The organism is Colwellia sp. Bg11-12, assembly GCF_014076955.1.
Classification (GTDB): domain Bacteria; phylum Pseudomonadota; class Gammaproteobacteria; order Enterobacterales; family Alteromonadaceae; genus Colwellia_A.
In genome coordinates this window covers 1-99,294 of sequence record NZ_JACGUZ010000079.1, presented here as the reverse complement: position 1 = coordinate 99,294, position 99,294 = coordinate 1, and the positions used below count along the sequence as shown (strand labels likewise).

Here is a 99,294-nt window from a genome sequence, read left to right as displayed (position 1 = left end):
TAAAGTTTACCTATAGCCCAATAACCATCAATATCATTATTTCGACTATTGAATGAACCGATAATACCGCTAGCGATACTGCCTAACTCCTTTCGACGAGCCATAATTCTCCAGCGACTTATAACAGTTTATTAGAACGAATATTTACGCCTTTTACGTAAATTCACTTTCTATGTTTTAATACTTATCTTTTTATCATATTTGTTAAATCACTGCTAGATATGATTTTTTTAAAGGTTATATTTTTGTAGTGTATGAAAAGAGGAAAAATTCCTAGATTTGGCCAAAGAAAGTAAAAAAACAAGAGCTGTATATAAGGACAGTACTTCTTTCTATGTAAATCTGTGAAAAAGCTATTAATATCGCTTCCAAAATTAATGTAATTAAAAACCTTGATACTTTGTCTACTACAGTGCCTTAACGTTTATTTTTTACAATGAAATAAACGTACCAACATCTAAAACGAAAAATATACCATCACATCATCAAGCCGCTTACTTGAATCGTTACCCATTATGGGCAAACTGTCTACGTTAAATAGCATGCAGAAATACAGCAAAAATCAATATGCCCTTAACTAATCCAATTCAGATAACCTACACTATTTTTTAAATTCCAGTTGGTATTTTATCAACTGTCAGAGTAATTGAATCACAGACCTTTTGAATAACTTAAAAGCCGTACATCGCACGTTCCTTTTCTTCTCTCTCTTTGTTTGGATCTTCTATACACTCAACAGATTCGATAATAGCAAGATAGTCCACAGATAATGCTGTTTCTTTTGCGCCAACAATAACGTGATTTAGATACCAAGAAAATGGTTTTAATGAAGGGTCTATCCTAATTGCACAATATATTAATGCTTCGAAGACTTCCCCCAAGTCATTTTGTACAGAAACAAGTTTTTCATTGTAGCCAGCCCCTAAGCTTTCAGCCTTATCTAAAATAGGTTTTTCATTTTCGTTTATCTCAAAGAGAGCGCCTATTACTGCGTCCTCACTATTTTTTGTCTCAAACGAATCACATTTACCAGAGCCATCTTTACCACTCATATTAAAACGTAACTGGTGGTTTTTAAGCGTTACTTTACCAATTTTTTGGGCACTTGGTACCCTTTGTTGAAGTCTTAAAAGTGACATGTTAGAACCATAGGCAAAATACTTCATTGAAACTCCTTTGCTGTTAGCTCTTCATTAAGAGATCTTTAATGGTTAGCTATAATGTGAAAAAAGTGGAAACCTAACCAACTGTTCTTTTTATTGATTTATGTGTTGTTTATTTGATGAAAGCCTCTGACCGTTAAATAGGCGTATACATTATTTATTTATTGTTATTATTTTTGGTCGGTAAAGGAAACCCAAAATCCCCCCAAAAAGATTTTTATAGATGCCTTCAATTTCTTCTTTGCTAATACTCCCACCTTGTATGAGCATTTCAAGTCGCTCTCCTGGCTCTTTTACAATATAACCTGATGAACTAAAACCATTCGTTAAATAAAAAGACTTTCGCTTTATTCTTTGTGAGTAATTTTCTTGTTGTGCATCAATTTCTTCAATATTTAATACCACTCTGTATTGTGGATACATCTCTTTCAGTGCGTGTAATACCTTACTACCATAACCAGATGAACGTTGAAATTCTGCTATTGCAAAAAAATGAACAAAAACGGTATCTTTATATTGGGTAAGGTAGATTAGGCCAATCCAGTTATCATTTTCATAAAGAATACTAAAACCATCCTTACCTTTTCGCAGCATTAAGCGAAGGAGCCATGAGGGTAAACGCCGAACTGTCGTGAAAGCTTCTTTATAAAGTTCAATCACATTTAAATAGTTAATGTCATGTTTCGAAAGAGGGCTAAATTTTATACTCATGTGTATTACTCATAACCTATAGGCTATTTATTAGCGGTCAGTATTTCTCTTACAATAGGGTTGTCGTGCATAATAATTGTATCAATATAAGCAGTATATCAAAGCGCTTTTATTTATTATAAATAATGTACTTTAAAATAGGCCCTACTTTTATGCTCACCGTTATCTATTTTTAACGAAACAATGGCTAACACATTAGCAAAACCACAAAAAGGTAACGCGTAACCTTTACTCTATTGATTTATATAAAGATATATTTTCGTCTCACAAGATTGTTTATCTCTACATTTTCTATGAAAGAAAAGAATTGCAGACCTTTGGGCATAACAAACGCATGACCCATATCACTAAATAATTTTATCTTGCTAAATTTATTCGTAAATCCCCTAACTCCATGATGAAGAGTTAGGGCTAATACTTGGCTAAATCATTTTGGCTTACTTTGCGTTAATTGCTGCACTCATTGATTGCTCAGCAACGTGTTCTAACCAGTTCAAATCAACGTTTTGGTGTGCTTCACAAATAAACCAAGGTTCACGAGAATCTGGCTCTAACATAACGCCATTATCGATTAAGTTAAGTGCAAATTGTGTATAGAGATCGCTGTTGGTTTTTTTCCAATCTCGGTAATTTTGTGGTACTTCGCTACCAAAATGCACACCAAACATTGCATCTGGACCTGCAAAACAGTGCTCAACACCAAATTTTGTAAAAACCCGAGAAAGTAATACTTGGATTTTTTGTCCAACATTGGCAATAGTTTCTAACGCATTGGTTTCTTTAAGGAGTGTTAAAGTGGCTTTAGCCGCGCTGAGTGCAACCATGTTTGCGGTATAGGTACCGCCATGCGTTACACCATCTTTAGCAAAAGATATAGTATCCATTACATTAGCTCGTCCACCAAATGCAGCAACAGGATAACCGTTGCCCATGGCTTTTGCATACGTGGTTAAATCAGCATAGATACCGTATAGCGCTTGTGCGCCCCCTTTAGCAACACGAAAACCAGTCTTAACTTCGTCCATGATTAACAATGAACCATTAGCATTACACACGTCACGCAATTTTTGCATATAGGCTTGCGTTGAAGCAATTGAACCACAGTTCCCCATAATCGGCTCAATCAAAATAGCCGCAATATCTTTACCATGCTCGGCAAAAACAACGTCAATCGCATCAAAATCGTTTAATGGCACACTGACTTGATGTTCACGGGTGCTTTGTGGAATACCTCCACCAAAAGGGATTATCTCAGGAGCTTCTTCAGCGCTAGCATCCCAGTTGTCTACGTCTGACTTCCACATCACTTCATCATGTAAACCATGAAAACCACCTTCAACCACTACTATCTTATTACGTTTAGTAAATCCACGGGCTGTACGCACGGCCCCAATGACCGCTTCGGTACCTGAATTAGCAAAGCGCATTTTATCAATGTTGGGACAAAGCGATTTAACGAGCTCAACCACATCTGAATCAAGCCCTGTAGAAAAGCCTGAAATCGCTCCCACCGTACTAATAGCGTCAATAACTGCATTATCCACACGTTCATCACGATAACCAAGAATAATGGGCCCATAGGCTAAACGAAAATCAACAAATGTTTGCTCGTCACAGTCAGTAATGGTGCAGCCTTTCATCGAACTTAAAAAGACAGTGTTTTCTTCACCCCAGTAACGGTAGCTGTCTGCCACGCCTAATGGCATATTATCGTGAGCTCTTTTGAGCATTGCGTTACTTTGAGGTTTTTGTGGTTTAGTCATGATCGCTCTTTATCTTACTGAATGTTTTTAACATTAATTAACGTAAATTTAATGGCGCTAATAATACAGGGATCGCGTGATTGCAGGAAGTACAAAAATCTTTTAATTCATCGTTTTTTAGTGGGTTTAACACGTGTTTTTTATTATCTTCAACTTTTTCGATAAGCAACAATGAAAAAAGCCTCTGTGCAAAAACACAGAGGCTTAGAAATCACTAATCGTATTCAAAACCAGGCAATCTAAATAAGACTATCTGCGATGAATAACAACGTGCACTCTTTACGCTTATAAACTGAACGTATGAGAAACCGATAACACAACACGTGTATCAGCCGAATTGATGTTCATATTAGTATCTTCAAGTGCAAGATCAAAATCAAAATCATTCCAGCTAGTCATGTACTCAACACGATAATGGTTGTAAGCATCGTTACCAACTTCACCCCAAAACCATTTATTTTCGTCTGCTGACGTTGAGCGATCAAAACTTACTTTGACACTATGACCTGGAGCAACTTCTACCGTATGAGCAACCATAGCGATATAATGGTTAACATCAAGACCAAAATAGTCCCAGCTATACCAAAAGTTTAATTCACTATTACCCATAGCGCTACTGTAACCAAACTTTGCATAAGCTTCAGGATAGTTATAAGTATCTGAAGCTGAATCTCCGTGGTAAGTATAATAAGCAATACCCGCATCTAAACCAATTTTTTCATTTAACTGAAAATATTGACCCACATAAGTATCCCATTCTATATTGGTGTCTTCGCCACTACCAAAATCAACATTCGACGCCCAAGTACCCACATAAAAACCACTATCAGCGGCATAATCCAAACTTGCTTGAAGAGCTGGATCGTTACCTGTTTGGCTAACACCATTAAAGGTATAGTCAGAAGTTAAATTAATGGTTGAAGAAACATCGGCTAATGCGGCACTAGACAATGTTAATAGACAGCTTGTTGCTATAGCAATAATACTTTTATTCATTTATTTTTCTCATTTTATTAAGTCTTTTAATACAAAGTTGTCGATGCTATTCGACTAATTCAATTTTAGTAAAATCAATTTCATTTTCTTTTGGTGAACACTCAATCTCGCGAACCGTTGTAAACTTGCTGAACAAGATATAACCAAAACAAGTAAAGAAGAGCCCGATAACGACTGCGCCAACCCACTGGATTTGCAAGAAATCTAATTTAAATAACAGGGTCAGTAAGCTAAGCGCAATTAAGTTACCCAAAAAGTACTTAACTCTTCCTAGTCGAGCAACACTCAAATTCAGGTTGTCGGTATAGAGACGGATCAGTGAGTCTAGTGAGTTAATAACAAAAGTTATGCCCACAAATGCCATGGCTATATTATAAAAGCCAGCAGTCTCTAGCCCATTTGCACTGTAGTAATACAGTACTGAGAACCATATAGCGATTGGAATAGAAGGGAAAATCAACATCGCTGCTAATACTTGATAGGTACGAAGACCACCAACAAAGCGAGAGGTAAATTGTCCAATCATAATACTCCAAGCAAACCACCAATAAAGATAAAATTCATGATAATCATTAAGCGGTAAGAAAAATTCGTCAATATTACCAAAGTAACCACCAATCATTGATATGGTATTAGCAAATTCACCGATACTAGAGGTTTCTGAAAGGAAAGCACCACCCCACATAAGGGCGATTAACGCCAGAAATAACCAAGTAGTCGCTAAACTTAATATTTTTACATAACGAATATTAGTACTTGAATATACAGCAGCGGCAATCACTAAAAATACAATCAAATAGAAGCTACTAATAATGGATTCGCCATCGCCTAGTTCCGGCATATACCAGGGTAAATTGGTTAATAACAAATAGGCAGTAAAAGCACAGGTGCCTATAATAACAACGTTATTAACTATTTTAACCAGTGGAATTTCAAAAAAGCGTACACGTGGTTCAATAACACAGAAGTAGAAACAGGTTAGAAAATAAAATCCCCAAATAAGAAATGCCCAATAGCCAAACTCAATAGCCAACGGGTTTGTAAATCCATATTCAGGACTGGCCGCTAAATCAGCATATCCAGCAAATTCTGTTAGCGGAAACATGATCAAACCAACATCAAGGCCCGATGTAAACAAAATAGCAATAAAGGTAAATGTCTTAACCGGTGTTACACCGACACAGCGAATATTGCCCCACCGATACAGCACAAAAGCTATGGCGGTGAAGGTAAATAAGAGTCCAGCTGATAACCATGTAGTCATAGTAGTCTCCTGGGTAAGGTTTTAATTAATATAAACAAGTAGTACTCCTCTTTGAGTTTAAAAAAGCACTCGGTAACACCTTATTTAGGCTTCAAATTCCAATTATCGCCACCATGAAACGTATCTTGATGGCGATAATTAACATCTAACCGAGTACTCGCGATCAACGTTTGTTAATTTTTAGATTTGGTTTTGTTAGTTTAGTGCAGATCAATTCTGCACTAGGCTAACAGGGGCATTTGATGGCGGTAATACTTCACGACCACGAATAATATCAGCAGCACGTTCAGCGACCATGATAGTCGGTGCATTAAGGTTACCATTAGGTATCGTTGGAAATATAGACGAGTCAACAACTCGTAATCCTTCAATACCATGTACACGGGTTTGTGGGTCTACTACGGCAAGTTCATCTGTACCCATTTTACATGAACATGAAGGATGATAAGCACTTTCAACAAATTGGCGTACAAAGGCATCAATTTCTTCATCGCTTTGTATGTCAATACCCGGTTGAATTTCTTCACCTCGATAGGTATCTAATGCCTTTTGATTAATAATGTCTCGCGTTAGACGAACACAAGCTCGAAAACCTTCACGGTCTTCCTCGTGCTCAAGATAATTAAAACGTATTTGCGGATGTGCTTTAGGATCAGCAGAAACTGCTTTAACAAATCCACGGCTTTTTGGCTTATTATGACCAACATGCACTTGAAAACCATGACCTGCAAAGGCCTCTTTGCCATCATAACGCATTGCTGCGGGTAAAAAGTGATACTGTATATCAGGCCATTCCGCTGTGGGCTTAGATCGAATAAAACCACAAGATTCAAAATGATTAGTCGAACCTAATCCTTTTTTGGTTAAGATCCAACGAACGCCTATCAACAGTTTGCTCCACCAATCTAACTTGCCATTTAGCGTGATCGGTTGCTTACATTTAAATTGAAAGTAAAATTCAAGATGATCCTGTAAATTCTGGCCAACACCGGGTAAATCGTGGTTAACCTCGATCCCCGCATCTTCTAGGGTCGCTTTGGGGCCAATACCTGATAATTGAAGGATATGTGGAGAGCCAATAGGACCTGCAGACAAAATAACGTCTTTGTCAGCAACAACATCAAAGACATCGCCATTACGTTCATAGCGAACACCTACCGCTTTTTTGCCTTCAAGTAAGATTTTATGAACCAAAGCATGGGTGATCACGGTTAAGTTTGCTCGTGCCATTGCAGGGCGTAAATAGGCATTAGCGGTTGAACTGCGGACACCTTTTTTTACTGTCATGTGCATTGGGCCAAAGCCTTCTTGCTGAGTACCATTATAGTCTTGAGTTGCACGATAACCAGCCTCAACACCTGCATCAACAAACGCCTGATACAGTGGGTTTTTCATCTCGTTGCCATTGTTAACGCCAAGTGGTCCATGCTTACCGCGATATTCATCACCGGCAAAGGCCCAAGTTTCAGCTTTTTTGAAATAAGGTAAACAATGTGCGTAATCCCAGTGCTGTGCACCTTCTTGTTGCCATTCATCAAAATCTCTTGCGTGACCACGAACATAGACCATGCCATTAATAGAAGACGACCCTCCTAACACTTTTCCGCGAGGACAATGCATACGACGCCCATCAAGATTAGGCTCAGGCTCTGTTTCAAATTGCCAAGCGTATTTTTTAGTATTCATTGGAATAGATAATGCGGTTGGCATTTGAATAAAAATACTTTTATCGCTGCCACCTGTTTCAAGTAACAAAACTTGGTTGTTACTGTCTTCACTTAGGCGGTTAGCTAATACGCAACCTGCAGAACCAGCACCTACAATAATGTAATCATATTTTTTGCTTTTCATATTTACACTCAACTCTACTACTTTGGTTGCCAAAACATCTGCTCTGACAACTATTTAAGAACTTAGGAAGGGGTAATTTAATATTTATTTCTTGTTAAAAAGGGCTTTCTAATGGCTGTAAACCAACATAAACCGCTTTTATCTGGGTGTAATAATTGAGTGTCACTAGTCCATTCTCGCGACCCACTCCAGATTGCTTGTAGCCACCAACCGGCATTTGGGCAGGTGATGCGCCAAAACTGTTTATCCAACAGATTCCAGCTTCCATTTGATGTGTTACTCGATGAGCGCGAGTAATATCTTGCGTGAATACCCCTGCGGCTAGGCCAAAGTCAGTTGAGTTTGCGCGTTGGATCACTTCGTCTTCATCATCAAATGTTAATACAGACATCACTGGACCAAAAATTTCTTCGCGGCAAATAGTCATTTCATCTGTACAATCAGAAAATATAGTCGGGGCAATAAAATAACCGTCTGGCGCATTTCCTGGCTGAAGTGCATTACCGCCATGAAGCAATGTTGCCCCTTCGCTGACACCAATTTTGATATATTTCATTACCAAATTAAAATGCTTTAACGAAATAAGTGCACCAAAGTTAGTTTCTGGCACCATAGGATCACCAGCAATAATATTTTGACGGGTGCGTTTAAGTAACTTTTCAATAAAGGTTGGATATACCGATTTTTGGACAAATACCCGCGTACCATTGGTACAAACTTCACCTTGAGTATAAAAATTACCTAACATCGCCGCTGAAACAGCATTGTCGATATCTGCATCATCAAAAATAATCAGTGGTGATTTGCCGCCAAGCTCCATCGTTACATCTTTAAGTGTTGTTGCCGCTCCAGCCATTACTTTTTTACCTGTACCGACTTCACCGGTAAAAGAAACTTTTGCAATATCTGTATGATGGGTTAACCACGCACCGACCTCACCTGCCCCCTGAACAACATTAAAGACACCGTCAGGAATACCTGCTTCGGTGAATATTTCTGCTAATTTTAAGGCACCCAAAGGGGTTTCTTCTGAAGGTTTAAAAATCATGGCATTGCCACAGGCAAGTGCGGGTGCAGCTTTCCAGCAGGCTATCTGCAGTGGATAGTTCCAAGCACCAATACCTGCACAAATGCCTAATGGCTCGCGACGAGTATAATAAAAGTCACCGTCTACTGACTGTTGGTTACCTTCAATGCCTGGCGCTAACCCTGCAAAAAATTCAATTGAATCTGCACCTGACGCCACATCAACCACTGAGGCTTCTTGCCATGGTTTACCGGTATCAAATACTTCTATTTTTGCCAGTTCATCATTACGTTCGCGTAATAATGCTACCGCTTTAAGTAAAATGCGGCTACGCTCTGTAGCGCTCATCGCTGACCACGTTGCAAAGCCACGTTGGGCACTTGCTATTGCTTGCTGCTTAATTTTTTCATCAGCGACTTCTACCTGATAAATAACCTTTCCTGTTGCGGGGTTAATTACATCAAATTTTTCGCCGCTGGTATTTGCCATGTAGGCACCATCGATAAAGTTTTTATAACATACTAATGACAAGTTAAATCTCCGTACTGCTTGAGCAGATCGTCTATAAATTTTTTACATAATTGTTCGGCCTGCTTGAACTCTTCTTCGGGCCTCGGGCTTAATGCACTACGTAACCAAAAACCATCAATCATCGCTGCCGTCTGTTTAGACGCAATAATAGCTACATCATCAGCGAGCAACTGACGAAACGAAAAAAGTAGGTTGCTATGTAACCTTCTGCTATTAATATTTTGTAGTCTCGCCAATCCGGGTTCATGCATTGACTGAGCCCAGAAGCTAAGCCATGTTTTGGTTGCAGGTTTAGAACGTTGCAATTGGGTAAAATTAGCTTCTATGATCATTTTAAGTCGCACGACTGGCTCAAGACTTTTACAGCAGACCCGCTCTAGTAGTGCTAACTTTAATTGTTCTAACAAATGTTTGACTGTTGCTTCAACCAGTTGATTTTTTCCACCAAAGTAATGACTAATAATGCCCGACGATAAACCTGCGATCTTACTGATCGTTATTATCGTGGTCTTTTGCAAACCAAATTGTGCGACAGATTCTAGCGTAGCATCTATCAATTGCTGTTTTCTTAAGGGCTTCATTCCAACTTTAGGCACTGACTTCTCTAATTTTATTTTTAATTGAACGTTCAATTAATTATAATTCTAATGGTTTTTAATGAAAATATCAAGTTATGAATATTTACGCCAACTCAATAACGCGCTTTAAAAGCAATAAAAATCAGAAAAAAAACGGTATTTAAAGCACTCGATATATTTACACTAGAACAGTAAAGCTTAGTACACGAACTATATTTATGACATTTATTCTTTAAAAGGATGAGAAACAATAATGACTGTTGTTAACGTATTATGAGCAGGATTAGCAAAGGGTAATGTACCGTCGCTAGCCCATATAAAAGAGTATTAATTAGGAAGAACCTGGAAAATCACATCTACTCTTTTGTTATTAATGATTATAATAAGCTGCTACTAAAGAGATGAGCTGGGTAGATAAATGCTTTTATCGACTACAACCACTCATTGAATCGTGTTTAATTGGTGAATAGTTTTGTTTAACAATACCCGTAGATAGAAATGTTACACTTCAGACGTTAACAGATAATATAAATCGCTGAAGTGTAAGCACTCTTGAGTTAAGTAGTCGTGTGATCACATAGAATTGGCCGTGTTTATTTATCTTGTAGAAAAGCTAAACATTGCGCGTTGTTGCCACGAAAAATGACTCTTTCGGCTTTTAATCCTAACTGGTATTGATACATGGGATCATAATATTCGCTGAGTAACGGTTTTAACCAATCTAGATGATAGTGCTGTAAGCCCTTTTCCTGCTGAGATAAAGCTTTAGTCTGCAATGCTTTTAATTGACTATAGCGCTCTGTGCCCAAACGTTTACGAACTTTGAATAACCCATGCTCTAAATACTCACCAAAAGCGATAAAACCTTGTTCAACGCCATAACTGGCTTGATATTGGTTAGTCATTTTTATGATATATTCTTGATATATTTGCTCAAGCCGATACTCTAAGCTTTCTTCAATGACAACGATTGGCGCTAATGTCATTGCTTGTCTTAGACTTTCAGGTAAGTGCACACTGCCAATTAACCTGCCTTCATCTTCTAATATCAATCTTTTATCTAAAGAAAAGTCACCGTTGATATAGAGTTCAGCTAATTTATTTTCAAAATTTATTTGACCTGATTGTGGCGTAACAAAACCACCAAAGCTTGAGCCTCGGTGCCCTGCCGCACCTTCTAAATCTAAACTGTTAGCACAGTGGGCCAGAAAAGGCGTTTTTCCACTACCGGTATTACCCGCTAATATGGTTAAAGGATGCAAAGCAAGCTGTTCTAATTCATTCAATAAAAACTGACGAAGTGCTTTATAACCGCCTACAAGGAGTGGATAGTTAATGCCTGATTCTTTTAACCAGCGCTGCACTGTTTGTGAACGTAAACCACCACGAAAACAATACAAATAACCTTGTGGATTTTCTTGCACATAACGTTGCCATTGCGCTAAACGACTCGCTTTACTTTGCCCAGATACAAGTGCATTTCCTAACGTTATCGCCGCCGCTTGGCCCTTTTGTTTATAACAAAGCCCTACATCTGCTCGTTCATCATTGTTCATTAACGGATAGTTGGTTGATTGACTAAAACTGCCCTTTTCAAATTCAATCGGCGCGCGTACATCCATTAAAGGAATTTTATTGCGGATTATAGCGCGAAAATCGCTGCTGTCAGCCCGCTCTACCATTAAGGTTTTTGTCGCCATTACAACAAACTTACCGTCGGTGAGGTTGCGGCAACAAGTTCACCGATCGGCTGTAAATTAAGGCCATTATCTTGACATAACGTTTCAAAAGCTTGTTTACCGGCTGGCTGAACAGCCACCAATAAACCGCCACTGGTTTGAGGATCACACAACAATGTTTTTTGTTTATCGCTTAGCGGCCCAACGTGCTCACCGTAACTGGTATAATTTCGGTCACAGCCACCAGGTATGCAACCTTGGTCGATGTAATCATTAACAAAGTCAATACATGGCACTTGTTCAAAATCGATAACCGCGGCAAGATCACTGCCTTGACACATTTCAAGAAGATGGCCTAATAGTGCAAAACCAGTAACATCTGTCATTGCGGTGACCGTCTCAAGGGTGGCAAATTTTTGTCCAATCACGTTTAAGCTTTTCATTTCATCTGGCGCGAGGTGCGCATGTTCAGGTAATAGCTTTCCTTGTTTTTCAGCGGTAGTCATAATGCCAATACCTAACGGCTTAGTTAGATATAAAAGATCGCCAACCCCTGCGGTATTATTACGCTTAATATGCGCATTATTAATCAGGCCTGTTACCGCTAAACCAAAAATAGGCTCTGGTGCATCAATAGAATGCCCTCCTGCTAACGGAATACCTGCTTCGGCACAGACAGCTCTAGCACCATCAAGTACTAGTTGAGCAATTTCAGGCGCTAAAATATTTACCGGCCAGCCTAAAATAGCTATCGCCATAATGGGTTTACCGCCCATAGCGTAAATATCACTAATGGCGTTACAAGCGGCAATTTTTCCAAAGTCAGTAGGGTCATCAACAATCGGCATAAAAAAATCAGTCGTTGATATTACCGCTTGGTCATTACCAATATCAAACACAGCAGCATCATCTTTGGTGCTATTGCCAACTAAAAGTGCCTTGTGATCGGGTAATACCAGTGAAGATTTAAGCATTACGTCTAGTACTGATGGGGATATTTTACAGCCACAGCCTGCGCCGTGTGAGTATTGAGTCAAGCGAATTGGGGTCATAGTTGTTCGTATAAAGTGAAAGCAATAACCTAATTTACAGTAATATCTTGGCTGTTACACCCTTCGATTAAGATATAACTGCTGATGTAGGCATAAACCATGAAATTAAGGCGCTTATTTGTCTTAAAGCTCTATTTTCAATTGAAGTTGATACGTAGATGAAGGAGTTGACTGACGAGGAAGGGTAATAAATCAAAAACCTGATTTACTAAACCAGTTAAGTTTAGCAAATCAGGATACGATTAAAGGTGATCTTATTTTCTGGCAACAATATGCACGGCACTTGTTGAACGTTCTAAAAAAGCGCCTTCACAATAAGCAAAATAGTATAACCATAAATGCTTGAAAGTCTCGTCATAGCCAAACTGAGTAAGGCTAGACCAAGACGCTAAAAAGTTTTCACGCCAGTGAGCTAATGTCTGCGCATAATCCAGACCAATGTCGTCTAGTTGCTCGACAACAAGGTTACTGTGTTTGGTTATATGGTCTGAAAGTACATTTACTGAAGGTAAAAAACCACCGGGGAAAATATAGCGTTGAATAAAATCTACGTTGTTTCGATAATAATCAAAGCGTTGATCAGCAATTGTGATTGACTGTATGAGTAGCTTACCACCCTCTTTCAATAAATCATTACACTGTTTAAAGAAGCTAGGTAAAAATTCATAGCCAACAGCTTCAATCATTTCTATTGAAACAACTTTATCAAATGACCCTTTCAAATCTCTATAGTCTTGCTTTAATAGTGTTATTTTATCATCTAGACCTAATTCTTTTATACGATCTTGTGCGTATTGAAATTGCGCATCAGAGATAGTCGTTGTGGTTACCTTACAGCCATAATTTTGTGCTGCAAAGATCGCTAACCCTCCCCAACCTGTGCCAATTTCTAACAAATGGTCACTTTCTTTTAGTGATAAACGCTGACAAATGGTCTCTAGTTTATGCAACTGTGCTTCATTTAAAGATGCGCCCTCATTGGGATAAATGGCAGAGGAGTACATCATTTCAGGGTCAAGAAAACGTGTATAAAGTTCATTTCCTAGATCGTAGTGCGCCAGTATATTTTTCTTAGAACCGAGTTGAGTATTTCTATTTTGCCAGTGAGTAAAAGTATTTTTTACTTTGTTCATCAACGACTTTTTCGATTCAAGGGTGTCTGTTTCTTGTTGTGCTTTGGCAAATATTCTAATCACGTTAGTCAGATTAGGGCTACTCCATTTTCCTTCAATGTAAGCTTCTGAGACGCCAATACTGCCGCCTTTAACAAAATCACGGTAAACACTAATATCATGGATCTGTATTTTCCCTTTGATTGATGTACTCTCAGGCGAGTCAGGAAAAACAATATGCTCTGACCCTTCAACAACTTCTAGTTGGCCATAAGATAATTTTGAAAATACAGAATGAACCAAGTCACGACAACGTTTATCTAACCATGTTGCTGACTTTATAGTTCTAACAGCTTCTATTTGTTCCATTTGATACTCCTAAATCTTATTTTTATAATCTTTATATTACTGTGGTTTTTGATAGCCAATAAAAGGGATCTTTTTCGCAAATAACCTTAATGCTTGCCAATAGATGCCTAAGACTATTTTTACTGTCATCACGGGGAGTTGGCACCATATGGCCAATAAACTCTTCTTCGTAAACGGTTTTTTCTTCATCACAAGACTAGCATCAAACAATTTATTTACTTCACCGGTCTCTTCATCAACTGTTTTATTCTCTATTTTCACCAGTAACTTGTCATGCACAGGTGATGGCGGCTTTATATGCCAAAAATAGGTCATCGCCATATCCATAAAAGGTGATACCTGAAACGCTTTTTTACTGGTGTTATCTGTTTTTTTATTCAGTAAATCAACTAAATAATAATGTCTTTCATTCCAAGGTGTGTTGCTAACTTCGGCGAGCATCTGGGTGCATACGTTATCTTGGTCATAACAAAAATAAAAATTAGCCGGGCTGAAATAAATGCCAAAACACCTGACTTGCACCAACATTACAATTCTTGTTACATCACTATAGCCAGACAATCCAACTACTTTTTGTTTTATACGCTCGCTAAGAGAAAACGGTTCACCCTTAACATAATCTTTTTCAACAAAACGTAATGGGTGAAACCATGAAAAACCAAATACCCCTACACTCTTTTGAATACTTTCAATGTCATCAAGGTCAATCGCGAGCATATATAAACCGTAATCAAAACTGTGCGCTTTAGGGCTAAAGCGACGATGAATGATATTACCTTGGTAAATATAGCTATTACTAAATAACGGGGACATTTTTAGCCTTCTGGTCGAGGTTCTATAAAACAATCAAATTTATTTGCTACCTCAACTGCACTTCTTACGCCGTCTTCATGAAAGCCGTTATGCCAATAAGCACCCGCAAAATGCGTATGATTCTTCCCACAAATAAGTGCTCTGTTTTTTTGCGCTTTAATTGAGTCTGCTGAAAAAATAGGATGATGATAGGTAAACTCAGCTAAAATTTCTTTAGGGTCAATATCTGCTTTTTGGTTTAATGTGACACAAAAAGTATGATCACTTTTTATTCCCTGTAAAATATTCATATTATAAGTAACGCTTGCTGCTTTAGAGCGGTCTTGACTGAGCTGGTAATTCCAACTTGCCCACGCTTTTTCACGATGAGGTAATAGTGTCTTATCTGTATGTAAAATAACGGAGTTGGCACTATAAGGCATAGCAGAAAGTATCGCGTTTTCATCATCAGTTGCGTCATTTAATAATGCAAGGGCTTCGTCTGAATGGCAGGCTAAAACCACTTCATCAAATGTTTCGCTAGGCTGTTCATTGAAGTGTAAATGTACTTTATCGTTACTGCGAGTTATACCTGAAATATTAGCATTTACTTTTATATTATTTTTAAAGGGCTCACACAAGGGAGCTAGATAACAACGAGATCCCTTTGGAATAACATACCATTGTGGTCTGTCTGCAATGTTGAGTAAGCCATGGTTATGAAAAAACTGTACAAAAAATTTAAACCCTACATCTTCCATCTGGGCTAAAGAACTCGACCAAATAGCAGCGGCCATTGGCAAAATATAATGCTCAGCGAAAAAAGCACTAAAATTATTTTCTGTTAAAAACTGTCCTAATGTAAGACCCTCACGATAATCATTTAGCCTATAGACGTTTTTGCAGAGTTTATTGAATCGTAAAATCTCTTTAACTAAAAACCAAAATCTTGGGTTAAATATATTTCTTCTTTGCGCAAACAAAGTATCTAAATTGTGTCCGTTATATTCTAGGCCTGTTTTGCAATTATGTACCGAAAAACTCATTTCTGTCGCTTGTTTACCAATGCCAATTTCTGATAATAAAGCTAAATAATTTGGATATGTTTTGTTATTAAAAACAATAAAACCGGTATCGATTGCAAATTTCTCTCCGTCTTTTACTATATCTACCGTTGCAGTATGGCCACCAATTTTTTCATTCTTTTCGAAGACGGTTACGTTATGTTTTTTTGATAATAAATAAGCAGAAGTTAAGCCTGAAATACCCGAGCCAATAATAGCAATATGTTTCATGCTGTTATTTCCTTAAAATAATAGATTGCCATAGGGATGCGGGCAATATAGAGAATAATTTTAAAATAAGCGTTAACCTTTTTGGAAAATGTAAATATTTAGTCCGTCGGTTAACCCCTTGAAAAATCCGATTAGCGGCCTCGTCACTCGTCAGTAAGAATGGCATTTCAAAGTCATTTTTTTCAGTTAAAGGTGTTTTAATAAATCCTGGGTGCACCAATGTTACACCAATATTTTCACTGACAAGGTCGAGTCGTAAACTTTTTGCGAGATAATCCATACCAGCCTTTGAAGCTCCATAAGCTTCGCTTCTTGGAAAAGGTACAATGGTTGCGCTAGAGCTTACAAACACAACCTGACCTCCTTTATTGACGAGCGGTAGGAAACATTGTAAAAGTGCGCCTAATGATGAAAGGTTTGTTGAGATGATGTCACTAAAAAGTTTGCCGTCAAAATGTTTAGCATCATCAATGTAACGGCAATCACCCGCATTTAACAACAGGATATCAATATCTTTGATATCGACAGCTACAGACTCTATTTGAGCCGGTTTTGTCATATCAAAGACCAAGCGTTTCATGGCTTTACTACAAAGTTTATCTAATTTATTTTCGTCACGGCCACAAGCAATAACATGATCACCTTGTGCAACATATTTTTCATATAATGCAAGGCCAATACCTGAGGTAGCCCCTGTAATTAGAACAGTACGAGAAACCATTAGTTTGCTGCCTTATTTTTAATCAATTTTATTAGCTTACCTAAAACAGGTAATTGTTCATAAAGCATTGAGCCAAGGTCTAAGTAATCACGATGATAAATGACTTTATCTTCATACCCTTTTATATAAGAGCTCCCCGTAACGTTAATGACATTACCTTTATTTAATTTAGGGTGCTGATAAGACATTGTCCAATAAATAGCGGCTTGGTCTTCTTGGGCAATAACATTGGAAATGACAAAATCACATGAGACTAAGTTCTCATATAGGTCTTGAAAATATTGAAATAAATTATCAAAACCTTTTAACTCATGTATGGGATCAATAAAGGTAACTTCGCGATGGTAAATCGTCGCTAAAAGCTCTAAGTTATCGGTAGAAAGTGTTTGATAAATTTTAACAAAATTGCTTAGCCACAGTGGCATAGGGGTTGAGTTTTCTCGGGTAACATCGTATTTCATTTCTCTTACCATAATGGCATTAACTAATCATCAAACGTGATGATTAGTTAAAATTATAAGTAAATCAGTTGATTACACCTTATAAAAAGCGAGAGCTTTCAATCTTGCTTCTTTATGGTCAACAACTGGTGGCCAGTAAATATTTAGCTTATTTTTTTCAATAAGCGTATGTGGAAAGTGTATGTTTTTATCAGGAACACTTCCCAACTCTGGTAAATACTTACGAATGAAATGACCCTTTGGATCAAAGCGTTCACTTTGCCTTATTGGGTTAAAAATTCTGAAATATGGCTGTGCATCACAACCAGTACTTGCTGCCCATTGCCAACCGCCATTATTAGAGGCCAAATCGCCATCGATAAGCCGACTCATAAAGTACTTTTCACCGAGGCGCCAATCAATTAACAAATGTTTAGTCAAGAAGCTAGCAACAACCATACGCAGCCTGTTATGCATCCAGCCTGTTTGGTTGAGTTGTCTCATCGCCGCATCGACAAGCGGATATCCCGTTTTACCCTGGCACCAAGCGTCAAATAATGCATCATTATAATGCCAATCAATCGCTTGGTACTTTTCATTAAAGCATTGATGCTTGCAAAGCCTTTGTTCATGAAACATTAAATTTCTATAGAATTCACGCCATATAATTTCATTGAGCCATGAAAATTCTGCACTGTCTGAGGCGATTAATATATCAGGGTAAGCATTAATTAGACTCATTAAAACATATCTAGGGCTAATAACACCTGCCGCTAAATAAGGTGATAAACCCGATGTCCCTTTTACCGAAGGTATGTCCCTTTGGTCATGGTAATCAGATATTTTTTCAGCGAAAAATAAAGGAAGCACATGTTTTTCAACCTCATGAACTAATGGCCAATTAGCAGAAATACTGTCTGGCGATTGAACAGTTGGAGAGAAAGATGCTTGAGAGGTAGATTGAAGTTTGCCTAAATAATCAAAGCCATGTTGTTTAACATACGTTAACCAAGCACGTTTGAATGGTGTGAAAACCTTGTACATTTGGTGAGATAAATTGAGCACTTTACCTTTGGGAACAATAACATCAGCTTCAAATAATGTCAGTTTAATGCCTAAGTTAACAATTGCGTTATCACGTTGTTGCTCATTGAATTCAACTTCGCTGTTAGCAACAATTTCTTGAAAGCCTTCTTGCTCGCAAAGCGCACGTAAATAACTAATTTGCTCATCGAAAGTATCAACATTAACTAATTCTAGTTTAATATTAAATGGGGCAAGTTCTTCAACTAGTGCTGCAGCATGTCTTTTAATAAAGTCAATTTTAATAGCGGACCAATCATGTTGCAGCCATTGCGGTTCTGAGATAAAAAAAACCGCTTTAAGGGGCGCATTACAAATATTGTTCTTCAAAAAATATTGTAATGCTGGATTATCATGACTTCTAAGATCATTTCGAAACCAAAGTAACAAAGTCTATTCCTTTATGATTTACTAATAAGTATTAATATGAATATCGTAATCTTAACTCGTCAGGATAAGGAGACAAGTAAGACTGGTTGCTCAAATAGTCTTTAGGGAATTGTAATAAATAATGCTTAATCAAGGTTAAAGGGACAACGAGAGGAACGAGCCCAATACGATAAGCATCTATTTGGTTACACAGTTCTTGTCGTTGATTAGCTTTTAAATGCTTAGAAAAATAACCTTGCATGTGTGCAAGAGTATTCGCATGTTTCTTACGTGTTGCTTTTATTTTTAGTGCCGTCATCAAGCCTAAAATGTATTGTTCAGCCATTTCTTGAAGTGGCATATCAGCTCTTGCTAACAATTGCCCTAAACTTTTATAGGCAATTAAATCATGGCTCATTACAGTGTATTTATATTGGCTATGAAATGTGGTGAGCTTGTGCTTAGTTAACCCCGTAGCAACAAGATTTTTCCAATGCTTGTAAGCAAATACTCGCGCAACAAAGTTCTCTCTAAGCACCATATCATTTAATCGGCCATTCTCTTCACAAGGTAAGAGTGGGTTCTCTTCCATAATGACTTTGGCGAATGCACCTATACCATTAGAGGGTAACGCGTGACCTTCTGGGTTGTAGACTTTTACTCTTTCCATGCCGCAGCTTGGGCTTTTTGCACAAAAAATATAACCACTTAAATCTTTAGTCGCATTAGCGACTTTAAGCGCATAAAGTTTCAGTGCTTCGGTGACATCGCCACTTCCGTCTGGACGAGATACGTGAATAACATCATCTTTTTTTATTTGACGGATAGTAGGCCTAGGGATAGGTAATCCTATTGCAACTTCTGGGCAAAAAGCTTTGTAAGTTACATGGTTGCTAAACTCTTTAATACAAAAAGTTGAAGGTTTGTTACTTGCATCGAAACGCACCTTTTCACCAATCAAGCAGGCACTAATACCTATAAGTAAATCTTCTTTATCAACAGAATGAATCATATATTTCCCTAAAATCTTACAACATGCGCTTAGTTAATAGATAAAGGAACCTATTGGATTAAGCAATTTATTAATGCCCTGTGTAAAGTGCATTGAGTCATTTGCGACAGTATAACAAAGACAACCGCTGCTTGAAATTGGATTATGTAGATGTTGACCATCTAGCATAATAAAGTCACCTTTCACATATTCGCCTTCTTCATCGTGAAAAGAGCCTTCCAATAAAAGCGTTAACTCAAAACCTTTATGGGTATGCTGAGGAACAGATCCATTGGGTTCCATATGTAGTAGATTAGTATGAATTTCATTTTCATCAAGTTGAACGCGTCTTCTTGCCAACTTTCCTATATGTGCTGTTTTACCTAACATCATATTATTAAGTACGGAGGGTAATTCATAAGACTTATTTCTAAAATTTACAGTTTTCGTTTTAACCGCTTGCATAACATCAATATTATCAGATTCGGTTATCGCGTTTATCATGTCGTCAACGTTTATTGCAGACAATTCTTGAGTCGCTAAATCACCTTCAAACACAGTAGTGGGTGATTCATCAAAATTAAGTGTAGCGACTTGATCCGTTAATAATGAAATTTTTTGCTGGCAAACTGGGCACATACCAGCATGGATAGATATACCAGCTGATAATGATGCGGGTAAGTCGCCATTAACAAACGACTGTATTAACTCAAATTTAGGGTGATGTTTAATCATGATTTTCTCCTAACTGCACTTTGAGTTTGGCTAAGGCTAAACGCAAACGAGATTTTATAGTACCTAAGGGTAGATTTAAATGGTTGGCAAGTTGCTCTTGCGACATTTCCATAAAATAGAAACCTTTAACAACTTGTTGTTGAGCTTCAGGTAATTGTTCAATTACTGACAAAAGCTCTTTGTTTTCTAGATGATCGTCAAATGATTCATCTTCACTTACTTGGCTTTCAGCAAGGGGCCAAATGTCGTCACTGAGGTTATCTTCCTTGTTACCTTTGATTTTACGTAGCATATCAAACGTAACGTTTCGCATTACCGTATAGACCCAAGTAGTCGCAGCCCCTTTGTCTTTATCAAAGAGATGTGCTTTTCGCCAAACATTACTCATGGTTTCTTGAACCACTTCGCTAGCTTGGGCTTCATTAGGAAACTTGTTACGAGCAATTCGCTGAATTTTAGGTGCGAAAAACTGAAACAGGTCGGTGAATGCTTTTTTATCTCTTGCGCTTGCAACGTCGTTAAGCCACTGACATAGCTGAGGATGATTTATTTTATCTGTCATGTTACTAGATTTAACATTTGTCACTGAGCTTAGCAAGTTAGTTTGTATCACTTCCATCACCGTTTTTTATTATGTATAAAGCTTTATACGCATAAAATTTGAGAAAGATCACTTGTGTAAAAATTTATTTATTGATTAATAACAGATTGAACCAACTCTTTTGCTGCCTGAAAATTATGTTCAACGATAAAGGTCGTTTTAACATCAATATTAATAGGTAAAAGTTCTAACCACCGGGCTATCACCCAACTTGGTCTATCAATAGCTTTGTGAGGATATAATTCACTTAAACTGGGATTGTTATCAAAAACATCAGCTAATGACGTTGAAAGTTCTACAATACTGCTATCTATATCAGTTTGTGACCAATGATTTATTTCCTTAATATCCCCGAAGTATAAATTATCACTGTCTGTGTCAATAACACTAAGTTCTACTAACGCTTTGCATTTAACATCAACCTCTAATATGCCATCTTGACCTTGATCAAAGTTAATAATTTCGACCCAACTGCCCCATAAAGAATTAGATAATGAATTTTTCGCATTCTTTGACCAGATGACGAAACCACTCCCTTGAGAGGCAATGCTTATCATTTTTAAGTAACGAGGTTCAAATATCCTCAGTTTTGTCACACCTTCTGGTAAAAGGAATATTGGCAAAGGGAAAATGGGTAAGCTTATGTTGTTAGTTTTCATATGTTCATTACTTCTATAATAATATTAATATATACGTAAATTGATAAACGAACGATCACAACGATATAAAAAAAGCCCCCTGGTGGGGGCATAAAAATATGCATGCAAATAGACCATGCATTAAAGGTAAATGTTTAATCTTTATTCAAGGATAACCGTGTCGATAACATGAATAACACCATTTGTGGTATATATATCAGAGATAACAACCGTTGCACCACCAATCATTAACATACCGGATTCTTCATCGACACTTACCCCAATATTCGTTCCAGACAATGTTGCTAAAGTTTTACCATTGGCTGCATAAGCATCTAACGAACTAAGTGCGACTTCCCCTACTACGTGAGTGAGTAAAACATTAGTTAAAGCAGTTGTATCAGCAAGAAGCACATTTAAAACCGTACTGTCAATCTTGTCGAATGCGGCATTTGTGGGTGCAAATACAGTAAATGTCTTCGTTTCATCAGCAAGAGTATCGACTAAATTTGCTGCGGTAAGTGCTGTCACTAAAGTAGAAAATGTAGCAGGGTCAGCCAGCGCAACATCTACAATAGAATTTGTAGGTGTACCCGACTCTGTTGGTGGCATAATAACGTTGTCAATCACATGAATAATACCATTGTCAGCCATAACATCTGCTGTACTCACCTTGGCGCCGTTAACAAACAGTGTTGAATTAGAGAATGATAATGAGATTTTGTCTCCATTAGCTGCGACTGCCATATTTGATGAAGATTGAGCTAAAGTAATTGCGCCATCGGCTAAAACCTTGCCTGGTAGTACGTGGTACAGCAAAATGTCAGTCAATTGTGCGGTAGTTAAACTTTCAAGTGTACCTGCAGGTAATTTTGCAAATGCGGCATCAGATGGCGCAAAAACAGTGTAATCAGTGTCTAAATCAGCTAAAACTGTATCTAAATTAGTTGCTTGCAATGCAGTAACTAAAGTAGTAAAACTACCATTGGCGACTGCAACATCGACTAAACTCATTGCTGGTGCTGGTATTGCAACATCACCGACAATAACCGCATCGATCACATGAATAATACCGTTAGTTGTATAAATATCTTTAATAATGATATTTGCTCCACCAAACGTTAGCATGTCTGTACTTGAATTTATAATTAATGGTATTTCAGCCGTTGAAGCTGTTGAGATCATTGCACCATTAAGAGAATAAGCTGTAATAGAGTCTACTGCTATTTCAGGCACAACATGTTGAAGTAATATATTCGTTAACACGTCAGTATTATCAAGCAACGTACTGATCGTTTCTTCACCGATAAGTGCAAAGGCTGCGTCTGTAGGGGCAAAAACGGTAAACGTTGCACTTTCATCAGCTAATACAGCGTCTAACTCTGTCGCTTGTAAAGCCGCAACTAAAGTCGTGAAATTACCATTAGCAATGGCCGTTTCAACAATATTAGCTGTTGGTTCAACAATGTCTGCAGGCGGCATTAAAACCGCATCTATCACATGAATAATACCATTGTCAGTTTGAATGTTTGTCGTAATGACTGTTGCCGTATTAACAAGTAAATTATCACCTGATAAAGAAAGTCCAACAGAGTCACCATTGACCATAGTAACCGTTGTACCTGCCAGACCAATGGCTGTAGCAGCGTCTACTTCACCACTAATAACATGATAAGTGAGAATGTCACTTAATCTGTCCGTGTCGGCTAATAAACCATAAATCGTGTTTTGACCGAGTAATGCAAAAGCATTGTCTGTAGGCGCAAAGACAGTAAAAGAAGCGTTAGGATCAGATAAAACACTGTCTAAACCAGTTGCCTGAAGTGTCTCAACTAATGTGGTAAAATTACCGTTGCTAATAGCAGCGTCTACAATAGTTACCTTGGGCTCAGGTAAATCGGGAGTTGCATTAGTATCTTTATCATTACAGGCTTGCAAAAAAACTAGACTTATAATGGTTACACTTAACATTTTAAAATATTTCACTGGGCTTCCCTTATATGTTTGTTGAATTAATTACTATTGAACTTACGAGAGAAAAAACCCTGAGGATCATAAAATGTTTATAAAAAAAACATAAATTTTTTGTTGATCTAAATCACAAAGCCACACGTATTAATGTGGTTGTTCAAACAATTAGGATTTACTTATGAATTACCTTATTACCGGTGGTACAGGCCTTATTGGTCAAGCATTGATTAAATCTATAGATTTTAAAGGCAACACAGTCACTGTGTTGACTAGAAATATAGAAACCGCTTCTTTACGATTAACAAGTGACGTTAACTTTATTGACGAACTGTTACTTTCAGATATAGAACACAGCGATATTGTTATTAACCTTGCAGGTGAACCAATTGCGGATAAACGTTGGACAAGAGAACAAAAAAATAAAATTTGTGAGAGCAGGTGGAATATTACGGCGCAGATAACTCATTTAATTTCTATCGCGCAAAAGCCGCCCCATGTGCTCATTTCAGGTAGTGCTATTGGCATTTATGGGCGACAAAACAATAACCCGATTGATGAGAACTTTTCTGATTTCCATCAAGAGTTTACTCACGATGTATGTGCGAAATGGGAAAAGAATGCACTAGCTGCTATCTCTACTGAGACTCGAGTTGCCATACTACGCACGGGCATCGTTTTAGATAGGGAGTCAGGTGCGCTAGCTAAAATGATATTGCCTTTTAAATTAGGCGTTGGTGGCAAAATTAGTCACGGTGGTCAATTCATGTCTTGGATTCATTTAGAGGATATGGTTTCGGCAATTATACATATTATCGGCAATGATGACTTATCAGGACCTATCAATATGACCTCACCTAACGCAGTAAGCAATAAGACGTTTTCACAAGCTTTAGCTAAATCACTGCATCGTCCTTGCTTTTTGATGACACCGGCTCCACTACTTAAACTTATATTTGGTGAAATGGCAGAGCTGTTACTATTTGGACAAAATGTTGTTCCACAAAAGCTATTGAATAACGGTTTTACTTTCAAGCATAATGATATTGAATCTGCTTTGACTGATTTGTTAAAGTAATTTAGGCCGATGGGCAGCTTTGGTTTATTGTTTCCTTATCAAAAAACAAAGTTACTTCAGCAACTTTAATACCGAACTTAGACATAGACGTTTTGTTCATGACTCTATTTTCGTCAAGTTGGTACATCCAATCGTCCATGGTAACTTGTGTGATGTCACCATCTATATTTAATGATAATTCATATTGAAATTGAAAAGCGAACCCTTGATGTTTACCTATAGCCGTACCGACAACATCTTCTGCTGTACCGGTATAGCTTCCGTCGGCTAATTTGGTTAGTTGCCAATTTCGATAGCTAATTTCACCATCATTAAAGTAAAATTTTTCAGCTAATACGCCTTTTTCATCTTTCCAAGTGCCATTGATTTCAACACAAAATCGTCTTTTCACTTTATTGGAATAATCTTGTATCATGCCCCAAGCAATAACTTGACGGTCAAAGTAAGTTTTTATATCGAATGGCTTATCTACAGTTTTATAGTCATTTAAAACAACAGAACAGCTAGAAATAAGAAAGCAGGTTGTCATAAAAACTAAAGATTTTATCAATTTATTTATCATTTTTAATTCCTAATAATTCAAGCCGTAGCTTGGGTTCACTGGTTTTTTCTGATAACCATATATCCAGAAAAAGTTGACTGAATTCTGGTTGGTTAATTTCACCAATAAGATTATTGTTAAAATAAAAGACACTTTTGTTATTGTTAACATACAACGACAAACTATCTCCTTCTTCAATATCTGGCCATATTTTGAGGAGTATAGGTAAATAAACCGCATATAATTCTGGTTCAACACCCAGATGTTGCCATTGCTCAACAGTACGATTGACCAAGTCTTTGCTTGAAATACCGGTAAGGTAATTGATTTGATAAAGAAGCTTATCCCTATCTGTTTGAATAGGATAAGTACCCGTTGTGGTCAATAATTTACTTTTATAAAGATCCCAAAATAAAATAGAAAATGTGGTTTCTCCAATGGGTATATAAGATTGTTCTTGTATAATATTATCTAATGTATTTAAAGGCTTAGCTATTGCTTGACCCAATATAAAGTTTTGTAAACTAAAGATAAATATTAAGTACACGTAAAGCTTAGGCATGACTCATCTCTCCTTTCATAATTTTACCTTTCAAATAATAAAACAAAATAAATAAACCACCCCACACCAGCGCTAAAACAACATAGGTGATAAACATTGAGTAAGCAAAATCAACCACCATAAACTTATAACCAGCAATGTAACTTAACGGTGAAATTAACCCTCCTACGACCAATTGCAACATTTTTGAAGACGCTAAAAAATTAAGGCTATGACAAATAGTGGCAGCAAAACTTGCCCAAAGCATCATTAACCAAAATGGAATATGAGAAGGTTCAAGAAAAATAAAAAGCGTTAGTTGCTGTAATAATGAATCAACACTGATACCAATTACACTGACCACCAGTATCAGGAACAATTCTTTGTAATTTTTTGATTGAAAAAAAAGGTGAGCAACCAGCAGTAAAAAGGCAATAGGGATAAAGTTATTACCCCAGTAAATCAAGCCAAACCAAGACACATTAAAACCAATTAAATTAATTAACATAAATCAAACCAACCACTTTATTTTGATATACGTATCATTAAGGCAATAAGATCTATTCATCACCTTTTTAAGCCTTATTTCTCAGATAAAATTGTTGGATAACTAAAGTGTAAACCTTCCTATCAATTTTTTCAGTGAATTCGACTCGCTATGTAAACCAACACATAACGCTTCCGACTCTTTCATATTTTCTCGCGTCTGATTAGCTGAGTCTGCGATCATCACTATATTTTGACTAATTTCTGAAGTGGCTAACGTTTGCTCTTTAGTCGCTGTTGCTACAAATGTATTCATTTGGGCTAGGTTCGCTATTTCTTGTGCAATATTATTTAATGTATCGCCGGTTTTCTTTAATCGCTCAGCGTTTTCTAACGTGTTTTTACTACCAAGCTCTATCGATGATACCGTAGCTGATGCTTTAGTATTCAAACTCTCAATCATTTCGTTAATTTGTTCTGTAGAATCAGCTGTTCTTTTGGCAAGGGTTCTTACTTCATCTGCTACCACAGCAAAACCTCTGCCTTGCTCACCGGCTCTTGCGGCTTCTATTGCGGCATTAAGTGCCAATAAGTTGGTTTGTTCTGAAATAGCTTTAATAACATCGAGTACATTAGATATCGATTTTATTTCAGCAGACAGCTCTAACACTGACTCGACTGATGAGACCATAGATACTTCGAGCTCTCCCATTTGTACAATGGTATTATTAACAAACTGTGCCCCGTCTTGCGACGTTTGTTCGGTCGTTATCGCGATATCAGATGCTCCATTGGCATTATTAGAGATATCTTGCACCGTCATTTCCATTTCCGTCACTGCAGCAGCAACTGTTTGTGTACTTGATGATTGTTGCTCTGCTAAGACCGTTGCACCTTTAACTTTTTCTTGAACATGTTCTGATAAATCTTGCACCTGAATGGCAGAAAAAGAAACTTGTTTGAACATTTCGTGAAGTTGTTCTAAAAACAAATTAAACTTTATCGCTAAATGGGCTATTTCGTTATTTTCATTGACCGGTAGTCGCGCGGTTAAATCGCCATCATTTTCTGTTAATGCCGTTACAGCTTTAGTGATCCCTTCAATGGGTTTAAAAATCTGACCCGCTAAAATCCGTACAAATGCAAAGCCGATTAAGGCAATGACTACGCCAACAATAATATTTTTATTTATTGCACTATTGATAGGCCCATACAATTGTTCTTCTGGTATTTCAGCCACTAAATGCCAATCAAGAGAGTTAAGAGGCGTGCTAGACATAACATGGTCTGTTCCGTTTATTTCAATATTATAAATAGCGCCATTCTTGATGGGGGAAAGTTCGATGCGTTGCCCTATCTTTGATTTTGTACCGTGAAGCATAATTGTTCCATTATCTGAAACTAAATAGACAACCCCTGATTTACCTATGCGATGATTTTTTACTAGGTTAGTCATAGAATCTAGTGAACGTCCGATACCAGCAACGGCGGTTCTTACACCATCGACCTCTACAGCATAGTTAATAAAAACAGCCGCTTGCTGTGAATTTTCATCTACATCTATGCTCAAGTCAAAAGGTTTATCAGACGCTAGGAACTCATAAAACCATTTATCTTCCTCCTGCTTAACTTGCCTAGTAATGCCTTCTTCGGTGTAATAATTTTTTGTTTTTTCTGAGACTATAAAAGCAGTTAACGCACGGTTAGCTTGTTTAATTGTCGCCAAATACTCAATAAAGGAGGGTCTATTAGATTCATCTTCGTTATTAATTAACCAATTTTTTACAAATGAATTTTGAGCGACTTCTTTAGAAACAATAATAGGGCGAGTGAGGGCCAGCTCAATCTCATTTTTTACTTCATTAAGCGCGGTAGGCAGATCAACCTCCGCAAGTTTCTCTGCTGTGTGTGATCGAATACTGCTAGAAAAAATAAACGTTGAAACCGCTAACGGTACTATGATGGCTAACACTAAACTTAAATACATTTTTTGCTTTAATAACATGAATACTCACCTTAGAAGTGATGTTGTTAAATGGAACTATTGCCCTAGAGAATATTATAGCTACAATGTTCTATATTGAAAGGTTAGGTAAATTGATCAATAGATAGATAAAAAATGATGTTAGCTAGTTGTTATTAAGATAAAAAATGGTCAGTCTCGACTATAGCCAAACATCATTTTTAGCGGTTAGGTCTCCCCCAGCATCACCTGTATTAACAACGCCTCGAGGTTCTATGAACATTATTTTACATTCCTCTTTTGCATAAGGCTTATGTTCAACCCCTTTAGGAACAACATACATTTCACCGGCTGAGAGCTCAACGTCTCCATCTCTAAACTCAATACTCATGGTGCCTTCGATAACAAGAAAAACTTCATCTGTTTTATGATGAACATGCCAGGTAAATTCATTTTTAATTTTAGCGAGTTTAAATTGATAATCATTCATTTCAGCAATAACTCTGGGTGACCAATATTCTGAAAATTGAGAAAATTTATTCTGTAAATTTATCGGGGTTTTAGACATGATGTTCCTCATAAATGTCACTCATACTCATAATAATAAGTTGTGTCAGTGAATTAAGATGTAAATTAAGTGCAACTCATACACCCGCTAGCGTTAACTCTATGGAGTTGTTAGCATTACCGCTAAGCGGTAATTTCACCCGCTAAGTATTGAATGGCTTTACCTGAAATATAAACTTTGTCACCTTTTATAAGACATATTAATTTTCCTCCTCGGGCAGAAGCTTGATAAGCGACGAGTTCTTTTTTGTTTAATTGCTCAGCCCAATAAGGTGCTAATCCTGTATGAATTGAGCCCGTAACAGGGTCTTCATCTCCGCCATTTGCTGGCCAAAAATATCGAGAAACAAAATCATATTTGCTTGATCTTGACGTTACCACAACATCATAAGGAGCAAGTTTTTTCAACTGCTCACTATATTGTTCAACGCTAAGTACATCTTCTTCTTTTTCATAAACAACAAAATATGCTTGGTCATTTAATAAAACGTTCACTGGTTTAATCGACAAACCATTCAGCAGCCCACTAGGGATTTCATCAACGACTGTAGGTTTTTTATTAGGGAAGCACATTTCGATAGCGCCGTTGTTATTTTGTGTCACCGATAAACTGCCCACCGCTTGTGCAAAAAAAGTAATTTTATTCACATCGTCATTATTAGCAAAAATAACAAATGAAGCGGCAAGTGTTGCATGCCCACAAAAGTCAATTTCTGTTATCGGTGAAAACCAACGTATTTGATACTCTTTATTATTAATTTTTTTTACAAATGCCGTTTCTGAAAGGTTATTTTCAAAGGCAATTGATTGCATAAGATCGCTTGCAAGCCAATTTTCCGTAATAATTACCGCGGCAGGATTACCTTTAAAAAGTTCATCAGTAAATGCATCTATGACATTAATTTTTAATTTCATTGAAAATAATACTCCTGAGTATTGCATGCTCTAATAGTTTTATTTAGATAAAGGCACAACAAAGAAAATCATCAGTCCTGCGCTCAATATATAATTTCGCTACTCGTTTATTAGTCATGCCTATTGGGTTGATCTGTATCAATGTTTTTCAACATAAATTAGTGTTATTCATTGAATGTAACTAGACTAAAAATCAGCCTGTTAGTAGATGATAATACACTATAAATTTTGTGTGATATTTCTACTAGAAAGACTTTATGAAGTCAAATAGCCTGATTTTATGATTGTTCACTCTTCCCTACAAACAATTAATGGCTGTGGCTATATTTTTTAATAATTGGAAGACAAATAACTAAGGATAAACAATGAAATATACGCTCTCAACTTTATTTATCATGATGCTATTAACGTTAGCTAGTTGTGATAAAGGTGCTGATTCCCCGCGAGGCTTTAGCTTGCCTAAAGGTAATATGGAAACAGGAAAAGCCGTCTTTTTAAAATTTGAATGTTTAGCTTGTCATACACTCAAAGGCGTTGAAGACCCAAACATTGTCAAACAGCTTGATATGTCAATTGTTCTTGGGGGCGAGAAAACTAAAATTGTTACTTATGCTGAATTAGTCACTTCAATCATTAATCCTTCTCATAAATTTTCGCCCCTTCATTTCGCTAAACAAAAAACACCTGAAGGTAAATCAAAGATGAAAGTTTTTAATGATGTTATGACTGTAAGTGAACTTATTGATTTAGTTTCATTTTTACAAAAAAATTACACCTTATCCCCTTATAAGCAAACCAAATATCAGTATTATCCTCAATAGTCATTACAGGAGTTAACATGAATATTAAATTCTTTGGCGCCACTCGAGAAGTCACAGGGTCTTGCTACTTGGTGCAAGTAAACAACAAAAACATACTGGTAGAATGTGGTATGTTTCAAGGCTCTCATGAACATGAAAAACACAATCACGATCCCTTCCCTTTTGAGGTAAGTGAGTTAGATGCCGTAATCGTTAGTCATGCCCATCTTGACCACACCGGTCGATTACCGCTACTTATCAAAGAAGGATTTCATGGCGCTATCTATACCCATAATGCGACCGTAGATTTATGTAAAATCATGTTAATCGACTCAGGCTACATTCACGAAAAAGAGGCACGGTGGGAAAATAAAAAACGCGAACGTAAAGGCTTAAGCTTAGTCGAACCTCTTTATACAACAGCAGAAGCCGAAACTACCTGCCAATATTTTAAAGGTCTTAGCTATGATAAAGCATTAGAGATATGTGAAGGCGCAGAACTAACCCTTAGGGATGCGGGTCATATTATTGGTTCTGCCATTCTTGAATTAACCCTTGTTGAAAATGGCATTAGCAAAAAGATAGTCTTTAGCGGTGATTTAGGCCATAAAAACGCTCCTATCTTACGTGATCCCTTTATCGTTAAACATGCTGATCTTGTCATTATGGAGAGTACTTATGGCGATAGATTACATCGCAAATGGGATGATACTTGGCAAGAAATGGGAGAAATCATTGCTAAGGCTAAAAGTAGCAAAGGGAATATACTCATTCCTGCTTTTACCGTAGGACGAACTCAAGAACTACTTTATGAATTTAAACAGCATTTCGACGAATGGCAGCTTGGTGACTGGCAAATTTTTCTTGATAGTCCTATGGGGATTAAAGCAACAACGGTTTACGCAAAACACCATGAGGTTTACGATGCACAAGCCGAAGATATTAAACAAAAAGATGAGGGATTATTCAACTTACCTAACTTACATATGTCAGAAAAAACTGAATACTCGATGAAAATCAACCAAATATCCTCAGGCGCAATTATTATAGCAGGTAGTGGTATGTGTACAGGAGGCAGGATTAAACACCATTTTAAACATAATATTTGGCGCGAAAGTACCCATGTGATTATTGTTGGCTTTCAAGCAAAAGGAACATTAGGACGATCGCTTGTTGATGGCTGTGAATACATTAAGTTATGGGGTGAAAAAGTACAGGTTAAAGCAACCATTCACACCATTGGAGGATTTTCTGCCCATGCTGACCAACAAGGCTTACTCGATTGGTATCAGGGTTTTGAAAATAAACCACCGGTAGTTCTCGTGCACGGAGAAGTTGAAGCTATGGATACATTTGCACAAAAATTAAAACATCAACACCAAGTCAATGTTACACAAGCAAGTTATAAGCAAAATATTATTATCTAAAGGAAAGCATTATGTATAAACATATTTTATTTGCCACAGAACTTAATGAAGAAAAAAGCCTTGTTGAAGCTAAGGTTATAGCCTTACAGAAATTAACCCAAGCTAAATTGAGTGTTATTCATGTCATTGAGCCTATACCGAGTGCTTATTATGGTGGTGTATATGGTGTTATTCCTGACATAGACCCTATTGATAGTATGAGTACAACAAACGCATTAGAAGAACGAGCTAAGCTTGCGCTGCAGCCATTAACGAAAAGGCTGAATATTCAAGAACACGACCTGCACATACCTATCGGACATACCAGCGGTGAAATATTATCTTTTGCCAAAAAAGAAAACGTTGATTTGATTATAACGGGTAGTCATGGCGTGCATGGTTTGCAATTACTGCTAGGCTCTACCGCGAACGCTGTTTTGCATGGCGCAAAATGTGATGTGCTTGCTGTGCGACATTCAGACTAAAATAGTCGGCAAAAAAAGCTTTTTAACCTTACCCGCCATAACTCGTTTATGTAGAGGTATGTTAAAGCGACGTCTAAACAGATTATACCGTTAATTCATCTGGGGTTAAAAGTTGATAGTTTGAACATTGCTGGCATCAATATCGCCCCACCCCAACCGATTTATATATGATTAAAGAGGAAAGCCAACGTTATACTTTCCTTTATTATATCGGTTATGAATAACGGTTAAATATGACGTTAACTGGACTTTTTCTTGGATAAAGTGAAGTTTGCATAAAAAGTTGTTACTACGCCCACAATAAGCGAAAGCATAGCTAAACCGAACAGTGCATTATCTTGGGATTCAAAAGCTAATAAATATAAACTTAACGTGACCAGAAGCAAACCGACAAAAATAAAAATTTTGGGATGCGAAATTACCAGTCCCTTGGGATGAATATTTTTTCCTGTATGCGATTTTGAATGAGCTGAAGCTTTTCGTTTGTGCTTATTTGTTGGCATCACCAAGTCCTCAAGTATTATAACAATATGCTATGGTTACATCTCATTGATGCCCTTTCATAACACGTAATTAATTTATACTAATATTACAAAAAATCAAATGATTATATGTAGCTAGAGGCTGTTGAGTTACTTTATGATGATATAAAACAACAAAGGTCATTAAAAAATCAACAAATAAATGTAAATTTTCATGACTATGCGAGAAAGAATTCACTCTCTTTTGATAAGGATTGTTAGCAGAACTTAACGTTTTAACACCTTACTTTTTTATAGAAGATTGTAAGGTTGAGTAAGTAGATAACTTAACGTTATTGGTTAAGTTATCTACTCAATACCTTAAAAAAAGTTTTTCTTAAGGTATTTAAGTGAACTCAAAACTCATTAAAATACAAACTCTTCACTTGATAAAGCCATCATAGAATCTACGCCGCTTTCGATACAAGCTGCATGGCCTTGGGCACGAGGTAGAATACGTTGAAAGTAAAACGTTGCTGTTTTAATTTTAGCTTGATAAAAGGCTGCGTCTTCACCACCGTCTTTTAACTTACTTTGCGCGACAGAGGCCATTTTCGCCCAGAAAAACGCCAAAGTAACATAACCGGCAAACATCAAGTAATCAACGGAAGCACCGCCAATTTCATCAGGATTCTTCATAGCTTTTTGCCCAATATCACCCGTGATCACCTGCCACTGTTTAGCGTATTCATTTAACGTATTTACATACTCGGTCATTGCTGGATTGTCGGCATTATCTTTTGCAAACATAGCAACGTCGGTCATCAATGGTTTTAAAATTTGACCTTTACTGCCTAAAATCTTACGGGCTAATAAATCTAACGCTTGAATACCGGTTGTACCTTCATAAATACAACTAATTTTAGTGTCGCGTAGAAGTTGCTCCATGCCCCACTCTTTGATGAAACCATGTCCACCAAATATTTGTACGCCATGGCTAGTACATTCAAAACCTAACTCCGTTAAAAATGCTTTTGCGATAGGTGTTAATAAAGCTAACTTGCTCTCTGCATCTGCTTTAGCATCATCGTCTTCTGATGCGTGTGTTATATCAACTAATTGCGACAAATAGCCAATAAGTGCTCTACCGCCCTCAGAAATAGACTTTTGGGTAAGTAGCATACGACGAACATCAGGATGAACAATGATAGGGTCTGCCGGTCCATCAGGGTTTTTCACGCCACTAATAGAACGCATTTGTAAACGGTCTTTCGCATAAGCTAATGAACCCTGGAATGACGCTTCAGCTGCTGCTGAGCCTTCCATTGCCACACCTAAGCGAGCAGCGTTCATGAAGGTAAACATGCAATGTAAACCGCGGTTCTCTTGACCAATTAAAAAGCCCTTTGCGCTATCAAAATTAATAACACAAGTCGCATTAGCATTGATACCCATTTTATGTTCAATAGAACCACAACTCACCGCATTTCTGTCTGCTATCGAGCCATCATCATTGACATTAAATTTTGGCACGATGAAAAGAGAAATACCTTTACTACCTTCAGGTGCGCCTGGAAGTCTTGCGATAACAATATGAACAATATTATCTGACAAGTCATGTTCACCGGCTGAGATGAATATTTTCGTACCTGTTATAGCGTAGCTACCATCATCATTGAGTTCAGCCTTAGTGCGCAACATGCCTAAATCAGTACCACAATGTGATTCAGTTAAACACATGGTACCTGTCCAGCTACCCTCAACTAACTTAGGCATAAACTGCTGTTTTTGTTCACTGGTGCCATGAGCTTCAATAGTTGCTTGTGCTCCATGACTTAAACCTGGGTACATAGCGAAACTATGATTTGCAGACGACATCATTTCGCTAATAGAAGCGTTAAGAGAATAAGGTAAACCCTGGCCACCAAACTCTTCACTTTGCGATAATGTTGGCCAACCGCCCTCAACATACTGTTGGTAAGCTTCTTTAAAACCATCTGGTGTCGTTACTACGCCATCAGTCCATGTACAACCTTGTTGGTCGCCAATCTGGTTTAAAGGAGCAATAACTTGTTCTGTAAATTTGGCAGCTTCTGTGATGATAGCATCGACCATATCTTCGCTGGCATCGTTGTAGCCTAATTGTTTATAGTGTGTGTCGCAGTCTAATAATTCTTGCATTACAAACTTAATATCACGAACTGGGGCTTTATATTCAGGCATTCTATTGACTCCAAAAAATTCATTATTAAACGTTGATATGACTATTCAACATTATTTTTTTAACCAAGTGGTCATACCACTGATATTATCGACATGAAATAAATTAGTCAAATGAATTTAATTTATCTCTGACTATTCGATATCCGTATAGTAAAAGTTAATGCTTCTCTAAAACAATAGCTGAAAAATATCCGCTAACTATACGCATTTTGAATAGGGCGTGATAATAATTATTCATTGGCGTTATAGACATAACAGCCTTAGCATCGTTACGCACTTAAATTTATTTTTACTCTATAACAGATATTACTTATACCTTTTTCCATAAGGAATAGATCACTTCCTTAAACGATTTCTATAAGTACAACGTCTACTAACGTTATAGCTAATAACAGATCTACAGAGATTTAGTCAGCCTCATATATTACTTCACTTAATATGAGGAAATTTTCAAAATATTAAGGAACCTCCATGTCTTTGACTACCATATTAGAAAAGCGCCATTCAGTGCGTGCTTTTTTGGATACACCTGTAAAGCAAGAACATTTAAATGCTATTTTTGCCCAAGCACAAAGCGCGCCTTCAAATTGCAATGTACAACCTTGGCAAACTTGTGTGGTGTCAGGAGCGAAAAAAGAGTCACTTAAAGATGAGTTGACCGCGGCAGTGATGAGTGGGATGCCACCAAACCCTGACTTCAATTGGTTACCTAAATATGAAGGCATTCATAGAGACCGACAGTTTGGTTCTGCAAATGCACTTTATAGCGCAATTGGTGTTACCCGCGAAGACAAAAAAGGCCGCCAGATAGCCATGTTACGTAACTGGAGTTTTTTTGATGCTCCGCACGTTGCCTTTTTTACCATGGACAAGTATCTCGATATTATGGGCGCTGTCGACTTAGGTATCTATGCACAAACCCTGTCGTTAATTATGGCTGAACACGGTCTGTCCAATTGCATGCAAGGCGCACTAGGACAGTTTCCGGATCCCATCAAAAAAGCCTTAAATTTACCAGAAAAAAGTGGCATTTTGTTTGGTATGTCGTTTGGTTATGCAGATAAAAATGCGCCTGTAAATAAAACCCGTACTGACCGCGAAGATATTGCTAATGCCGTTAGCTTCTTTAAATAATCAGATAAAGATAAACAACAGTAAATCGTTATCCGCAATAAGTGGATGAGTGGATGAGTTATATCCAACGGCTTTATCCGTAGTTAACTATGTAAGAAAATAGTTTCATTTAGCCTTTACCCATCAAATAACAACGTATACTGAGAGTAAATATGGAAGGTACTGAATTAGTTACATTTGTGAACACACAAGTTGTGCCTATTTGCATATTTTTAATTATGATGGGTATGGGGCTATCGCTTGTCCCCAATGACTTTAAACGTGTAGTTAATTACCCTAAAGCTGTTTCTATTGGCTTAATTAATCAGCTGATTTTATTACCGATTATTGGCTTTAGTTTGGCGCATTTTATGTCATTAGAGCCCGAGTATGCGGTCGGCATTATGTTGTTAGTATTATGTCCTGGTGGCACAACATCTAATATGTTTTCTCACTTGGCAAAAGGTGATGTCGCTCTTTCTGTCACCCTGACAGCCGTTGCCAGTGTTGTTACCGTTTTTAGCATACCTATTGTGTTAAATTTATCGTTAAAACATTTTATGGGAGCAGGCAGTGAGTTTGAGTTACCCATCATTAAAACCATGTTAAGTTTAATCGTTTTAACTATTTTTCCGGTTGCCATTGGTATGCTAATAAAAGCCATTGCCCCAAAATTTGCTGACAGTACACAGGTTTATGTATCAAGATTTGGTATATTGTTTTTAACATTACTGCTGATTTTCTTAACCTATATTCAACAAGAAATTGTTGTTGAGGCATTTATTGCCGCAGGTCCCGTTTCGCTGATCCTCAATCTATTAACGATGGCACTAGGATATTACTCCAGTAAGTTTTTTAAATTAAGCCCCGCACAAACATCATCAATCACCCTTGAAGTAGGTTTGCAAAATAGCACTTTATCGATGTTTATGGCCTTAACGCTGTTAGCAAATTATAAAATGTCATTCGCTCCTGCGATTTATACGCTGGTTATGCTATTTACTGCCGGTATTCTTGTTAGGTTTTTACGTTCGAAATATCATCTGAGAGAGCAAAGCCTTAACTGAAAGTATGATAAAGTAGCATAATATCTCTTAAGGTAGAAAGTTAACCTTATGATCAAAAAACACTTATTCATTAACTTTATGCAAATGAAATGAAAAGGAAAAATGTAAACATGATTACTATTCATCATCTAAATAAATCACGTTCTAAACGTGTTATCTGGTTGTTAGAAGAGCTTCAAATGCCTTATAACATTGTTGAGCATCAACGCGATCCAATCACAAACTTAGCGCCAGAAAGTTTGAAATTAATTCATCCACTCGCAAAAGCGCCTATTATCGTTGATGGTGAGGTTACTTTGTGTGAGTCGGGTGCAGTAATGGAATATATTCTCAACCATGCAACATCAACTAACTTAAGGCCCGCCATAGACAGCAGTGAATATTATCATTATTTAGAATGGTTGCATTTCGCCGAAGGATCGTTAAGTTTACCGGTAATAACAACATTGTTGATGTCAATGGAAACGCGCGATGCCGCCAAGCCCCTCGACGGTTATATTGCTAAAGAAAACCATCTTGATTTTTCATATATCGAAAATACTTTACGCTCAAGACGTTATTTTGCTGGTGATTCTTTTAGTGCTGCTGATATTATGATGGCTGTGATACTCGAGATTGCAGAAAGTCTTGGTTTATTAGAAAATAAAAACAAAACTAAAGACTATCTCGTAAATATGAGACAAAGACCTGCTTATCAAAAAGCGGCACAATTTGGCTAAAAGCTAGTTTTATCAATGTAGACAACTATAGGAAAGAACATGGAATTAATCGATTTTGAACTCAATGAAAACATTGCAACGATCACCTTAAAAAATGGCAAGGTTAACGCGATTTCTCATCAAGTAATAACCGAAATAAATAGCGCACTAGATCAAGCTGAAGCAGCAAGTGCAGCGGTTATATTAACGAGTCAACCGGGGATATTCTCAGGTGGTTATGACTTAAAAACGATGAAAGAAAGTTCTGACTCAGCTGTATCTTTGGTTACTGCTGGCTCAACACTTACTCGACGTATGTTGTCCTTTCCTTTTCCTATTGTTGGTGCTTGTACTGGCCATGCTATCGCTAAAGGTGCCTTTTTATTACTCAGCTGTGATTATCGCATCGGCAGCATAGGTTCATTTAAAATTGGACTTAACGAAGTGGCTATTGGTATGACGATGCACCAAGCCGGACTTGAGTTAGCACGAAATCGTGTGCCTATTAACTACTTAACTCGCTCGGTGATCAATGCTGAGTTATTTGATCCCCAAACAGCTGTCTTAGCGGGTTTTCTTGACACGCTAGTTGAACCTGAAGCATTAATGGCGACAGCAAAAGCCGCAGCGACTCAATTATTAACCCTTAACATGACAGCACACCATGGCACCAAGTTAAGAGAAAGAAAGCAAATACTAACCGCATTAGATGCTGCAATAGCGATAGATTCGACCATGACCCTCGATCTATAGTTAACATGGCACTCCAAAGCATAAATATAGCCATTAACAATAAGATTGTTCATTATTTTTTAGGTAGTTAACTGATGATAAAAAAAATAGCACTGTTCTTTGTCTTATTATTTTCCTGTGTTTACTTTGGCAGTGCCTGGTATTTTTCTTCGAAAATATTAATGCTACCGATCACCGAATGTACGCTCGAGCGTTTCTTCTATTGTGGCGAGCCAAGCGAGCAAGGTATTACCTTTGAAAATATTGTTTTCAAAACAAGTGACGGTTTAACTTTACCTGCTTGGTATATGCCTTCTAGAAATAAAAACGCCAAAAAAGCCATTTTATTAGTTCATGGCCGCACAGCAAATCGGACCGAAGGTATGCGATACGCTAAAGCTATTATCGCAGCCGGCTATAATGTCTTAGCCATTGACCTGCGTCATCCTCGCCAAGACCCTACAATTATTTCTACAATGGGTTATCACGAGAAAAAAGACGTGATTGCCGCTTTAGATTATTTAACGGTTGAGAGAAATATCGACTCAATTGGGGTTATGGGTTTTTCAATGGGCGCAGCAACTAGCATGATTGTGATGGCTAAAGATCCACGAATTAAAGCCGGAGTCTTTAGTGGTGGCTATGCTAATTCGATGGACGTTCTCGCTGAACAGGCAAAAGTACTATACGGTTTACCTCGTTATCCGTTGATGCCGATGGTGGCGAAATTTTTTGCTTGGCGTGGCGATTTAGATATTGATGAGATTAACCCTGAAAAATACATTGCGAAAATATCTCCCCGACCTATCTATATCATGCACGGCACAGCTGATAAAACAGTAGGATTTGAACATGGACAACGTTTATTTGCCGCGGCTAAAGCACCTAAACAGTTTTGGCAAGCTGAAAATGGTGAGCATACTAAGCTATGGCAACTCGACAATGAAAAAGCTGAAACGAGTGTGGTGAACTTTTTTGATCGCTACCTCTAACCGCGTGACGGTGAAACACGTTTAGTTGACTTCTACTTGACCCTCTCAAGCTAAACGCAACGGTCACTGTCTTTAAAGTAATTATTTTATTAGGTGTTTATAAACTTATATGTCAAAACCTGTTATTAATTTTGTCCATGCAAATGGCTTCCCTGCCGGAAGTTATCGCACTTTCCTATCACTATTTGCAACCGATTATTCAACCATTGCCTTAGAGCAATATGGGCATGACGATAATTACCCTATCCATAACAACTGGCAATTTCTAGTGAATGAACTGGTCGACTTTGTTAAAAAACAAGAGCAAAAAGTTATCTGTATTGGCCACTCTTTTGGTGGTGTCATATCTTTTATGGCGGCGTGTCAGCATCCTGAGCTCTTTCGTGGGGTGGTAATGTTAGACCCTCCAGTATTTTCTGGCCCCTTATCTTGGTTTTTAAAATTCGCTAAAAAAACGCCTTTCATTGATAAAATATCACCCGCGGGGCGTGCTAAAAACAGACAAAAACATTGGCCTTCAGAAACAAAGTTAGTTAATAATTTTGCCAATAAAAAGCTCTTTCAACATTTCGATCCACGGTGCTTACAAGATTATGTAGACAGCGCAGTCACGCTAAAAAATAAAAGATGGGAGTTAATGTTTTCTCCCGACGTTGAAGCGGACATATTTAGACATTTACCTTGTAATTTAACAACGTTTAAAAATAAACTTACTGTGCCGTCTGCTTTGATATATGGCGAGAAAACAGATGTTTTACCGGTTAGTTATTTTAATCGCTTTGCTAAGATGAATGATATACCACTGACTCAAATAGCCAATGGCGGCCATATGTTTCCGCTTGAGCAACCAGAAAAAACAGCGGCAATCATAAATAACATCATAAAAGACTGGTAACCGGCCGACTAAGCTAAGGTTATATCGGCAAAAGTCTTAGCTTAGCTCTTTAATCGCTCGTCCTATACCGTCCACGGTTAAAGGAAACATTTTCTCGTTGATTAAACGCCTGATCACTGAGATAGAATGGTGATAATCCCAGTGGCTTTCTGGTTGTGGATTTAACCAAGCCACCTTATTAAAGTGCCCAACAATTCTTTGCATATAATCAATACCCGGTTTTTCATTCCAGTGTTCTACACTGCCACCAGGCGCAGTAATTTCATAAGGCCCCATTGTCGCATCGCCAACAAAAATAACTTTATAGTCAGAACCAAACGTTCTAATAATTTCTTCTAAATCGACCGTATGGCTTCGTCTTCGACTATTATCTTTCCATAGTCTTTCGTACACACAGTTATGAAAATAAAAAAACTCAAGGTGTTTGAACTCAGTATGCGCGGCCGAAAACAACTCCTCACACGTATGAATGTATTCATCCATAGAACCGCCGATATCAAAAAACATCAATACTTTGACAGCATTATGACGTTCTGCTTCCATATGCACATCAAGTAAACCGCCATTTTTTGCCGTAGCACTAATGGTGGTATTAATATCAAGCTTTTCACTCGCACCAGTTTTAGCAAATTTCCTGAGCTTTTTAAGCGCTAATTTTATATTTCGAGTACCGAGTTCTCGGTCTTGATCAAAATTTCTAAATTCTCGCTTATCCCAGACTTTAACCGCACTGTTATTTCGATTTTTATCTTGCCCAACTCTTATTCCTTCTGGGTTATAACCATAGGCGCCAAAAGGCGATGTTCCACCCGTACCCACCCATTTTTTTCCCCCTGCATGACGTTTTTTTTGCTCTTCAAGACGTTCTTTTAGCGTTTTCATTAGTTCGTCTAAACCGCCTAATGCTTTTAACTTGTCTTTTTCTTCTTGGCTTAAGTTTTTTTCAAACTCTTTTCTTAGCCAGTCGTCAGGCAAGCTTTTATCGAAAATATCAATCGCTTGAATACCTTCAAAATATTCTGCAAAGGCACTATCAAATTTATCATAATGAATTTCATCTTTAACCATTACAATTTTCGCTAAGTGATAGAACTCTTCAGTATTCGCAAAAACCACACCTTTTTTTAATAGCGCAATAAGGTCTAATAACTCGCGTAAGCTACAAGGAACTTTGTGTTTTCTTAGGGTTAAAAATAAATCTATAAACACGCTCTTTACCTGTTTCTACGACTGATAAAAGCAAGCTTTTCAAGCAAAGATACATCTTGTTCATTTTTTAACAGCGCGCCAAATAAAGGAATGATATCGGTCTTTTTATTGATCAATATATCTTGAGATACATCGTCGGCTACCAGTAATTTCAACCAGTCAATCAATTCTGAGGTCGATGGCTTTTTCTTAATACCCTGTATATCTCTAAGATTAAAAAACACTTCTAAGGTATGTGCAAGTAGTTCTTTTTTTACATCAGGGTGATGAACAGCAATAATTTTCTCCATCTCTACCTTGGTCGGAAATTTAATATAATGAAAAAAACAACGCCTTAAAAATGCGTCTGGCAGCTCTTTTTCATTATTTGAGGTAATAATGATGATCGGACGTTGTTTCGCTTTAATGATTTGCTGAGTTTCATAAACATAAAACTCCATTTTATCTAATTCTTGCAGGAGATCATTAGGAAACTCTATATCCGCTTTGTCTATTTCATCAATCAATAAAATGGGACGTTGTTCTTCTTCAAACGCCTGCCAGAGTTTACCTTTTACAATATAATTTCCGATATCGTGCACACGTTTATCACCTAACTGGCTGTCTCGTAATCGTGATACTGCATCATATTCGTATAAGCCCTGCTGTGCTTTAGTCGTCGATTTAATATGCCATTGATATAATTTACAATGGAGAGATTTTGCTAATTCTTCGGCTAACTGAGTTTTACCTGTGCCAGGCTCTCCTTTAATCAACAGTGGTTTTTCTAGGGTAATTGCCGCGTTAACTGCTAAGCGAAGTTCGTCTGATGCAATATAATTTTCTGTACTGTTAAACATTTCATTACTCTCTTGGGCTTAAATATTTACTAATAAGTTATCGTCGCATAAATTATCATCTATGCGACTTTAATGGCAACGGGTATCCCGTTAAGTGCGGCGTGCCCGTTAGCTATCTAGGCAATTCGCGTCGGTTATCACCACTACAATTTCTACTTCGTCAACAATTGAGCTAACGATCACATACTGACCTTTAGTCATACCATGACTAAATGAAAGCCATGCGGTTACGTTAAAATGTATCTTCAAACCATTTTTTAGTTAAACCAATACTGACCATGCTCTTAAGTTTGAAAAGTGCCATCCAGTCGCCATCTTCAGGAACTGCATCTTCGCAGCGTGGGTCTGAACGCTGAAGTGCCCCCGTCATTTTATGATCAATAGGAATGGTTTCACAGCCATGGCCTGATTCACAAATGAAATCCCAAGGTTCACGAGCGGGTGCATGACATGAAAAACAATTACCACCAAAACGATTCACGACATCAACAAAACCACGTTTTCCTATGGTTGAACCCTCTTCATTTACTTCAAGTTCAAAGAACTCCCAATCTCCGGTTGCAGGAAAGGTGCCTTTTTCTCGCTTAACCATGGCTTCTGTGGGAACAAGTTGTACAACAGAGCCAACAGGATACTTAGCGCCTTCTGGTGCATTAGCGGCAGCCATAGTGCTTTGTATATCACCCAAAAGATTATCAACATAAAAATGCCTTACCGGCGACATTTTCCTTATACATTGAAAGCTATTTTCATCAACATTCACTTTCATAGATTCTGCAGCCTTATTGGCCACTTTACTGTCATGAGCACCGACGGCTTCATTGACTTGAGGGGTATCTTCTGTTTCGGCATGAACAGATAACGAGACTAAAAAAATCAGCATTACACTGCGCATCAAAGTATGTAAAATTTTTGGGGACATATTTATTTCCATGTTAATTAAGTGCTCGTTTAGGGGGTAACTTTATTATTATTTAGGTGTTTTTTTAGTGCCTATTTAGCGGTTAATTTAATTACTCATTTAAAAACTAAGCCAACAACTGCTTGATGTTTTTTATCTGGCTTATATCTTGATTTTGGTAAAACTGGTCGAACGATTCAGCGAGTTTTTCGCTGTCAGTCATCACTTGTTGCCAATATAACATCCGCTGCTCTCGCGTCATCACAACAAAGTCTTTTCTGTCAGGTATTTTATGATGAGGTAAGGCATCAATAAATTTTGCTGAAGGACAGATCAGCACCGTATTGTCATAATGCTTCAGCCTGACTTTTCTTGATAAATTTTTATCAAACCAACCCGCTTTAAGCGTTGAGCTAAAATGAGGATAAAGCGTTAACCCTGGATTCTTAATGGCAAAATCAAAGTGATAATCAACAATACCACCATCTCGATACATACCTTTAGGTGTGTTCTCAATATGGTTAATACCTTCCATTACCATTGGGATCGAACCTGAAGCTAGTAACGCGTTACGAATGTTTGCTATTGAAAATGAAACACGTGTGGTGGAAATTTTATCGGGATCCTCGAGCTGTAGGTCGCTGTGGCTCGACTGAAAAATAAAACGCTCGTACTGGCTGTTTAATCGCGGGCGACTAATACGGTTATTCACATAACTTTTGGCTAGACCGATCCCTTGTAAAAGTTTATTTTTAGAACCAACAAAACCATTACATTTAGCGACGATAAAATGCGCTTTAAAATGAAGATTATCAACTATTTCTTGTTCGCCCGTTTCACCAAAAACAGCGTCCATCATTGCTACGGCTTTTTGACTAACCTCTTCAGATTTAGCTTTATCCGTATAGGTGGTTTCATAATAATTTTTGGCTAAACGTTCTATCGCAGCAAGTGGATCTTTTTGCGCAAAACAGGCATTTCTAAATGCACCTACACTTGAACCAATAAGATTTAAGTCTTGTTCTTTATTGTTAAAAAACTCACTAAAGAGGTACTTATCTAAACCATATAAAGTAAACCATTTAGGGCCGCCACTTGCCCCTAAAAAAGAGGTAAATAACTCAGGTGAAAATCCTTTTTCTTTAATCGTCTTTAAGGCTGATTCGCCAGCATAAATTTCTAACATATTGTGTAGCATCTTATTGAGTCATTTGCTTTTAGGTAATAATCACAACCATTATTATAAGGATAATGTAGGGTAAACGTTAGAAATAAATTAAACAAATGAATAGTACTTATGGCTCATTATTCTTTTAAAGAATACAAAGTAAAGGGTCGCTGAGAAATATATAACAAGTAGATCGAGAGAAATAAGGAAACTATAACAAGATAATTATAGTTTCCTGCAACCAAGTTATAAGTTTTTATTGGGGTTAATCAAGTATTTTCCACCCGTTTTTTTCGCGTTGTATTGCAAAACAATTGCTGGGGTCATCGCTTGTTCAAAGCTTAGCTCTTCAGTAAAGGTACAGGCAAAGGTTGTGGTGATTTCATTAGCCACCTGTTGTTGTAACTTAACAATTTGCTGGGGTTGCAACTTAGCTAAAAATCTCATCAGTAACCAGCCGCCTATGCCCCACGTCATGCCATAAGCACGATTTAAAATACTTGGCGAGAAGTCTAAACCGCCATAAATATAAACTTGTTTGTTAGATTCAGAGCCATAAGTATTAAAACCTACCGCGTCTTTACTACCTGATTGTTCCATCGCGGTAAGAATATCGCTGACAATCTCGCCGCCGCCAATAGCATCAAAAGCTAGAGTTGCCCCTGTTTCGTTAATCGCTTGATAAAGATCCGCTTTGAAGGTTTTACTTGAAGAGTCGCAAATATAGGTCGCGCCAATCTCTTTAAGTATCTCGGCCTGTTGCTGATTTCTAACAATATTAACCAGTGATACGTCTTGTGCGAGACAAATTTTATTCAGCATTTGCCCTAAACTCGATGCTGCCGCTGTATGCACTAAGGCTGTATGACCTTCCATACGCATGGTTTCTACCATACCTAATGCGGTTAAAGGGTTTACAAATGAAGACGCAGCATTAATCGCAGACGTACTCTCTTTGTGCACAATACACGCTTGTACTGGTACGCAACAATATTGAGCATAGGTGCCCCCCGTCAATATGGCGACTGTTTTCCCCATTAACGATTGTGCAGCCTCACTGTCACCAGCAGCTATCACAGTACCCGCACCTTCATTACCAATAGGTAGCACTTGGTCTAAACGTGATTTAATACGTGGTAAAATACCTTTATTTACCGGCGCACTAAACGTTAATTTATCTTCGCTAAGTACTGCTTCCGCCAAATTAGCCGGACCAAACATTGGCCACATATCTGATGGATTAATAGGAGCAGCTTCAATGCGAACAATGACTTCATGTGCTTTAGGTTGAGGTACATCGACAGTCTTTAAAGATATTTCAAGTTGTCCCACATTAGAAATAAGGGTAAATAGTTGTTTTGACGTTGTCATTATCGCGTGCTCTCCATCTGTGAACGTTTTTATGATTATCGTTTATAGCGCTAATTTCATTGGCCCTACAGGGCTAAAATTAGCAATACGGACATAGGTTAATGGCTTAATACCCATCACTTTGAATAGCGTTATGTTGGTCGATACTATATTTGCCCGTACCTAACCCCGTGATCATTAATAAACCCGCCATAATGCCCATATTTTTGAATAGATTTTGCAATTCATGACTACGTGCTAAACCTTCTTCCATTACCCAAAAGTTATGCATATATAAGCTAATGACCAAGGTTAGACCTGCTAATATAAACGCCGCTACTTTTCCTTTAAAACCAACAATAATCGCAGCACCTGCAACCAATTGAATGATAATAGTCACCACTAATAATACTGAAATCATGGGAACATTATGCTGTTCCATATAGGTCATTGTGCCGTCAAATTTGTTGATTTTACTAACAGCAGGAAGAATGAAATAGCTTCCCATCAAAAAACGGCCCAGCAAAAGGCAGCTATTTTCAATAATACTCAAGAGTAAATCCTTTTTATGTATAAACCGGTGTTAACTTGCTATCAATTTTTAAGGCTATTGGCCTCAACGTTTGATTGAGGCCACACTAACATACCTTTATGACTTATTTATAGCCCGCGTAAGTGAGCAATTTACGTTACTGAGCTTTCGTTTATGTACGTAGCGCTTTGCGTAATACTTTACCGACATTGGTCTTTGGTAGCTCATCAATAAATTCCACCAACTTAGGCCGTTTATAGTTTGTTAACTGTTCATGACAATGGTCTAGAATATCTTGTTCAACTAATTCCGGGTCTTTACGTACAATGAAAACTTTGACCGCCTCACCCGTTGATTCATGAGGTACACCAATAGCAGCGGCTTCAAGTACCCCACCATGCATAACAAGCACTTCTTCAATTTCATTGGGAAAGACATTAAAACCAGAAACAATAATCATATCTTTCTTGCGATCAACAATTTTAAAAAAGCCATTCTCGTCCATCGTGGCAATATCACCCGTGGCTAACCACCCATCTTTTAAGACTTCATCCGTTGCCTCTTGACGGTTGTAATAACCGGCCATTACTTGTGGGCCTTTGACCCACATTTCACCCGGCTCACCAAGTGCAACTTCTTTGCCATCATCATCCATTAGGCGAATATCGGTAGAAGAAACAGGCACACCAATTGACCCATTAAAGCTTGCTTGGTTATAAGGGCTCATGGTTACTAAAGGAGCGCATTCTGTCAGGCCATAACCTTCTAGTAAGCGTGTTTTTGTGACCTTCTCCCAAAGCTCTGCTACCGGACGCTGTACAGACATGCCGCCACCAAACCCGAGCTTTAAAGGCGTAAAATCAAGTTGGTCAAATCCTGGGGTATGCAATAACGCATTGAATAAGGTATTTACGCCGGTGATTACCGTAAAAGGATATTTAGCCAGCTCTTTAACAAAGCCCGCCATATCTCTGGGATTGGTAATTAAAAGATTAGTGCCGCCAAAGGGCAGAAAGCATAAACAATTAGAGGTTAGCGCATAGACATGATAAAGCGGTAGCGCGGTAACCATGAATTCTTTACCAACATCATAGACATTTTTGGTTGCTGCATTAGATTGTTCAAGGTTAGCAACCATATTGCGGTGCGTTAGCATGACACCTTTTGATGGCCCCGTGGTACCACCAGTATATTGCAAAAAGGCCAGATCAGCTCCGGTAACCTCGACCGGAGTAAAACTTAACCTAGCACCTGTTTCCATCGCTTTATTAAATCTGACGGCTTGAGGAAAATTAAAACTTGGCACCTGTTTTTTTACATACCTAAGTACACTATTTACCAGTAAGCCTTTTACTTTTCCTAATCGGTCGCCCACACCAGTAATGACAATATGTTCAACATCTGTTTTATCAATAACCGCTTCAAGTACATGGGCAAAATTTTCAAGGATAAGAATACCCTTTGTACCTGAGTCTTTTAGTTGATGTTGTAATTCTCGAGGTGTATATAACGGGTTAACGTTAACGACAGTTAAACCTGCCATTAACGCACCAAATAAGGCGATAGGATATTGTAAAAGATTAGGGATCATGATGGCAAATTTATCACCTTTAACTAATCCTAAGTCTTGCTGTAAATAGGCAGCAAAGTCTTTAGCTTGCTCACCCAGTTCTTGATAAGTAATACTCGCGCCCATATTAATAAACGCGGTATTATCTTGATATAGCTTAGTATATTTAGTAAATAAGCCAGCTAAAGAACTATATTTATCTGGATTTATTTCAAAATCAACACCGCTCGGATAACTCTTTTCAAGCCAAATTTTTTCCATTATTTTCGTCTCCCCAATCACTTATTTTATGCATGACATTATTATTATAGTTATGCCACGTTAAATGTTTTATTTTAAACAGTTAAAGTACTTCAAATAAACCAGCAGCGCCCTGTCCACCACCAATACACATGCTGATCACTACATATTTTACCCCTCGACGTTTACCTTCAATAAGGGCATGCATAACCATACGTGTACCACTCATCCCATAAGGATGACCAATTGAAATCGCACCGCCGTTAACATTTAAGCGATCTTGTGGAATGCCCAATTGAGTAGCACAGTATAAAACCTGTACAGCAAACGCTTCATTAATCTCCCATAAGCCAATATCGCCAATGGTTAAGTTATTACGTGCTAATAATTTGGGTATCGCATAAATAGGGCCAATACCCATTTCATCGGGTTCACAGCCAGCAACCACCATACCGCGATAAGCACCTAAAGGTTTGAGACCGCGTTGTTCTGCTAAGCCTTTTTCCATTAGCACAACAGCCGCTGCGCCGTCAGATAACTGAGAAGCATTACCGCCTGTAATTGAACCATTATCTTTAACCGCTTTTAAACCAGAGAGCCCAGCTAAGTTAGTTAATGGCCTGTTACCTTCATCTTTGGTTAAGGTAACGGTTTCTTTACTTATCTCGCCTGTCGTTTTATCCATCACCAACTTAGTGCAGGTAACTGGCACAATTTCATCATCAAATTTACCCGCATCTTGTGCGGCAGCGGTACGCTGTTGAGAGCTAAGCGCGTAAGCATCTTGCTCTTCTCGAGAAATGTTGTACCTGTTAGCGACAACTTCAGCAGTATCGAGCATAGGCATGTAAATAGCGGGACGGTATGCTTTTACACTAGGGTCAACCGCGCGACTCATGTTCATTTTATCATTTTGCACTAAACTAATAGAGTCACAACCACCCGCTATAACCACCTGAGCACCATCACAAACAATATGGTTTGAAGCGCTAGCAATAGACATTAAACCTGATGAACATTGACGGTCAACAGTCATGCCCGCAACAGAAACCGGTAACTCGGCAGCCATAGCCACTTGTCGGCCAAAATTCATCCCTTGGTTACCTTGGGTTAACGCGACGCCAAAAATACAATCTTCAATTTCATTAAGATCAACTCGCGCCCTTTCAACCGCAGCCTTAACGGCAACTGCCGCAAGAGTGGCTGCGGATAAATCGTTAAAGGCCCCACGGTAAGCTTTACCAATTGGGGTTCGGGCGGCAGATACTATTACGGCTTCTCTCATCGATGTTCCTTATTCGTTATTATGTTAATAATCGCGCTTTAGCCATTGCTATTACTGTTGTGATTTCATATATGCCATCGCTTTGATAACAAATTTCTCGCCCTGTTTAGCACCACAGGTTAAGGAAACTTGGTCTGTTTGACTGCTAAGCTCGCTCCAACATTCACGCACTTTTTCGGGGCTTTGACTGTTTTGTGGAATAAAACAGCCATCGGTTTCAAACATACTTGCACTTGAATATCCCCCCGCTCCCGCACATAAAATAAAGCGATTAGGCGCATCATCATCACACAGTGTCAGCATGCCAGCGGTTACGGCTTCTGGGGCAAAGGCTTTGACAATATTTTCTGGCATTAAATCTTCGGTCATTCGTGTCCCTGCTGTGGGTGCAAGTGCATTAATACGAATATTATTTTTAGCGCCTTCAATGACTAACGTATTCATTAGCCCTAGAACCGCCATTTTAGCTGCACCATAATTTGACTGACCAAAGTTGCCGTACATACCACTTGATGAGGTTGTCATCACAATGCGCCCATAGTTTTGTTCACGCATGATATCCCAAACAGCTTTAGTACAATTAACGGACCCCATCACATGCACATCCATAACAACTTTAAAGTCATCTAAGGTCATTTTTGTGAATGATTTATCGCGTAGAATACCCGCGTTATTAATCAGAATATCAACGCGTCCCCATTTATCCATAGCTTGTTTAACCATGTCTTGAACTTCATCAAAGTTGGCAACATTAGCGCCATGGCTAATCGCTTCACCGCCACTGCCTTCAATTAAACGCACTACTTCTTGTGAGGCTTGTGAAGAAGCGCCGCGACCGTCCCGGGCGCCACCTAAATCATTGACGACAACTTTAGCGCCACGAGCAGCAAGTGCCAAGGCATGCGAACGACCTAATCCATTACCTGCGCCTGTAACAATAGCGACTTTACCTGCAAAACTGATTGTCATAATATTTCCTTAATCGACTTTCTAATGATTCTATTCACGTTAACCTCAAGCAATAAAGGCTTAAATCTGTAAATTGGCTTTAAAAAATATAAAGTGCATAATTTATAAAACTAGATGATCATTTTTAATTTATTAGCACGCGTAAACTCGCTAAGTTGCGCCGTTATTTAACCATTTGTACTGAAACCCACTCAGCAACCAAAGCGGGCGTATCACAACCTTCAATCTCAACCGTGACTTCTGTACATAAGCGGTATTGACCGAGCTTTTTCTCGTCAATAGCCAACGTTTTAGCATGTGCCCGAATACGGCTATTAACTTTAACAGGCTGTAAAAATCTCACTTTATCAAAACCCGCATTTAAGCCCATATAAAAGCCATCAATAATAACGCTAAAATCTTTCGCGAAATGAGACAACATCGATAAAGATAAAAACCCGTGTGCTATCGTAGCGCCAAACGGTGTTGCTTTAACCTTCTCTTCGTCAACATGGATAAACTGATGGTCAAGTGTACAATCTGCAAATAAATTAATTTGTGCTTGGTCAATGGTATGCCAAGGCGTAGGCTCTGCTTGAAAACCGATGTATTGTGCTAATTCATCTTTTTTGATTATTGTTGGCATAAGCTATCTCTTTATTATTGTTTTTATTAGGGGCTTAGTGTTGAGTATTTTCCTAACATACATATGACGCTCTTACCCAATTAAAGTGCTTTAAAACCATGCGGTTTTCATCTCATAGGTACTGTTGTCGGTGTTGAGTAAAAGCGCTGACCATAACGATATTTGTGGCAATTCAAAGCGATAAAAATACTGAAGCGTTTGCAGTTTCCCTTGATAAAAACAAGCATCATCTTGATGAGGCTTCAATTCAAGACCTTTAGTGGCAACAAGGCCTTGTTTAAGCCATAACCAGGCAATAATAACGTGACCAAATAATTCTAAATATTTAACAGAATTAGCTAATGCTAAATCTATATTTTTAGTCGTCATCGCGGCCAACACCGCTTCAGTGGTCTGCTGCAATGTAGCCACCGCTTCACTTAGTTGCTGAGTAAACTCTGATAAGCTTTCAAACTGTCTTGCTTGTTCAATGGTTTTACCCATTTCAGCTAGGGTGGCTAAGTATCCAGCCATGTTGTTCATCGGTACTTTGCGAGTTAATAAGTCTAATGACTGAATACCCGTTGTACCTTCATGAATCGTGTTTAAACGATTATCACGGTAAAACAATTCAACGGGGTGCTCGTTAATATAACCATGTCCACCTAATACTTGAATGGCTAAATCGTTGGCTTTAGTGCCATATTCTGAAGGCCAAGTTTTAATAATGGGGGTAAGAAAGTCGAGTAATAAGTGGGCGTGTTCTTTAGCGGCAACACTCGGTGCTGTTTTTTCGTCGTCACTTAATTGTGTGCCGTAAAGCACTAACGAAAACGCACCCTCTGCATATGCTTTTTGTGCTAATAACATACGGCGAACATCGGCGTGCTCTATGATGTTAACCATAGGAGAAAGCGGGTCTTTACATGAAGGCAAACGACCTTGTGGTCTGTTTTTTGCGTACGCTAATGAGTACAAATAACCCGCTATACCGATAGCGGCAGCGCTTGTACCAACCATAATGCGTGCTTCATTCATCATATGAAACATGTATTTTAGCCCTTGGTTTTCTTCACCAACCAAGTAACCAACAGCGCCATTTTTTTCACCAAAACTTAACGAAGTAGACGTTTGTGCTCGACCCCCCATTTTATGAAATAACCCTGACAAGGCAACTTCATTGTCTGCACCGATTGAGCCATCATCATTCACTAAAAATTTAGGCACAACAAAGAGTGATATGCCCTTTATACCTTTTGCCGCCCCAGCTAATCGAGCCAGCACTAAATGTACAATATTTTCGCTTAGGTTATGATCGCCACCCGAGATGTAGATTTTATTACCACTGATACGATAACTGCCGTCTGCTGCCTTGGTCGCTTTGGTAATTAAATCACCTAAGCCTGAACCACTGCCCGGCTCTGTCATGGCCATCGTACCCATAAAACGTCCAGCACGCATAGGCTTCACCCATTTTTCAATCAGTGCGTCACTGCCATGTGCTTCAAGTAAATTAGCATTAGCGGTGGTTAACATGTTGTAGCCCAAACCAACACCACCCGCGACTGTCAAATATGAACTGGCAATACTTGCGATGATTGGCGGAAGCTGCATACCATTAGTGTTGTAATTAGCGGTGGCTGAGGGTAGACCTGAAGCAATAACGGCATCAATAGCGGGTTTAAGTTCAGGGATTAAATGTACGTTTTTACCATCAAAAGTAGGCTGATGCGTATCAAGTTTTTGACGAATAGGTAAGAAGTGTTTTTCTGCTATTGTTTTAGCCGTAGCAATAACGTCATTAAATGTTTGACGATCATGGTCTTGATATCGTTCTCTTTTTAATAGTGATTCACTATCAAAAAATTCATAAAGCATGAATTCGATATCACGTGCATTCATTAATTCATTGAGCATACTGTTCTCTTCTTATTCTGGTATCAAAAACATAAAATCAAGGGCTAGATTAAACATAGTATTAAAATAAAGCTAAACAAAAGCAGTGATTTGAGCTTACCTTTAAGGGTTACTGGGCAGATACGCCGCCATCAATTGCGATGCATTGCCCGGTCATATAAGTATTAGCAGGCGACAACATCATTAACATTACCGCAACCACTTCTTTAGGTTCAGCGAGACGTTTCATCGGCGCACCTAAGCTCATTTTGCTTTGCATATTTTCATCAGCCATATCTGTTACCATTTGCGTTAAGGTAAAAAATGGGCAGATGGCATTGATGCGTATATTATGACGGCCGTATTCAACAGCACCTGTTTTGGTTAGACCGATCACAGCATGTTTCGCCATAGAATAAGCGCCTACCTTTGCCGCTCCGCCAAGCCCAGCCATTGAACTCACATTCAAAATAGCGCCGCCTTGTTGTTTTAACATTTGCTGAATTTGATGACTCATACCAAACTGAACACCTTTAACATTCACTGCAAATTGTTTATCCATGAGCGCTTCGTCGATCTCGTGTAACGCATGGAACTCATGGGCAATACCCGCGTTGTTAACACCAATATCAACACGACCAAAATGTTCAATGGCGGCATCAACCATCGCTTTACAGTCTTCATTTTTAGCAACATTGCATTTTAATGCGATAACTTGTGCCCCTGTTGCCGCAATTTCATCCGCAACGCTATGAACACCTGCTTCGTTAATATCACTGATCACTAACTTAGCGCCACGCTTAGCCAGTTCTTCAGCTAATAATTTTCCAAATCCTTGAGCAGCACCGGTAATAACCGCTACTTTTCCAGTAAAATCTAATAATGGATCCATTTTTTTTCCTCACAGTAAAATATTGCCTGACCGTTGTTTGGGTCTGTTGGTCAAGCTCACGCTAGCGTTTATGCCTATTTTTATATTCATGTTTAATTATTATTGCGCCTGAGTCTCTTGCTCAATGATCTGTAATGCCATTTGAGCTAAAGGCTCGACAAACTTACCGATTTTATTAGCATTTTCGTTCGATGCATTCCCTTGGGAAGCTCTCTTAGCAACACCTTGCACAATAGCGGCTAACCTAAAAAAGCTAAACGCGAGATAAAAGGTCCAGTTGTCTATTTTTTCAATGCCCATGCGCTGACAATAAGTAGCCACATATTCGGCTTCGCTGGGTATACCTAAACGTGTTCTATCAACGCCTTTTAGTCCATCTATACTGCCCATGCCTTGTGGCATTCTTAACCCCATACATTGATAGGCTAGATCAGAATACGGATGCCCTAAGGTAGATAGCTCCCAGTCAAGAATGGCGATAATTTCAGGCTTATTTTTGGCAAACATCATGTTGTCTAATCGAAAGTCACCGTGTACCAGGCAAACTTTGCCGTCATCTTGGGGTAAGTTAACCTCAAGCCATCGACTTAAATTATCCATAGCATCTATTTTTTGTAGTTCTGAAGCGCGATACTGTGAAGACCAACGACCATATTGACGTTCAAAGTAATTACCTGCTTTTCCATATTCGCTTAGCCCTATGCTGTCAACATTCACGCGATGTAAAGCCACTAAAGCATTATTCATTGCATCATACATTTGGCTACGCTCTGTATTGGTGGGTATCTCAGCTAACGAGGCACTCCAATAAACGCTGCCATCACAAAATTCCATGATATAAAACATTGAACCAATAATGCTTGTGTCTTCACAAAGGTGATATACCTGAGCCACAGGCACATTAGAATCTTTTAGCGCTGCAAGGACCTTATATTCACGGTCAACCGCATGAGCTGATTTAAGTAATTTCCCTGGTGGTTGGCTGCGTAAAACATAAGTTCCTGACTTCGCCATTACTTTATAGGTAGGGTTAGATTGTCCACCTGAAAATTTGTCTAGTGTTATCGGCCCAACAAAACCTTCAAGATGGCATTCAAGGTACGAGGTGAGTTTTTCAATATCAAAAGGAGCTATTGCCGCCATGTATTTATTCTCTTTCATATGTAAGACTTTTTATTTTAAACAACGATATAATTACGTAGATTTTTTGACTAAGTCTCGGCCTAACTGCATCATGTGAACTTGATCAGGACCATCCGCTAAACGCAATGTTCGCTGTCCCGCATAAGCATGGGCTAAAAATGTATCTTGGCTAACCCCCACTGCACCATGGCATTGAATGGCACGGTCAATAACATCAAGTGACATATTTGGCGCCACTATTTTTATCATGGCAATAATATCTTTCGCCGCTTTATTGCCTTCAAGATCCATTTTTTGAGCCGCCTTTAAAGTCATCAAACGGGCTTGTTCAATTTGACAAGCTGAAATAGCAATGTCTTCACGTATAGATTGTTGTTTGATCATCGGGCGACCAAAAACAATACGTTCATTGACACGTTTACACATTAAATCAAGGGCGCGTTGAGCAACACCAATCGATCGCATACAATGGTGAATGCGACCCGGACCTAAGCGACCTTGAGCTATTTCAAACCCTTTACCCTCAGCAACAATAATGTTTTCAACGGGAACGCGAACATTTTCGAAAATAATTTCCGCATGCCCTTCGGGAGAATCATCATAACCAAACACCTTCATTGGTCGTACCATCGTAACTCCAGGGGTTTTCATCGGCACGAGTACTTGAGATTGTTGAATATAACGATTGTCATTATCAGGGTCTGTCTTACCCATAACAATCATAATTTCACACTGCTTACGGCAAGCGCCACTGATGTAAAACTTTTTACCATTGATGACATATTCATCACCGTCACGGTCGATGCGTAATTCAATATTGGTGGCATCACTCGATGCTACTTCAGGCTCTGTCATCGCAAAAGCTGAACGAATCTTCCCTTCTAGCAAGGGCTCTAGCCATTGTTTTTTTTGTGCTTCACTACCATATTTGGCGAGAACTTCCATATTACCGGTATCAGGTGCCGCACAATTAAAGACTTCTGGCGCCCACATCACTTTGCCCATAATTTCAGCTAAAGGTGCATATTCTAAGTTAGTTAATCCGGCACTGTATTTGCCATAACTTAGGGGTAAGAATAAATTCCACAGCCCTTGTGCTTTAGCCTTCGCTTTTAGTGTTTCCATTAACGGCGGCGTTGACCAAGGTGCTTGCGCAACTTGTTCATGCATTTCCTGTTCAGCAGGATAAACATAGGTGTCCATAAATAAGTTTACACGCTTGATTAACGCCTTAACTTTGTCACTGTATTCGAAATCCATGAGAGATCCTTTTAGTTTAATAACGCCCGTTGATCATGCGCTAGTGATTAATACGCTGTGGTAATAAAATTTTGAAAATCAATCAGCTATTGAATTTTTTAGTTAATAGCTGATAGTCATTAATTTAGCTCAACTTCATTAATGCGTCTTTATTGAAGGGGGCTATTTGGTCTTCTTTTTTATCTCGAATTTTATTTACCCACTCAGGGTCGACTAGCAACGCACGACCAATGGCAACCAAGTCAAATTCATCGTTATTTAAGCGCGTTATTAAGCCCTCAATACCGGTAGGATTAGAAGCACCGCCTAAATCTGTGTTTCCTTCACCGGTAAAATCACTGTCGAGACCAACACTACCAACGGTTATTACAGGCTTTTGTGTTAATTTTTTTGTCCATCCGGCAAGGTTTAGCGTTGAACCTTCAAATTCAGGTAACCAAAAACGACGCGTACTGGCATGAAATATATCAACACCAGCATCACTTAATAACGATAAAAAGAGCGCTAATTCTTCAGGGTTTTGGCAAAGTTTTGCATGATAGTCTTGCTGCTTCCATTGAGAAAATCTAAAAATAATAGGAAAATCATTACCTACCGCAGCGCGGATAGCTTGTACAATTTCTACACCAAAGCGGGTACGGTTTTCTAATGAACCTCCGTAGCCATCAACCCGCTGGTTTGTACCTTCCCAAAAGAACTGATCAACCAAGTAACCATGAGCGCCGTGAACTTCGACGCCATCAAAACCTACGTTTTTAGCGTCAAGAGCTGCTTGTGCAAAAGAAGCAACCACTTCATCAATATCAACTTGGCTCATTTCAACACCATTGGGTGCTCCAGGCTTGTATAATCCTGAAGGGCTATAAGCAGGCACCGATTTATCAGGGCCAATACCTTCTTTTCTTACGGAGCCGACATGCCAGATTTGTGGAACAATTTTGCCACCCGCAGCATGAACCTCATCAACAACATGTTTCCAACCCGCTAACGCTTCTTCACCAAAAATAGCAGGTACGCGTTCATAGCCATTCGCCGCTTTATGGGAAATAAAGGTCCCTTCTGTAATGATTAAGCCGACATTTCCTTCAGCTCTTCGGCGATAGTATTTTGCAACATCGCTATTAGGAATGTAGTTAGGCGAGAATGTTCGCGTCATGGGCGCCATAACCGTTCGATTCTTTAACGTTAGTCCACCGACTGTAAATGACTCAAAAAGTTTATCTGAATTATTGTTACTCATCTTATTTCCTAAATTTAATACTGTTATACATTCATTGACACACGTGACTTTATGCTTTCGCGTTGTATTTTTTATTTTTTATTTTTTATTTTTTATTTTTAATCAATAGATTACCTAACCAATTAAATAACCACCATCAACATTAATCGCGGTACCTGTGGTATAACTTGACGCATTTGAAACCAAGTAAAGTACCGTGCCTGCCATCTCTTCTGGCTGAGCAATACGTTTCATTGGTACGTGATGCAGCATTTGGTCGAGTATTTTGGGATTATTAACTAACGTTGAGGCAAATTTAGTATCAGTGCCGCCAGGCAATAGAGCATTCACGCGGATATTAAATTGGGCACATTCTTTGGCAAATGTTTTAGTCATAGAGATAACCGCGGCTTTGGTAATTGAATAGATGCCTTGAAAGTCACCCGGGATAACACCATTAATAGAAGCAACATTAACAATAGCGCCACCACCGTTTTCTTTCATGAGTTTAGCGCCCATAACAGACATGAAAAAATAACCACGAATGTTAACGTCTACTGTTTTTTGAAAGGCACTTAAATCAGTATCTAATACATGACCAAAATAAGGGTTGGCCGCAGCATTATTCACTAAGATATCAAGCTTGCCGTGTTGTTTTTTTATCGCAGAGAATATATGTTCTATTTGCTCCATCTCACCAATATGACAAGCTATCGCTTGAGCACTACCGCCTGCTGCAATAATATCGTCAACAACGGTTTGACACCCAGCCACCTTGCGGCTCGACACAATCACATGAGCACCACTTTGTGCCAGTAATTTTGCAATTTGTTCACCAATGCCACGACTTGCGCCCGTAACTAAAGCGATTTTTCCTGTTAAGTCAAATAGATTATTCATGTTAAGTTTCCTACTTAATATCTAATGTTTATTGATTATTGATTATCTAAACGTTACCCAATCACTACCAGCTGAGGTTAAATGGCTATAGTTATTGAAATAATCAATGTTTAAATTATTTTCTGAAAAGAGTAATTTAGTAACGCTTGTATTGCGTGATTGCTGATTAATCACTAATGTTTTTTCATCAGACAAGCCTAAAATATGTTGAATGATCACCGCTATGGTGCCACTTGAAGTAAAAATACAGATATTATTAGCATGTTGATTACTTTCAGTGATTAATGATAATTTTCTGGCTGTTAATTCTTGTTTAATAACATCTTGTAATGCACTAATGCAGCGTTTTTTAAATTGACTCCAGCTTTCTTTATAATCTTGGTCGTACTTGCCACTGATCCAACGGTCAAGCGCAAGCGCAAACTCTTTTTGAAAGCGTTTATTTGCGTTGGGTTTTTTACTTATGGCCGCAGCCATTTTTGCAAAGTCTCGCCATTGTGAGTCATAACAAATCAACAACTCTTCATGATTAAATTCATTAAACCCTGAATGCAAGGTAACGGGTGAAAGTGCACCTTGGTAACCAAGCAAAAAATGCTCTAAGGTTTGTCCATGGCGTAGTAAATCTCCTGAATAAATTTTGTCAGGTGCAGATCGCCAAGACTCACCAAGCAAACGCGATTGTTCATTGCCTTTTTCAGAGAGCAAGTCATAGTCGGCTTTACCAAAGGATGCCTGTCCGTGGCGTATAAGATACAGAGCAGTCATTCGCTTAAGACAGCCCGTTAATAGATGGATTTTCAAATCGATTAAAACATTTGCTTGTTATCATTTTTTATCGCTCACTATGATTATTTAATCGCCAAAACTTTGATTTATTGATAATAATCCGAAGCTATTAATTAAACAAATGAATAGTTCTTATAACCCACTATTCATTATTAGAATAAAGACTCAGTATTAATTGTCCACTTTATGAAATGTTAACCCGCAATATTTTTATTATTTACATAAAAAAGCCTTGCACATCTAGAGTGCAAGGCTGATTACTTTTAAAGGACTGCAATACTTTTTCGGCTAAGGTAACGCATTAAAAGTTATAAGAAATACTCGCTCCATAAGTGCTTGGCTGACTCGGATAGGCATTAAAGCTACCCGCTTGAATAGGCACAGGAAAGGCAGAATGAAAATATTCATCATTATTTAAATTACGTGCCCAAACTTGTAAGTTAACCCCATTGGGGAAGTTAAGCCCAGCACTGGCATTAAAAGTACTCACTTCTCGTGTTAGGGAATCAGGTACATTTTCAGCAAGGGTAACCTCGCTTTCATAGAGGTAATCTGTACGAATATATCCATTAATACCGGCACTTAATTCGAAATTGTAAGTCACACCAGCCGTAATACTTTGTTCATGTATTCCTGCAGGTTTTTGACCCGATAAATCAATAGGACCATCAACACCTGATGCACCTTTAAAAGCATCATAGGTGGGGTCAAGAAAGATACCCGCTAAGGTAAATGCCCAGTTTTCGGTTAGGTTGTAAGCAGAATCAAATTCGATACCTTGAGTACTTTGCTTACCGGCATTAGCCAAAACGAAGCCTGTGCCAACAAAAATAGCCGACTGAAACCCTTCTATCGTTTGGTCAAAGGCCGTTATGTTGAAGGCAACTTTTTCAAATCTGGCTTTCATACCCAATTCATAAACCGTTGATTCTTCTGGTAAAGCATATCGACCGCCGTAGCTTTGATTTTTTTGTACTAAACCATTAGTCATAAGCGCATCACTGTCTGCAGCGAATGGACGGGTATCGCGGGATAAATTCCATGATGATGCTTTAAAGCCCGTTGCAGCGGTGGCAAACAAATTAATATTGTCATTAAGTTCATAGGCTAAGCGCAATGACCACGTAGTTTTACTATCAGCGGTATTATCGTCTTCAACTGAGTTTGGTAATTCAAGCATGGGTGGCATGAACTGCAAACCTTTTAATGTTGGAATAGCTGGCGCTAATGTCGGTATGAAAGGCATTGGCACACCAAAAAGGGTTAAATCATTGTCTAAATCAATCGCTGAAAGCGTAGAGTTATTCTGTTGAGCAACACTGACATCTTTTTCATCATGGGTATAACTCACACCAAAGGTTGTCGTAAATTTTGCTGAAATTCGATAATCAATATTAGCAAAAATGGAATAAGCATCATTACTTTGCATAAATTGAGAATCAACAACTGTATCTGATGAAATAAATGAACCCGGCGCAAGGCCGTAAACCCCCTCTACCCCACTTAGCAAACCAGCAGCACCTCCTGCTGCTAACAAGACATCAAAATAGTTTCTCATATCATTGCCATAAAACAAGGCGTCTTGGGCGTCAACGTCTTCTTGGAAGAAGAACGCGCCTACCATCCAGTCTAGTTTGTTTACGCCAGTAGAGTTCAAACGTAACTCTTGCGTAAAGGTATCAATTTTAGTGTCACCACTTTCTTGGATAATATCTAAACTGGTGTAATCTATATCGTGTATAAAAGTAGATTCATTACTTCGCAATGCGGTAATTGAGGTAAAAGCAAAGCCATCGTAATCAACATCGACCTGCATAGATATCCCGCTATCTTCTACGGTATTTCGAGGGTCCATATTAAGGGCTGATGTATAGGAAAACGGGTCGGCTGAATCATTAACCATTCCGCCTAAAAATTGAACCGCACCCGTTGTGGGGCCATTAATCGCATTGGCAACAGTACAGCAAGCTTCATCGATCTCACTGTAGTCTGCAATAAAACGCACAGTAACATCTTGGTTAGGTTGATATAATGCTTGTGCACGTATATTCCAACGGTCTTTGTCATTCAGTTTGTTTAAACCACTTACGCTGTCAGTGTAACCATCACGCGTGTTGTAACCACCTGATAAACTAAAAGCTAATTCGTCTGTAACACCGTTAGTGATATAACCTTTCACCAATTGTTGATTGTAGTTACCATACCCCACTTCAACGTTACCTTCTAAATCGAAAGAAGGCGCCATAGTGCGCACATTGATAACTCCCGCAGAAGCATTTTTGCCGAACAAAGTACTTTGCGGACCACTGAGGACTTCAATCTGCTGGAGTCTGGGTAAATCACCAATTTGAGCAGCGGCGCGAGAACGGTATACACCATCAATAAATACCCCTACCGAAGGTTCAATACCGGTGTTGTTGGTACCATTACCAAAACCACGTATTGAAAAGTTAGTGTTCGTTGAACGTTGTAATGGAGTGACTCTTAACGTCGGCACGAGTGTTTGCAAATCATTAATATCTAAAACTTTTGCTTGTTCAATATCTTTACCCCTGACAACTGTAATGGCAATAGGCGTTTCTTGTAACCCAGTAAGCCGCTTAGACGCGGTTACCATTATACGTTCAATATCTTTCTCATCGTCTTGGCTGGCTGATTTTATTTCTTGAGCATTAAGCACAGAAGTACCCAGTGCACTAATGACTGCTGAAACGAGTAATGATCTCTTAAAGAGTTGTGATGCTAATCTTTGCGTCATGTTGTATCCCCATTTATTTTTACTAAACACTTATTGATTAAATGCGATTCTGCTCAAATACTTTGTTTGAGCATGATTCTTGTTTAAGCGCAGATAAAGTTTTATCAAACCGTACTGCTACACCAAGTTACCTTTGGTTTTTTACACAGTTATCGCACAATATTTACGCTACTTGACTATGCTAGGAGCAACCGTTAAATTAAACAAATGAATAAATTTCATAATCAACTATTCATTCTATGAATAGAATGAAATTATAATAATGATCATTATTTGATGGATTAGGTATTTATATATGAAGGTCGACTTAAATTTGTTTGTGGTATTCGAAGCGATTTACTGTGAAGGGAATATTACTAAAGCAGCATCTGCACTAAACTTATCACAACCAGCAGTGAGTCATTCACTGAGTAAACTACGTGCTCATTTTGACGATCCGCTTTTTGTTCGACAAGGTAATGAAATGCGCCCTACCGTTGTTGCCAACAATGTTGTATCGGATGTGCGCGAAGCTTTACGTCAGTTACAGATATGCTTAGCACAATCCAAACAATTTGAGCCAATGAGCTCCCGTAAAAGCTTTACTATATCTTTACACGTAGCTTTAGAGGCTTCTTATTTACCTCCTTTAATACAAAGAATAGCCAAAGAAGCACCATGGGTTAATATACAAAGTAGCCGCAGAGTCAACCGCCATGAATTAGAAAACAAACTCGCCAGTGGGGATATTGATTTAGCTATTGATACATTATTGCCCGTAAGTGACAACATAATACATACCCAACTAGAAAAAGATAAACTTGTGGTTGTTGCCCGCAAAAATCATCCTAAGATTAAATCTACATTAGCTTTAGACCAATATCTTGCGCTAGACCATATATTGGTTTCATCTCGTTCAACCGGTCCGAGTATTGAGGATTTTGAACTCGCTCGTCTTGGATTACAGCGAAAAATAGGCTTAAGGTGCCAACACACGTTTTCAGCATGTCGTGTGCTTGCCGGTAACGATATGTTACTCACAGCTACAGAGACAACCGCTAAAATGTATGCTCAATTACTCGATTTAGTTATTTATCCATTACCGGTAGAGTTACCCGATATTGATATGCATTTATATTGGCACACAAATCTGGACTTCGAACCTGCAAATAAGTGGCTAAGAAACAAAGTTATTCAAGCGACTCCCGGTACTTAAAATTCTGATACGACACGCTTTTAAACTAACTAAAAATTAGACATATTGTATTTATTAATGGGAATAATGAGCGTAAATGACGATTAAATTTCAACAAAAGCCGAGCATAATAATCAAACCTATCGCGAAGCATAATGGCATGTTTCTCTGCGTTTTGGGTGGCCTGCTTTTATGTGCTACGGTATTAGTGGCTCAATTTTATTGGCAAATATTTAGACTTGCCCATATTTTTGTTATTTTAATCAGTCTCGTTATTATCTTGGTTGGGGTCGTTAAACTTTTAGAGCCTGATATTAGTCTGTATTTGACACCTGATAAAATCATCTTCAATCACCGTTATGGCCATTGGCAATTAACATGGCAGGACATACAAAATATTCAGCCAGTTTCTGAAGTTATTGGCCTAGATAGAGAAGCATTGCCATACATAGGTATACGATTAGTACATATAGATAAAATCGCTAAAAACATATCAATTCGATTGGCTAATCGGTTGATTCACCAACAAAAAGGGCTAATTGTTTATAGTGTATTACATCAATTAATGACCTTTGAACAAGCTCAAATTAATTTTGATCCCTTTGTCTTGTCAAATGGCGAATCTATAAAAGGCCCCATCGCCGCATTTCTTCATCAATCTGAACAATTATCTGCGGCATTTGGCTATCATTTGTTCCTACCTGCCGATAGCTTTGACCGAGATATTAATGAATTCAACCACTTACTTAAACAGTGCAAAATGGCAAGTGCAACGTATCAAGAGACTTAGTTTCCTCATTTCTCAGTGTTTTTCTGCACCTTTTTCAATTGTACTTTTATCTGTTGTTGATATTTATTCATATCAGTTAAATACTCTTCTTTTTGTTTAGCCGTTAGTACCTGATACATTAATGCTTCAAAACATCGTGTATATGAGATAAAGCTGACCGTCAGTGAAGGAAATTGTTGAGTAACTAACATTGAAAATTGACTGGCTGGCATAGCAACTGGTTTTTCTAGTCCTTTAGCTTTTAATATTGCTAATATTTGCTGATACTGAGCTAACCATTGTACTAAAGGTTTACTTTTAGAACGTTTTATATTTGTTAACCACATAATAATCATCACTAAAAATAATGAGCCACCAATAGCACCTCCTATTTTCCATGCGCGTAAATCGCCAAACCATTGAGTGAGTAAATCATATTGTCTCGCAGAAGAATAACCTAGCACCAAGCGTGTCCATTGATAATCTAGTGCATCAAGCTGTAAGCGAAAAGTATTAATCAAAGCAAGGTGTTTGTAACGATGTAAATTCAGCAAATCATTATTAAAAAATGCATCTTGCTGTAACATTTGAGAGAGCCCGCTTTCGACCCGCTCAGGGTTTACCGCCGCGGTAGGATCAACCCTTACCCAGCCTTTGTCTTTAACCCAAATTTCGGCCCAAGCATGAGCATCATATTGGTAGATACTTAAGTGGCCACTTTGCTTGTTGTATTCACCCCCTAAATACCCCGTCACTAACCTAGCAGGAACGCCAGACGCTCTCATTAAAAAGGTAAATACACTGGCATAATGAACACAAAATCCCTTTTTCGTTTGATAAAAAAACTGATCTAAAACATCTCCAGATAACAACGGTGGCGATAACGTGTAATAAAAGTCTTGTTCTCGAATCATATCCAAAACAGCTTGTGCTCTTTCAATTTCATTTGGATAAGCACCATTGAGTTCTATTGCTTGTGCCTGGAGTTTAGGATTACTGTTAGCTGGTATGTGTAAATTTTTGGCTCTTTCACTATCACCTAATGGCGAATTAAGAAATGAGTGGGTATAACTGGTAATTTCATAACTCGTTGTTTGACTAACAGGCTTACTCTTTTTAATGGTGTAGTTAGCTAATTGCCTGATATCTATTTGATTACTCGACAAACTTTTAGGGTCAACCACCGCTAATGAAAAAAGCCAAGGTTGATAACTCGGTTCAACCATCACTTGGTAACGTGTTGGTAACCCCGTTAAGGGTAGAACATCAACAGGCACATTATCTGGCTTACCTATTTTAGTTGAGAGGTTATTTTTGTTTTGTTGCCATGTACGCCCGTCAAACTCATCCATCACCATTGCTCGCCAATACAACTGATTGTATTGAGGTATATCAGTAAAAAATTTCACTCGAAAAGCAAGCGCTGAAGATCTTGCTAAATGAGCAATATCCCCAGGAGTAACACTTTCTGACAAACCTGTTTGCGCTGATTTGGCTGACGGCACCTGCCAAAATGGAGAGAGCCTAGGGAAAACAATAAATAACACCACAGCAAGAGGAATGCTTTGAATGACCATTTTAGCACTGTTAATAAAGGGCTGTTTGTACTTTCCCTGTGGTAAGAAGTACGCGAGCAAAACAGTTAAATTCAAAATAAGTAAGCCAAAGACAAGCAGCGACATGAATAAAGACTGAGAAAAAATAAGTACAGACGCAAGAATGAAAATACCCAGTAAGATAATTTGGTAAAAATCTTTTCGAGTCGTTAACTCTAAACTTTTTAATGAATAAGCAAAACAAAGTAGATGCAACATACTTAACAGTACGCCTAATTCTCGACCATTAACCGCTATTGCGATACATCCAGAGCAAGCAAGCAATAAGACAACATATCGGTGAGGTTTTACTGTCGGCTTAATAAGCGTTAACGAACGCCAGCATAAACACAAACTAATGATCGCCAACATCCAAACGCTTAATTCACTTATAAGCAAAGATAAATTAAGGCATTGGCATACGAATAAACCCCAAGCATTTTTGCGGGATAAACTGAAACATTGCAAACCATCGTGACTATTTTTCATCAGAGTAACTTAGGGTAAAGCGCTAACGCCATCAAACACTGGTTAAAATGTTGTTGGCCTTGCGAGGGTTTGATTTTTTCTTGTCCTAAGTCCAAACCAAATATTTGAGCGGCATCGTTGTATTCTTTTACCAGAAAACACAAATACTGTAATTGCTTCTCTAGACCATGCTTTGGCATATCTGTGAGTTTCAACCAACACGTTGCTCCTTGTTGTTGATGGTAATGCTTAGTCAATCGACCTTGCCCTCGTGCAAATTGTTTCCATGCAACACGTGATAGTGGTTCGCCAGGAATATGTGTTTTAAGCTCGAAAAATTCATCGATGCCTGGTTTAGTATTTTCTAAAAATGAATTTTGCTTTACAGAGCCCGCAAAGTTGCTGGGTATATGCCTAACAGGTTCAGCTGCTGGATACAGCATGCACTTAAAATCAAAATCTATTCTTGTCCATGTTATAAATAAGCCTAATGGATATTCACTCCATATTTTTAAGCGACCCGGATAATGAACCCCTCTATTTTCGTAACGACAAGAGACATAAACGGTTTGATTTCCTTGCACAGTTTGAGGAAGATGAGACATTTTCTGATGGTCAAAACAAAAATTGAAGTCTAGACGATTGTTGGGGGATAATATTTTTACTGGCACCATAATATATTGTTTTGCATATCCCTCCACTTGCTTATCGGTAGATACCTCGATGCCCGATAGATTAAAAAAACTGTGCATCATCGTCGTAATAAACACACTCGCCATTAAGTAACTCAATAGCATAATGACATTATTTTGATAGTTAGTGGCCAAAAGGAATAACAACACCACAAAAACAAGATAAACAAAGCCAAAGCGTGTTGGCATAATGAAAATATTGCGGTTTGATAGCTTATGCTGACTGGCAGGTGGAATTCGGCGTTTTAGCCACCGATTAAGTCGCCTCTTAATAATGCAACTAATAAAACTTTGTATCGGTATTACAAATCTCGTCACGAGTATCTCTATATTTATGGAAAATATTTTTGATATTGTTATGTATTAAATGGATTTAATACATTAACTTGTGCAATAACTTGGTTGGAAACTTTTTCAGCGTGATCACCAAAGCGAGTTGCCGCTGACTCAAGCCTATGCTGACATACAGCGCCAAATACTGTTTGAATATCTTCGGGTATTACGTACGTTCTTTCTGCCATAAAAGCCCATGCTTTAGCGGCACTCACTAATGCTTGTCCTGCTCTTGGTGACAAAGGTCTGCCCGCAAAACCTTGACGCCTACTGACATGATTTAAGGCGATAACATATTCAATAATATTATCTGAGACAGTCACCTGTGACACCATCGATTGCATAGCTATAAGTTTACTGGTATCAACACAAGGCTGTAGCTTTTTATAGCTATCGTGACTACTTTCACTCATTAAAATTTGTTTTTCTGCTGCAATATCAGGAAAACCGAGCGATATACGCATCATAAACCTATCGAGTTGAGACTCAGGCAGTGGGTATGTTCCTGCATGTATTAGAGGGTTTTGTGTAGCAATAACAAAGAAAGGTTGAGGTAATACGTAAGTTGTCCCATCAATGCTAACTTGGTGTTCTTCCATCGCTTCGAGTAAAGCACTTTGTGTTTTGGGACTTGCCCTATTAATTTCATCACTTAGTACCACCTGATTAAAAATCGGACCTTGATGAAGTTCAAATTTTTTACTTTCAGGGTTAAAAATAGAAATACCAATAACGTCAGCGGGTAACAGATCACTGGTGAATTGAGTTCGTTGATAGCTGAGCCCAAGGGTTTTTGCTAACACCTGTGCAAGGGTAGTTTTACCCATACCGGGTAAATCTTCTATCAGGATATGACCTTTTGCTAATAAACAGGCAAGTGCCAAACGTATTTCTTGAGGCTTACCTAAAACAATACCGCCTACTTGAGCTAAAATTGCTGAAACTAAACTTTGCATAATGTGATGACCACGTTATTTAACATAATTGATATCATTCAATATACCCCCATTAAAGTGCCAAGGATGCTAAAACAATATCAACAAATAGCATCACGATACAACTTTATTTAATCAGTAAACATAAGCAGCGAATATAAATTCACCTCAACGATGCAAGGTTTTTATGTTTATTTGAAAAGACTTATTCTAAGGAGATTATCACAGCAATAGGTTAAAGTAGTGTAAAGAACATTCATAAAAACAATTCAAATTTTTACAAATAGCGAATGTCTGCATTAATAATTCAGACACTCGCTATTTCAGGAGTGCATTCAAAGATGTTAGAAATAGCAGTTATCTACTTAGTTGCAGCATTTGTTGCCGTACCGGTCGCCAAAAGGCTTGGCCTAGGATCAGTTTTGGGCTACCTGTTAGCCGGTATTTTAATTGGACCTAATTTATTAGGCCTCGTTGGCGACCAAACAAGTGTTATGCATTTTGCTGAATTCGGCGTAGTAATGATGCTATTTTTAGTGGGTTTGGAGCTACAACCGGCGCGACTTTGGAAGTTGCGACATTCAATTATTGGCTTAGGCGGGTTACAAGTTTTAGCAACAACCGCCATTATATTTGCGCTTTGCTTTTATATATTTACTTTTGCTTGGCAAACAGCTTTAGCTATTGGGCTAATGTTAGCGTTGTCTTCAACAGCGATTGTTTTACAAACATTGACAGAAAAAGGTTGGATTAAACAAGATGCAGGACAAAACGCTTTTTCTGTCCTCCTTTTTCAAGATATTGCGGTAATTCCTATTCTTGCCCTATTACCGATACTCGCCTTTCAAGATTTAAGCTCGGTAGCGTCGTCAAGCAATAGTTTAATTGCCCATTTACCTGTTTATGCTCAGGTGACTATTTCATTGGCAGTAATAGCGGCTATTATTTTAGCTGGGAAATACATATCTTCACCTTTATTTCGATATATTGCAGAAACAAGATTACGTGAAATATTTACCATTGCAGCGTTATTATTAGTTATTTCTATTGCACTTATTATGGAAAAAATAGGGTTATCACCAGCCTTAGGCACTTTCTTAGCGGGGGTGGTTTTAGCTGAAAGCGAATTTAGACACGAGTTAGAGGTTGATATTGAACCTTTTAAAGGACTACTATTAGGACTGTTTTTTATCACCGTCGGAGCTTCAATAGACTTTCCATTACTCCTTGATAAAATTACTATTGTTACATTTGCCGTCGTAGCCCTTATTGCGATTAAAGCGCTTGTTCTTTATGTACTTGCTCACTTTTTTAACATGAAAGGAAGTCAAAAAATATTATTCACTTTGGCTTTGGCTCAAGGAGGTGAGTTTGCTTTTGTTTTACTTTCACTCACCAGTGACCTACTTATTACATCGCCAGAGCAAACTAAGTTAATTACACTTATCGTTGCAATATCGATGCTTTGCGCACCATTACTACTCATTATATATGAAAAATCGTTAGCTAGAGATAGCTCGACAGTACCTGATTTTGATTCAACTAAAGAAATTGAAGCAACCAAAAATGTTATTATTGCGGGTTACGGACGTTTTGGCCAAATAATAGGTCGGCTATTAACCGCTCAGGGATACCATTTATCGATTCTTGATCACAGCCCTAGCCAAATTGACTTACTCAGACGCTTTGGCAGTAAAGTTTTTTATGGTGATGCGGCTCGCCAAGATTTATTAGAAGCGGCAGGAGCAAAAGAAGCAGAAATGCTTGTGATTGCTGTAGACGAACCCGACAAAACATTAGATATTATTAAGCTGGCTCAAAAGCACTACCCGCACTTAAAAATTATTGCTCGCGCGATTGACCGACGACACGCTTACCAAATTATGCAGCTTGGTGTAACAAACTTTAAACGAGAAACATTTGACTCAGCTGTAAATCTTGGCATCGAGGCGCTAGTACTGCTCGGTAATGAGCAAGCTGAATCTGACAGAGCAGGGAAACTCTTTACTGAACACGACCTTGAATCAATGAACATTTTAGCCCACAAGTGGGGAGATGATAAAAGCTATGGCGTAGCGGTTAAACAACGTACAGAAGATTTAAAACAAGTGTTGCAAAACGACAAAATCGAGCAAAACAAACTGAATACTTGTCATAATAAAATAAAATAGCATAATGTCAGTAGCTCTTTGCCCTTATGAATAAGAGCTACTCATTTTTAATTTCGTGTTGATTTAATAAACCCCACTCACCCTTTCCACTAAGAAATCAACGGCAGCTTTTATTTTAGGTATTTGGTAGCGCTGCTTTTGATACAATAAAAAAACGCCAAGATTTGCCTGTTGCGTTATATCAATACTTGGTTTTATAGTCAGTTCGGTGAGTTCACCCGAGGCAATATAAGGTTTTAATGCCCAACGTGGCATCATTAAGATGCCTAAGCCCTCGATAGCCTTGTTGACTAACCACTTACCATTATTACTAATTAACACCTGCTCGGCTGAAACATCTTGCCATTGATTATCTATTTCGCACAGCCAAGGTGTAGGTCCATTAGGCGTTTTAAAGTAAAGCCCTTTATGCTGTTTTAAGGCTAAGGCATTAACAGGCACACCAAATTTTTCTAAATAGCGAGGTGCCGCGACAGCAATAAAGTTATTCTCCATTAATTTTATCGCTATAACGCGTTCGTCAGGTGCATAACCACCGCGAATAGCCAAATCAACTTGATCGCGAGCCAATGTTGACAGATCATCACTGAGGCTTACATTTAATGTTATTTTCGGATACAGCTCACTAAATTCGTCTAACAGTGGTAATAGTATTCGTTCTCCAAAACCCACCATCGAACTAATATTGAGCACCCCCATCGGCGAAGACTGATAGTTTTTGACGGTTTCATCACTGTAGGCTAATAAAGACAGTACTTCGCTAACCTGCTGATAATAGGTTTGTCCGATTTCGGTTAAACTTACAGACCTTGTTGTACGTTTTAAAAGTGTCGCGCCCAAACTCTGCTCTAAATCAGCTATTCTGCGCGAGAGTGACGAAGGGGGTACTGAAAAAAGCTCAGCGGCTTTACTAAAGCTGCCATTCTCAACCACCTTTACAAAATATTTTAGTGCTCTTAACTGATCCATATACTCTCTTCTGCCACTATTGTCTTTATGACAATAAACATTGGTTAATTAGCCCCTATATCTTATCGTAAAATAGAGGAATAATAACCCTACTTAATAACCACTCAACAAATATTACCGACAGGAAGAAAACGCATGAAAACATATACTGCGATCAATCTTATTAAACGCCCAACTGGCGGCCCCATTAATGCCGAACTATTTGCCGTTGTACAAAAAGATATGCCAACGTTAGGCACAGGTGAGTTTTTAGTTAAACAAAATTATATGTCACTTGACCCAGCAATGTTCGGCTGGATGAGTCCTGATACATCCAGCTATATTCCACCGGTAGCTTTAGGTGATGTCATGCGTAGTTCTGGTATCGGAGAAATTGTTGAAAGTAACCACCCTGATTTTAGTGTGGGTGACCGTGTAATGGGTATGATGGGTTGGCAAGAATATTTTCTGAGCAACGGACAGGGTCTCAATAAAGTAACGGCTCCATTACCCGATGAAGCCGTGTTGTCGGTTTTCGCTTTACCTGGATTAACCGCAACACAAGGCTTATTTAACGTAGGTAAGCCTAAGAAAGGCGAAACAATTATTGTTACAGGTGCCGCAGGTTCGGTTGGCTCGATTGTAGGTCAATTAGCTAAAGCAGATGGTTTAAAGGTCATTGGTGTTGTCGGGAGTGAAGAAAAAGCTGATTGGATTGTCAATGAATTAGGTTTTGATGCGGCGATTAATTACAAGAGTGACGATTTAGATGCACAACTAGCTAAACACGCCGTTGATGGTATCGATTTGTATTTTGAAAATACAGGTGGACCGATTCAAAATTTAATTTTTGAACGTATGAACGCACATGGTCGCGTAATCGTATGTGGACTTATAGCTGATTACGACAAACAAGTGGCAACCCCTGGCCCAAGCTGGATAAATGTCATTAAACGTCGTCTCAACATTCAAGGTTTCACTATGCCAGATCATTTTCATGAGGTCCCTGCATTACTTGAAAAACTGACGCCTTACGTTATGGCCGGTAAAATAAAACACAGATCGCATGTATTAGAAGGACTAGAGTCAGCTATAGATGGTTTAAACTTATTTTTTAAAGGCGAAAATAAAGGTAAGTTGATTGTAAAACTATAATGATTAAAAGGCTTTTGGTGCTTACTTTACCCTAAGCCTTATATTCATTATTTGTCAGTACCACATCGATTATAAACTTGCTTTATTAGACGTAGATAATGGTGTAAACGTCTAATCGTTAATGACTTATTAAATTGGAACTCACATGAATAAATTACACATTGATATCGTTTCAGATGTAATGTGCCCTTGGTGTATTGTCGGATACAAAGGCCTTGAGTCAGCACTCAACGCGCTTGAATTTGATCTAGAAGTAACAGTCAACTGGCTTCCTTTTGAACTCAATCCAACAATGCCCATTGAAGGCCAAAATATTAAAGAACATTTGATTGAAAAATATGGCATTACTGAACAACAAAGTGCACAAAACAGAGAGATGATCACTCAGCGCGGCAAAGAGGTTAATTTTGACGTTAACTTTTCACAGCAAATGCGCATGATCAACAGTTTTGATTTACATCGATTATTAGCTTGGGCTAAAAATCAAGGTAAGCAGCATGAATTGCAAATGGCATTTTTTACTGAGCATTTCACCCAAAACACCCCCTTAAATGAGCATGAAAATTTAATAAGAATAGTCAGTGATCTCGGTCTCGATGTTATTGCAGCGAAAGAAGTACTCAACTCAAAGGCTTATGCTGAACAAGTACGAGCAGAGCAAAAAATAAGCATAGACAAAGGGATCAACTCGGTACCTACGTTCATTTTTAATCATAAGTATTCTATCTCTGGAGGGCAAACCAAGGCCACTTTTATGCAGGCATTAAAACAAATAGCTCAGGAATCATAAAATCTTTTTATCTTGTGTGTTAACTGGAGTGTTTTTAGAGATTTATTGGTTTTGGTAAAGAAATTAAACATCATGTTCAACCTGCTCATTGGCTGGTTGAACCTCAAGACACGATCCTATTTTGTCTAAACTGCTCGCTATCATTGCAGCGAACAGTGAACGTAAAATAAAGCAAATACACTTAAGTGTTAAAGGAAGACAACAAAAGAGGCCTAAAACGCTTCGTTAGTCTTCTAAATTCGACATTCGATTTTTTAATAAAAAACCTTTTTTCGATATAAAATATTCAGTGTTGGTTGCCACTTATGCTTTATGATCAAATATACCCTCGCCTGTCAAACATTCTAGGTTAGAAGTTTTTATGGCAGAGAATTTTATCTAATTGGTCAGGTTTAATTAAACCATTTTTATCAATATCTACAAAATATGGCAATTGCCAACGTTGTGTATTTTTACCCGATTCAGAAAATACTTTTGTGCCAATTTCACCTCTATTTTGACTCCACGGAGGAAATACTCGAAATCCGGTTTTACCCTTATTTTTTGTGGAAGAAACAATGCCTTTTTCAAGCAATAGAGCAATGGGAAAAATAAACATTCCATGCTGAGTACTCTTTACCGATCCTTCTATAGCTTTAACGCTTGTTTGACTCGTGACTTGCACGAATAAGTAATCAAGATCATTCGACTTTAATGGGATAGGTTTATTATCATTGAGAGAGTCAACAAATGGGCGTTGCCAAATGGCAAGAAATGCACCGGGTCTATCGGTAGTAACCTTCCCTTTACGATAAACAATTTTTTTTTCATCTATAGAAAAAACTAACCCTTCATATTTTGAGCTTTCGGATAGTGGGTCTAACGTTACACCTTTCGTTATTTTATAGCCCGCAGGAATGAGTCCCTTCACTAAAAGAGACTCGAATTCATCACGATAATTTTTATTTGCCAAAAACACGTCTCAATTTAGATTTATCAAGTATCGTATCGATATACACTAGCAGGCATAAATGCGGGTAATAAAAATTGAAAATGAGCCGCTCAACCTTTCACCCACGTTAATACCTAATTATGCTTGTTTATGGCTACCATCACACAGTGGTTGTGATGCTGTTAACTTACAGCCACAAAAGAACACTTTTTTAGACTCGGTCGCGGTAAACCTTACGGGTGAGAATTCAGATCCTTTGTGAGAACCATCACAAAAAGGTTGTTTATCGCTTTGACCACAAGAACACCAAGCGTATTTTTTACCTTCTTCAACGTCAACTGCAAAAGGTGTATCAGATGCACGTACGGGTGTAGACATAATAATTCTCCATAAAAGGGGATAAAATAACGCCATATTAAGTGACGTTAGCTTATTTTTAGTGTCAGTTTGAATAATCGATTATGACTTTGTAGTCGCTCTCAACATCCAAGCTGTTTTCTCATGTATACGCATACGATCTGATACGAGTGAAGCGGTTGATTCATCGTCAGCATTTTGTGCAATTTTTAACACTTCACGAGACGTCTTAATAACTTGTTCATGGCCTTTGGTGAGTAACGTAACCATTTCTGCTGAACTTGGAACACCGTCAACCTCTTTTATAGAGCTCAGTTTTGAAAACTCTTTATAAGTCCCTGGTGCTGGAACATCAAGTGTTCTAATACGTTCAGCAATATCGTCAACAGCAATCGCCAACTCAGTGTAATGTTCCTCAAACATTAAATGTAATTCACGGAACTGTAACCCTGTAACATTCCAGTGAAAATTATGTGTTTGTAAATATAGCGTGTAAGAGTCAGCTAAAAGACGCTTCAAACCGTCTGATATTTCAGTTCTATCTACTTTATTTATGCCAATATCTATATCTGTCATTTTATTTCCTCTTGTTTAGAATGGTAATAAATTATAATGCCCCGCTAGAGGCTAAAAATTGTTACTTGAATCTGGAATGCAGTAAAAATAGCCATTGGTTAATTCCTCCTCTTAAACTGCTTTTTATATTACTGATAAGCCTAAATTAACGAATAACGAATAACAGGCAACCAATAATAATGGCTAAATAAATAAATTGCCGACCAATACTTGATGTGTTTTTAAGTTGCTCTGAATAAGGAATATGAATATCGGTAATAATTTGAGCATTCGACTTGCCTACACAATAGGGGCAATGTAAATCACTCTTTTTATATTCCAAACCACACTTCATGCATTTGCATGTTTGTGCACTTTTAGTCTGGTGATAACGAAACATAGCTTGCCTTGCGATATAACGCCACATTAAACAATAAAATTGTTGGTTAAAAGAAGTAAAGAGTTAAACAGCCAACGATTAGGTGCTTCAATGTATCATTGATGGCTGTTTACACCAATAGTAGTGATATAAGTAGAGAAAAGACCACATATAAAAGCTATGACACCCGCTGACCAAAGATACTTTTAAATTTTTCAACCGACCAAAGAGCAAATTCACGTACATTTTCAAGCACACATTCGGGTAACCTCTTCAGCTTTTATTGCGCTATTTTAAATATTTTTCGAATAGAAAATGAAACAAATAACGAAATCAATATTCCCATAAAGAAATATATAGCAATTAAATACTTCCCTAGCGCTGATGTTTTAATTTCACCATTAGCCAGTAAGCACAAACCTTTACTGTAATTAAAGCTACCACCATTATCTAGGCATTGGTCTACTAAGAAATAATCATTGACTAACCAAATAGCAATAAAACTAACAAGTACACCAATAAAGAGTGGAATAGAATTTTTTTTCATATTTCCCTAAAACTTAACGCCTCATAAAGAAGCAAGTGGTTGTAGACTAAAGCAAGAGACTAGTCAGTGTTAAAAATGAATAAAAGTGCGGCGTATTTTTGTATTATCAACTTAATTTAACCGCATTAATAGCCTGTTTGTTGACTCACTTATAACTAAAAATCTTTTACCTTAGATAATATTACACCCAGTTTAATAACGGCCATAATTTTTAATATCACATTATGATCTATAATAAAAAATATCAATAATTTTAAGATGTTAAAATTATTATGGGTTGGGTTATTATCATTTCACGTTACTGCGCAGTACTGAATTTATTCACATCAATAAAAATTTATGTAGATTTATTATATTTTAGTAAATAAAACATCTACAGTACCTTGTACGTAGAAAAATTTAACGGTTAATTCTATGATTTCCCTAGCCATCAATAGGCCATCTCGTATACCTTAGTACTATTCAAATATTGATGGAAAAACATATTGCACCCCATTATTCAAATTACAGATGTTAATAAGGTTTATGCGAGTGGTTTTAAAGCACTTGATAATATTAACTTAGCCATAAAACCTGCTGAAGTTTTTGCCTTACTAGGCCCTAATGGCGCAGGTAAAACGACACTCATTAGCGCTATTTGCGGAATTGTTAATGCAACATCAGGACAAATCACCGTTGCAGGTAAAGATATTGTCTCTGATTACCGGCACACCCGCAGACTTATAGGCTTAGTTCCACAAGAGTTAACCACTGATGCCTTTGAAACAGTTTGGACGACAGTTTCATTTAGTCGAGGTTTATTTGGCAAAAAACCAAACCCAGCTTTTATTGAGAAAACACTTAAGTCATTGTCACTTTGGGATAAAAAAGACAATAAAATGATAGAGTTATCTGGCGGTATGAAACGCAGAGTGATGATTGCTAAGGCACTGTCTCATGAACCTGCTATTTTATTTTTAGATGAACCCACCGCTGGTGTTGATGTAGAACTGCGCAAAGACATGTGGGAATTGGTACGGCAACTACGTAACGATGGCGTGACTATTATTTTAACCACCCATTACATTGAAGAAGCAGAAGAAATAGCAGACCGTATTGGCGTAATTAAAAATGGTCAACTTATTTTAGTTGAAGATAAAGTAGCGTTAATGAATCAGTTAGGTAAAAAGCAATTGATCCTTGATTTAAAAGACCCCTTAACTGACATACCTTCGGATTTGGCTGATTTTAATTTACAGATTCAAAATGAGGGAATGCAATTAATTTATAGTTATGACACAACCAAAGAGCACACTGGCATTTCTGCGTTACTTCAGCACTTATCTGCCGCGTCCATTGGCTTTAAAGATATCAAAACAGATCAAAGCTCGTTGGAAGATATATTTGTCTCTTTAGTAAAGGAATCAACATGAATCGTTACGCTGTAGCGGCTATTTATAAATTTGAAATGGCTCGCACTAAACGCACTATTTTTCAAAGTATTATTTCTCCGGTCATTTCAACCTCACTTTATTTTGTTGTTTTTGGCTCTGCAATTGGGTCTCGTATCACTGAAATAGACGGTGTTAGCTACGGTGCTTTTATTGTACCTGGGTTAATAATGTTATCGCTATTAACACAAAGTATTTCTAATGCGTCATTTGGTATTTATTTTCCTAAATTTACCGGCACTATTTATGAATTACTGTCGGCTCCAGTCTCGTCTTTTGAAGTGTTATTAGGGTATGTGGGGGCCGCTGCGACTAAATCGATTATATTAGCGTTAATTATTTTGGCAACCGCACATTTCTTTGTCCCGCTTGAAATAGCGCATCCTTTTTGGATGTTGTTTTTTTTAGTCATGACAGCCATCACCTTTAGTTTATTTGGTTTTATTATTGGCATATGGGCTGACAATTTTGAAAAACTACAAGTGATCCCGCTTATAGTTATTACCCCACTTGTTTTCTTAGGAGGCACTTTTTATTCTGTTAGTATGTTGCCACCATTCTGGCAAACGGTGACCCAATTTAACCCCGTATTTTATTTGATTAGTGGCTTCAGGTGGAGTTTTTATGAAGTCGCTGACGTAAGTTTAGTGACAAGCTTTTTTGTAATGAGTGGCTTTTTAGCTTTTTGTTTACTCGCGGTCACTTGGATATTTAAGAGTGGTTATCAAATAAAGAGATAATATGATTAACTTAAATATAGTTAAAGGTTAATTGTCACCCGTTCTTAGCATTCAATAAATATCGACAGCTTAGTAACAACGTTTATATTTATGATAGTGGTCAAAGGTAGTTGACCACTATTAGCGAACACCACACTCATCCATATCCTACATTTGCCTATATGTGCGACTACGCTTAATGTGTGAGATTATAAATCAGCAAATGAAATGACTCTTCATGATCACTTTTGTTCTTGTTGAATTTATTGTTAGCTTTCAAGCGCTCCTAACAGAATAACTGTCGCATTATTTAAAGCATGAATCATCATAACCACTAGCAATGCGTGACCTCTTGAATGGGTATCCCAATATTGATATGCCATAGACATCAAGAAAAAAAGAGTAAAAACACCGATTCCCCACAAAGGGACTTGCAGAGAATGAACAGTTCCCCAAATCAGAGCACTGATTATTGAAACATACACTATGTTCGAGGTCATTTTTCTGATTAAGTAAATGACAGGAATCATTAAAAGAGTTTCTAGGATAGGCCCAATAAAGACAGCACCGACAATTAATTCTATTCCTAATTCAAAGTCTGGAACTTCAGCATTTGGGAATAAAAAGTCCAGAAGAAAAACAATAGGCAACCCTATACATATTGCTAATATATAGACTTTAAAGATATAAAGTTTAAGAGGTTGCTTGGTATTTTCCAATAGTTTGAACAAATCTACATCCTTTAGATCGAAAGCTAACGCCCTCATCATGGGCAAAAGTTGTTGGCTAGAACGTGATGCGGAGCCAGCCAACTACAATATGTCCCGTTTGCACAGCTTGCTATATTACTTTACCACCGAAGCGCCCCAACCAACCCTACATGTCTTAGTTGAGATTAAGGGCATTAATTTAGCCCTACTTTTAGAAATTTCAATTATATTTAATTTCATCGGAACGCCTAGAGATGAAGACCAAAGTTTACGTTTTTCAGAATAGAATATATAATCATCGTCAAAGCCAATTAACTTTGCTTTTGATATTATTTCAGAAACTTGCTTTTGGGTTTCGCAATCAACATTGAAACTTACCCAGTGCTCCTTGTTAGCATTCGATCCTTCGCTAACGAGTAACTCAATTAAACTTTGATCGATTTCAGTGTAATTAAATAATGATGGTTCAGGCTTTACCTTTTTAGTAGCACAACCCCAAACCGATAAAAGCACTAATGTAAATAATATAATTCTACGCACAAACTTTCCTTGTAATATAACACCCTAATTTTGGGCAAAAAATTGTTGGCTAAAGTAAGCGACGCAGGAGCAAAAGCCAACTATTATTTGTCCCACTTTAACGACTTGTTAGCTTTCTAGGGCATTTAAAACGAATACCGTGCCATTATTTAACGCATGTATTGACATTGCAACCAAAATTGCATGACCACGTGAATGAACATCCCAATATTGATACGCCATAGACATTAAGAAAAATCCAGCAAAAACCCCTAGTCCATGTATTGGGTACCCTAAAGAGTGAAGAATACTCCATGTAAAAGCACTAACTAGAGATACGTGAATAATACTTTTAGTGAACTTACTAATTACCGCGATGATAGGGATCATCAGTATTGTCTCAATAATTGGAGCCGCAATCACCACTTTCATAAACCATTTTAATGATAATTCGATAACAAAAAAATCGGGATGTGGGTATAAAAAATCTAAAAGAAAACTTATTGGTATACCTACTAAAAGTCCCACTGAGTAAACTTTAAAAACGTATAATTTTATAGGTTGATTTGTATTAGTCAAAAAATTGAGCATATCTACATCCTTGTAAGAATACTGAAAGCAAACACCCTAATTTTGGGCAAAAAATTGTTGGCTAAAATTGCGAGGAACGAGGCTAGCCAACTGTTTAGCGTCCGTTTGAGTAATTTATTAGCCGTTTTTACAGCAAATCAATTTATTAATGAAGTCCTGATATGCTTTTATTGCTTTATCTTTTCTCATTGTTTCGCCATGCTCAGTATTGGGTATGATAGCCAAAACCTTAACCAGACTTGAAGATATATTGTAAAGTTCTTTCGAGTTTACCACTGGAGTCGTTGAATCATCTTCACCAATTAAGAAAAGTAATGGTTTACTATATTCTTTAATTAAATCAATATTATTTATTTTCGCTAATTCAGCTGATAAATTAACTGAATAAAATGGTTTAGACCAAGTAGGCATCAAGTTGTCTACTAATTCTGGAACGGTACTAATGGCACCATCAAGAATTAACGCATCTATTTCTTTATTACCTGCAACATAACTTGCAACTAAAGACCCCATTGATAATCCATGGATAATTGTTTGCAAATTAGTGGGGAATTCACCTTTCGAAAAATCAAAAATTCTTAATGCATCCGATCGTAAGCTATTAAGAGACAAGTTCTCTTTTTTATCGCTTACTCCCATCCCTCGATAATCAAACCAAATCACATTTGCGGGTAACAACGAAAATTTATTTAATATTTTTGATGACGTGCTAACTTTCATGCCATTGGCACTGAAAAAAACAATATTCACCAAAGCATCTTGGTTTACTAATTTAACACCTCTAAGCGTAATACCATCCTCAGCGGTTAAACTGACAGCTGAGACAACAGCTGATATATTCGCTTCAATAAGTTCAGTTTGAATTTTAGTGATATTGAGTTGTTTTTCTGGTTGTTCATCTTGGTAAACAAATGATTCAGTTGTGTAGTTTGCAGAACACCCTGAAAGTAGTAAAAAAAATAATATTGCGACCGTTTTCATATCAAACGACACTCCTTGTTGGTTTATCGGCTAACGTCGCATCAAGCGACAAATTCAGAAAGTAAGAAGCCAAACCTACCGCAACACTTAGCCACAAAACTTACTAGATAAACAATAACACAAAATGATTAACAATCTATAAACAAAGTAATCACAATAAAAAAGAAGGAAGCAAACACCAATCCTTTGAGGTGAATTGTAAAACACCACCAGAATAATTAAGAACTAGTGTTGCCTGCTAACCGCTTATTAGACACGCAAGAACCTTTTATTCTACAGGTGATTAACTTTCTGCTTTATTTATAATATAAATACCTTTGTTTCACTGGTATATAAAGTGTTTAATGATTTCCTTTCACGTATTTATAGATAACAGGTGTTTTTATTGTGTTTTATTTGGTAAAAGCGTACAAAGAATCGCTTATTGTTATTAACCCAAATAAGTAATACAAAATGTATGGTAAATAATTTTAAAGTCATGTTTGAAGTGCGCGTTTAGCTGCCGTATTTCTTGTTATTTACTATTAGATATTTTAACTATTAAGTGCAGCGCTAAATATTAATCATCTCGCAACCAAGTCTCAATTTCGTTTCTATGTGGAATCGACCCACTGTGAACATTAACGTCATTAATAATGATTGCTGGCGTGGTCATTACGCCATAACCCATAATAGTTTCTGGGTCTGTCACTTTATTTATTTGAACTTCAATATTAAGTTCATCTGCTATTTTTGAAATTATCTCAATTGTTTTTATACATTTAGTACATCCTGTACCTAATACTTTGACTTCTTTCATTATAATATTCCTTAAATAAAGGGGGTTAAAAAGTTAAAAATCCAACCAATGAGTGTAAATGCAACCAGCAATAATATAAAAAGTATGGCTAATAATCGCCACTGCATCACTTGCTTTAATAGAATAAACTCAGGAAAACTCGCTGCAACCGTACTCATACAAAAAGCCAGTGTTGTACCTATAGGAAGTCCTTGTTTAATTAAACTTTCCATCACTGGAATAACACCCGTAGCATTAGAATATAATGGTATGCCAAGTAATACCGCTGAAGGAACCGACCACCATTGGCCATCACCTAAATGCTCTTGGATCCAACCGTCAGGAACAAAACCATGTAAAGCTGCCCCTAAGCCAACACCAATGATGACCCATTTCCATACTCGGCTAAATATTTCTAAGGTTTCTTCTTTTGCAAAAGCATGTCTTTCTTCTAAAGATAACGATTTAGCGTGTTGTGCTGTTGTTGTATTCACTGTATTTTTACCTCGTTCTAATGCTTTTGCCGCAAAAGACTCCAACCAACGTTCAGCTTTAATAGCATCAAGAAAAACACCCCCGAGTATTCCAACCGACATGCCAACCACCACGTAAAGCAGCGTAAACTTCCACCCCAATAAACTCAGTAATAATAAAACTGCCACTTCGTTGATAAGTGGAGAGGTAATCAGAAACGACATTGTTATCCCAACAGGGATACCAGCAGAGGTAAAACCCAAAAATACTGGAATACTTGAGCAAGAGCAAAATGGTGTTATTGCGCCAAAACTAGAGCCTAATATATAACCTACCCCTTTGTGCTTACCCGCTAAATAGTCACGAACACGCTCGACATTCATCGATGCTCTTAACAAGGCAATCGCGTAAATCATGACAAGCAATAAAAAGAATATCTTAGTGGTATCTTCAATAAAAAAATGAAGAGCATCACCTAACTTTGTTGCTTTTGATAAACCAAACACATCAACAACTAACCATGAGGCTATATCTGTAAAAATTTCAAACATGAGTGTCCCTAATAGGCCTTTTTACTATTAATAATTAACTATAACAATACAATAAGAGTTTCAATATTTTACCTTTAAGCGTTATTACAACAAATAACTGGAAATAAAACACAATAAAATATATTTTTGAAACGCCTATATTATAAATTAATAAATCGTTGTATATACTGATCATAATCATATTACACGCGATTAAATGCTTAAATAGCATTCAACTGTTAGTCACTTTATCGCCTAACTGAAGGTGATGTAAGTGATAGGTTAAGCCTCTATCGCCAAGCGGTATAGTCCTTGTAGCAAGTTTTTTTTGCGGTTATTTAAATTGATAGTCTGTAAAAATAGAACATTATCTTCAATTAAATCAACTATTCAAATTACCATATTGTTCCTATGCTTTAGATGAATCTTATAACCCACTTATTAAAAGCAAGGAATATACAATGTTTAACAAAACACTCCCTATTGCAGCGGCAATTTCAGTTGCCTTATGCGCAATGGTCATGCCTTCAAAAGCCTTAGCAGGCAATCAAATAAAAACAAATGAATTTTGGTGGCCAGAAAAGTTAAGTTTAAGCCCATTACGTCAACATAGTGCTGAATCAAACCCTTATGGCGAGCAATTTAATTATGCGAAAGAATTTAGCAATGTTGATTTAACTCAGCTTAAAAAAGATATTCAAACCACTCTGACTGACTCAAAAGCCTGGTGGCCAGCAGATTGGGGACATTATGGCCCCTTAATGATCCGTATGGCTTGGCATAGCGCTGGTGTGTATCGTGTGCATGACGGTCGTGGCGGTTCATCTGGTGGGCAACAACGTTTTGAGCCCCTCAATAGTTGGCCAGATAATGCTAACTTAGATAAAGCACGTCGATTATTGTGGCCTGTTAAACAAAAGTACGGTCGTAGTATTTCTTGGGCTGATCTAATGGTGCTTTCAGGTAATGTAGCGCTTGAGTCTATGGGCTTTAAAACCTTTGGTTTTGCTGGCGGTAGAACAGACGATTGGGAACCTGACTTAGTTTACTGGGGAGCTGAAACTGCGATGCTTACTGATAAACGTCGCGATAAAAAAGGCAAACTTAAAGGCCCACTTGCTGCTGTGGAAATGGGCTTGATCTATGTTAACCCTGAAGGCCCTCATGGTAAACCTGATCCACTTCTAGCGGCTCAAGACATTAGAATGTCATTTGGACGTATGGCGATGAATGACGAAGAAATTGTCGCTTTAAGTGCCGGTGGACATACCTTTGGTAAGGCGCACGGCGCTAAAAAACCAAGCGGATGTGTGGGTGCAGAACCTGCGGCGGCCGACATTGAAGAACAAGGCTTAGGTTGGAAAAATAAATGCGACAGCGGTGTTGGCGCTGATACTATAACAAGCGGCCTAGAAGGCGCTTGGACAACAACCCCTACACAATGGTCAACAAACTATCTTGATAACTTAATGAACTTCAATTGGGTGCTCACTAAAAGCCCTGCTGGTGGTAAACAATGGACACCCGAAAATAAAGCAGCTGTTAATTTAGTGCCTGACGCGCATATTCCTAATAAACGTAATGCCCCTATTATGTTTACCACCGATATTGCCTTAAAAGAAGATCCTGAATTTCGTAAAATTGTTGAACGCTTTAGAGCAGAGCCTGCTGAGTTTGAAAAAGCCTTTGCTAGGGCTTGGTTTAAGTTAACTCACCGTGATATGGGACCTCGCGCAAGATACGTGGGTACAGAAGTGCCAAGCGAAGTGCTAACGTGGCAAGACCCTATTCCTGATATAAGCTACCAAGCGATTAACGTTCAAGATATTGCTGCGCTTAAAAAGCAAATAACGCAGTCGGGCTTAACCACGGCTGAATTAATCAGAACGGCTTGGGCTTCAGCGTCAAGCCACCGTGTAACAGATATGCGCGGCGGCGCCAATGGTGCTCGAATTAACCTTGAACCTCAAAATAGTTGGCCGGTAAATAGTCCCAAAGCGTTAAATAAAGTCTTAACGACACTTAAAACGATTCAAGACAAATACAACAAGCAATCAACTAAGCAGCAAGTATCGTTAGCTGACTTGATCGTATTAGGTGGTGCTACCGCCATTGAAAACGCAGCCGAAAAAGCAGGTAAATCAGTATCTGTACCTTTTGTACCTGGCCGCGCCGATGCGACACAAGCTCAAACAAGCGTGAAGTCATTTAATTATTTAGCACCTAATGCTGACGGATTTCGTAACTTTTACTCGACAGAAAGCTATATGTCACCAACAGAAATGTTAGTAGATAAAGCAAATACTTTGGGGTTAAATGTGCCTGAAATGACCGTACTTGTGGGAGGTATGCGTGCGCTTGATGCAAACTATGATGGTTCGTCTTATGGCGTATTCACTAATAAACCCGGTGTGTTAACCAATGATTTCTTTGTAAACTTACTTGATATGTCTACCGTGTGGACTAAAGATAAGTCTACTGAAGGTGTTTATGTTGGTCATGACCGTGTTACAAGTAAAGTTAAATGGCAAGCAACACCTGTTGATCTTATCTTTGGCTCAAATTCTGAATTAAGAGCGATTGCTGAAGTTTATGCCTCTGACGATGCGGATAAAAAGTTTGTTAACGACTTTGTCAAAGCATGGGTTAAAGTCATGCAATTAGACCGATTTGACTTGAAATAAGTTCAATAACGCTTTAAACAAAGCAGCTAACCGCCACTGGCGATTAGCTGCTTTACTTATCACTCAATTAACCTTATGACTAGCTTAACTAATAACGAGTTTAACTGATGATTTAATCATTTTTATTATTATCGTCCCCACCCCACAAAAAAAGCTATCTAAGTGGCAGTAACAAGCTCTTTAGCAACAAGAACGATCATTAAAATTTCATCACCACTCGACCTACAATTTCCCCTTTGACCATATCGTCAAAAATATCATTGATATCTTCCAGTGACTTTTCAATGGTAATAGCCTTAACTTTTCCACGGGCGGCAAAGTCTAAGCACTCAATTAAATCTTTACGTGTCCCTACAATAGAGCCCACAACGCTCACACCATTTAATACCGTGTCAAATATCGGTAATGGCATATCTTCAGCAGGCAAGCCAACTAAAACACACTTACCGCCACGGCGAATAACTTTATAACTTTGTTCAAATCCGCTTTTACTAACAGCGGTGCATATACTGGCGTGAACACCACCTGTTTTAGCGAGCACTTGTGCAACGACATCATCACATTTAAAGTCTAAACAAATTGCAGCACCAAGGTCTTTAGCAAGGGTTAATTTATCTGTTCCTGTATCAATGGCAATAACATTTAATCCCATAGCGACTGCATATTGCACCGCCAAATGTCCTAAACCACCAATACCAAAAATGGCGACCCATTCACCAGGCTTAGCAGTAGAAACTTTCAAGGCTTTATAAGTGGTAACGCCCGCACAAAATAAAGGGGCTGCATCAACATAATTAATACCATCGGGTATTTTTACCACATAGCTCGCGTCTGCTTTACAATATTCAGCATAACTACCATCAACAGAGTAACCCGCATTTTGCTGAGATAAACATAAATTTTCATCTCCAGTTAAACAGTAGTCACAATATCCACAAGCACTATAAAGCCAAGGTATGCCCACGCGATCGCCAAGTTTAAGGTGTGTTACTTGTTCCCCTACTTCAACAATTTCTCCTACGCCTTCATGACCAGGTACGAGTGGCATTTTAGGTTTTACCGGCCAATCTCCATGACACGCATGTAAATCTGTATGACAAACACCACAAGCATGAATTTTTACCAACACTTCTTTACTAGAAATAGTAGGTTTATCAAGCTGTTTAATCTCAAGCTTCTCTTTAAACTGATGAATCACGGCTGCTTTCATTACGTAAATCCCCTAACGATAATAATGTGTAAAATAATAGTATAATCCCCACATTTTATAAAACTACGACATAGAACAATAAAACGACTGAAATTGTGAGTATTTGCTATATAAATGATTAAAAAACAACATTCACTTTACGATAAAGTCATTGAAGGGAGAGTCACTTTGTTGTCGTGCTATTAATTTTAATACGCTAAACCGTGCTTACAATTTGTTCACACCTAAATTATAAGCTACTGCTATGGCCCAATGTTATTTTACTTATTAACTACATTGTCTTTTTCAGTATCTTCGACTTTTGGTGTACCATCAGCATTAAATTCTGCTATCGCTTCACCAGAAGATTCCCAATGTTCTCTTTCTTCTTCGGTTGCTTTGGGCGAGAATAATCCAGTAAAAGCATAGAAAATTCCAATAATCGGTGCCATCCAGCAGGCAAAAGCAAGGGGGATATACAAAAGGTTTTCTATATTGCCATCAGCAATACCTAGACCGAGCGCTGAAATTACAAATGCACCACCCGCATTCCATGGAATTAGCGGAGACATTAATGTTCCACCTTCTTCGATTCCACGTGATAGATTTAATGTTGAATAACCCATACCACGATAAACAGGCGAGTACATTCGCCCTGGTAAAGCAATCGATAAGTAAGGGTCACCGGCAACTAGGTTCGTCGCAAAGGCAGTGCCAATAGCCGCGGTTTGAATGCCGGCAAAACTACTAACCTTGCTCTTTATGGCATTAATAATTGATTTCAAACAACCTGTTTTTTCGAGCGCACCGCCAAACCCCAGCGCAATTAATATCAAAGAAATAGTCCACATCATCGATTGTATCCCCCCCCGATTTAACAAGCTGTCAATTTCTTCAATCCCGGTACTTATTGAGTAGCCATTATTGGCAAAATCAAAAATTGATTGCAGGCTCTGCCCCTGAACAATCATTGCCGTTGCACCACCCGCAACAACGCCAGCGAATAATGATGGCATGGGGGGATATTTTTTTATCGCTAAACCCATGACAACCAAAGCGGGTAACAATACCCATCCTGAAATATAAAAGTTTTCGTCTAGGGTGTTAGTGATAGCGTCAATTTTTTCAAATGAAATGCTTTGAGTGTCTATGACGAAAAATCCAACCAACAAATAGATGATAAGAGCGATAAGCATAGCTGGGATGGTCGTTGCCATCATATTTTTTATATGAGAAAAGACATCGGTTCCGGTTACTGCAGGGGCCAAATTAGTTGTGTCGGAAAGTGGTGAAATTTTATCACCAAAAAATGCACCAGAAACTACAGCGCCAGCTGTCCAATATGCAGGAATGTTAAAGCCTTCGCCAATGCCCATTAAGGCTAAACCAACCGTTCCGACGCTCGCCCAGCTAGTGCCGAGAGAAAGTGAAACAACAGCACAAATGACCATACCCGCAGCCAGAAATATTTCAGGCGAAAGGACCTTTAAGCCATAATAAATAATGCTGGGTACCGTACCGCTAGCAATCCAAACCCCAATAATCATCCCAACCGTTATTAAAACAGACACTGAAGGTAAAGCGACGTGAATAACGTGAAAAATTCCTCTTTCAATATCTTTCCATTTCAGCCCTAACTTAATGCCAACAATACTGGTAATGGCTAAACCAATGGCAAGAGGAATGTGTGGTTCGAAAACGCCAAAGTAAAATATTTGTGTCCCAAGAATAAGCAGAGTTAACACGACAGGCGTCAAGGCAAGTAATAAACCCGGATTTGCATTTTCTGTCCGTTTCATTTAAATACCTCATGTTTTTTATTCATAGATTAGGTCCAGAATAGTCATCGTGATGGGTGAAATAATAGGCCAATTAACTTGTTACGGCTTTGAAAGAGTCACCACATCGTGGACATAAAGGATAACAAAGGTAAGGTCACACATCATTCATCCTTTGGAGGCCATGCATTATTTGCTGATTTTTTTGATGTAAATCATTGATCAAATCCTGAAGATACTCTTTACTATAACTGTTGATTATTAATGGTAAAATGGATCTTAGCCACATTTCTATCTTCTCATTTACCTCTAGCATTACAGTGGTTATTTTTTCACTGTTTGCATTAGGAGGTAACGCTAGTGTTTCTATATATACTAATAACTGCTCGTCAATATCATCATCAAACCACATTTCAAATGTTTTAACAGGCGCCTCTATCAATGAGGTCATTAAATATTGGTTTCTGATTTTTTGCTTGTCTGATAAATAATGTAAAAACATCCTAGCGCGTTCTTGCTCTGTCACTTTAAGACTTCTCTCATAAAACGCTAACGTTGCGGTATTCAATGTTATTAGGTGTTTAAATACTTCACTTAATTGGTGATAACGCATAACTTTCCTTTCTATTCTGGATTTCTGTGTGCCTACTTTTCGAAGAACATAACGATCAACTTATAAATTAAACAACGCCACTTGAACTTTTTGATTCATGAATGATTTCGTCATGTAGGAATTATTTTTACATCTCAAAGTAACAAAATATCAGCCTGTTAGATGTGCGCTAGCGCACATACTTAAATATTGATGTATCAGAAAAAAGATCAATTTTTAGAGTTATAAAAATCCTAAAGGGAGATATTCCTTATACCGCCAACATACACATTTTAATATTATCTTCACTACTGAGAATATAGAGAATACAGGGGGGTTAGTAAGCTTTAAAAATAAGAAATCCGTTAAGCTTTGTGTGATGGCGTACATATTTATTTTTACATTCCATGCAAAATAATAGCCGTAACCTATAACTTAATAAATTTAACAAAACGTAACTATTGGGATTTAATATGAGTAATAAAAACGAACACAGTATCGCGACTTTTGCGGCTTTAAAAACTTGTATTGCAAATGGAGAAGCACAATCAGTAAAAGAATTATTAGCAAAGCAGCCAATACAAGCACTTGAGAAAAGCTATCTTTTCGATTTAGCGAAACTAAATAACAACCCCACTATAATAAGACTTATAGAGGAGAGCCCAATAAAGAATAAATTCAAAAACTAACATCACAAGTTAAAGAGTGGCCAATGCGAATAACAACGCATTCAATAGGATTATTTTTTAACTAACAGGGCTGGAAAGGAAAAAGGAAGGCTATTTTATTGACAAGAATGCGTCTAAAGCCAACGATGTTAAGCAGCGCGAAGCAGGTTTAGGGTCTAAAATAATGGATCAACTTAACTTGTTACTACATTAGAGTATAACGAAAATTTCGAGCTTAATAATGGAGAAGGTATTGTTATACCCGTAATCATTCAAAATGCTCGATTCAGAGTGCTTGAGCAATTTCAGTTTGAGACGCATCAATTAAATTAGGGTTATTCCCTCTCTCTTTGATCCAACAATAAAGTGGGATTGCTCAAGCGCTTCTCCGATGGGGCTAAAAACGATTTATACGTCGTTATTGATTTTGAGAATGGAACAACCATTCTCTGCAATCAATGCCTTATCTAAATCGTTATTTTCTCCCACTGAAACATGCATTTTGAATGGTCACGGGTATATATAATATCCATTCTTGCAAGCCACCCCTTATTTACCTCGGCTACCGTTAACCCTTAACAAAATTTAATAATACTTACGGAGCTCGTTTTCATATTCAGGGTCAATAAACCGTTCCAGATCGAATGGTGGATTTTCCATTATTTTCTCAGCATTTACATTAACGGTTATAGAACAGTCAGTCCAATTGACTGCCTCAATACATTTATGACTAATCAAAACCTTGCGACCACCAGGTGCCCAATTACGCGTATCTATGGCGATATACGAAATAGTCCAATTATCGTCATTTAAAATAAAGTCTTCAATATGGCCAATTTTTTGATCTTTCGCATAGACCTCAAATTTCTTAACGTCATTGGTTGAGTGTAAATGCCAATCTTCTGATTTTATTTGAGTATTATCCTTAGATAACCTTGTATCAACTAAGGGTTTGGGACTAGGAGAAGTCCTCCATAATCCTTCGTTCATCCAATAGTAAGCATAACCATAGAATTGAAATAATGTAGTTTCATATTGATGAGATATTTGTTGGTGTTCCTCAAGTGGAGGACTATTTTTAATTTTTTGTTGAGTTAAATCAACAGGGAATTTGTACTGTTCCCACTGAGGTTCTTGCAGTGAGATTGTGCTGATTAATATTTTTCGTTCTCCACAGAGCCATTTTTTAGTATCAGGAACTATGTAACGTATTACCCATAATTTATCGTCAAAGAGGAAATCTTTGCAAAGACCTATTTTTGTGTCAATACCTTGTAATTGAAAACGCATAATTTCATTGAGACTTCGTAACATTGTCCTACCCTTCTATATTAATTAAGCTTTAATTGTCGAAAGTAATGACTTTTATCATACTCGGTCAGTTTTTTTTGTATGTACGTCAACGCACTTAAGGCTGATATTTTCATTCCAAAATATGGAGATTTATACGCTTGTTCTGCTCGATATAGATATAAATAATGGCAAATTCAATCAACGTGAACTTTCTTATAAAGAAAGTTCACTCTTGCATAGTGGTAGATTTGTCGTTTGAGGTCCTTATTCTTCCTGATTTGACGTCTGAATTTTCTTTGCTAGCACAATGTAGAACGCTGGCAACACGTACAATGTTAATATAGTGCCAATACCAAGCCCTGCAACAATAGTAATACCAATCGCAAAGCGCGACTGTGCGCCTGGACCAACAGCAATTAATAGTGGGATCATAGCCACAATAAGTGCCAGCGAAGTCATAATAATGGGTCTCAAGCGAATCGCAGCCGCTTCGATTACAGCGTCGCGTTTGTCGCGCCCTCGCTGTTGAAGAGTATTCGCGAATTCCACGATGAGAATACCATTTTTTGCGACTACACCAATTAGAGTGATCAGGCCCACTTGCGTATAAATATTCATTGAAGCAAAACCAAGCATAATAAAAGCCATAGCGCCTGCAATAGACATAGGTACAGACACCAGTATAATAAGGGGATCGCGCCAACTCTCAAATTGCGCCGCCAGTACAAGGTAGATAACAAGTAACGATATAAAGAAGGTAACGATTAATGCACTACCAGAATTTTCGAATTGCCTAGACTCACCCTTAAAATCGTAGCTAAAACCCCGTGGCAAGATATCAGCAGCCTTGGCTTTCATAAAACCAACAGCATCTCCCATGGGGACTGATGGCGCAGGAATACCTTCAATTGTGATCGAATTTAGCTGATTAAATTGTGTCCTTGACGAGGGTTCAACATCATGTTCGAAATTAACGACCGAGCCAAGTGGAACCAACTCGCCAGAGTCAGCCCGGATGTAATAATCGTTTATTGCCAGCTCACTATCCCTAGCGTAACGATCAACCTGAGGAATAACTTCGTAGGAGCGCCCTTCCATATTAAAACGATTAATATAGCCACCGCCAAGCATACTACTGAGCTCCTGGCCAATTTCCTCCATCGACAAACCTAAATCTGCAGCGCGATCTCTGTCAACCTTTACCCGAGTAACTGGCTTGTCGATATCGATTGATTTTTGCACGAAGGTAAAATTGCCACTTTGCATGGCGGCTCCAACCAATTCATCTGCCACCTGGTTAAGCTGATTAAAATCACTCCCTGAAGTCACTACAAACTGAAAAGGTAAACCACCACTGGAACCAGGCAAGGAGGGGATCGGGAATAATGCTGTTTTTAAACCAGTAATATTTGCCACAGATGCCTGTAGTTGAGGCATTATGTCGAACTGCGATATATCACGTTCGCTCCAAGGCTTCATTTTGAAACCACCAAATACAGCATCTGAGCTTGTCATACCCACCAGCATAAATGTCTCGTCGTAGCCTGGCACCTGCTCAAACGCTGTCTGCATTTCAGCGCCATACTTTTGCAAGTATTCAAGGGTAGCTGTCTGTGGTCCTTTGCCCTGAAATAGGATAATGCCACGATCTTCAGTGGGTGCCAGCTCTTTCTCACTCAACATGACCATAAAAAAAATCGATACGAGGACAACCAATGCAAACATGATCACAGGTGACACCGCCTTAACTACGATAGTCAATGAGCGCTGATAAAGGTTGGCTAGCTTTTCAAACAAGCCTTCTACAGTACTTTCAAAACGCGACGACTCTCCATGAGGTTTCAGTACCTTGCTAGCTAGCATCGGCGATAAGGTCAAGGCGATTATCCCTGAAATAACGACCGCACCTGCAAGCGTGAAAGCAAACTCAGTAAATAGCGAGCCAACTAGCCCTCCCATGAATCCAATAGGTGCATAAACAGCAACCAGCGTGATTGTCATCGCAATGATTGGACTTGCCATTTCACGCGCGCCAATGATCGCAGCCTCCTTCTTTGACTTACCATTAACGATGTGACGATGGATATTTTCGACAATAATAATAGCATCGTCTACGACTAGGCCAATGGCCAGAACAAGTGAAAGTAATGTCAGTAAATTGAGTGAGAAACCCAGTACAAGCATTATAAATGCACCACCAATTAGCGAGAGTGGAACCGCTAGTGATGGAATGATGGCAGCGCGAAGGGAACCAAGACACAAAAACACAATAACAAGCACAATACCTATTGCCTCGATCAGCGTTTTAATGACCTCATTAATTGAATCGTCGATAAATTCTGATGCATCATAAGGCAGTTCTACCAGTAAACCAGACGGTAGTTGAGATTTAATATCAGGTAGAAGTTCTTTTACCCGTTCTGCCACAGACAGCGGATTTGAGCCTGGAGAAAGGCTAATAGCCACGTACGTCGATGGCTTTCCTTTGTATAATGCGATGTTCTCGTAGGTTTGCGATCCAAGTTCCACCCTCGCAACATCCTTGAGACGAATAATCGTGTCTTCAGTTGATTTAATAACAAGATTCTTGAACTGTTCAGTGTTAGAAACGTTAGTGTTACTGGTAAGACTAATCTTTATTAACTCTCCTTTTGTTTGTCCAACACCAGAGAGATAATTGTTTTCGCGCAGGGTCTGAACAATCTCGGTAGAGGTAAGATTAACCGCAGCAAGTCTTTGGGGGTCTAGCCAAACTCTCAGAGCAAAACGCCGTCCTAAAAGTTCAGCTTTACCAACACCCGATAGTGCCTGTAGTTTTGGCTGTACTTCCCGAGCAAGATAATCGGTGATCTCTGGAACCCGCATAGTATCACTGAAGAAAGCGATGTACATAAGCGCGCGACCTTCACCTGTTGTCGAATTTATAACAGGATCTTGAGCCTTTTCAGGTAATGCGTTCCGCTGACTAGCGACTTTAGATTGGATCTCGGCTAACGCGTCATTAGCATCGTAATTAAGTTCCATCTGTGCTTCGATAGTTGAAAAACCCTGCGTACTCGAAGAGCTTAAGAAGTCGATGCCTTTAGCTTCGGCGATGGCCTGCTGCAAAGGCTGGGTGATAAACCCCTGAATTAGTTCGCTGCTAGCACCTGGATATGCAGTCGTAACCGTGACTTTAGTGCTTTCTAGCAAAGGGTATTCGCGGATCTCCATTTCCATGATGGATCGCACACCAACCAGTAATATCAGCAAGCTTACTACCGTGGATAAAACGGGCCGTTTTATGAATATGTCTGTAAAACGCATGGTTATTTTACTCCTGTGCTAACAGAATCAGGGTCGCGTGATGAGTCGTTCTGCTTGATTTTTACTTGCTGGCCAGCCCTCAGGCGCAAGAGGCCTGAGGCAATAATACGCTCTCCAGCTTCAAGCCCTTTCTTAACTTCGGTCATACTTCCCCGTTTAAAACCTGTTTCTAATGTCCGGCGCTCAGTAACCAGTTGACCCGCTGAATTTTCTGTTAATACATAGGCAAAGTTACCGTAGGTGTTGAATGATATTGACGTATTTGGGATCGCAACAACCTGTCGTGGACCTTCTGCGAAGGTTCTTACAGTAGCAAACATTCCAGGTTTGAGCCCTTGCTGTAAATTAAGAAGCTGAGCACGTAATTTAACGGTCCGTGTTTCAGGTGTCACCGAACTGTTTATAGCGGTAACAGACCCCTTAAATACCTCAGAACCTTTTGCCGCAACAGTGACTTCAACAGGATCTCCGATATCAACACTGAACAGCTCTATTTCAGAAAGTGTATATTCGACAAGAATTGGGTTAAGCATATTGATTTCAACGATAGGCGTACCTACGAATAGATATTGGCCAATGTCGGCTAAACGGAGTCCGAGAACACCATTGAATGGTGCTGTAATGACTTTTTTGCCAAGTTGTGCCTCTGCCTCTTGCACCCTTGCTCTGGCAGAATCTTCCGCAGCCTTAGCTTTATCATAGGCTAACTGTGAAACAGCTCGTGTGGAAATCAGTTCGACGTGATGTTGGAATTCTTTCGATGCAAGCTGTTCCTCAGCCCTACTTTTTTTAAGTACGGCTTGTTCTATTTCGCTATTCAGTCGAATAAGGATATCACCTTTTTCAACACGCTGACCCGATTCGAATAAAACCTCAGTCACAACGCCAGGCATCTCATTGGCGATCCGGACACCATTTATAGCCCTAATACTGCCAATTGATTGAATGCTCGTTTGCCAGCTAGCAATAACAACCTCTGTGGCTTCAACAACCGCAGGTGGTCGTGGCTGAGAGAATTTCGCCTTTATTTGATCTAGTTGATAGAACTTGTAGCCGAATACGCCACCAAGCAAAACAAGCAGTAAAACTATAGCCATTGCAAAGCGTGAAAAAGTGCCCATTCTGGTGATATCCTTTTGAGTAAAATAGGTGAATAACGTTGAGATACATAACGAATTTAATTTCAGAAAATTGAAGAGTGAATCCTCAACCTACTTATTTGAAGCTCTTAGCATCCACGATGTTTTTTCATGAATTCGCATTCGGTCAGAAACAAGCGATACCGTTGATTCATCGTCTAATTGGTGAGCCACTTTTAAAACGTCACGTGCGGTCTTTATAATTGTTTCATGCCCAACAGTTAATACTGCAATCATTTCCGTGGCATTAGGAACACCATCCACCTCGTGGATTGAGCTTAATCTGGAAAATTCTTTATAAGTGCCTGGCGCGGCAATACCAAGCGTTCTAATACGTTCAGCAATGTCGTCTACAGCAATTGCCAATTCTGTATATTGATCCTCAAACATTAAGTGTAACTCTCTAAACCTTAACCCCGTAACATTCCAGTGAAAGTTATGTGTTTGTAAATAAAGCGTATAAGAGTCTGCTAGTAAGTTTTTTAATCCTTCAGCAATTTTGTTTCTATCTTTTTCGTCAATACCAATATCAATGTTGCTCATCATTACTTTTCCTTTTTGTTTATTGATGTGATGTTTATTTTTCTAAATAGCTAACTTACTCAACGTAAAAATTGAGATAACGATTATGAAATATTCTTATCTATGCTGGGTCTACGTAACCTGACTTTGATCGGTGGCTTCGTCGACAAAACACCTTAGAATAAAAAACGAGACGTCGTTTTAGTAACTTTTTTTCATTAAGAAAATCAGTATAGGGGGGCGATTTTTTCCGCTCCACCACAAACAGATTGTATAACTTTATCGAATGAGGCTCTGTGCGATATCGAACAAAAAAACGTTTGGCTAATGAGTATATGGGGGATAGCTATATTGGCTGTAGGTTGCCTGCCGATATTTATTGTAAATTTATAACAATCCCTAACGGCTAACAATGGATCAATAACTAATTTTCCTCTTCTAAGGTCATAAGCGATGTATTACCACCCGCGGCAGTAGTATCAATGCTAACTGATTTTTCTGTTAATAGACGCTGAATTAAATTATCCAAATATTCAGAACTGATCACCGGTAATATTGCGCCTTGGCGTTCGGCTAACTTCTCACTGATATAATGTTTTCGGTCGCAATGACTATCAACAACAACACCTGACAAAGCAGGATGCGCCAACAGCGTTGATAAATGACATAACTTAGCAACTTGAAAAACATTTTCATCTTCGCCTGTTGCAACGAACTTATCTCTAAAGGCTAAAGCTTCCTCATAAAATAAATCAGATACAACCGTAATAACTGTATTACCCGTTGCCAACGACGTTATAATAGACATCAACAAAAACTGAAAGCTAACATTCTTATCCGCAAAGCAAATAATATTACCGCGGTTTTCTAAATACAACATATTAGACTCACCTGTTGGCCCAGGTAAAGTTAAGGGCTTTATTAGGTGTTTTTCAATTCGTATTAATTGTTCACGAGCCGCTGTTAACGTAAGATTTAGGTCATCAAATAAATCATCAACAATATCAACATGAGCAATTTTGGCTAACAATTGACGCACGCAAGAAATACGCGTATTTAACTCAGTTAAACGCCAGCACTTTTGCGCGACATCGGCCTTATCCATAAGTAAAATCGCTTCTTTTTCATCACTTTCATCTCCCTCTAACACTGCCTCTTGTGATGGCGATATATTAAGTTTCGCCGCATCAGGGGTAGATTTTTCTTTCACTAAGCGCGTTAAATAATTGGGACCTCCTGCTTTTGGCCCAGTACCAGAAAGACCTCGACCACCAAAAGGTTGTACACCAACAATGGCGCCAATGATATTACGGTTGATATAAACATTACCGGCACGTGACCGCTTAGCTAAATCAAAGGCGCGGTGTTCAATACGCGTATGAATACCCATGGTTAAACCAAAACCTGTACCATTAATTTTATCGATAACCGCTTCTATCTCATTGCCTTTAAAACGTACAATGTGCACACAAGGACCAAAAACTTCTTTTTCTAACACGCTAATATCTTCGATTTCATAAAGGCGCGGTGCAAAAAAGAAATGCTCATTATTTTCTACCTCAGCAGATATTTCACATTGGTATAATAACTGACCATGTGTTTTCATATAATCACTGTGTGCATTTAGAACGCCGAGTGCTTTTTTATCTATAACGGGTCCTACGTCAGTGCTTAAGTACTCTGGATTACCGACATCTAATTCTGCTAAGGCGCCTTTAAGCATCAAAATCACATTATCAGCAATATCTTCTTGTAAAAATAATACCCGAAGCGCAGAGCAGCGCTGACCTGCCGATTGAAATCCTGAAGAAATAACATCGTCAACAACTTGCTCAGGCAAGGCAGTTGAGTCAACTATCATACAATTTTGTCCACCCGTTTCAGCGATAAAAGGGACTTGATCGCCACCTCTATCAGCCAACGTTTGCGAAATTATTGTTGCTGTGTCAGTAGAGCCAGTAAAAATAACGGTTTTAATACGATCATCTGGAATAATCACACTACCCACTTTACTACCACGGGCAATAACTCCTTGTACAACGCCTTCAGGTAGTCCAACAGATTTCATCAGTTCAATGGTGCGCAGCGCAATTAAACTGGTTTGTTCAGCAGGTTTTGCCAATACTGTATTACCCGTGACAATGGCTGCAGCAATCTGCCCTAAAAATATCGCTAATGGGAAATTCCATGGGCTGATACAGAGCACTACACCACGAGCTTCGAAACGTTCGTCTTCTGCAAGGTCAATAGCGTTTTCAGCATAATAGCGACAAAAATCAACCGCTTCACGTACTTCATCGATGCCATCTTGAGCTGTTTTTCCCGCTTCTTTAATACATAAGGCGATAAGCTCGTCCATATGATGTTCAAGAATATCGGCAACACGGCACAATAACGCTGCGCGTTCAGATACTGGCGTTTGTGACCATGATAAAAATGCTGTTTTAGCCAACGTTATCATTGCCAGCATTTCATCTTTGTTGTGATGACGATAAAAGCCTATTATTTCAGTTTGGTTTGCAGGATTTTTAACGGCAAAAGCCCCTTCTGGAACGTTACTTTCAGAGAGTAGATGATCAGTAAACCAGCTATCTAAAAACGACTTTAAGGGTGTGATTGTATTAATATCAGCTAAATCGACGCCTTTAGAATTATCACGACCGAGACCTTTTTCATCATGGTATAAGGCTATGGGTTTGGTGATTTGGTTGTTATATTTATCTTTTAAACGCTGCGTTTTTTCAACGGGATCTCTCAGTAAAGATTCAACCGGTTGAGTCTCATCAACAATGGCATTAACAAAAGAAGAGTTGGCACCATTTTCTAGCAAACGACGGACTAAATAAGCTAATAGCTCTTCATGATGACCAACTGGGGCGTAGATGCGACATTGAATATTTTCACTAGAAACTATTTGATCATACAAAGAGTTTCCCATGCCATGTAAACATTGAAATTCAAACCCCTCTTTATTGTCATCAACGAGTTCAAGAATAGCGGCAACAGTGTATGCATTATGCGTAGCAAACTGTGGGTAAATGGTATCTCGATAGGCTAATAATTTCTTTGCACAAGCGCGGAAAGAAACATCAGTAGAAGATTTTCGCGTAAATACAGTGAAATGCTGATGGCCATCTTTTTGAGCATTTTTAATTTCAGTATCCCAATAAGCGCCTTTCACTAAGCGGACCATCATTTTTCGGTCAACTCGCACCGTTAATTCACGTAACCAATCAACGACAAAAATAGCCCGTTTTTGATAAGCTTGTAATGCCATACCAAAGCCAGTCCAATCGGCTAAATCATCATCACTAAAAACAGCTTCAATAATATCAAGTGATATATCTAAACGTTCAGATTCTTCTGCATCAACGGT

The 99,294-nt window shown here is 38.3% G+C and carries 89 protein-coding genes; 19 read left to right on the top strand and 70 right to left on the bottom strand.

Translation table 11 applies throughout. From position 1 onward, the window contains the following. Window positions 1-671: 671 nt before the first annotated feature. The 21 genes from H4J39_RS16420 to H4J39_RS16320 form a co-directional block, all read right to left on the bottom strand. On the bottom strand, window positions 672-1,166 hold the full coding sequence (locus H4J39_RS16420) for a gamma-glutamylcyclotransferase family protein (protein ID WP_182229435.1): 495 nt from the start codon (window positions 1,164-1,166) through the stop codon (window positions 672-674). Between the two features lie 150 nt (window positions 1,167-1,316). Further along, complete coding sequence (locus H4J39_RS16415; protein WP_182229434.1) at window positions 1,317-1,874, bottom strand: GNAT family N-acetyltransferase; 558 nt, start codon at window positions 1,872-1,874, stop codon at window positions 1,317-1,319. 437 nt (window positions 1,875-2,311) lie between these two features. Continuing rightward, entirely contained in the window at window positions 2,312-3,637 is a 1,326-nt protein-coding gene (locus tag H4J39_RS16410; protein WP_182229433.1) for an aspartate aminotransferase family protein, read from the bottom strand. Window positions 3,638-3,922: 285 nt separating this feature from the next. Then, window positions 3,923-4,633, bottom strand: a complete 711-nt coding sequence (locus tag H4J39_RS16405) for a TorF family putative porin (RefSeq protein WP_182229432.1) — start codon at window positions 4,631-4,633, stop codon at window positions 3,923-3,925. Between the two features lie 46 nt (window positions 4,634-4,679). Beyond that, window positions 4,680-5,897 carry a BCCT family transporter gene (locus H4J39_RS16400; RefSeq protein WP_182229431.1) on the bottom strand — a complete coding sequence of 406 codons (1,218 nt, stop codon included), beginning with the start codon at window positions 5,895-5,897 and terminating at the stop codon, window positions 4,680-4,682. 210 nt (window positions 5,898-6,107) lie between these two features. Next, window positions 6,108-7,748, bottom strand: coding sequence for a choline dehydrogenase (gene betA / locus H4J39_RS16395; RefSeq protein WP_182229430.1), 1,641 nt, complete (start codon window positions 7,746-7,748; stop codon window positions 6,108-6,110). A gap of 94 nt (window positions 7,749-7,842) precedes the next feature. Further along, window positions 7,843-9,306 (bottom strand): betaine-aldehyde dehydrogenase, encoded by a 1,464-nt coding sequence (gene betB / locus H4J39_RS16390; RefSeq protein WP_182229429.1) that lies wholly within the window; start codon window positions 9,304-9,306, stop codon window positions 7,843-7,845. Then, complete coding sequence (gene betI, locus H4J39_RS16385) at window positions 9,297-9,902, bottom strand: transcriptional regulator BetI (protein WP_182229440.1); 606 nt, start codon at window positions 9,900-9,902, stop codon at window positions 9,297-9,299. The genes betB and betI overlap by 10 nt, the downstream gene beginning before the upstream one ends. 575 nt (window positions 9,903-10,477) lie before the next feature. After that, window positions 10,478-11,584: a tRNA 2-selenouridine(34) synthase MnmH gene (gene mnmH / locus H4J39_RS16380; protein WP_220462232.1), complete on the bottom strand. Its 1,107-nt coding sequence runs from the start codon at window positions 11,582-11,584 to the stop codon at window positions 10,478-10,480. Further along, entirely contained in the window at window positions 11,584-12,615 is a 1,032-nt protein-coding gene (gene selD, locus H4J39_RS16375; RefSeq protein ID WP_182229428.1) for a selenide, water dikinase SelD, read from the bottom strand. Before selD ends, mnmH begins: the two co-directional genes overlap by 1 nt. Window positions 12,616-12,869: 254 nt before the next feature. After that, window positions 12,870-14,096: a cyclopropane-fatty-acyl-phospholipid synthase family protein gene (locus tag H4J39_RS16370; RefSeq protein WP_182229427.1), complete on the bottom strand. Its 1,227-nt coding sequence runs from the start codon at window positions 14,094-14,096 to the stop codon at window positions 12,870-12,872. A gap of 36 nt (window positions 14,097-14,132) precedes the next feature. Next, a complete protein-coding gene (locus H4J39_RS16365; protein WP_182229426.1) occupies window positions 14,133-14,909 on the bottom strand; it encodes a DUF1365 domain-containing protein in 777 nt (258 codons plus the stop codon). A 2-nt stretch (window positions 14,910-14,911) separates the two neighbouring features. Beyond that, on the bottom strand, window positions 14,912-16,183 hold the full coding sequence (locus H4J39_RS16360) for an NAD(P)/FAD-dependent oxidoreductase (protein WP_182229425.1): 1,272 nt from the start codon (window positions 16,181-16,183) through the stop codon (window positions 14,912-14,914). A gap of 4 nt (window positions 16,184-16,187) precedes the next feature. Continuing rightward, window positions 16,188-16,904 (bottom strand): SDR family NAD(P)-dependent oxidoreductase, encoded by a 717-nt coding sequence (locus H4J39_RS16355; protein WP_182229424.1) that lies wholly within the window; start codon window positions 16,902-16,904, stop codon window positions 16,188-16,190. Then, window positions 16,904-17,365 (bottom strand): nuclear transport factor 2 family protein, encoded by a 462-nt coding sequence (locus H4J39_RS16350; RefSeq protein WP_182229423.1) that lies wholly within the window; start codon window positions 17,363-17,365, stop codon window positions 16,904-16,906. Before H4J39_RS16350 ends, H4J39_RS16355 begins: the two co-directional genes overlap by 1 nt. 72 nt (window positions 17,366-17,437) lie before the next feature. Beyond that, on the bottom strand, window positions 17,438-18,817 hold the full coding sequence (phrB, locus tag H4J39_RS16345; protein ID WP_182229422.1) for a deoxyribodipyrimidine photo-lyase: 1,380 nt from the start codon (window positions 18,815-18,817) through the stop codon (window positions 17,438-17,440). 31 nt (window positions 18,818-18,848) lie between these two features. Next, window positions 18,849-19,808 (bottom strand): DUF523 and DUF1722 domain-containing protein, encoded by a 960-nt coding sequence (locus H4J39_RS16340; RefSeq protein ID WP_182229421.1) that lies wholly within the window; start codon window positions 19,806-19,808, stop codon window positions 18,849-18,851. Between the two features lie 33 nt (window positions 19,809-19,841). Further along, entirely contained in the window at window positions 19,842-20,522 is a 681-nt protein-coding gene (locus tag H4J39_RS16335) for a ChrR family anti-sigma-E factor (RefSeq protein ID WP_182229420.1), read from the bottom strand. Beyond that, window positions 20,515-21,084 (bottom strand): sigma-70 family RNA polymerase sigma factor, encoded by a 570-nt coding sequence (locus H4J39_RS16330; protein WP_259366683.1) that lies wholly within the window; start codon window positions 21,082-21,084, stop codon window positions 20,515-20,517. Before H4J39_RS16330 ends, H4J39_RS16335 begins: the two co-directional genes overlap by 8 nt. A gap of 128 nt (window positions 21,085-21,212) precedes the next feature. Beyond that, window positions 21,213-21,782 (bottom strand): LON peptidase substrate-binding domain-containing protein, encoded by a 570-nt coding sequence (locus H4J39_RS16325; RefSeq protein ID WP_182229419.1) that lies wholly within the window; start codon window positions 21,780-21,782, stop codon window positions 21,213-21,215. A gap of 141 nt (window positions 21,783-21,923) precedes the next feature. Next, the gene (locus H4J39_RS16320; RefSeq protein ID WP_310649768.1) at window positions 21,924-23,747 is read right to left on the bottom strand and encodes a fasciclin domain-containing protein; all 1,824 of its coding nucleotides are present in this window, start codon (window positions 23,745-23,747) and stop codon (window positions 21,924-21,926) included. 163 nt (window positions 23,748-23,910) lie between these two features. Between H4J39_RS16320 and H4J39_RS16315 the strand changes: the two genes are divergently transcribed. Then, on the top strand, window positions 23,911-24,807 hold the full coding sequence (locus tag H4J39_RS16315) for a TIGR01777 family oxidoreductase (protein WP_182229418.1): 897 nt from the start codon (window positions 23,911-23,913) through the stop codon (window positions 24,805-24,807). Window position 24,808: 1 nt separating this feature from the next. On the opposite strand, the gene H4J39_RS16310 is transcribed toward H4J39_RS16315, so the two are convergent. From H4J39_RS16310 to H4J39_RS16285, 6 genes are all read right to left on the bottom strand, one after another. Then, window positions 24,809-25,369 (bottom strand): DUF3833 domain-containing protein, encoded by a 561-nt coding sequence (locus H4J39_RS16310; protein WP_182229417.1) that lies wholly within the window; start codon window positions 25,367-25,369, stop codon window positions 24,809-24,811. Then, on the bottom strand, window positions 25,359-25,910 hold the full coding sequence (locus H4J39_RS16305) for a chalcone isomerase family protein (RefSeq protein ID WP_182229416.1): 552 nt from the start codon (window positions 25,908-25,910) through the stop codon (window positions 25,359-25,361). Before H4J39_RS16305 ends, H4J39_RS16310 begins: the two co-directional genes overlap by 11 nt. Beyond that, window positions 25,903-26,397, bottom strand: coding sequence for a DUF2878 domain-containing protein (locus H4J39_RS16300; RefSeq protein ID WP_182229415.1), 495 nt, complete (start codon window positions 26,395-26,397; stop codon window positions 25,903-25,905). The genes H4J39_RS16305 and H4J39_RS16300 overlap by 8 nt, the downstream gene beginning before the upstream one ends. A gap of 102 nt (window positions 26,398-26,499) precedes the next feature. Continuing rightward, window positions 26,500-28,380, bottom strand: coding sequence for a methyl-accepting chemotaxis protein (locus H4J39_RS16295; protein WP_182229414.1), 1,881 nt, complete (start codon window positions 28,378-28,380; stop codon window positions 26,500-26,502). 160 nt (window positions 28,381-28,540) lie between these two features. Further along, entirely contained in the window at window positions 28,541-28,906 is a 366-nt protein-coding gene (locus tag H4J39_RS16290; protein WP_182229413.1) for a cupin domain-containing protein, read from the bottom strand. Between the two features lie 122 nt (window positions 28,907-29,028). After that, a complete protein-coding gene (locus tag H4J39_RS16285; RefSeq protein WP_182229412.1) occupies window positions 29,029-29,820 on the bottom strand; it encodes a PhzF family phenazine biosynthesis protein in 792 nt (263 codons plus the stop codon). Between the two features lie 365 nt (window positions 29,821-30,185). Between H4J39_RS16285 and H4J39_RS16280 the strand changes: the two genes are divergently transcribed. Genes H4J39_RS16280 through H4J39_RS16270 form a run of 3 tightly spaced genes read left to right on the top strand, consistent with a single transcriptional unit; the run spans window position 30,186 to window position 32,511 of the window. Beyond that, entirely contained in the window at window positions 30,186-30,641 is a 456-nt protein-coding gene (locus H4J39_RS16280; protein WP_182229411.1) for a c-type cytochrome, read from the top strand. Window positions 30,642-30,658: 17 nt separating this feature from the next. Continuing rightward, window positions 30,659-32,047 carry an MBL fold metallo-hydrolase RNA specificity domain-containing protein gene (locus H4J39_RS16275; protein WP_182229410.1) on the top strand — a complete coding sequence of 463 codons (1,389 nt, stop codon included), beginning with the start codon at window positions 30,659-30,661 and terminating at the stop codon, window positions 32,045-32,047. A gap of 11 nt (window positions 32,048-32,058) precedes the next feature. After that, complete coding sequence (locus tag H4J39_RS16270) at window positions 32,059-32,511, top strand: universal stress protein (protein ID WP_182229409.1); 453 nt, start codon at window positions 32,059-32,061, stop codon at window positions 32,509-32,511. Window positions 32,512-32,750: 239 nt separating this feature from the next. On the opposite strand, the gene H4J39_RS16265 is transcribed toward H4J39_RS16270, so the two are convergent. Continuing rightward, window positions 32,751-33,014 carry a hypothetical protein gene (locus H4J39_RS16265; RefSeq protein ID WP_182229408.1) on the bottom strand — a complete coding sequence of 88 codons (264 nt, stop codon included), beginning with the start codon at window positions 33,012-33,014 and terminating at the stop codon, window positions 32,751-32,753. 384 nt (window positions 33,015-33,398) lie between these two features. Then, complete coding sequence (locus tag H4J39_RS16260; RefSeq protein WP_182229407.1) at window positions 33,399-35,195, bottom strand: acyl-CoA dehydrogenase C-terminal domain-containing protein; 1,797 nt, start codon at window positions 35,193-35,195, stop codon at window positions 33,399-33,401. Window positions 35,196-35,666: 471 nt separating this feature from the next. On the opposite strand from H4J39_RS16260, the gene H4J39_RS16255 reads away from it, so the two are divergent. The 6 genes from H4J39_RS16255 to H4J39_RS16230 all read left to right on the top strand — a co-directional run bounded on the left by H4J39_RS16255 (window position 35,667) and on the right by H4J39_RS16230 (window position 40,692). Beyond that, window positions 35,667-36,329 (top strand): nitroreductase family protein, encoded by a 663-nt coding sequence (locus tag H4J39_RS16255; RefSeq protein ID WP_182229406.1) that lies wholly within the window; start codon window positions 35,667-35,669, stop codon window positions 36,327-36,329. Window positions 36,330-36,481: 152 nt separating this feature from the next. After that, window positions 36,482-37,375 (top strand): bile acid:sodium symporter family protein, encoded by an 894-nt coding sequence (locus H4J39_RS16250; RefSeq protein WP_182229405.1) that lies wholly within the window; start codon window positions 36,482-36,484, stop codon window positions 37,373-37,375. A gap of 110 nt (window positions 37,376-37,485) precedes the next feature. Next, window positions 37,486-38,094, top strand: a complete 609-nt coding sequence (locus tag H4J39_RS16245) for a glutathione S-transferase family protein (RefSeq protein WP_182229404.1) — start codon at window positions 37,486-37,488, stop codon at window positions 38,092-38,094. Window positions 38,095-38,133: 39 nt separating this feature from the next. Beyond that, a complete protein-coding gene (locus H4J39_RS16240) occupies window positions 38,134-38,826 on the top strand; it encodes a crotonase/enoyl-CoA hydratase family protein (protein WP_182229403.1) in 693 nt (230 codons plus the stop codon). Between the two features lie 74 nt (window positions 38,827-38,900). Beyond that, window positions 38,901-39,797 (top strand): alpha/beta hydrolase, encoded by an 897-nt coding sequence (locus H4J39_RS16235; RefSeq protein WP_182229402.1) that lies wholly within the window; start codon window positions 38,901-38,903, stop codon window positions 39,795-39,797. Between the two features lie 109 nt (window positions 39,798-39,906). Beyond that, a complete protein-coding gene (locus H4J39_RS16230) occupies window positions 39,907-40,692 on the top strand; it encodes an alpha/beta fold hydrolase (RefSeq protein ID WP_182229401.1) in 786 nt (261 codons plus the stop codon). Window positions 40,693-40,728: 36 nt separating this feature from the next. Here H4J39_RS16230 and H4J39_RS16225 read toward each other — a convergent pair whose 3' ends face one another. The 18 genes from H4J39_RS16225 to H4J39_RS16140 all read right to left on the bottom strand — a co-directional run bounded on the left by H4J39_RS16225 (window position 40,729) and on the right by H4J39_RS16140 (window position 62,216). Further along, on the bottom strand, window positions 40,729-41,901 hold the full coding sequence (locus H4J39_RS16225; protein WP_182229400.1) for a VWA domain-containing protein: 1,173 nt from the start codon (window positions 41,899-41,901) through the stop codon (window positions 40,729-40,731). Window positions 41,902-41,906: 5 nt separating this feature from the next. Further along, window positions 41,907-42,740 (bottom strand): MoxR family ATPase, encoded by an 834-nt coding sequence (locus H4J39_RS16220; RefSeq protein WP_182229399.1) that lies wholly within the window; start codon window positions 42,738-42,740, stop codon window positions 41,907-41,909. Between the two features lie 232 nt (window positions 42,741-42,972). After that, window positions 42,973-43,662 carry a hypothetical protein gene (locus tag H4J39_RS16215; RefSeq protein ID WP_259368863.1) on the bottom strand — a complete coding sequence of 230 codons (690 nt, stop codon included), beginning with the start codon at window positions 43,660-43,662 and terminating at the stop codon, window positions 42,973-42,975. A 106-nt stretch (window positions 43,663-43,768) separates the two neighbouring features. After that, window positions 43,769-44,827 (bottom strand): patatin-like phospholipase family protein, encoded by a 1,059-nt coding sequence (locus H4J39_RS16210; RefSeq protein WP_182229398.1) that lies wholly within the window; start codon window positions 44,825-44,827, stop codon window positions 43,769-43,771. A gap of 228 nt (window positions 44,828-45,055) precedes the next feature. Further along, window positions 45,056-46,180: a zinc-binding dehydrogenase gene (locus H4J39_RS16205; RefSeq protein WP_182229397.1), complete on the bottom strand. Its 1,125-nt coding sequence runs from the start codon at window positions 46,178-46,180 to the stop codon at window positions 45,056-45,058. Window positions 46,181-46,286: 106 nt separating this feature from the next. Then, window positions 46,287-46,712: a DoxX family protein gene (locus H4J39_RS16200; RefSeq protein ID WP_182229396.1), complete on the bottom strand. Its 426-nt coding sequence runs from the start codon at window positions 46,710-46,712 to the stop codon at window positions 46,287-46,289. Window positions 46,713-46,863: 151 nt separating this feature from the next. After that, on the bottom strand, window positions 46,864-48,522 hold the full coding sequence (locus tag H4J39_RS16195) for an AMP-binding protein (protein WP_182229395.1): 1,659 nt from the start codon (window positions 48,520-48,522) through the stop codon (window positions 46,864-46,866). Between the two features lie 82 nt (window positions 48,523-48,604). Then, window positions 48,605-49,786, bottom strand: a complete 1,182-nt coding sequence (locus H4J39_RS16190; protein WP_182229394.1) for an acetyl-CoA C-acyltransferase — start codon at window positions 49,784-49,786, stop codon at window positions 48,605-48,607. A gap of 51 nt (window positions 49,787-49,837) precedes the next feature. After that, window positions 49,838-50,755 (bottom strand): SDR family NAD(P)-dependent oxidoreductase, encoded by a 918-nt coding sequence (locus tag H4J39_RS16185; protein ID WP_182229393.1) that lies wholly within the window; start codon window positions 50,753-50,755, stop codon window positions 49,838-49,840. Between the two features lie 163 nt (window positions 50,756-50,918). Then, window positions 50,919-51,380 carry a MaoC family dehydratase gene (locus H4J39_RS16180; protein WP_182229392.1) on the bottom strand — a complete coding sequence of 154 codons (462 nt, stop codon included), beginning with the start codon at window positions 51,378-51,380 and terminating at the stop codon, window positions 50,919-50,921. A 90-nt stretch (window positions 51,381-51,470) separates the two neighbouring features. Then, on the bottom strand, window positions 51,471-53,276 hold the full coding sequence (locus H4J39_RS16175) for an acyl-CoA dehydrogenase (protein ID WP_182229391.1): 1,806 nt from the start codon (window positions 53,274-53,276) through the stop codon (window positions 51,471-51,473). A 109-nt stretch (window positions 53,277-53,385) separates the two neighbouring features. After that, the gene (locus tag H4J39_RS16170; RefSeq protein ID WP_182229390.1) at window positions 53,386-54,147 is read right to left on the bottom strand and encodes an SDR family NAD(P)-dependent oxidoreductase; all 762 of its coding nucleotides are present in this window, start codon (window positions 54,145-54,147) and stop codon (window positions 53,386-53,388) included. Between the two features lie 99 nt (window positions 54,148-54,246). Beyond that, the gene (locus tag H4J39_RS16165) at window positions 54,247-55,308 is read right to left on the bottom strand and encodes a phosphotransferase family protein (RefSeq protein ID WP_259368862.1); all 1,062 of its coding nucleotides are present in this window, start codon (window positions 55,306-55,308) and stop codon (window positions 54,247-54,249) included. 33 nt (window positions 55,309-55,341) lie between these two features. Then, window positions 55,342-56,550 (bottom strand): acyl-CoA dehydrogenase family protein, encoded by a 1,209-nt coding sequence (locus H4J39_RS16160; protein WP_182229389.1) that lies wholly within the window; start codon window positions 56,548-56,550, stop codon window positions 55,342-55,344. A gap of 124 nt (window positions 56,551-56,674) precedes the next feature. After that, entirely contained in the window at window positions 56,675-57,790 is a 1,116-nt protein-coding gene (locus H4J39_RS16155) for an NADH:flavin oxidoreductase (protein ID WP_182229388.1), read from the bottom strand. A gap of 114 nt (window positions 57,791-57,904) precedes the next feature. Continuing rightward, window positions 57,905-58,669, bottom strand: coding sequence for an SDR family oxidoreductase (locus H4J39_RS16150; protein ID WP_182229387.1), 765 nt, complete (start codon window positions 58,667-58,669; stop codon window positions 57,905-57,907). Between the two features lie 42 nt (window positions 58,670-58,711). Then, a complete protein-coding gene (locus H4J39_RS16145; RefSeq protein ID WP_182229386.1) occupies window positions 58,712-59,437 on the bottom strand; it encodes a histidine phosphatase family protein in 726 nt (241 codons plus the stop codon). A 322-nt stretch (window positions 59,438-59,759) separates the two neighbouring features. Continuing rightward, window positions 59,760-62,216, bottom strand: a complete 2,457-nt coding sequence (locus H4J39_RS16140) for a TonB-dependent receptor (protein ID WP_182229385.1) — start codon at window positions 62,214-62,216, stop codon at window positions 59,760-59,762. 295 nt (window positions 62,217-62,511) lie between these two features. On the opposite strand from H4J39_RS16140, the gene H4J39_RS16135 reads away from it, so the two are divergent. Both H4J39_RS16135 and H4J39_RS16130 read left to right on the top strand, forming a co-directional pair. Next, window positions 62,512-63,411: a LysR family transcriptional regulator gene (locus H4J39_RS16135; RefSeq protein ID WP_182225049.1), complete on the top strand. Its 900-nt coding sequence runs from the start codon at window positions 62,512-62,514 to the stop codon at window positions 63,409-63,411. 76 nt (window positions 63,412-63,487) lie between these two features. After that, the gene (locus tag H4J39_RS16130) at window positions 63,488-64,180 is read left to right on the top strand and encodes a DUF2982 domain-containing protein (RefSeq protein ID WP_182229384.1); all 693 of its coding nucleotides are present in this window, start codon (window positions 63,488-63,490) and stop codon (window positions 64,178-64,180) included. A gap of 5 nt (window positions 64,181-64,185) precedes the next feature. Here H4J39_RS16130 and H4J39_RS16125 read toward each other — a convergent pair whose 3' ends face one another. The 3 genes from H4J39_RS16125 to H4J39_RS16115 are packed head-to-tail and all read right to left on the bottom strand — an operon-like array spanning window position 64,186 to window position 68,203. Then, window positions 64,186-66,243: a DUF3488 and transglutaminase-like domain-containing protein gene (locus tag H4J39_RS16125; RefSeq protein ID WP_182229383.1), complete on the bottom strand. Its 2,058-nt coding sequence runs from the start codon at window positions 66,241-66,243 to the stop codon at window positions 64,186-64,188. Next, window positions 66,243-67,232, bottom strand: a complete 990-nt coding sequence (locus H4J39_RS19330; protein ID WP_182229382.1) for a DUF58 domain-containing protein — start codon at window positions 67,230-67,232, stop codon at window positions 66,243-66,245. Before H4J39_RS19330 ends, H4J39_RS16125 begins: the two co-directional genes overlap by 1 nt. Before the next feature lie 38 nt (window positions 67,233-67,270). Next, complete coding sequence (locus H4J39_RS16115) at window positions 67,271-68,203, bottom strand: MoxR family ATPase (protein ID WP_182229381.1); 933 nt, start codon at window positions 68,201-68,203, stop codon at window positions 67,271-67,273. 320 nt (window positions 68,204-68,523) lie between these two features. On the opposite strand from H4J39_RS16115, the gene H4J39_RS16110 reads away from it, so the two are divergent. Continuing rightward, window positions 68,524-70,353: a monovalent cation:proton antiporter-2 (CPA2) family protein gene (locus H4J39_RS16110; RefSeq protein WP_182229380.1), complete on the top strand. Its 1,830-nt coding sequence runs from the start codon at window positions 68,524-68,526 to the stop codon at window positions 70,351-70,353. Window positions 70,354-70,416: 63 nt separating this feature from the next. Here H4J39_RS16110 and H4J39_RS16105 read toward each other — a convergent pair whose 3' ends face one another. Beyond that, window positions 70,417-71,322, bottom strand: a complete 906-nt coding sequence (locus H4J39_RS16105) for a LysR family transcriptional regulator (RefSeq protein ID WP_182229379.1) — start codon at window positions 71,320-71,322, stop codon at window positions 70,417-70,419. A 135-nt stretch (window positions 71,323-71,457) separates the two neighbouring features. Here H4J39_RS16105 and H4J39_RS16100 point away from each other — a divergent pair, with 135 nt between their 5' ends. Both H4J39_RS16100 and H4J39_RS16095 read left to right on the top strand, forming a co-directional pair. Next, window positions 71,458-72,456: an NADP-dependent oxidoreductase gene (locus H4J39_RS16100; RefSeq protein ID WP_182229378.1), complete on the top strand. Its 999-nt coding sequence runs from the start codon at window positions 71,458-71,460 to the stop codon at window positions 72,454-72,456. A 145-nt stretch (window positions 72,457-72,601) separates the two neighbouring features. After that, a complete protein-coding gene (locus tag H4J39_RS16095) occupies window positions 72,602-73,246 on the top strand; it encodes a DsbA family oxidoreductase (RefSeq protein WP_182229377.1) in 645 nt (214 codons plus the stop codon). Between the two features lie 349 nt (window positions 73,247-73,595). On the opposite strand, the gene H4J39_RS16090 is transcribed toward H4J39_RS16095, so the two are convergent. The 5 genes from H4J39_RS16090 to H4J39_RS16070 form a co-directional block, all read right to left on the bottom strand. After that, window positions 73,596-74,198 carry a MepB family protein gene (locus H4J39_RS16090; protein ID WP_182229376.1) on the bottom strand — a complete coding sequence of 201 codons (603 nt, stop codon included), beginning with the start codon at window positions 74,196-74,198 and terminating at the stop codon, window positions 73,596-73,598. A 117-nt stretch (window positions 74,199-74,315) separates the two neighbouring features. After that, window positions 74,316-74,555 (bottom strand): CDGSH iron-sulfur domain-containing protein, encoded by a 240-nt coding sequence (locus H4J39_RS16085; RefSeq protein ID WP_182229375.1) that lies wholly within the window; start codon window positions 74,553-74,555, stop codon window positions 74,316-74,318. A gap of 81 nt (window positions 74,556-74,636) precedes the next feature. Then, window positions 74,637-75,110: a Dps family protein gene (locus H4J39_RS16080; protein ID WP_182180974.1), complete on the bottom strand. Its 474-nt coding sequence runs from the start codon at window positions 75,108-75,110 to the stop codon at window positions 74,637-74,639. Window positions 75,111-75,255: 145 nt separating this feature from the next. After that, on the bottom strand, window positions 75,256-75,489 hold the full coding sequence (locus tag H4J39_RS16075; protein ID WP_182229374.1) for a hypothetical protein: 234 nt from the start codon (window positions 75,487-75,489) through the stop codon (window positions 75,256-75,258). Window positions 75,490-75,748: 259 nt separating this feature from the next. Beyond that, window positions 75,749-76,015, bottom strand: coding sequence for a hypothetical protein (locus H4J39_RS16070; RefSeq protein ID WP_182229373.1), 267 nt, complete (start codon window positions 76,013-76,015; stop codon window positions 75,749-75,751). Between the two features lie 485 nt (window positions 76,016-76,500). Between H4J39_RS16070 and H4J39_RS16065 the strand changes: the two genes are divergently transcribed. Together H4J39_RS16065 and H4J39_RS16060 are read left to right on the top strand one after the other, a co-directional pair. Continuing rightward, the gene (locus tag H4J39_RS16065; RefSeq protein WP_182229372.1) at window positions 76,501-77,427 is read left to right on the top strand and encodes an ABC transporter ATP-binding protein; all 927 of its coding nucleotides are present in this window, start codon (window positions 76,501-76,503) and stop codon (window positions 77,425-77,427) included. Then, window positions 77,424-78,185: an ABC transporter permease gene (locus H4J39_RS16060; protein ID WP_182180978.1), complete on the top strand. Its 762-nt coding sequence runs from the start codon at window positions 77,424-77,426 to the stop codon at window positions 78,183-78,185. The genes H4J39_RS16065 and H4J39_RS16060 overlap by 4 nt, the downstream gene beginning before the upstream one ends. Window positions 78,186-78,433: 248 nt before the next feature. On the opposite strand, the gene H4J39_RS16055 is transcribed toward H4J39_RS16060, so the two are convergent. From H4J39_RS16055 to H4J39_RS16030, 6 genes are all read right to left on the bottom strand, one after another. Further along, on the bottom strand, window positions 78,434-78,976 hold the full coding sequence (locus H4J39_RS16055; protein WP_182229371.1) for a CPBP family intramembrane glutamic endopeptidase: 543 nt from the start codon (window positions 78,974-78,976) through the stop codon (window positions 78,434-78,436). A gap of 33 nt (window positions 78,977-79,009) precedes the next feature. After that, window positions 79,010-79,414: a ribonuclease E inhibitor RraB gene (locus tag H4J39_RS16050; protein ID WP_182229370.1), complete on the bottom strand. Its 405-nt coding sequence runs from the start codon at window positions 79,412-79,414 to the stop codon at window positions 79,010-79,012. A 108-nt stretch (window positions 79,415-79,522) separates the two neighbouring features. Continuing rightward, window positions 79,523-79,921: a hypothetical protein gene (locus tag H4J39_RS16045; RefSeq protein WP_182229369.1), complete on the bottom strand. Its 399-nt coding sequence runs from the start codon at window positions 79,919-79,921 to the stop codon at window positions 79,523-79,525. 180 nt (window positions 79,922-80,101) lie between these two features. Then, window positions 80,102-80,965, bottom strand: a complete 864-nt coding sequence (locus H4J39_RS16040; protein WP_182229368.1) for an alpha/beta hydrolase — start codon at window positions 80,963-80,965, stop codon at window positions 80,102-80,104. Between the two features lie 559 nt (window positions 80,966-81,524). Beyond that, window positions 81,525-81,764: a thioredoxin family protein gene (locus H4J39_RS16035; RefSeq protein WP_182229367.1), complete on the bottom strand. Its 240-nt coding sequence runs from the start codon at window positions 81,762-81,764 to the stop codon at window positions 81,525-81,527. Between the two features lie 11 nt (window positions 81,765-81,775). After that, the gene (locus tag H4J39_RS16030; protein WP_182229366.1) at window positions 81,776-82,768 is read right to left on the bottom strand and encodes a permease; all 993 of its coding nucleotides are present in this window, start codon (window positions 82,766-82,768) and stop codon (window positions 81,776-81,778) included. A gap of 440 nt (window positions 82,769-83,208) precedes the next feature. Here H4J39_RS16030 and katG point away from each other — a divergent pair, with 440 nt between their 5' ends. Further along, window positions 83,209-85,431, top strand: a complete 2,223-nt coding sequence (gene katG, locus H4J39_RS16025; protein ID WP_182229365.1) for a catalase/peroxidase HPI — start codon at window positions 83,209-83,211, stop codon at window positions 85,429-85,431. A gap of 199 nt (window positions 85,432-85,630) precedes the next feature. Here katG and adhP read toward each other — a convergent pair whose 3' ends face one another. The 3 genes from adhP to H4J39_RS16010 all read right to left on the bottom strand — a co-directional run bounded on the left by adhP (window position 85,631) and on the right by H4J39_RS16010 (window position 89,011). After that, the gene (gene adhP, locus H4J39_RS16020) at window positions 85,631-86,641 is read right to left on the bottom strand and encodes an alcohol dehydrogenase AdhP (RefSeq protein WP_182229364.1); all 1,011 of its coding nucleotides are present in this window, start codon (window positions 86,639-86,641) and stop codon (window positions 85,631-85,633) included. Between the two features lie 260 nt (window positions 86,642-86,901). Then, window positions 86,902-88,419 carry a Na+/H+ antiporter NhaC gene (gene nhaC / locus H4J39_RS16015; protein WP_182229363.1) on the bottom strand — a complete coding sequence of 506 codons (1,518 nt, stop codon included), beginning with the start codon at window positions 88,417-88,419 and terminating at the stop codon, window positions 86,902-86,904. A 136-nt stretch (window positions 88,420-88,555) separates the two neighbouring features. Then, a complete protein-coding gene (locus H4J39_RS16010) occupies window positions 88,556-89,011 on the bottom strand; it encodes a hypothetical protein (RefSeq protein WP_182229362.1) in 456 nt (151 codons plus the stop codon). 452 nt (window positions 89,012-89,463) lie between these two features. On the opposite strand from H4J39_RS16010, the gene H4J39_RS16005 reads away from it, so the two are divergent. Then, complete coding sequence (locus H4J39_RS16005) at window positions 89,464-89,679, top strand: hypothetical protein (protein WP_182229361.1); 216 nt, start codon at window positions 89,464-89,466, stop codon at window positions 89,677-89,679. A 564-nt stretch (window positions 89,680-90,243) separates the two neighbouring features. Here H4J39_RS16005 and H4J39_RS16000 read toward each other — a convergent pair. The 5 genes from H4J39_RS16000 to putA form a co-directional block, all read right to left on the bottom strand. Further along, window positions 90,244-90,972 carry a PRC-barrel domain-containing protein gene (locus H4J39_RS16000; protein WP_182229360.1) on the bottom strand — a complete coding sequence of 243 codons (729 nt, stop codon included), beginning with the start codon at window positions 90,970-90,972 and terminating at the stop codon, window positions 90,244-90,246. 243 nt (window positions 90,973-91,215) lie between these two features. Further along, window positions 91,216-94,257, bottom strand: a complete 3,042-nt coding sequence (locus H4J39_RS15995) for an efflux RND transporter permease subunit (protein WP_182229359.1) — start codon at window positions 94,255-94,257, stop codon at window positions 91,216-91,218. Between the two features lie 2 nt (window positions 94,258-94,259). Beyond that, a complete protein-coding gene (locus tag H4J39_RS15990) occupies window positions 94,260-95,378 on the bottom strand; it encodes an efflux RND transporter periplasmic adaptor subunit (protein ID WP_182229358.1) in 1,119 nt (372 codons plus the stop codon). A gap of 90 nt (window positions 95,379-95,468) precedes the next feature. Then, on the bottom strand, window positions 95,469-95,939 hold the full coding sequence (locus tag H4J39_RS15985; RefSeq protein WP_182229436.1) for a Dps family protein: 471 nt from the start codon (window positions 95,937-95,939) through the stop codon (window positions 95,469-95,471). 403 nt (window positions 95,940-96,342) lie between these two features. Continuing rightward, window positions 96,343-99,294 (bottom strand): bifunctional proline dehydrogenase/L-glutamate gamma-semialdehyde dehydrogenase PutA (putA, locus tag H4J39_RS15980; RefSeq protein ID WP_182229357.1); only part of this gene is annotated, 2,952 nt, incomplete at its 5' end.

What these genes read in the sequence shown, in the direction of transcription:
- H4J39_RS16080 (WP_182180974.1), bottom strand. Translation starts at nt 75,110, where the DNA reads ATGACAGATATAGATATTGGCATAAATAAAGTAGATAGAACTGAAATA.
- H4J39_RS16180 (WP_182229392.1), bottom strand. Translation starts at nt 51,380, where the DNA reads ATGCCAACAATAATCAAAAAAGATGAATTAGCACAATACATCGGTTTT.
- H4J39_RS16265 (WP_182229408.1), bottom strand. Translation starts at nt 33,014, where the DNA reads ATGCCAACAAATAAGCACAAACGAAAAGCTTCAGCTCATTCAAAATCG.
- H4J39_RS16100 (WP_182229378.1), top strand. Translation starts at nt 71,458, where the DNA reads ATGAAAACATATACTGCGATCAATCTTATTAAACGCCCAACTGGCGGC.
- H4J39_RS16335 (WP_182229420.1), bottom strand. Translation starts at nt 20,522, where the DNA reads ATGATTAAACATCACCCTAAATTTGAGTTAATACAGTCGTTTGTTAAT.
- H4J39_RS16300 (WP_182229415.1), bottom strand. Translation starts at nt 26,397, where the DNA reads ATGTTAATTAATTTAATTGGTTTTAATGTGTCTTGGTTTGGCTTGATT.
- H4J39_RS16280 (WP_182229411.1), top strand. Translation starts at nt 30,186, where the DNA reads ATGAAATATACGCTCTCAACTTTATTTATCATGATGCTATTAACGTTA.
- H4J39_RS16155 (WP_182229388.1), bottom strand. Translation starts at nt 57,790, where the DNA reads ATGAGTAACAATAATTCAGATAAACTTTTTGAGTCATTTACAGTCGGT.
- H4J39_RS16340 (WP_182229421.1), bottom strand. Translation starts at nt 19,808, where the DNA reads ATGATTCATTCTGTTGATAAAGAAGATTTACTTATAGGTATTAGTGCC.
- katG (WP_182229365.1), top strand. Translation starts at nt 83,209, where the DNA reads ATGTTTAACAAAACACTCCCTATTGCAGCGGCAATTTCAGTTGCCTTA.
- H4J39_RS16030 (WP_182229366.1), bottom strand. Translation starts at nt 82,768, where the DNA reads ATGTTTGAAATTTTTACAGATATAGCCTCATGGTTAGTTGTTGATGTG.
- H4J39_RS16255 (WP_182229406.1), top strand. Translation starts at nt 35,667, where the DNA reads ATGTCTTTGACTACCATATTAGAAAAGCGCCATTCAGTGCGTGCTTTT.
- H4J39_RS16060 (WP_182180978.1), top strand. Translation starts at nt 77,424, where the DNA reads ATGAATCGTTACGCTGTAGCGGCTATTTATAAATTTGAAATGGCTCGC.
- H4J39_RS16190 (WP_182229394.1), bottom strand. Translation starts at nt 49,786, where the DNA reads ATGAGAGAAGCCGTAATAGTATCTGCCGCCCGAACCCCAATTGGTAAA.
- H4J39_RS16235 (WP_182229402.1), top strand. Translation starts at nt 38,901, where the DNA reads ATGATAAAAAAAATAGCACTGTTCTTTGTCTTATTATTTTCCTGTGTT.
- H4J39_RS16195 (WP_182229395.1), bottom strand. Translation starts at nt 48,522, where the DNA reads ATGGAAAAAATTTGGCTTGAAAAGAGTTATCCGAGCGGTGTTGATTTT.
- H4J39_RS16130 (WP_182229384.1), top strand. Translation starts at nt 63,488, where the DNA reads ATGACGATTAAATTTCAACAAAAGCCGAGCATAATAATCAAACCTATC.
- H4J39_RS16205 (WP_182229397.1), bottom strand. Translation starts at nt 46,180, where the DNA reads ATGACAACGTCAAAACAACTATTTACCCTTATTTCTAATGTGGGACAA.
- H4J39_RS16085 (WP_182229375.1), bottom strand. Translation starts at nt 74,555, where the DNA reads ATGTCTACACCCGTACGTGCATCTGATACACCTTTTGCAGTTGACGTT.
- H4J39_RS16260 (WP_182229407.1), bottom strand. Translation starts at nt 35,195, where the DNA reads ATGCCTGAATATAAAGCCCCAGTTCGTGATATTAAGTTTGTAATGCAA.
- mnmH (WP_220462232.1), bottom strand. Translation starts at nt 11,584, where the DNA reads ATGGCGACAAAAACCTTAATGGTAGAGCGGGCTGACAGCAGCGATTTT.
- H4J39_RS16240 (WP_182229403.1), top strand. Translation starts at nt 38,134, where the DNA reads ATGGAATTAATCGATTTTGAACTCAATGAAAACATTGCAACGATCACC.
- H4J39_RS16230 (WP_182229401.1), top strand. Translation starts at nt 39,907, where the DNA reads ATGTCAAAACCTGTTATTAATTTTGTCCATGCAAATGGCTTCCCTGCC.
- H4J39_RS16095 (WP_182229377.1), top strand. Translation starts at nt 72,602, where the DNA reads ATGAATAAATTACACATTGATATCGTTTCAGATGTAATGTGCCCTTGG.
- H4J39_RS16370 (WP_182229427.1), bottom strand. Translation starts at nt 14,096, where the DNA reads ATGGAACAAATAGAAGCTGTTAGAACTATAAAGTCAGCAACATGGTTA.
- H4J39_RS16245 (WP_182229404.1), top strand. Translation starts at nt 37,486, where the DNA reads ATGATTACTATTCATCATCTAAATAAATCACGTTCTAAACGTGTTATC.
- H4J39_RS16185 (WP_182229393.1), bottom strand. Translation starts at nt 50,755, where the DNA reads ATGACAATCAGTTTTGCAGGTAAAGTCGCTATTGTTACAGGCGCAGGT.
- nhaC (WP_182229363.1), bottom strand. Translation starts at nt 88,419, where the DNA reads ATGAAACGGACAGAAAATGCAAATCCGGGTTTATTACTTGCCTTGACG.
- H4J39_RS16125 (WP_182229383.1), bottom strand. Translation starts at nt 66,243, where the DNA reads ATGAAAAATAGTCACGATGGTTTGCAATGTTTCAGTTTATCCCGCAAA.
- H4J39_RS16035 (WP_182229367.1), bottom strand. Translation starts at nt 81,764, where the DNA reads ATGAAAGAAGTCAAAGTATTAGGTACAGGATGTACTAAATGTATAAAA.
- H4J39_RS16275 (WP_182229410.1), top strand. Translation starts at nt 30,659, where the DNA reads ATGAATATTAAATTCTTTGGCGCCACTCGAGAAGTCACAGGGTCTTGC.
- H4J39_RS16110 (WP_182229380.1), top strand. Translation starts at nt 68,524, where the DNA reads ATGTTAGAAATAGCAGTTATCTACTTAGTTGCAGCATTTGTTGCCGTA.
- H4J39_RS16170 (WP_182229390.1), bottom strand. Translation starts at nt 54,147, where the DNA reads ATGGATCCATTATTAGATTTTACTGGAAAAGTAGCGGTTATTACCGGT.
- H4J39_RS16315 (WP_182229418.1), top strand. Translation starts at nt 23,911, where the DNA reads ATGAATTACCTTATTACCGGTGGTACAGGCCTTATTGGTCAAGCATTG.
- H4J39_RS15985 (WP_182229436.1), bottom strand. Translation starts at nt 95,939, where the DNA reads ATGAGCAACATTGATATTGGTATTGACGAAAAAGATAGAAACAAAATT.
- selD (WP_182229428.1), bottom strand. Translation starts at nt 12,615, where the DNA reads ATGACCCCAATTCGCTTGACTCAATACTCACACGGCGCAGGCTGTGGC.
- H4J39_RS16360 (WP_182229425.1), bottom strand. Translation starts at nt 16,183, where the DNA reads ATGAAACATATTGCTATTATTGGCTCGGGTATTTCAGGCTTAACTTCT.
- H4J39_RS16005 (WP_182229361.1), top strand. Translation starts at nt 89,464, where the DNA reads ATGAGTAATAAAAACGAACACAGTATCGCGACTTTTGCGGCTTTAAAA.
- H4J39_RS16210 (WP_182229398.1), bottom strand. Translation starts at nt 44,827, where the DNA reads ATGTTAGAAATTTATGCTGGCGAATCAGCCTTAAAGACGATTAAAGAA.
- H4J39_RS16405 (WP_182229432.1), bottom strand. Translation starts at nt 4,633, where the DNA reads ATGAATAAAAGTATTATTGCTATAGCAACAAGCTGTCTATTAACATTG.
- H4J39_RS16295 (WP_182229414.1), bottom strand. Translation starts at nt 28,380, where the DNA reads ATGTTATTAAAGCAAAAAATGTATTTAAGTTTAGTGTTAGCCATCATA.
- H4J39_RS16070 (WP_182229373.1), bottom strand. Translation starts at nt 76,015, where the DNA reads ATGAAAAAAAATTCTATTCCACTCTTTATTGGTGTACTTGTTAGTTTT.
- H4J39_RS16010 (WP_182229362.1), bottom strand. Translation starts at nt 89,011, where the DNA reads ATGCGTTATCACCAATTAAGTGAAGTATTTAAACACCTAATAACATTG.
- H4J39_RS16165 (WP_259368862.1), bottom strand. Translation starts at nt 55,308, where the DNA reads ATGAAAGAGAATAAATACATGGCGGCAATAGCTCCTTTTGATATTGAA.
- H4J39_RS16325 (WP_182229419.1), bottom strand. Translation starts at nt 21,782, where the DNA reads ATGAAAACTAACAACATAAGCTTACCCATTTTCCCTTTGCCAATATTC.
- H4J39_RS16160 (WP_182229389.1), bottom strand. Translation starts at nt 56,550, where the DNA reads ATGGATTTCGAATACAGTGACAAAGTTAAGGCGTTAATCAAGCGTGTA.
- H4J39_RS16140 (WP_182229385.1), bottom strand. Translation starts at nt 62,216, where the DNA reads ATGACGCAAAGATTAGCATCACAACTCTTTAAGAGATCATTACTCGTT.
- H4J39_RS16150 (WP_182229387.1), bottom strand. Translation starts at nt 58,669, where the DNA reads ATGAATAATCTATTTGACTTAACAGGAAAAATCGCTTTAGTTACGGGC.
- H4J39_RS16410 (WP_182229433.1), bottom strand. Translation starts at nt 3,637, where the DNA reads ATGACTAAACCACAAAAACCTCAAAGTAACGCAATGCTCAAAAGAGCT.
- H4J39_RS16330 (WP_259366683.1), bottom strand. Translation starts at nt 21,084, where the DNA reads ATGACAGATAAAATAAATCATCCTCAGCTATGTCAGTGGCTTAACGAC.
- H4J39_RS16290 (WP_182229413.1), bottom strand. Translation starts at nt 28,906, where the DNA reads ATGTCTAAAACCCCGATAAATTTACAGAATAAATTTTCTCAATTTTCA.
- H4J39_RS16305 (WP_182229416.1), bottom strand. Translation starts at nt 25,910, where the DNA reads ATGCCTAAGCTTTACGTGTACTTAATATTTATCTTTAGTTTACAAAAC.
- H4J39_RS16135 (WP_182225049.1), top strand. Translation starts at nt 62,512, where the DNA reads ATGAAGGTCGACTTAAATTTGTTTGTGGTATTCGAAGCGATTTACTGT.
- H4J39_RS16145 (WP_182229386.1), bottom strand. Translation starts at nt 59,437, where the DNA reads ATGACTGCTCTGTATCTTATACGCCACGGACAGGCATCCTTTGGTAAA.
- H4J39_RS16175 (WP_182229391.1), bottom strand. Translation starts at nt 53,276, where the DNA reads ATGCTCAATGAATTAATGAATGCACGTGATATCGAATTCATGCTTTAT.
- H4J39_RS16215 (WP_259368863.1), bottom strand. Translation starts at nt 43,662, where the DNA reads ATGTCCCCAAAAATTTTACATACTTTGATGCGCAGTGTAATGCTGATT.
- H4J39_RS16105 (WP_182229379.1), bottom strand. Translation starts at nt 71,322, where the DNA reads ATGGATCAGTTAAGAGCACTAAAATATTTTGTAAAGGTGGTTGAGAAT.
- H4J39_RS16355 (WP_182229424.1), bottom strand. Translation starts at nt 16,904, where the DNA reads ATGGTTTCTCGTACTGTTCTAATTACAGGGGCTACCTCAGGTATTGGC.
- betA (WP_182229430.1), bottom strand. Translation starts at nt 7,748, where the DNA reads ATGAAAAGCAAAAAATATGATTACATTATTGTAGGTGCTGGTTCTGCA.
- H4J39_RS16000 (WP_182229360.1), bottom strand. Translation starts at nt 90,972, where the DNA reads ATGTTACGAAGTCTCAATGAAATTATGCGTTTTCAATTACAAGGTATT.
- H4J39_RS16310 (WP_182229417.1), bottom strand. Translation starts at nt 25,369, where the DNA reads ATGATAAATAAATTGATAAAATCTTTAGTTTTTATGACAACCTGCTTT.
- H4J39_RS16115 (WP_182229381.1), bottom strand. Translation starts at nt 68,203, where the DNA reads ATGCAAAGTTTAGTTTCAGCAATTTTAGCTCAAGTAGGCGGTATTGTT.
- H4J39_RS15995 (WP_182229359.1), bottom strand. Translation starts at nt 94,257, where the DNA reads ATGCGTTTTACAGACATATTCATAAAACGGCCCGTTTTATCCACGGTA.
- H4J39_RS16365 (WP_182229426.1), bottom strand. Translation starts at nt 14,909, where the DNA reads ATGTCCCCGTTATTTAGTAATAGCTATATTTACCAAGGTAATATCATT.
- H4J39_RS16415 (WP_182229434.1), bottom strand. Translation starts at nt 1,874, where the DNA reads ATGAGTATAAAATTTAGCCCTCTTTCGAAACATGACATTAACTATTTA.
- H4J39_RS16400 (WP_182229431.1), bottom strand. Translation starts at nt 5,897, where the DNA reads ATGACTACATGGTTATCAGCTGGACTCTTATTTACCTTCACCGCCATA.
- H4J39_RS16220 (WP_182229399.1), bottom strand. Translation starts at nt 42,740, where the DNA reads ATGTTTAACAGTACAGAAAATTATATTGCATCAGACGAACTTCGCTTA.
- H4J39_RS16350 (WP_182229423.1), bottom strand. Translation starts at nt 17,365, where the DNA reads ATGAAATACGATGTTACCCGAGAAAACTCAACCCCTATGCCACTGTGG.
- H4J39_RS16285 (WP_182229412.1), bottom strand. Translation starts at nt 29,820, where the DNA reads ATGAAATTAAAAATTAATGTCATAGATGCATTTACTGATGAACTTTTT.
- H4J39_RS16040 (WP_182229368.1), bottom strand. Translation starts at nt 80,965, where the DNA reads ATGAAAACGGTCGCAATATTATTTTTTTTACTACTTTCAGGGTGTTCT.
- H4J39_RS16270 (WP_182229409.1), top strand. Translation starts at nt 32,059, where the DNA reads ATGTATAAACATATTTTATTTGCCACAGAACTTAATGAAGAAAAAAGC.
- H4J39_RS15990 (WP_182229358.1), bottom strand. Translation starts at nt 95,378, where the DNA reads ATGGGCACTTTTTCACGCTTTGCAATGGCTATAGTTTTACTGCTTGTT.
- adhP (WP_182229364.1), bottom strand. Translation starts at nt 86,641, where the DNA reads ATGAAAGCAGCCGTGATTCATCAGTTTAAAGAGAAGCTTGAGATTAAA.
- H4J39_RS16075 (WP_182229374.1), bottom strand. Translation starts at nt 75,489, where the DNA reads ATGTTTCGTTATCACCAGACTAAAAGTGCACAAACATGCAAATGCATG.
- H4J39_RS16250 (WP_182229405.1), top strand. Translation starts at nt 36,482, where the DNA reads ATGGAAGGTACTGAATTAGTTACATTTGTGAACACACAAGTTGTGCCT.
- H4J39_RS16420 (WP_182229435.1), bottom strand. Translation starts at nt 1,166, where the DNA reads ATGAAGTATTTTGCCTATGGTTCTAACATGTCACTTTTAAGACTTCAA.